Annotated in this window: 110 protein-coding genes and 1 tRNA gene (2 of these 111 running past the window's edge); 64 read left to right on the forward strand and 47 right to left on the reverse strand. The window is 68.7% G+C overall.

Going from position 1 to position 110641, the window contains the following annotated elements:
* The 3 genes in view from DA69_RS12290 to hemE are tightly spaced (at most 10 nt apart) and all read right to left on the reverse strand, a layout consistent with a single transcriptional unit that may run on beyond the window.
* Positions 1-414, reverse strand: the 5' portion of a protein-coding gene (locus DA69_RS12290; protein WP_025976427.1) for a CopD family protein. It extends 54 nt beyond the left edge of the window; only the first 414 of its 468 coding nucleotides appear in the window; the start codon lies at positions 412-414; the stop codon falls past the left edge of the window.
* A 10-nt stretch (positions 415-424) separates the two neighbouring features.
* Positions 425-1504 (reverse strand): ferrochelatase, encoded by a 1080-nt coding sequence (gene hemH, locus DA69_RS12295; RefSeq protein ID WP_025976426.1) that lies wholly within the window; start codon positions 1502-1504, stop codon positions 425-427.
* The gene (gene hemE, locus DA69_RS12300; protein ID WP_025976425.1) at positions 1501-2535 is read right to left on the reverse strand and encodes a uroporphyrinogen decarboxylase; all 1035 of its coding nucleotides are present in this window, start codon (positions 2533-2535) and stop codon (positions 1501-1503) included. Before hemE ends, hemH begins: the two co-directional genes overlap by 4 nt.
* Before the next feature lie 484 nt (positions 2536-3019).
* Between hemE and DA69_RS12305 the strand changes: the two genes are divergently transcribed.
* The 5 genes from DA69_RS12305 to dnaQ are packed head-to-tail and all read left to right on the forward strand — an operon-like array spanning position 3020 to position 6705.
* Positions 3020-3889, forward strand: coding sequence for a pyruvate, water dikinase regulatory protein (locus tag DA69_RS12305; protein WP_025976424.1), 870 nt, complete (start codon positions 3020-3022; stop codon positions 3887-3889).
* Positions 3886-4485 (forward strand): Maf family protein, encoded by a 600-nt coding sequence (locus DA69_RS12310; protein WP_025976423.1) that lies wholly within the window; start codon positions 3886-3888, stop codon positions 4483-4485. Before DA69_RS12305 ends, DA69_RS12310 begins: the two co-directional genes overlap by 4 nt.
* A complete protein-coding gene (aroE, locus tag DA69_RS12315) occupies positions 4482-5336 on the forward strand; it encodes a shikimate dehydrogenase (protein WP_025976422.1) in 855 nt (284 codons plus the stop codon). Before DA69_RS12310 ends, aroE begins: the two co-directional genes overlap by 4 nt.
* Positions 5333-5974, forward strand: a complete 642-nt coding sequence (gene coaE / locus DA69_RS12320) for a dephospho-CoA kinase (RefSeq protein WP_025976421.1) — start codon at positions 5333-5335, stop codon at positions 5972-5974. The genes aroE and coaE overlap by 4 nt, the downstream gene beginning before the upstream one ends.
* Positions 5975-5979: 5 nt before the next feature.
* Positions 5980-6705 carry a DNA polymerase III subunit epsilon gene (gene dnaQ, locus DA69_RS12325; protein ID WP_025976420.1) on the forward strand — a complete coding sequence of 242 codons (726 nt, stop codon included), beginning with the start codon at positions 5980-5982 and terminating at the stop codon, positions 6703-6705.
* Positions 6706-6858: 153 nt separating this feature from the next.
* Here dnaQ and secB read toward each other — a convergent pair whose 3' ends face one another.
* Complete coding sequence (secB, locus tag DA69_RS12330; RefSeq protein WP_025976419.1) at positions 6859-7386, reverse strand: protein-export chaperone SecB; 528 nt, start codon at positions 7384-7386, stop codon at positions 6859-6861.
* A 255-nt stretch (positions 7387-7641) separates the two neighbouring features.
* Here secB and timA point away from each other — a divergent pair, with 255 nt between their 5' ends.
* From timA to DA69_RS12345, 3 genes are all read left to right on the forward strand, one after another.
* Positions 7642-8259, forward strand: coding sequence for a TIM44-related membrane protein TimA (gene timA / locus DA69_RS12335; RefSeq protein WP_025976418.1), 618 nt, complete (start codon positions 7642-7644; stop codon positions 8257-8259).
* Positions 8259-9380 (forward strand): MltA domain-containing protein, encoded by a 1122-nt coding sequence (locus tag DA69_RS12340; RefSeq protein ID WP_064108293.1) that lies wholly within the window; start codon positions 8259-8261, stop codon positions 9378-9380. The genes timA and DA69_RS12340 overlap by 1 nt, the downstream gene beginning before the upstream one ends.
* 61 nt (positions 9381-9441) lie before the next feature.
* Positions 9442-11172 (forward strand): amidohydrolase, encoded by a 1731-nt coding sequence (locus DA69_RS12345; protein WP_235599161.1) that lies wholly within the window; start codon positions 9442-9444, stop codon positions 11170-11172.
* Between the two features lie 4 nt (positions 11173-11176).
* Here DA69_RS12345 and DA69_RS12350 read toward each other — a convergent pair whose 3' ends face one another.
* Positions 11177-12691: a helicase HerA-like domain-containing protein gene (locus tag DA69_RS12350; RefSeq protein WP_025976415.1), complete on the reverse strand. Its 1515-nt coding sequence runs from the start codon at positions 12689-12691 to the stop codon at positions 11177-11179.
* Positions 12692-12806: 115 nt separating this feature from the next.
* Between DA69_RS12350 and DA69_RS12355 the strand changes: the two genes are divergently transcribed.
* The 4 genes from DA69_RS12355 (at position 12807) to DA69_RS12370 (ending at position 21303) form a co-directional block, all read left to right on the forward strand.
* Complete coding sequence (locus tag DA69_RS12355; RefSeq protein WP_025976414.1) at positions 12807-13964, forward strand: AI-2E family transporter; 1158 nt, start codon at positions 12807-12809, stop codon at positions 13962-13964.
* A 422-nt stretch (positions 13965-14386) separates the two neighbouring features.
* Positions 14387-19249, forward strand: a complete 4863-nt coding sequence (locus DA69_RS12360; protein WP_025976413.1) for an NAD-glutamate dehydrogenase — start codon at positions 14387-14389, stop codon at positions 19247-19249.
* A gap of 255 nt (positions 19250-19504) precedes the next feature.
* Complete coding sequence (locus DA69_RS12365) at positions 19505-19972, forward strand: universal stress protein (protein WP_024354341.1); 468 nt, start codon at positions 19505-19507, stop codon at positions 19970-19972.
* A 5-nt stretch (positions 19973-19977) separates the two neighbouring features.
* The gene (locus DA69_RS12370; protein ID WP_025976412.1) at positions 19978-21303 is read left to right on the forward strand and encodes a PQQ-dependent sugar dehydrogenase; all 1326 of its coding nucleotides are present in this window, start codon (positions 19978-19980) and stop codon (positions 21301-21303) included.
* A 22-nt stretch (positions 21304-21325) separates the two neighbouring features.
* On the opposite strand, the gene DA69_RS12375 is transcribed toward DA69_RS12370, so the two are convergent.
* Entirely contained in the window at positions 21326-22555 is a 1230-nt protein-coding gene (locus DA69_RS12375) for an argininosuccinate synthase (RefSeq protein WP_025976411.1), read from the reverse strand.
* A gap of 187 nt (positions 22556-22742) precedes the next feature.
* Positions 22743-23942, reverse strand: a complete 1200-nt coding sequence (gene metK / locus DA69_RS12380; protein ID WP_025976410.1) for a methionine adenosyltransferase — start codon at positions 23940-23942, stop codon at positions 22743-22745.
* Positions 23943-24184: 242 nt separating this feature from the next.
* On the opposite strand from metK, the gene DA69_RS12385 reads away from it, so the two are divergent.
* From DA69_RS12385 to DA69_RS12395, 3 genes are all read left to right on the forward strand, one after another.
* Positions 24185-25447 (forward strand): Glu/Leu/Phe/Val family dehydrogenase, encoded by a 1263-nt coding sequence (locus DA69_RS12385; protein WP_025976409.1) that lies wholly within the window; start codon positions 24185-24187, stop codon positions 25445-25447.
* Positions 25448-25555: 108 nt separating this feature from the next.
* Positions 25556-25780, forward strand: a complete 225-nt coding sequence (locus DA69_RS12390; RefSeq protein ID WP_025976408.1) for a hypothetical protein — start codon at positions 25556-25558, stop codon at positions 25778-25780.
* 227 nt (positions 25781-26007) lie between these two features.
* Entirely contained in the window at positions 26008-27237 is a 1230-nt protein-coding gene (locus tag DA69_RS12395; RefSeq protein WP_025976407.1) for a site-specific integrase, read from the forward strand.
* A gap of 675 nt (positions 27238-27912) precedes the next feature.
* Here DA69_RS12395 and DA69_RS12405 read toward each other — a convergent pair.
* The 4 genes from DA69_RS12405 to hemC all read right to left on the reverse strand — a co-directional run bounded on the left by DA69_RS12405 (position 27913) and on the right by hemC (position 30866).
* Positions 27913-28869, reverse strand: a complete 957-nt coding sequence (locus tag DA69_RS12405; protein ID WP_025976405.1) for a type I restriction-modification system subunit M — start codon at positions 28867-28869, stop codon at positions 27913-27915.
* A 215-nt stretch (positions 28870-29084) separates the two neighbouring features.
* Positions 29085-29160: transfer RNA gene (locus DA69_RS12410), tRNA-Thr, on the reverse strand.
* Positions 29161-29206: 46 nt separating this feature from the next.
* Complete coding sequence (locus tag DA69_RS12415) at positions 29207-29902, reverse strand: uroporphyrinogen-III synthase (RefSeq protein WP_025976404.1); 696 nt, start codon at positions 29900-29902, stop codon at positions 29207-29209.
* 4 nt (positions 29903-29906) lie between these two features.
* The gene (gene hemC / locus DA69_RS12420) at positions 29907-30866 is read right to left on the reverse strand and encodes a hydroxymethylbilane synthase (protein ID WP_025976403.1); all 960 of its coding nucleotides are present in this window, start codon (positions 30864-30866) and stop codon (positions 29907-29909) included.
* 47 nt (positions 30867-30913) lie between these two features.
* On the opposite strand from hemC, the gene tsaD reads away from it, so the two are divergent.
* Genes tsaD through DA69_RS12435 form a run of 3 tightly spaced genes read left to right on the forward strand, consistent with a single transcriptional unit; the run spans position 30914 to position 33495 of the window.
* Complete coding sequence (gene tsaD, locus DA69_RS12425; protein ID WP_025976402.1) at positions 30914-32065, forward strand: tRNA (adenosine(37)-N6)-threonylcarbamoyltransferase complex transferase subunit TsaD; 1152 nt, start codon at positions 30914-30916, stop codon at positions 32063-32065.
* Positions 32066-32107: 42 nt separating this feature from the next.
* Positions 32108-33106, forward strand: a complete 999-nt coding sequence (locus tag DA69_RS12430; RefSeq protein ID WP_025976401.1) for an NAD(P)H-dependent glycerol-3-phosphate dehydrogenase — start codon at positions 32108-32110, stop codon at positions 33104-33106.
* Positions 33106-33495: a Rieske (2Fe-2S) protein gene (locus DA69_RS12435; RefSeq protein WP_025976400.1), complete on the forward strand. Its 390-nt coding sequence runs from the start codon at positions 33106-33108 to the stop codon at positions 33493-33495. Before DA69_RS12430 ends, DA69_RS12435 begins: the two co-directional genes overlap by 1 nt.
* A 7-nt stretch (positions 33496-33502) precedes the next feature.
* Here the strand turns inward: DA69_RS12435 and DA69_RS14760 are convergent, their stop codons facing one another.
* The 6 genes from DA69_RS14760 to DA69_RS12465 all read right to left on the reverse strand — a co-directional run bounded on the left by DA69_RS14760 (position 33503) and on the right by DA69_RS12465 (position 38370).
* A complete protein-coding gene (locus DA69_RS14760; RefSeq protein WP_227157275.1) occupies positions 33503-33661 on the reverse strand; it encodes a hypothetical protein in 159 nt (52 codons plus the stop codon).
* Between the two features lie 82 nt (positions 33662-33743).
* Entirely contained in the window at positions 33744-34217 is a 474-nt protein-coding gene (locus tag DA69_RS12445; RefSeq protein WP_029972323.1) for a phasin family protein, read from the reverse strand.
* 20 nt (positions 34218-34237) lie between these two features.
* Complete coding sequence (locus DA69_RS12450; RefSeq protein ID WP_025976398.1) at positions 34238-35017, reverse strand: creatininase family protein; 780 nt, start codon at positions 35015-35017, stop codon at positions 34238-34240.
* 85 nt (positions 35018-35102) lie between these two features.
* Positions 35103-35702 carry a TetR/AcrR family transcriptional regulator gene (locus tag DA69_RS12455; protein ID WP_025976397.1) on the reverse strand — a complete coding sequence of 200 codons (600 nt, stop codon included), beginning with the start codon at positions 35700-35702 and terminating at the stop codon, positions 35103-35105.
* Positions 35702-37282 carry a DHA2 family efflux MFS transporter permease subunit gene (locus DA69_RS12460; RefSeq protein WP_025976396.1) on the reverse strand — a complete coding sequence of 527 codons (1581 nt, stop codon included), beginning with the start codon at positions 37280-37282 and terminating at the stop codon, positions 35702-35704. Before DA69_RS12460 ends, DA69_RS12455 begins: the two co-directional genes overlap by 1 nt.
* The gene (locus DA69_RS12465) at positions 37279-38370 is read right to left on the reverse strand and encodes an HlyD family secretion protein (RefSeq protein ID WP_025976395.1); all 1092 of its coding nucleotides are present in this window, start codon (positions 38368-38370) and stop codon (positions 37279-37281) included. The genes DA69_RS12460 and DA69_RS12465 overlap by 4 nt, the downstream gene beginning before the upstream one ends.
* A 137-nt stretch (positions 38371-38507) precedes the next feature.
* Between DA69_RS12465 and nth the strand changes: the two genes are divergently transcribed.
* A complete protein-coding gene (gene nth / locus DA69_RS12470) occupies positions 38508-39272 on the forward strand; it encodes an endonuclease III (protein WP_025976394.1) in 765 nt (254 codons plus the stop codon).
* A 2-nt stretch (positions 39273-39274) separates the two neighbouring features.
* Here the strand turns inward: nth and DA69_RS12475 are convergent, their stop codons facing one another.
* The gene (locus tag DA69_RS12475) at positions 39275-40165 is read right to left on the reverse strand and encodes an ATP-grasp domain-containing protein (RefSeq protein WP_025976393.1); all 891 of its coding nucleotides are present in this window, start codon (positions 40163-40165) and stop codon (positions 39275-39277) included.
* Between the two features lie 149 nt (positions 40166-40314).
* Here DA69_RS12475 and DA69_RS12480 point away from each other — a divergent pair, with 149 nt between their 5' ends.
* The 5 genes from DA69_RS12480 (at position 40315) to DA69_RS12500 (ending at position 43163) form a co-directional block, all read left to right on the forward strand.
* The gene (locus tag DA69_RS12480) at positions 40315-41349 is read left to right on the forward strand and encodes an adenosine kinase (RefSeq protein ID WP_025976392.1); all 1035 of its coding nucleotides are present in this window, start codon (positions 40315-40317) and stop codon (positions 41347-41349) included.
* Between the two features lie 69 nt (positions 41350-41418).
* The gene (gene ccmC / locus DA69_RS12485) at positions 41419-42138 is read left to right on the forward strand and encodes a heme ABC transporter permease CcmC (protein WP_025976391.1); all 720 of its coding nucleotides are present in this window, start codon (positions 41419-41421) and stop codon (positions 42136-42138) included.
* Between the two features lie 12 nt (positions 42139-42150).
* On the forward strand, positions 42151-42303 hold the full coding sequence (gene ccmD, locus DA69_RS12490; protein ID WP_003166605.1) for a heme exporter protein CcmD: 153 nt from the start codon (positions 42151-42153) through the stop codon (positions 42301-42303).
* Positions 42300-42863 (forward strand): DsbE family thiol:disulfide interchange protein, encoded by a 564-nt coding sequence (locus DA69_RS12495; protein WP_025976390.1) that lies wholly within the window; start codon positions 42300-42302, stop codon positions 42861-42863. Before ccmD ends, DA69_RS12495 begins: the two co-directional genes overlap by 4 nt.
* Positions 42864-42932: 69 nt before the next feature.
* A complete protein-coding gene (locus tag DA69_RS12500; protein ID WP_025976389.1) occupies positions 42933-43163 on the forward strand; it encodes a hypothetical protein in 231 nt (76 codons plus the stop codon).
* Positions 43164-43223: 60 nt separating this feature from the next.
* Here the strand turns inward: DA69_RS12500 and DA69_RS12505 are convergent, their stop codons facing one another.
* The 3 genes from DA69_RS12505 to ftsY form a co-directional block, all read right to left on the reverse strand.
* Positions 43224-43871 carry a MarR family winged helix-turn-helix transcriptional regulator gene (locus DA69_RS12505; RefSeq protein WP_025976388.1) on the reverse strand — a complete coding sequence of 216 codons (648 nt, stop codon included), beginning with the start codon at positions 43869-43871 and terminating at the stop codon, positions 43224-43226.
* A 344-nt stretch (positions 43872-44215) separates the two neighbouring features.
* Positions 44216-44860: an inner membrane-spanning protein YciB gene (locus DA69_RS12510; RefSeq protein ID WP_025976387.1), complete on the reverse strand. Its 645-nt coding sequence runs from the start codon at positions 44858-44860 to the stop codon at positions 44216-44218.
* Positions 44861-44863: 3 nt separating this feature from the next.
* Positions 44864-45799, reverse strand: coding sequence for a signal recognition particle-docking protein FtsY (gene ftsY, locus DA69_RS12515; protein WP_025976386.1), 936 nt, complete (start codon positions 45797-45799; stop codon positions 44864-44866).
* Between the two features lie 193 nt (positions 45800-45992).
* On the opposite strand from ftsY, the gene DA69_RS12520 reads away from it, so the two are divergent.
* From DA69_RS12520 to DA69_RS12530, 3 genes are all read left to right on the forward strand, one after another.
* Complete coding sequence (locus DA69_RS12520; protein ID WP_025976385.1) at positions 45993-48038, forward strand: NAD(+) synthase; 2046 nt, start codon at positions 45993-45995, stop codon at positions 48036-48038.
* Between the two features lie 157 nt (positions 48039-48195).
* A complete protein-coding gene (locus tag DA69_RS12525; RefSeq protein ID WP_025976384.1) occupies positions 48196-48801 on the forward strand; it encodes a DUF4168 domain-containing protein in 606 nt (201 codons plus the stop codon).
* Positions 48802-48863: 62 nt separating this feature from the next.
* On the forward strand, positions 48864-49088 hold the full coding sequence (locus DA69_RS12530; RefSeq protein WP_025976383.1) for an alkylphosphonate utilization protein: 225 nt from the start codon (positions 48864-48866) through the stop codon (positions 49086-49088).
* 220 nt (positions 49089-49308) lie between these two features.
* Here DA69_RS12530 and DA69_RS12535 read toward each other — a convergent pair whose 3' ends face one another.
* The 3 genes from DA69_RS12535 to DA69_RS12545 all read right to left on the reverse strand — a co-directional run bounded on the left by DA69_RS12535 (position 49309) and on the right by DA69_RS12545 (position 51889).
* A complete protein-coding gene (locus DA69_RS12535) occupies positions 49309-50202 on the reverse strand; it encodes an alpha/beta fold hydrolase (RefSeq protein WP_025976382.1) in 894 nt (297 codons plus the stop codon).
* Between the two features lie 62 nt (positions 50203-50264).
* Positions 50265-50771, reverse strand: a complete 507-nt coding sequence (locus DA69_RS12540; protein WP_025976381.1) for a D-glycero-alpha-D-manno-heptose-1,7-bisphosphate 7-phosphatase — start codon at positions 50769-50771, stop codon at positions 50265-50267.
* 8 nt (positions 50772-50779) lie between these two features.
* Positions 50780-51889, reverse strand: coding sequence for an AGE family epimerase/isomerase (locus DA69_RS12545; protein WP_025976380.1), 1110 nt, complete (start codon positions 51887-51889; stop codon positions 50780-50782).
* A 200-nt stretch (positions 51890-52089) separates the two neighbouring features.
* Between DA69_RS12545 and DA69_RS12550 the strand changes: the two genes are divergently transcribed.
* Positions 52090-53250: a DegT/DnrJ/EryC1/StrS family aminotransferase gene (locus DA69_RS12550; RefSeq protein ID WP_025976379.1), complete on the forward strand. Its 1161-nt coding sequence runs from the start codon at positions 52090-52092 to the stop codon at positions 53248-53250.
* A gap of 5 nt (positions 53251-53255) precedes the next feature.
* Complete coding sequence (locus DA69_RS12555) at positions 53256-54194, forward strand: Gfo/Idh/MocA family protein (protein ID WP_025976378.1); 939 nt, start codon at positions 53256-53258, stop codon at positions 54192-54194.
* On the opposite strand, the gene DA69_RS12560 is transcribed toward DA69_RS12555, so the two are convergent.
* Both DA69_RS12560 and DA69_RS12565 read right to left on the reverse strand, forming a co-directional pair.
* Complete coding sequence (locus tag DA69_RS12560) at positions 54191-54658, reverse strand: MaoC family dehydratase (RefSeq protein WP_025976377.1); 468 nt, start codon at positions 54656-54658, stop codon at positions 54191-54193. The genes DA69_RS12555 and DA69_RS12560 overlap by 4 nt on opposite strands.
* Positions 54659-54723: 65 nt before the next feature.
* Positions 54724-55698, reverse strand: coding sequence for a threonine ammonia-lyase (locus tag DA69_RS12565; protein ID WP_025976376.1), 975 nt, complete (start codon positions 55696-55698; stop codon positions 54724-54726).
* Positions 55699-55754: 56 nt separating this feature from the next.
* Here DA69_RS12565 and glpK point away from each other — a divergent pair, with 56 nt between their 5' ends.
* The 3 genes from glpK to DA69_RS12580 all read left to right on the forward strand — a co-directional run bounded on the left by glpK (position 55755) and on the right by DA69_RS12580 (position 58755).
* Positions 55755-57365, forward strand: a complete 1611-nt coding sequence (gene glpK, locus DA69_RS12570) for a glycerol kinase GlpK (protein WP_025976375.1) — start codon at positions 55755-55757, stop codon at positions 57363-57365.
* Between the two features lie 96 nt (positions 57366-57461).
* Positions 57462-57938 carry an Rrf2 family transcriptional regulator gene (locus DA69_RS12575; RefSeq protein ID WP_024354298.1) on the forward strand — a complete coding sequence of 159 codons (477 nt, stop codon included), beginning with the start codon at positions 57462-57464 and terminating at the stop codon, positions 57936-57938.
* Positions 57939-57948: 10 nt separating this feature from the next.
* On the forward strand, positions 57949-58755 hold the full coding sequence (locus tag DA69_RS12580) for an SDR family NAD(P)-dependent oxidoreductase (RefSeq protein ID WP_025976374.1): 807 nt from the start codon (positions 57949-57951) through the stop codon (positions 58753-58755).
* A 3-nt stretch (positions 58756-58758) separates the two neighbouring features.
* Here DA69_RS12580 and DA69_RS12585 read toward each other — a convergent pair whose 3' ends face one another.
* Positions 58759-59457, reverse strand: a complete 699-nt coding sequence (locus DA69_RS12585) for a MarC family protein (protein ID WP_025976373.1) — start codon at positions 59455-59457, stop codon at positions 58759-58761.
* Positions 59458-59554: 97 nt separating this feature from the next.
* On the opposite strand from DA69_RS12585, the gene pyrF reads away from it, so the two are divergent.
* The gene (gene pyrF, locus DA69_RS12590) at positions 59555-60277 is read left to right on the forward strand and encodes an orotidine-5'-phosphate decarboxylase (RefSeq protein ID WP_025976372.1); all 723 of its coding nucleotides are present in this window, start codon (positions 59555-59557) and stop codon (positions 60275-60277) included.
* 84 nt (positions 60278-60361) lie between these two features.
* Here the strand turns inward: pyrF and DA69_RS12595 are convergent, their stop codons facing one another.
* Together DA69_RS12595 and DA69_RS12600 are read right to left on the reverse strand one after the other, a co-directional pair.
* Positions 60362-61192, reverse strand: coding sequence for a hypothetical protein (locus tag DA69_RS12595; RefSeq protein ID WP_025976371.1), 831 nt, complete (start codon positions 61190-61192; stop codon positions 60362-60364).
* 257 nt (positions 61193-61449) lie between these two features.
* Positions 61450-61692 carry a DUF1674 domain-containing protein gene (locus DA69_RS12600; RefSeq protein WP_025976370.1) on the reverse strand — a complete coding sequence of 81 codons (243 nt, stop codon included), beginning with the start codon at positions 61690-61692 and terminating at the stop codon, positions 61450-61452.
* A gap of 97 nt (positions 61693-61789) precedes the next feature.
* Here DA69_RS12600 and htpX point away from each other — a divergent pair, with 97 nt between their 5' ends.
* From htpX to infB, 7 genes are all read left to right on the forward strand, one after another.
* Positions 61790-62770, forward strand: coding sequence for a zinc metalloprotease HtpX (htpX, locus tag DA69_RS12605; protein ID WP_025976369.1), 981 nt, complete (start codon positions 61790-61792; stop codon positions 62768-62770).
* A gap of 57 nt (positions 62771-62827) precedes the next feature.
* Positions 62828-63556 carry a tRNA (guanosine(46)-N7)-methyltransferase TrmB gene (gene trmB, locus DA69_RS12610; RefSeq protein ID WP_025976368.1) on the forward strand — a complete coding sequence of 243 codons (729 nt, stop codon included), beginning with the start codon at positions 62828-62830 and terminating at the stop codon, positions 63554-63556.
* A 4-nt stretch (positions 63557-63560) separates the two neighbouring features.
* Positions 63561-64064, forward strand: a complete 504-nt coding sequence (locus DA69_RS12615) for a hypothetical protein (RefSeq protein WP_145915926.1) — start codon at positions 63561-63563, stop codon at positions 64062-64064.
* Between the two features lie 114 nt (positions 64065-64178).
* Positions 64179-64793 carry a ribosome maturation factor RimP gene (gene rimP, locus DA69_RS12620; RefSeq protein ID WP_025976366.1) on the forward strand — a complete coding sequence of 205 codons (615 nt, stop codon included), beginning with the start codon at positions 64179-64181 and terminating at the stop codon, positions 64791-64793.
* Positions 64793-66538, forward strand: coding sequence for a transcription termination factor NusA (nusA, locus tag DA69_RS12625; protein WP_025976365.1), 1746 nt, complete (start codon positions 64793-64795; stop codon positions 66536-66538). The genes rimP and nusA overlap by 1 nt, the downstream gene beginning before the upstream one ends.
* An 18-nt stretch (positions 66539-66556) precedes the next feature.
* Positions 66557-67231 (forward strand): RNA-binding protein, encoded by a 675-nt coding sequence (locus DA69_RS12630; RefSeq protein WP_025976364.1) that lies wholly within the window; start codon positions 66557-66559, stop codon positions 67229-67231.
* A 112-nt stretch (positions 67232-67343) separates the two neighbouring features.
* Entirely contained in the window at positions 67344-70349 is a 3006-nt protein-coding gene (gene infB / locus DA69_RS12635) for a translation initiation factor IF-2 (protein WP_025976363.1), read from the forward strand.
* Positions 70350-70446: 97 nt separating this feature from the next.
* Here infB and DA69_RS12640 read toward each other — a convergent pair whose 3' ends face one another.
* Positions 70447-71190 carry an SAM-dependent methyltransferase gene (locus DA69_RS12640; protein WP_025976362.1) on the reverse strand — a complete coding sequence of 248 codons (744 nt, stop codon included), beginning with the start codon at positions 71188-71190 and terminating at the stop codon, positions 70447-70449.
* A gap of 215 nt (positions 71191-71405) precedes the next feature.
* Here DA69_RS12640 and DA69_RS12645 point away from each other — a divergent pair, with 215 nt between their 5' ends.
* The 6 genes from DA69_RS12645 (at position 71406) to pnp (ending at position 76934) form a co-directional block, all read left to right on the forward strand.
* The gene (locus tag DA69_RS12645; protein WP_235599162.1) at positions 71406-71909 is read left to right on the forward strand and encodes a hypothetical protein; all 504 of its coding nucleotides are present in this window, start codon (positions 71406-71408) and stop codon (positions 71907-71909) included.
* 13 nt (positions 71910-71922) lie between these two features.
* Positions 71923-72627, forward strand: a complete 705-nt coding sequence (locus DA69_RS12650; RefSeq protein ID WP_025976360.1) for a DUF2459 domain-containing protein — start codon at positions 71923-71925, stop codon at positions 72625-72627.
* Between the two features lie 65 nt (positions 72628-72692).
* Positions 72693-73145: a 30S ribosome-binding factor RbfA gene (rbfA, locus tag DA69_RS12655; RefSeq protein ID WP_025976359.1), complete on the forward strand. Its 453-nt coding sequence runs from the start codon at positions 72693-72695 to the stop codon at positions 73143-73145.
* 3 nt (positions 73146-73148) lie between these two features.
* A complete protein-coding gene (gene truB, locus DA69_RS12660; RefSeq protein ID WP_025976358.1) occupies positions 73149-74081 on the forward strand; it encodes a tRNA pseudouridine(55) synthase TruB in 933 nt (310 codons plus the stop codon).
* Between the two features lie 89 nt (positions 74082-74170).
* Positions 74171-74440, forward strand: coding sequence for a 30S ribosomal protein S15 (rpsO, locus tag DA69_RS12665; protein WP_003166644.1), 270 nt, complete (start codon positions 74171-74173; stop codon positions 74438-74440).
* A gap of 259 nt (positions 74441-74699) precedes the next feature.
* Positions 74700-76934, forward strand: a complete 2235-nt coding sequence (gene pnp, locus DA69_RS12670; protein ID WP_025976357.1) for a polyribonucleotide nucleotidyltransferase — start codon at positions 74700-74702, stop codon at positions 76932-76934.
* Between the two features lie 267 nt (positions 76935-77201).
* On the opposite strand, the gene DA69_RS12675 is transcribed toward pnp, so the two are convergent.
* Both DA69_RS12675 and rph read right to left on the reverse strand, forming a co-directional pair.
* Positions 77202-77570 carry a hypothetical protein gene (locus tag DA69_RS12675; RefSeq protein WP_025976356.1) on the reverse strand — a complete coding sequence of 123 codons (369 nt, stop codon included), beginning with the start codon at positions 77568-77570 and terminating at the stop codon, positions 77202-77204.
* A 68-nt stretch (positions 77571-77638) separates the two neighbouring features.
* The gene (gene rph, locus DA69_RS12680; RefSeq protein WP_025976355.1) at positions 77639-78364 is read right to left on the reverse strand and encodes a ribonuclease PH; all 726 of its coding nucleotides are present in this window, start codon (positions 78362-78364) and stop codon (positions 77639-77641) included.
* Between the two features lie 115 nt (positions 78365-78479).
* On the opposite strand from rph, the gene hrcA reads away from it, so the two are divergent.
* Both hrcA and grpE read left to right on the forward strand, forming a co-directional pair.
* On the forward strand, positions 78480-79574 hold the full coding sequence (gene hrcA / locus DA69_RS12685) for a heat-inducible transcriptional repressor HrcA (protein WP_025976354.1): 1095 nt from the start codon (positions 78480-78482) through the stop codon (positions 79572-79574).
* Positions 79571-80185: a nucleotide exchange factor GrpE gene (gene grpE, locus DA69_RS12690; protein ID WP_025976353.1), complete on the forward strand. Its 615-nt coding sequence runs from the start codon at positions 79571-79573 to the stop codon at positions 80183-80185. Before hrcA ends, grpE begins: the two co-directional genes overlap by 4 nt.
* A 174-nt stretch (positions 80186-80359) precedes the next feature.
* Here the strand turns inward: grpE and DA69_RS12695 are convergent, their stop codons facing one another.
* Both DA69_RS12695 and DA69_RS12700 read right to left on the reverse strand, forming a co-directional pair.
* Positions 80360-81265: a dienelactone hydrolase family protein gene (locus DA69_RS12695; RefSeq protein WP_025976352.1), complete on the reverse strand. Its 906-nt coding sequence runs from the start codon at positions 81263-81265 to the stop codon at positions 80360-80362.
* 73 nt (positions 81266-81338) lie between these two features.
* Complete coding sequence (locus DA69_RS12700; protein WP_025976351.1) at positions 81339-81989, reverse strand: alpha-ketoglutarate-dependent dioxygenase AlkB; 651 nt, start codon at positions 81987-81989, stop codon at positions 81339-81341.
* Positions 81990-82274: 285 nt separating this feature from the next.
* Here DA69_RS12700 and dnaK point away from each other — a divergent pair, with 285 nt between their 5' ends.
* The 3 genes from dnaK (at position 82275) to dapB (ending at position 86316) form a co-directional block, all read left to right on the forward strand.
* Positions 82275-84182 (forward strand): molecular chaperone DnaK, encoded by a 1908-nt coding sequence (gene dnaK, locus DA69_RS12705; protein WP_025976350.1) that lies wholly within the window; start codon positions 82275-82277, stop codon positions 84180-84182.
* A gap of 179 nt (positions 84183-84361) precedes the next feature.
* A complete protein-coding gene (gene dnaJ, locus DA69_RS12710) occupies positions 84362-85570 on the forward strand; it encodes a molecular chaperone DnaJ (RefSeq protein WP_025976349.1) in 1209 nt (402 codons plus the stop codon).
* Entirely contained in the window at positions 85567-86316 is a 750-nt protein-coding gene (gene dapB, locus DA69_RS12715) for a 4-hydroxy-tetrahydrodipicolinate reductase (RefSeq protein WP_025976348.1), read from the forward strand. Before dnaJ ends, dapB begins: the two co-directional genes overlap by 4 nt.
* A gap of 64 nt (positions 86317-86380) precedes the next feature.
* Here dapB and DA69_RS12720 read toward each other — a convergent pair whose 3' ends face one another.
* The 3 genes from DA69_RS12720 to coaBC are packed head-to-tail and all read right to left on the reverse strand — an operon-like array spanning position 86381 to position 88520.
* Positions 86381-86782: a BLUF domain-containing protein gene (locus tag DA69_RS12720; RefSeq protein WP_025976347.1), complete on the reverse strand. Its 402-nt coding sequence runs from the start codon at positions 86780-86782 to the stop codon at positions 86381-86383.
* 48 nt (positions 86783-86830) lie between these two features.
* Positions 86831-87280: a dUTP diphosphatase gene (dut, locus tag DA69_RS12725; RefSeq protein WP_025976346.1), complete on the reverse strand. Its 450-nt coding sequence runs from the start codon at positions 87278-87280 to the stop codon at positions 86831-86833.
* Between the two features lie 4 nt (positions 87281-87284).
* Positions 87285-88520 (reverse strand): bifunctional phosphopantothenoylcysteine decarboxylase/phosphopantothenate--cysteine ligase CoaBC, encoded by a 1236-nt coding sequence (coaBC, locus tag DA69_RS12730; RefSeq protein ID WP_025976345.1) that lies wholly within the window; start codon positions 88518-88520, stop codon positions 87285-87287.
* A gap of 132 nt (positions 88521-88652) precedes the next feature.
* Here coaBC and DA69_RS12735 point away from each other — a divergent pair, with 132 nt between their 5' ends.
* The gene (locus DA69_RS12735) at positions 88653-89165 is read left to right on the forward strand and encodes a hypothetical protein (RefSeq protein WP_025976344.1); all 513 of its coding nucleotides are present in this window, start codon (positions 88653-88655) and stop codon (positions 89163-89165) included.
* A 12-nt stretch (positions 89166-89177) separates the two neighbouring features.
* Here DA69_RS12735 and DA69_RS12740 read toward each other — a convergent pair whose 3' ends face one another.
* Positions 89178-90041, reverse strand: a complete 864-nt coding sequence (locus tag DA69_RS12740) for a glutamate racemase (protein ID WP_025976343.1) — start codon at positions 90039-90041, stop codon at positions 89178-89180.
* A gap of 121 nt (positions 90042-90162) precedes the next feature.
* On the opposite strand from DA69_RS12740, the gene DA69_RS12745 reads away from it, so the two are divergent.
* Positions 90163-92346, forward strand: coding sequence for a M3 family metallopeptidase (locus tag DA69_RS12745; RefSeq protein WP_025976342.1), 2184 nt, complete (start codon positions 90163-90165; stop codon positions 92344-92346).
* 211 nt (positions 92347-92557) lie between these two features.
* Positions 92558-93523, forward strand: coding sequence for a magnesium and cobalt transport protein CorA (locus DA69_RS12750; RefSeq protein ID WP_025976341.1), 966 nt, complete (start codon positions 92558-92560; stop codon positions 93521-93523).
* A 1-nt stretch (position 93524) separates the two neighbouring features.
* Here the strand turns inward: DA69_RS12750 and DA69_RS12755 are convergent, their stop codons facing one another.
* Together DA69_RS12755 and ppc are read right to left on the reverse strand one after the other, a co-directional pair.
* Positions 93525-93800, reverse strand: a complete 276-nt coding sequence (locus tag DA69_RS12755) for a hypothetical protein (RefSeq protein WP_134581889.1) — start codon at positions 93798-93800, stop codon at positions 93525-93527.
* 161 nt (positions 93801-93961) lie between these two features.
* Positions 93962-96667 (reverse strand): phosphoenolpyruvate carboxylase, encoded by a 2706-nt coding sequence (gene ppc / locus DA69_RS12760; RefSeq protein WP_025976339.1) that lies wholly within the window; start codon positions 96665-96667, stop codon positions 93962-93964.
* A gap of 312 nt (positions 96668-96979) precedes the next feature.
* On the opposite strand from ppc, the gene ffh reads away from it, so the two are divergent.
* The 4 genes from ffh (at position 96980) to DA69_RS12780 (ending at position 100465) form a co-directional block, all read left to right on the forward strand.
* Entirely contained in the window at positions 96980-98503 is a 1524-nt protein-coding gene (gene ffh, locus DA69_RS12765; protein WP_025976338.1) for a signal recognition particle protein, read from the forward strand.
* A gap of 24 nt (positions 98504-98527) precedes the next feature.
* Complete coding sequence (rpsP, locus tag DA69_RS12770) at positions 98528-99040, forward strand: 30S ribosomal protein S16 (protein WP_025976337.1); 513 nt, start codon at positions 98528-98530, stop codon at positions 99038-99040.
* Between the two features lie 109 nt (positions 99041-99149).
* A complete protein-coding gene (gene rimM / locus DA69_RS12775) occupies positions 99150-99677 on the forward strand; it encodes a ribosome maturation factor RimM (protein ID WP_025976336.1) in 528 nt (175 codons plus the stop codon).
* Positions 99678-99760: 83 nt separating this feature from the next.
* Positions 99761-100465 carry a glutathione S-transferase N-terminal domain-containing protein gene (locus tag DA69_RS12780; RefSeq protein WP_025976335.1) on the forward strand — a complete coding sequence of 235 codons (705 nt, stop codon included), beginning with the start codon at positions 99761-99763 and terminating at the stop codon, positions 100463-100465.
* Between the two features lie 38 nt (positions 100466-100503).
* On the opposite strand, the gene DA69_RS14420 is transcribed toward DA69_RS12780, so the two are convergent.
* Positions 100504-100677 (reverse strand): YegP family protein, encoded by a 174-nt coding sequence (locus DA69_RS14420; RefSeq protein WP_082891494.1) that lies wholly within the window; start codon positions 100675-100677, stop codon positions 100504-100506.
* A 127-nt stretch (positions 100678-100804) separates the two neighbouring features.
* Here DA69_RS14420 and DA69_RS12785 point away from each other — a divergent pair, with 127 nt between their 5' ends.
* Entirely contained in the window at positions 100805-101038 is a 234-nt protein-coding gene (locus DA69_RS12785) for a KTSC domain-containing protein (RefSeq protein ID WP_025976334.1), read from the forward strand.
* Here DA69_RS12785 and DA69_RS12790 read toward each other — a convergent pair.
* Positions 100998-102167 (reverse strand): benzoate/H(+) symporter BenE family transporter, encoded by a 1170-nt coding sequence (locus tag DA69_RS12790; protein WP_025976333.1) that lies wholly within the window; start codon positions 102165-102167, stop codon positions 100998-101000. The genes DA69_RS12785 and DA69_RS12790 overlap by 41 nt on opposite strands.
* A gap of 99 nt (positions 102168-102266) precedes the next feature.
* The gene (locus tag DA69_RS12795) at positions 102267-103064 is read right to left on the reverse strand and encodes an enoyl-ACP reductase FabI (RefSeq protein ID WP_167309551.1); all 798 of its coding nucleotides are present in this window, start codon (positions 103062-103064) and stop codon (positions 102267-102269) included.
* A 133-nt stretch (positions 103065-103197) separates the two neighbouring features.
* Between DA69_RS12795 and DA69_RS12800 the strand changes: the two genes are divergently transcribed.
* Entirely contained in the window at positions 103198-103539 is a 342-nt protein-coding gene (locus DA69_RS12800) for a DUF2794 domain-containing protein (RefSeq protein WP_025976332.1), read from the forward strand.
* A 296-nt stretch (positions 103540-103835) separates the two neighbouring features.
* On the opposite strand, the gene DA69_RS12805 is transcribed toward DA69_RS12800, so the two are convergent.
* The gene (locus DA69_RS12805; RefSeq protein ID WP_025976331.1) at positions 103836-104588 is read right to left on the reverse strand and encodes a Bax inhibitor-1/YccA family protein; all 753 of its coding nucleotides are present in this window, start codon (positions 104586-104588) and stop codon (positions 103836-103838) included.
* 126 nt (positions 104589-104714) lie between these two features.
* Here DA69_RS12805 and thpR point away from each other — a divergent pair, with 126 nt between their 5' ends.
* From thpR to mmcB, 3 genes are read left to right on the forward strand one after another with little or no spacing between them, the layout of a single operon-like run.
* Positions 104715-105254, forward strand: coding sequence for an RNA 2',3'-cyclic phosphodiesterase (thpR, locus tag DA69_RS12810; protein ID WP_025976330.1), 540 nt, complete (start codon positions 104715-104717; stop codon positions 105252-105254).
* Positions 105251-105817 carry a GNAT family N-acetyltransferase gene (locus tag DA69_RS12815; RefSeq protein WP_025976329.1) on the forward strand — a complete coding sequence of 189 codons (567 nt, stop codon included), beginning with the start codon at positions 105251-105253 and terminating at the stop codon, positions 105815-105817. The genes thpR and DA69_RS12815 overlap by 4 nt, the downstream gene beginning before the upstream one ends.
* A gap of 25 nt (positions 105818-105842) precedes the next feature.
* Positions 105843-106289, forward strand: coding sequence for a DNA repair putative endonuclease MmcB (gene mmcB / locus DA69_RS12820; protein ID WP_025976328.1), 447 nt, complete (start codon positions 105843-105845; stop codon positions 106287-106289).
* Between the two features lie 174 nt (positions 106290-106463).
* Here mmcB and DA69_RS12825 read toward each other — a convergent pair whose 3' ends face one another.
* The 3 genes from DA69_RS12825 to DA69_RS12835 all read right to left on the reverse strand — a co-directional run bounded on the left by DA69_RS12825 (position 106464) and on the right by DA69_RS12835 (position 109142).
* Positions 106464-107177 carry a M48 family metallopeptidase gene (locus DA69_RS12825; protein ID WP_025976327.1) on the reverse strand — a complete coding sequence of 238 codons (714 nt, stop codon included), beginning with the start codon at positions 107175-107177 and terminating at the stop codon, positions 106464-106466.
* Positions 107143-108423 (reverse strand): polyhydroxyalkanoate depolymerase, encoded by a 1281-nt coding sequence (locus DA69_RS12830; RefSeq protein WP_025976326.1) that lies wholly within the window; start codon positions 108421-108423, stop codon positions 107143-107145. The genes DA69_RS12825 and DA69_RS12830 overlap by 35 nt, the downstream gene beginning before the upstream one ends.
* A gap of 98 nt (positions 108424-108521) precedes the next feature.
* Positions 108522-109142: an SCO family protein gene (locus tag DA69_RS12835; RefSeq protein WP_025976325.1), complete on the reverse strand. Its 621-nt coding sequence runs from the start codon at positions 109140-109142 to the stop codon at positions 108522-108524.
* 92 nt (positions 109143-109234) lie between these two features.
* On the opposite strand from DA69_RS12835, the gene DA69_RS12840 reads away from it, so the two are divergent.
* Positions 109235-110641 carry the 5' portion of an ActS/PrrB/RegB family redox-sensitive histidine kinase gene (locus DA69_RS12840; protein WP_025976324.1) on the forward strand. 90 nt of this gene lie beyond the right edge of the window, so 1407 of the gene's 1497 nt are visible here — the first part of the coding sequence; it begins with the start codon at positions 109235-109237; the stop codon falls past the right edge of the window.

Here is a 110641-nt window from a genome sequence, read left to right on the forward strand (position 1 = left end):
CGGAATCTCATTGGTCATGCGCCAGAAACGGCCGGAATATTTCGACGCGCCCGCCGCGATCTTCTTGCGCTGCCCCGCCAGGAAGCCGTGCCAACCGGCCAGCAGGAAGACGCCGATCAGCTTGGTCATCATCCACGGCTGATGGGCGAAGGACCAGTCGGCGCCGTCGCCGCTGCGCAGCCACAGCAGCCAGCCGCCGAAAATGAAGGCCAGGATCATGGCCGGGTTGATGATGATCCGCAGCAGCCGCGTCTGCCAGGCGCGCAGCAGGGCCTGCATCTCGCTGCGCAAGGGTTCAGGCTTGGCGTTCTGCTCGGCGTCATAGGCGAACAGACGCGGCAGGAAGAGCATTCCGGCCATCCAGGCGATCACCGCCAGGATGTGCAGCCCGCGGGCCAGGTTGTAATAGTCCATGTCGATCCCCTCAGGCCGCCTTGGAGCCCTTTGAACAGCCGGACGGGCAGGCTTTCAAGCCGGCGCATGGTCGACCCTGCGAAGCCCCCTGCGGCGCGGTCCCCGGCGTCTCCAGCGCCCGCGCGACCGCATCGGCCAGGGCGGCGATGAAAACCGGGTCGGCGCTGACCGTCGGCGCGCGCAGATAGGGCGCGCAACCAACCTTATGGGCCAGTTCGCCGTATTCCATGTCCAGTTCGACCAGGGTCTCGATATGTTCGGAGACGAAGGCGATCGGCACGACCAGCGCGCCCACGCCGTCCTTGGCCGCCTGTTCGATGGCGTCAGGCGTGGGGGGGCCCAGCCATTTCAGCGGACCGACCCGGCTCTGATAGCAGATAGCCCAGTCGGTCAGGCCCATGCGCTCCACCACGGCGGCCACGGTCGCCTCAACTTGGGCCTGATAGGGATCGCCCGCTGTGACCAGCTTCTCGGGAATGCCGTGGGCCGAGAACAGCACCCGCACCGGCTTGCCTTGCGCCTGGTCCAACGTCTGCTGGATCAGACGGACCTGAGCTTCGATCAGCCCTTCCGCGTCGGGATAGCAGCAGACGACGTGGGTCTCGCCCGGTCCGTCGTAGCACTCGGTCCACTTCTTCAGCGAGGAGGCCGTCGTGGTGGTCGAGAACTGCGGATAGAGGGGCAGAAGGACGATCTGGTCGGGCTGGAAGGCTTTGACCGCCGCCGCCGTCTCTTCGGTCAGCGGATGCCAGTAACGCATGGCGATGAAGACCCGGCTGTCGTCGCCCGGCGAGGCGTCCGCCAGGGCGCGCGACAGGGCCTCGGCCTGCTTCTGCGTCTCGGGCAGCAAGGGGGAGCCGCCGCCCATCAAGGCGTAGTTGGCCTGGGCCGAGGTCTCGCGACGGCTGGAGATCAGCTTGGCCAGCGGCGTGCGCACGATCCCCGGCAGACCGATGATGGCCGGATCGTTGAACAGGTTGAACAGGAAGGGCTTGACCGCTTCGGGGCGATCAGGACCGCCCAGGTTGGTGAGAACGACCGCCACGCGCCGGCCGGGTCGTCCCTCTAGGGTCGTGGCGGTCTGGTTCATTGGGCGCCGATCCGTTTCAGCACTTGCTCGACATGGGCGATGGGCACGTCCGGCAGGATGCCGTGGCCGAGGTTGAAGATCCACGGCCCCTGGCCCCAGGCCTCCATCAGCTGATCGACGCGGCGGTCCAGAGCGTCGCCGCCCGCCCGCAGAAGCAGAGGGTCCAGCGCGCCCTGGATGGGTTTGATCTTCTGCACGCGCTGGCCGACGTCCAGCGGACAGGCGGTGTCCAGCGCCACGCCCTGCACGTCGCATTCGCGCGCATAGCGTTCTGCCAGGGCCGCCGAGCCCCTCGGGAAGCCGATCAGGGGCACGGTGACGCCCAGCTCGCGGGCGCGGGCGACCAGCTTCTGATGCGGCTTCAGCACCAGGCTCTCGAACAGATCGTCGGGCAGGCCCTCGGCCCAGCTCTCGAAGATCTTCAGCACCTGGGCGCCTGCGTCCTGCTGCATCTTCAGATAGTGGGCGGTGGCTTCCACCAGCACGTCCAGCAGGCCGTAGACGACCTCGGGCTGGGTGTAGGCGTAGGTGCGGGCCGCTGCGCGCTCGCCCTTGCCCATGGTCCGGTGTTCGCCGTCCAGCATATAGGTCGCCACGGTCCACGGCGCGCCCGCAAAGCCGATCAGGGCGCGTTCAGGCTCAAGTTCCGCGCGCACCAGGCTGAGCGTCTGGCCCACGGCCTTGAGGGCCTCTCCAGCCTGCTGAGCCTTGTCGGCCATCGACTGCACCGATGGCAGGGCGCCCAGGCGCGGGCCTTCCCCCGCCTCGAACCACACCTTCTGCCCCAGGGCGCCGGGGATCAGCAGGATGTCGGCGAAAACGATGGCGGCGTCGAAGCCGAAACGGCGCATCGGCTGCAAGGTCGCTTCGGCCGCCATCTCCGGGTTCAGGCAGAAGGCGATGAAGTCCGGCGCCTTGGCCCGCAGCTCGCGGTACTCTGGCAAGTAGCGCCCGGCCTGACGCATGAACCACACAGGCGGGCGGGAAAGGGTTTGGCCCTGGAGAGCCTGGATCAGAAGGGGCGTGCTCATGTCTTGGGCTTTAGGATGCACACCCCCAAGCCTCAATACCTATTCAGATTTAAGAATTGAAAGAATTAGAGGTTGGAAGCAGGGCGGGGGAGCGCGGGGATAACCCTGGCCCGTCCCGGTCGGACTCCCTTTTGTCCCCGTTTCGCGGCGAACGAATCCGCGGGATCGCGGGCGGGGGTGTGAGTCATGGGGATAAGCCGTGAAACACCCGCCAGACTCGGGTTTGCCTCTGGGCGCCGTTGTGGGTGAATCCACGGGCGCCGAATTTGGACAGGCGCTCCTGCCCACAGCCTGGGATGAAACCTCGGCGCCCAGGCGGACGACTCCGGCGCCGATCGCGGCAACGGCGCCCGCGATCCCCGCTCGCGACCGGAGACAGGGCTTGCTACAGGATTCGGCGCCCGGTCTTTCACGAACGGCGCCCCGGCTTTTCAACAGGGCGCGGGGATGATCCGACCGTGGGACAGAAGGAGACGCCGTCCTCATGAGCCCTGCCCGTCCTCCCGGCGCTTCGCGTCTGGCCACCTATTTCCATGTCCATCTCGTCTCGGATTCGACGGGCGAGACGTTGAACGCCATGGCAAAGGCGGTGATCGCCCGTTTCGACGGCGTCATTCCCATCGAGCACATCTACGCCCTGGTGCGGTCCAACAAGCAGATGGAGCGGGTGCTGGAAGAAGTCGCCGCGGCGCCGGGGGTGGTTCTGCATACGCTGGTGGATCGGGAGCTGCGCGAGCAGCTGGAGGAAGGCTGTCGTCGGCTGCAGATGCCGCAGATCGGGGCGCTGGACCCGCTGGTCGGCGCCCTGTCGCGCTACCTCGGGGCGGATGTTTCGGCGCGGGTGGGCGCCCAGCACGCCCTGGACACCGGCTATTTCAACCGGATGAGCGCGCTGGACTACGCCATCGCGCATGATGACGGACAAGGCACGCTGGAGCAGCTGGAACAGGCCGACGTCGTCCTGTGCGGCGTCAGCCGGACCTCCAAGACGCCGACCTGCATCTATCTGGCCCATCGGGGCATCCGGGCGGCGAACGTGCCGCTGGTTCCGGGCCAGGAAGACGGCGAGCGGTTGACGGCGCTGAAGCATCCGCTGGTGGTCGGCTTGACCGTTTCGCCGGACCGCCTGGTGCAGATCCGCCGCAATCGCCTGGACGGGCTGAACGCCGGCCACGCCTCGGCCTATGTCGATCATGACTCTGTGCGCGAAGAGACCATCAAGGCGCGGCGCGCCTTCGAACGGCGCGGCTGGCCGACCATCGACGTGACCCGGCGTTCGGTCGAGGAGACGGCCGCCGCCATCATCAACCTGTTGAGCGAGCGGCGCAGCCGCAAGCTGGGAGCGCCGATGTGACCCAGGCCCCCCATGAACGGCTGATCCTGGCCTCCAAGAGCGCCGCGCGCCGGGCCATGCTGGAAAACGCCGGCGTGCCCTTCGCCGTGCAGGTGGCCGATGTGGACGAAGACGCCCTGAAGACCCCGGGCGTCGATCCGGCTGAACTGGCGGTTGAACTGGCCCGGGCCAAGGCGCTGGCGGTGTCGCGTCATGACCCGGAGGCCTGGGTGCTCGGCGCCGATCAGACCCTGGCCTTTGACGGCGGGCTGGTGTCCAAGGCCCCGACGCTGGCGGCGGCGCGCGCGCGCCTGTCGGCCATGCGCGGACGCTCGCACCACCTGCATTCGGGCGCGGCTCTGGCGCACAAAGGCCAGATCGTCTGGAGCGGGCTGGACACGGCCGAAATGAAGGTCCGCGCCTTCTCCGACGCCTTTCTCGACGCCTATCTGACGGCGGAAGGCGAAGGCCTGCTGGCCTGCGTCGGCTCCTACCGCCTCGAGGGGATGGGGGCGCAACTTTTTGACGCAGTGCGCGGCGACTATTTCACTGTTCTCGGATTGCCGTTATGGCCCGTCCTCACAGAGTTGAGGCGTTCGGGGGTCATTGGGTCATGAAGATAGAAACGGAACCGGCGGTCCGTCCGGCCCGCATCACGGGGCAGGTCCGGCTGGGCGGGGTCGTCGGCAATCCGATCGGCCACTCGCTGAGCCCGATCCTGCATAACGCCTGGCTTGAGGCGGCGGCGGTCGACGGCTCCTATGTCGCCTTTCAGCCGAAGGACCCCAATGGATTCCGCACCCTGGTCGCCGCGGGGCGGGCGGGTCTGATTCAGGGGCTCAACGTCACGGCGCCGTTCAAGGAACAGGCTTTCGCCCTGGCCGACGACATCGCCCCGGCGGCGAAGGCGACCGGTTCAGCCAACATCCTGGTGTTTGAAGACGGCCGGGTCCGGGCCGACAGCGCCGATGGGGCCGGCGTGCTCTACGCCCTGGCGGAACAGGCGCCGGCCTTTGAGCTGAACGGCGCCCATGTCGTCATGCTGGGCGCAGGCGGCGCCGCTCGCGCGGTTGCGGGCGCCCTGGTTCAGGCCGGGGCGCGGCTGTCGATCCTGAACCGCACGCGCAGCCGCGCCGAAGCCCTGGCCGCTGATCTGGGCGCCGCGGTGGCGGTCGCCGAGGACGAAGGGGTGCTGGCGGGGGCCGATCTGGTCATCAACGCCCTGAGCGCGCCGCCGACCATCGACCTCAGCGTCTTAAAGGCCGACGCGGTCGTGATGGACATGACCTATAAGCCGGTGCTCACGCCCTTTTTGGCGGCGGCGCAGGCGCGAGGGCTGATCACGGTCGACGGCCTGGCCATGCTGATCGGTCAGGCCGGACCGTCGTTCGAGGCGATTTTCGGCGTTCCGCCCCCGCCGCTGGATCTGCGCGCCGTGGCTATGGCTCATCTGGAAGACGCCGCATGATCGTTCTGGGGCTGACCGGCTCCATCGGCATGGGAAAATCGACGACGGCGAAGATGTTCGCCGACGAAGGCGCGGTGATCTGGGACGCCGACGCCGCCGTTCATCGGCTCTATGGGCCGGGCGGAGCGGCGGTGGCGCCGCTGGCGCAGGCCTTTCCCGGCGTGGTCGTGGATGACGCTGTCGATCGGGTGCGGCTGGCCGAGGCTCTGGGGCGCGACGAGACCGCCTTTCAGCGACTGGAAGCCATCGTCCATCCGTTGGTCGCCACGGACCGCGCGCAGGCGCTGACGGCCGCGCAGGCGCAGGGCGCGCGTCTGGCGGTCGTGGACATTCCCCTGTTGTTCGAGACGGGCGGCGACGCCGCCGTCGACGCCGTGGCGGTGGTCACCGCCGAACCCGAGGTGCAGGCCCAGCGCGTTCTGTCCCGACCGGGCATGACGCGCGAGCGGTTCGACGCCATCGCGTCGCGCCAGACGCCGGACGCCGAAAAGCGCGCCCGCGCCGACTTCCTCATCGACACGGGTCGAGGTCTGGAGGCGGCGCGCGACCAGGTGCGCCGGATCGTGGGGACAGTCCTGTCGCCGTCGTGGACGCCGCCGCGCGGCGCTCTTTCGTTTGGGGCCGATCCCCGGCATTAAGGGGCATGGCCCGCGAAATCGTCCTCGATACTGAAACCACCGGCTTCGATCCCAAGACGGGCGACCGGCTGATCGAGGTGGGCTGCATCGAGATCGAAGACCTGCTGCCGACGGGGCGGACTTTTCACCGCTTCATCAACCCCGAACGGCTGATCCCGCCCGACGCCATCAAGGTGCACGGCATCACCGACGACAAGGTCAAGGACGCGCCCAAATTTCATGAGGTCGTCGACGACCTGATGGAGTTCCTGGGCGACGCGCCGCTGATCGCGCACAACGCCAACTTCGACCGCAACTTCATCGACTTCGAGATCGGCCGCATCGGCCGCAAGCCGCCGCCGCAGGACCGTTGGATCGACACCCTGGCCCTGGCCCAGAAGCGGTTTCCGGGCATGGCCAACTCGCTGGACGCCCTGTGTAAGCGCTACAAGATCAGCCTGGTAGAGCGCACCCTGCACGGCGCCCTGATCGACGCCCGCCTGCTGGCCGAAGTGTATCTGGAGCTGCGCGGCGGCAAGGAGCGGGCGCTGGACCTGACCTCGACGCGCGGCGGTCCTGCGGAGACGGCGGTGCGCGCCGCCTACGGCGCCCGGCCGCGCCCCCTGCCCTCCTTCGTCACAGCCGAGGAAGAGGCGGCGCATCTGGCCTTCCTCAAGGCGACGATCAAGGACTTCAGCCTGTGGGCGGGCTACGGCGTGTCGGTCGAGATCGAGACCGAAGAAGCCGCCTGACTGCATGCGCCCCGCGAAAAAGGTGCGCCGTTTCGGTCGCCCCTTCCCCGTAAATCGTCGCTCAAGCAGCAGGACGCCGCGCGTCCTGCGATAGCGATCAATCTTGTCGCTCAAGCAGCGAGGCGCCTCGCGCCTCGCGCTAGCGACCCTTTATCAAGCCTGGCCCGTTTCGGCCGGCGCGCTGGCGATCTGCTGCTGGCGGGCGATGTAGATGGCGGCGAAGTCGATCGGGTCGACCATGAAGGGCGGGTAGAAGCCGCCGTCCGCCGTCGCCTGGGCGATGATCTGGCGCGCGAAGGGGAAGAGGTAGCGCGGGCATTCGATCAGCAGCAGGGGCTCGATGTCCTGGGGCTGGACGCCCTGCAGGGCGAACAGGCCGCCGTAGAGCAGTTCCACGTGAAACACCGGCGACTTGTCGTCGGCCGTCGCCTTGATCGACAGCTTCAGGTCCACTTCGAACAGGCCGTCCGGGCGGCCCTGGGCGTTCATTTCGACGCCCATGTCGATGGCGGGCTTGCCGTCGATGCGGAGGCTGTCCGGCGCCTTGGGGTTTTCGAACGACAGGTCGCGGACGTATTGGGCCAGGATGCGGAAGCCCGGGCCTTGCGGCTGGCCGTCCTGCGGCTGGGCTTGGTCGGGCGTCTGGCCGTTGGCGTCGGCGGGCGGCGTGGCGTCGGTCATGGGTATGGAAACCGTCTTGCAGAAATGAGGCGTCCCGCTCGTTCGTCGAGCAGGCGTGAGGGGCGGCGGTAGCATGGCGGGACCCTGTGTCGCAACGTCGAGACCGGCGTTCGCCCCCTGCTTCGCCTTGCGCCCGCCCGGATCGACCCCTAATCACATTGTACGCCCAGCCCTTTCGCTTGGAAGGCGAGCCCGCCGGGCTCCTCCTGACGTGCGACAGGCGGCCTGACTAAAATCGAGGAACCCACCGTGCCGGTGACCTTTCAGATCGTGATTTTCGCCGTTATCGCGGCGGTTCTGCTGTTCCAGCTTTATAATGTGCTGGGCAAGAAGGTCGGCCGTCAGCCGGAGGACAATCCGAAACCGATGGCGGTTCCGGCGGCGCTGGGCGGCGCGGCCGAGGCGCCCCGGGGGCCGGCTGTCGACCCGGCACTGACGGCGGCGATCGCCGGGCTGAAGGCGCGCGATCCCAACTTCGACCCGCACCGGTTCCTGGAGGGCGCGCGTCAGGCCTATGAGACCATTGTGGGGGCCTACGCCAAGGGCGACCGGGAGGCCCTGCGCCCGCTGCTGACCGACAAGGTCATGGGGTCGTTCGAGGCGGGCATCGCCGCCCGTGAGGCGCGCGGCGATATCGAGAGCGCCGAGCTGGTTCACCCTCCGCGCGCCGATCTTGAGCTGGCCACCGCCGAGGGCGATCGCGCCCTGGCCAAGGTGCGCTTCCTGGCCGAGGTGCGCGGCTCGCTGACCCCCTCGGGCGGCGAGACCGTCACGGAAGAGCGCCGCACCGCTGAAATCTGGACCTTTGAGCGCCGCCTGGGAACGTCCGACCCGAACTGGGCCCTGGCCCGCGTCGAGCCGGCCGCCGCCTGATGATCGCCCGGTCCGCGTCCCTCGATCAGACGGGCGCGGCCCGTTCCCCTACGGCTCCGCTTTCATGGGCGGGCGTTGCAGCCCTGACCCTGCTGGCGGCGGCCTGCGCCTCTACGCCCCGCCCGATTCCGACTCCCGGCCCCACCCCGCCGATCGACAGGCCGCCCCCCCCCCCGGTCGCGGGCGCGCTTAATCTGGCGGCCCTGCCCGGCTGGGCCGAGGAAGACCATCTGGCGGCCCTGCGCGCCTATGCCGCCGGTTGCGGCCCGTCGCGCATCGCGGTCGAGACCTGCCGCGACGCCCGCGCCCTGGTCGCCCGCGCCAACCCCAGCGACGCCCGCGCCTTCCTGGAAAGCCGTTTCGCGGCCACCGAGGTCCAGACCGACGACGGCGGACGCGGCCTGCTGACGGCCTATTTCGCCCCTGAATATCCGGCACGCCGCACGCCCGACGCCGAGTTCGACGCGCCCGTGCTGAGCCGTCCGGCCAATCTGTCCGGCGTCGGCGATCGCGCCGCCATCGAGGCCGGCTCGGCGCAGTCGTCGGTCCTGGCGTGGATGAAGGCGGAGGATCTGTTCTTTCTGCAGATCCAGGGCTCGGGCACCCTGACCTTCCCCGACGGCGCCCGTCTGCGCGCCGCCTACGCCGCCGACAACGGGGCGAAGTTCGTCGGCATCGCCCGCCCCATGGCCGACGAGGGCCTGCTGCCGCGCGACGGCACGTCCGGCGAGGCCATCCGCGCCTGGCTGGCGGCCCATCGCGGTCCGGAGGCGCGCCGCGTGATGGCGCTGAACCCGCGCTACATCTTCTTCACCACCAAGCCTGATGACGGCGATGAGGCGACGGGCGCGGCGGGCGTGCCCCTGCCCGCGCGGCGCTCGGTGGCGGTGGACCCGTCGCGCTGGACCTATGGAGAGGCGGCCTGGATCGAGGCCGACGGCGGCAATCTGCGCGGCGCCCGCGCCAGCTATCGCGGCCTGGTCATGACGCTGGACACCGGCTCGGCCATTCGCGGCCCGGTGCGTGCGGACCTCTATATCGGCCGGGGCGATGCGGCGGGGCACGAGGCGGGCGCGGTGCGCCACCCCTTGCGCATGTGGCGCCTGATCCCGCGCGGCTAGGAACCTCTCGATATCGCGGCGGGTTGCTAACACAGGCGTGGACGGGGGTCAGGAGAGCGTCATGAGACAGGCTGCTGCATATGCGATGGATCGCCGATTGTTCATGACGGGCGCCGTCTCGGGAGGCCTGGCGCTCGGCGGCCCTGCGCAGGCTCAGACGGCCGCGACGACGATCTTCCACGGCGGCTCCATCCGCACCATCGACGATGCGCGGCCGACGGCTGAGGCCTTGGCGGTGCGCGGCGCCGCTATTGTGGCGGTGGGCTCGCTGGAGGAGGTGCAGGCCGCGGCAGGGCGCGCCGCGCGCCGGGTCGATCTTGACGGGCGGACCCTGCTGCCCGGTTTCTTCGATCCGCACGGCCATGTCTCGATGGTGGGATTGCAGGCCCGCTACGCCAACCTCCTGCCGGCGCCTGACGGCGAGGGGAACGACATCGCCGCCCTGCAACGGATCACGCGCGATTGGATGAACCGTCATGCGGCCCTGGTCCGTGACACGGGCTTGGTCATCGGCTTCGGCTATGACGATTCCCAGCTGAAGGAGCGGAGGCACCCCACGCGGGACGAACTGGACGCCATATCCGACGCCGTGCCGGTGCTGTTCCTGCACCAGTCGGGGCACCTGGGCGCGGCTAACGGCGCAGCCCTGGCCGCCGCGGGCGTGGGGGCGGACCCGGCCGACCCGCCCGGCGGCGTGTTCCGGCGCAAGAACGGCTCGCGCGAGCCGGACGGCGTGCTGGAGGAGACCGCCCTGTTCGCCGTCATGGGCGCCCTGTTCACGCGACTGGACGCCGAAGCCAACCGTCAGATGATCGTCGAGGGCGCGCGCTACTACGCCCGTTTCGGCTACACCACGGCCCAGGACGGGCGCTCGTCCACAGATACCTGCCGCATGATGGCGGGCCTGGCCGAGGCGGGGGCTCTGCCCATCGACATCCTGTCCTTTCCGGACATCCTGACCTCGACCGACGTCATGGCCACGCCTCTATACAGGCGAAATTACCAGGGCCGTTTCCGGATCGGCGGGGTCAAGCTGACGCTGGACGGCTCGCCCCAGGCCAAGACGGCCTGGCTGTCCCAGCCCTACTTCGTCCCGCCCGAGGGCCAGCCCGCCTCCTGGCGCGGCTATCCGGCGGTGACGGAGCAACAGGCGCTGGACGCCGTCGACTTGGCTTTCGCCAACGACTGGCAGATTGAAGTCCACGCCAACGGCGACGCGGCTATCGACCTGATGATCGCCGCCGTGCGCGAAGCGAGCCGCAAGCATGGCGCGCGCGACCGCCGACCGGTGCTGATCCACGGCCAGACGACGCGGATGGATCAGCTCGACGACCTGAAAGGCCTGGGGATCGTCCCCTCCTTCTTCCCCATGCACACCTTTTACTGGGGCGACTGGCACCGGGATTCCGTGCTGGGGCCGCGGCGGGCCGAGTTCATCTCGCCCTGCGGCTCGGCCTGGCGGCGCGGGATGCGCTTCACCAGCCACCACGACGCCCCGGTGGCCAATCCCGACGCCCTGCGCGTGCTGTCGGCCACGGTGACGCGTCGCACCCGCTCGGGCGACATCCTGGGGCCGGACGAGCGCGTGCCGGTCGAGGTCGCCCTGAAGGCCATGACCCTGTGGGCCGCCTGGCAGCATTATGAAGACGACCGCAAGGGCTCGCTGGCGCCGGGCAAGCTGGCGGACATGGTGCTTCTGGATGCAGACCCGGTGACGATCGATCCCGACCGGCTGGCCGGGATCAAGGTCACAGACGTCTATAAAGACGGCCGCCCGGTCGAACTGAGCTAGGCTTTTAGCGCTTCTTCAGACTGCCCAGAACGCCGCGCAGCAGTTCGCGGGTGATGGTCGATCCGGCGGTGCGCAGCACGGACTTGGTCAGGGCTTCGACCGGAGTTTGCCGGTTGGACGGCGCGCGGGGACGGGGCGTGGCCGGAGCGCGCGGAGCCGGCGCCGAACGCGCGGCCTTTTCGGCTGCCTTGGCCTGGGCTGCGGCGGCGGCCGTTTCGGCTTCGATACGGTCGGCCTGGGCGCGGCGGGCCTTCAGCACCTCTTCGGCCGACTCGCGGTTGATCGCCGTGTCATAGACGCCCCGCACCGGGCTGGCGGCCATGGTCGCGGCGCGTTCAGCCTCGGTCGCCGGACCCAGGCGCGAGTCGGGCGGACGGATCTTGGTCCGGGCCACCACGGTGGGGGCGCCCTTCTCATCCAGAGTTGAAACGAGCGCTTCGCCCACGCCCAGCGCCTGAATGGCCTCGGCCGTGTCGAAGGCGGGATTGGTGCGGAAGCTCTGGGCGGCGGCGCGCAGACCCTTCTGTTCGGCGGGGGTATAGGCGCGCAGGGCGTGCTGCACCCGGTTGCCCAACTGCGCCAGGACGCTGTCGGGAATGTCGGCGGGGTTCTGGGTGACGAAATAGACGCCGACGCCCTTGGAGCGGATCAGCCGCACCACCTGCTCGACCTTTTCCAGCAGGCCCTTGGGCGCGTCGTTGAACAACAGGTGCGCCTCGTCGAAGAAGAAGACCAGTCGCGGCTTCTCCGGGTCGCCGATCTCGGGCAGCTGCTCGAACAGCTCGGACAGCAGCCACAGCAGGAAGGCGGCGTACAGGCGCGGGCTGTTCATCAGCCGCGTAGCGTCCAGCACGTTCACCTGGCCCCGGCCGTCCAGGGCGGTGCGCATCATGTCCTCAAGCCGCAGGGCCGGCTCGCCGAAGAAGGCCCTGCCCCCCTGCTGCTCCAGCTGAAGCAGGGCGCGCTGGATGGCGGCGATGGAGGTCGGCGAGACGTTGCCGACCTCGCGGCCAATCGCTTGAGCGTTCTCCCCGACATGGGCCAGCAGCGCGCGCAGGTCCTCCAGGTCCAGCAGCAGAAGACCTTCCTTGTCGGCGACGTGGAAGGCGACGGTCAGCACCCCCTCCTGCACGTCGTTCAGCTCCAGCATCCGGGCCAGCAGCACCGGGCCGACGTCGGAAATGGTGGCGCGGATCGGGTGGCCCTTCTGGCCGTACAGGTCCCAGAAGACGACGGGCGCCGACCTGCCGTTCAGCGTCAGCCCCATCTTGCCGGCCCGCTCGGCGAACTTCTCAAGCCCGCCGTCCTGGCTGATGCCGGACAGGTCGCCCTTCACATCGGCGCAGAAGACCGGCACGCCCGCCTCGGAAAAACCCTGCGCCATGATCTGCAGGGTGACGGTCTTGCCGGTGCCGGTGGCGCCCGCCACGACCCCGTGGCGATTGGCCCGGTTCAACAGCAGGCGCTCGGGCGCGCCCTCAAAGGACTGGCCGAGAAACAGGGCGGGGGCGTCGGTCATCAGCGGGTCTCCTGCGTGGCGAGCCATGCTTAATCGACCGCGCCGCCGCTGCAAGGCGGAACCTCGGCGGTTTACAGCGATTGACGCGGGTTCAAGCCAGCACGACAGTCCCGCCATGAAGCTTCCGATCACCGTCAATCATTCTTCGCCGGCTTCCACTGCGGTGGTGTTGATCGCCGTCGTGGCCGCAGGTGCGGCCCTCTATTGGCTCAGGGACATCCTGACCCCCCTGGCCATGGCCATGTTCCTGATGATCATGATCGACGGGGTGAAGCGGGCCATCGAACGCCGCACGCCGATCCCGCCGCGCTTCGCCGGCGCCGCAGCCCTACTCGTCGTGGTGCTGGGCTTCCTGTTGTCGATCTGGATCATCGTCGACGGCGCTGCGGGCTTCTTCACCGACGCCTCGGGCGTGGCCGGCAGCATCGGCCCGCGCATCGACCAGATCAGCCGCGACGTGTCCGCCCTGGTCGGGTTCAGCGATCCGCCGACCCTTCACGACATGATCGCCGGCATCGACGTGCGCGGCTGGCTGACCAGCGCCGCCTTTCAGGTTCAGGGGGCCGCGACCGGCGCCTTCTTCGTCATGATCTATCTCGGCTTCCTGTTGGCGTCTCAGGCGGGCTTCCGAAAGAAGATGGTCGGCATGTTCCCCGAACGCGGCCCGCGTCAGGAGGCGCTGGAAGTGTTCGAGCGCGTGCGCAGCGGGGTCGAGGGCTATCTGTGGGTCCAGGCCGTGACCGGGGCCATGATCTGCGCCGTCGCCTGGGTGCTGATGCGGGCCGTGGGGCTGCAGAACGCGGAGTTCTGGACCTTCGTCATCTTCATCATCGGCTTTATCCCGGTGCTGGGCGGCGCGGTCGCAGGCTGCGCCCCGCCCCTGTTCGCCCTGGTCCAGTTCGAAAGCTATTGGCCTGCGGCGGTCCTGTTCGTCGGGCTTCAGGTGCTGCTGTTCGTGGTCGGCAATCTGGTGCAGCCGCGGATGCAGGGCGACAATCAGAACATCGACCCCATCGTCGTGCTGCTGGCCCTGGCCTTCTGGGGCAAGCTGTGGGGCGTGGCGGGGATGTTCCTGTCGACGCCTCTGGCGGTGATGGCCATGGCCATCCTGGCCGAGTTCAAGGGGTCGCGCTGGATCGCCGTCCTGCTGTCGGGCGATGGCGAGCCCTATGCCCGCAAACCCGGCAAGGACAATCAGCCAAAGGGCGGTTCTTCCTGGCTCGGAAGGATTTTGGGCCGCGACGTCCCGCCGCAGGATAGAAGCCTGAAATAATCCTTCAATTGTCCTTGAAAGGCCGCAATCGCCGCCTATCTCATCCTCACACGACGCGGCCCTCCCCTCCCCCTCCCGGGCCGCGGCGTCTGAGGCCGGCGCTTCCCCTCCCCCTCCTGAGCGCCGGACCGAGCAGGCCGTCGGACATCGTTCGACGGCCTTGTTCGTTTCTGGGGCTAGGTCGACATCCTGCCGTCGGGCGGTTTCCGTCAGAAGATGGCGGAAATGGGGCTTTTGCTGCTGCGCTGCGCGGGGTGGCTCGCAAAATCGTCCACAACTGGGCCTCTTGCGCCACATGGTGCGCTGCACACTGAAAATCCATGCGTTTCGGGGCTCAAGCGGCCTAGCCGTTCTCGCCGGGCGCGCTAAGGTGCCGCGGTTTTCCCCAGCGGTTTTCCACCGCGCCGTTTGAGACTGTCGTCATGTCCGCTGCTTCGCGCATCGTTCCCGCCGTTCCCGCTGACTTGGGAGCGCTGGAAGCGGCCTATGCGCGGATTGCGGCGCCGCCGGGAGCGCCCGAAAAGGCGCTGCTGGCTCAGGCCTTCGACGACTACGCCGCCGATGAGACGCCCGAACTGGGCGGCGACGATCTGGCGGTCCTGCTGGCGGGCGCCTGGCGCGGCGCCCAGGCCCGCAAGGCAGGCGAGCCCGCCCGCATCACCGTCGGTCCTCTGGTCGACGAACACGGCGTCAACACGGGCTATGATCAGGTCCTGATCCTGCAGGACGACGGCCCCTTCCTGGTCGACAGCGTCCTGGGCGAACTGGCTGAGGCGGGCGTCACCGTCCGCGCCCTGTTCCACCCGATCGTCGAAGTCGAGGCCGGACGCCGCGACTCCCTGATCATCGTCGTCATCGACCCCCTGCCGCAGGAGCGCCGCGACGCCCTGGGCGAAGGCCTGGCCGCGGCTCTGGCCGACGTGCGCGCCGCCGTGCGCGACCACGCCGCCATGCTGGAGGCGATGGGCGCCGAGATCGCCCGCCTGGAAGCCCATCCGCCGGTGGGCGTGGCCGCCGAGGTGCTGGCCGAAAATCTCGCCTTCCTGCGCTGGGTCAAGGACGACCACTTCGTCTTCCTGGGCGCGCGCCAGTACGACTATCCGCGCGGCCCCGACGGAACCTATGAGGCCGAGGCGCCCCTGAACCAGTCCACCGACGGTCTGGGCGTCCTCAGCGACCCCGAGCGCCGCGTCCTGCGCCGCGCCAATGAGCCGGCCGTGCTGACGCCCGCCATGCAGGCCCAGCTGAACGAGAGCGAGCCGGTCACGGTGGCCAAGGGCAATATGCGCTCTCGCGTGCACCGCCGCGCCTATATGGACTACATCGGCGTCAAGCGTTTCGACGACCAGGGCCGGGCGGTGGGCGAGACGCGCTTCGTCGGCCTGTTCACCCATGAAGCCTACGACGTCATGGCCCATGAGGTGCCGCTGCTGCGCCGCAAGGTCGAGAACGCCCTGGCCCGCGCCGACAAGGCGCCGGGCAGCCACAACCACAAGCGTCTGCGCACCATCCTCGAAAACTATCCGCGCGACGAGCTGTTCCAGATCGGCGAGGACGAGTTGCTGGATACGGCGCTGGGCATCCTGCACCTGTATGACCGCCCGCGCATCCGCCTGTTCACGCGCCGCGATCCGTTCGACCGGTTCGTCTCGGTGCTGTGCTTCGTTCCGCGCGAGCGCTACGACGCCGGCCTGCGCCAGCGTATCGGCGCCATCCTGGCCCAGGCCTGGGGCGGCCGGGTGTCGGCCGCCTATCCGCAGATGTCGGACCAGCCGCTGACCCGCGTCCATTACATCATCGGCGTGACGCCGGGCGAGCATCCGGTCCCCGACCTCAAGGCGCTGGAAGCCGAGGTGGCCGAGGCCGGCCGCAGCTGGATCGACCGATTCGAGCGCGCCCTGCGCCAGGCCGGGGTCGACGAGGCCGCCGTCGGCCCGACCAGCGCCCGCTGGGCCGAGGGCTTCGGCGTCGCCTTCCGCGACCGCTATGACGCGGCCGAGGCCGTGGCCGATCTGGAGCAGTTCGACCGTCTCAACGACGGCGCGGCCGCCGATGGCGTCCACGCCGAGCCTGTAGCGGTGCGCGCCTTCCGCACCGCCGACGAGACCAACCTGCAGTTCCGCTTCAAACTGTATCGTCGCGGCTCGGCCGTGCCGCTGTCGGACGTCCTGCCGATCCTGGCCGACATGGGCCTGAAGACGCTGGAGGAATCCGACCACGTGGTGCGCACGATCGGCCAGGAGCCGATCTACATCCACGACTTCCTGCTGGAAGACCCGCGCGGCGCCGACCTGGTGTTCGCCGATCTCAAGACCCCGTTCGAAGAGGCCTTCAAGGCCGTGTGGAACGGCCGCACCGAAAGCGACGGCTTCAACCGTCTGGTGCTCGAGCTGGGCGTCGACTGGCGCGAGGCGGCCCTGATCCGCACCCTGGCCCGCTATCGCCAGCAGACCGGTCTGGACCCGTCGCAGGCGGTGCAGGAAGCGGCCCTGCGCGAATATCCCGACGTGGCCCGCGCCATCCTGTCGCTGTTCAAGGCCAAGTTCGACCCGGCCCACGGCGGTTCGGTGGCCGAGCGCGAGGCTTCGGTCGCCGAACTGGACGCCAAGATCGAGACCCTGCTGCAGGACGTGAAGAGCCTGGATCACGACCGCGCCCTGCGCCGGATCGCGGCCCTGATCGACGGGATCAAGCGCACCAACTTCTATCAGCTCGACGCCGAGGGTCATCCGAAGGCGCACATCTCGATCAAGATCGCCGGTCAGGAACTGGCCGACCTGCCCCTGCCCAAGCCGTTCCGCGAGATCTTCGTCTGGGCGCCGCACATCGAGGGTTCGCACCTGCGCTTCGGCCCGGTGGCGCGCGGCGGCCTGCGCTGGTCGGATCGTCGCGACGATTTCCGCACCGAGGTCCTGGGTCTGGTGAAGGCCCAGCAGGTCAAGAACTCGGTCATCGTCCCGGTCGGCTCCAAGGGCGGCTTCTATCCCAAGCAGCTGCCGGTCGGCGGCACGCGCGAGGAAATGCAGGCCGAGGCCATCCGCGCCTATAAGACCTTCCTGTCCGGCATGCTGGACATCACCGACAACATCGTCGGCGACGCCGCCCCGGTGCGCCCGGCCAATGTCGTGGCCTGGGAAGGCGACGACCCCTATCTGGTCGTGGCCGCCGACAAGGGCACGGCGACCTTCTCGGACATCGCCAACGGCGTCAGCCAGTCCTACGGCTTCTGGCTGGACGACGCTTTCGCGAGCGGCGGTTCGGCCGGCTATGACCACAAGGAGATGGGCATCACCGCGCGCGGCGCCTGGGAAGCGGTCAAGCGCCACTTCCGCGAGGTCGGCAAGGACATCCAGACCGAGCCCTTCACCGTGGTCGGCGTGGGCGACATGTCCGGCGACGTCTTCGGCAACGGCATGCTGCTGTCCAAGGCGACCAAGGTCGTGGCCGCCTTCGATCACCGCGACATCTTCATCGACCCGAACCCGGACCCCGCCCGGTCGTGGGAAGAGCGCATGCGTCTGTTCGAGACCCCGCGCACCAGCTGGCAGGACTATGACAAGAGCCTGATCTCGGAGGGCGGCGGCGTCTTCTCGCGCTCGGCCAAGTCGATCACCCTGACCCCGCAGATCAAGGACCTGCTGGATATCGAGGCGGACACGGTCGATCCGGTCACCCTGATGCAGGCCATCCTCAAGGCCCGCGCCGAACTGCTCTACTTCGGCGGCATCGGCACCTACATCAAGGGTTCGGGCGAGACCAACCTGCAGGTCGGCGACAAGGCCAACGACGCCATCCGCGTCAACGGCGGCGACATCCGCGCCCAGATCATCGGCGAAGGCGCCAACCTGGGCATGACCCAGCTGGGCCGCATCGAGGCGGCGCGCGCGGGCGTGCGTCTGAACACCGACGCCATCGACAACTCGGCCGGCGTGGACTCCTCCGACCAGGAGGTGAACATCAAGATCCTGCTGGGCGGCGCCATCGCCTCGGGCCACCTGAAGGCCGAAGACCGCAACGCCCTGCTGAAGTCGATGACCGACGAGGTGGCGCACAACGTCCTGCGTCACAACTACGACCAGACCCTGGCCCTGACCCTGCAACAGGCCGAAGGCGCCGCAGCGCTGGACGCTCAGCAGGCCTTCATGCAGCACCTGGTCTCGATCGGTAAGCTGAACCGGGCGGTGGAATATCTGCCCGACGACGCCCGCATGACCGAGATGAAGCTCCAGGGCCAGGCCCTGTCGCGGCCGGAACTGGCGGTCCTGACCGCCTATTCCAAGCTTGAGCTGTTCGACGAGATCGTCGCCTCGGCGGCGCCGGACGACGCCTTCTTCGAGCGGATGCTGGTCGACTACTTCCCCACCCCGCTGGCCCAGTTCGAAGAGGACATGAAGGGCCACCGCCTGCGTCGCGACATCATCGCCACCGTGCTGTCGAACGAGATCGTCAACATGGCCGGGCCGACCTTCCCTGACCGCCTGCGCGCGGCGGCGGAATGCGACACCGCCGCCATGGTCACGGCCTTCGAGACCGCGCGTCACGTCTTCCGCCTCGATGAGGCCTGGAAGGCGGTCGAGGCCCTGGACCTGAAGATCCCGGCCGAGGCTCAGACGGCCCTGTATCAGGAGATCGCCCTGGTCCTGCGCCGCCAGACCTTCTGGCTGGCGCGCCGCGCGGCCCGCACCGAGACGACGGTCGGCGGCATGATCGCCGCCTACCAGCCGGCCGCCGACGCCCTGCGCGCGGCGGGTCCCGCGGTGCTGTCGCGTTATGAGCACGCTCGCTACGAAGACCGGGTCCAGACCTTCATCGGCCTGGGCGCGCCCGAAGAGTTGGCCCGCGACATCGCCATGCTGCGTCCGATGGTGGCCACGGCCGACATCGGCGACCTGGCGAACGAGCTGGGCTGGGACGCCCCGGCCATGGCCCGCGTCTATCACCAGGTCGGCGCCGCCTTCGACTTCGACCGCCTGCGCGTGGCGGCCGGGTCGGTGCCGTCGGCCGATCACTTCGATCGCCTGGCGGTGCGTCGCCTGATCCAGGACCTGATGACCGAGCAGCAGCAGCTGACCCGCGCCGTGGCCAAGGCCTCGGCCCAGGCGGCGGGCGTCGGCCAGGAAAGCGCGGAACAGGCGGTCGACGCCTGGATCGGCGCCCGCATGGATCAGGTGGAGGCCCTGCGCGGCTCGGTCGACGAGATCGAGACCTCGGGCTCCGGCTGGACCTTCGCCAAGCTGACCATTGCGAATGGAGCGATCCGCGAGGTGTTGGCTTCGGCTTCCTAAGTGGTGGTGACGCCGGGCGAGAGCCCGGCGTCACGCGCTACGCTCGCGACGCGGTCGCTCGCCGCTTGAGCGCCTTTTTTGGCGCTATCGCTCGCCGCGCAGCGGCTCGCTGCTTGAGCGCTTTTTGGAGCGCGATCATTCGCTGCGGCAAATCAGGGCCCGTCCGTTTCGTCGTGTGGCGAGGCGGGCGGGCCTTGGCGTTTGGGGCGGGGTCGGTTTAGGTGGCGCCTTGCTGTTCAGTGAACCGGAGGGCCCATGCCCAGGAAGTTCCTCGTCGTCGTCGACGACAGTCCCGAGCTGGGCGCCGCCCTGGCCTACGCCTCGCGCCGTGCGCGCTCGACCGGGGGCCATGTGGTGCTGCTGCGCGCCCTGCCCGGCGGATCGGACGAGCACTGGTCCGGCGTCCGCGATGAAATCCGCCGTCAGCAGCGCGAAGAGGCGGAAAGCCTGCTGACTCGGCTGGGCGAGAAGGTCGCCGAAACCTCGGGCGCCCCGCCCGTCTATCTGATTGAGGAGGGCGATCCCCAGGCCGCCATCCGCAAGGCCGTCGGCGACGACCCCGACATCAAGATCCTGATCCTGGCCGCCGGGGCCAATGGCCGCGGTCCCGGCCCGCTGATCTCGGCGGTGCTGAAACAGGGCGCCGCCTTCACCGGCCGAAAACTGCCCGTCACCATCGTGCCCGGCGAACTGACCGACGAAGAGATCCAGGACCTGGCCTGACCGTCATGAAAATCCGTCTGATCGCCGCCGCCGTACTGTTGTCGCTGGCGGCGTTCGCGCCTGACGCCCAGGCGCAGTCGACGGCGCAGTCGGGGGCGCGAGGCTATGTGGTCCAGGGCGACTGCGACGGCCGCCCGGCGACGCAGGTGCGGATGGCGCCGGGTTATTGTCTGGGGCTGGTCTGGCAGGGCCCAGGTTGGCGAGCCGGGCAGGACGGCCCGCGTATGCCGCGCGGCCTGATGCCGCTGGAGGACGGCGACTGGCTGGTCACCGATCTGGGCGCCTGGGAGGCGGACAAGGGGGCGGTGTGGCGGCTGTCGTTTGCGGCCGACGGCGCGGCGCGCTGGCGACGACTGGCGGGCGGGCTGTCGATGCCGCACACGGTCAAGCGCGGGCCGGACGGGCGCATCTATGTGTCCGAGATGAACCGCATCCTGACGCTGGACCCCGACGCCGCCGATGCAGCGGCCAGCGTCCGCACCGTGATCGGCGACCTGCCGGACAACCGCCTGCACGACAACCGCCACCCGCTGTCCAGCTTCGTCTTCGACGGGAACGGCGATCTGCTGGTCAATGTCGGAGCGCCCAGCGACCGTTGCCTCGACGCGGCGGGCAAGCCGAAGGTCGATGTGCGCGGTGCCTGCGTCGAGGACGCCGCGACGGCGCAGGTGCGGCGCCACGCCTATCTGGGGAAGGGCCGCTGGGCCGAGGACAGCACCGTTTTCGCCAGCGGACTGAGGAACTCCATCGCCCTGGTGCGGCACCCGTCAGGGACGGTGCTTCAGGCCGAGAATTCGGTCGATCTTGAGACGCCGGATCATCCCTATGACGAAATCAACGTCCTGACGCAGGGGCGCCACTACGGCTGGCCCTACTGCGTCGATCTGGCCACGCCCCTGCCCGGCTGGCCTGCGCGTCAGGCGCGCTGCAATGAGCGCGAGAAGCCGATCGCCCTGTTGCCGCCGCACGCGGCGCCGCTGGACCTGATCTATTATGAGGGGGCGATGTTCCCCGAACTTCAGGGACGACTGCTGATGACTTGGCACGGTTTCCGCCGCACGGCCGGGCGCATCGTGGCGGTCGAGACGGATGAGGCGGGGCGGCCCCTGACCGATATCGGCGGGCGCTACGCCATCTATCCGCGCGGCGCCCTGCCCTACCCTGCCGGGGCGCCCAGCGTGAACGGCAAGGTGCTGACGCCGGGCTGGGACAGGATCGCCGGCCGCCACCCGCGCGGCTCTCCCGTGACGATGGCGACGGCGCCGGACGGCTCCATCTGGGTCACGGATGACAGAAGCCGGGCGATCCTGAGAATCGCCCGGCCCCGGTAGGCTTGGGTGTTAAGAGGGCGGCTCAGCCCTTCTGGCCGTCCCGCTTGGCCAGGACGCGCAGACGAAGGGCGTTCAGCTTGATGAACCCTTCCGCGTCCTTGTGGTCATAGGCCTGGACGCCTTCCTCGAAGGTCACCAGATCCTGATCGTACAGGCTGTTGGGGCTCTCGCGGCCGATGATGGTCACGTTGCCCTTGTAGAGCTTCACGCGGACCGTGCCCGAGACCTTCTGCTGGCTGTGGTCGATGGCGGCCTGCAGCATCTCGCGCTCGGGGCTGAACCAGAAGCCGTTGTAGATGAGCGAGGCGTATTTCGGCATCAGCTCGTCCTTCAGGTGCATGGCGCCGCGATCCAGCGTGATCGACTCCATGCCGCGATGGGCGGCCAGCATGATCGTGCCGCCCGGGGTCTCATAAACGCCGCGCGACTTCATGCCGATGAAGCGGTTCTCGACCATGTCCAGACGGCCGACGCCGTTGTCATGACCCAGCTGGTTCAGCTTGGTCAGCAGGGCGGCGGGCGACAGGGCCTCGCCGTCGATGGCGACCGGGTCGCCCTTTTCATAGGCGATGGTGATGATGGTCGGCGTGTCCGGGGCGTCTTCCGGCGCGATGGTGCGCTGGTGCACGAACTCGGGCGCCTCGACGGCCGGGTCTTCCAGCACCTTGCCCTCGGACGAGGAGTGCAGAAGGTTGGCGTCGACCGAGAAGGGGGCCTCGCCGCGCTTGTCCTTGGAGATCGGGATCTGGTGCTTCTCGGCGAAGTCCAGCAGGGCCTCGCGGGACTTGAAGTCCCACTCGCGCCACGGGGCGACGACGCGGATGTCGGGCTCCAGGGCGTAGTAGCCCAGCTCGAAGCGCACCTGGTCGTTACCCTTGCCGGTGGCGCCGTGACAGACGGCGTCGGCGCCGACCTGACGCGCGATCTCGATCTGGCGCTTTGAGATCAGCGGACGCGCGATCGAGGTGCCCAGCAGATACTGGCCCTCATAGACGGTGTTGGCGCGGAACATCGGGAAGACGAAGTCGCGCACGAATTCCTCGCGCAGATCGTCGATGAAGATGTTCTCGGGCTTGATGCCCAGCTTCAGCGCCTTCTCCTTGGCGGGAGCGAGCTCCTCGCCCTGGCCCAGGTCGGCGGTGAAGGTCACCACCTCGGCGTTATACTCCGTCTGCAGCCACTTCAGGATGATCGACGTGTCCAGCCCGCCCGAATAGGCGAGGACGACTTTCTTGGGGGCGGGCTTGCTCATCGGTCGGGAATTCCTTTCAATAGGATGCGTATCGGCGCATTCGGCGCGCTTAAAGGACCAGACGCGCCGCGATGCAAGGGCATGATTGCGGCGCCGCGTCCCGAACCGCCGCTCTAAGCAGAAAGGGCGCCGCGAGCCAGCCCGCAACGCCCCTGTTTCCAGCTGGATTTTCAGCCGTTTATCGGTCTCAGGCGGCCAGGGCTTTGAGCGCGTCCACGAGGTCGGTCTTTTCCCACGAGAAGCCGCCGTCGGCGTCCGGCGTCCGGCCGAAATGGCCATAGGCGGCGCTGCGGCGATAGATGGGCTTGTTCAGGCCCAGATGCTCGCGGATGGCGCGCGGCGAGGCGCCGCCGATCAGCTTGGGCAGTTCGCGCTCCAGCACCGCCTCGTCAATCTTGCCCGTGCCGTGCAGGTCGACGTGGACCGACAGGGGCTTGGACACGCCGATGGCGTAGCTGATCTGGATGGTGCAGCGGTCGGCCAGACCCGCCGCGACGACGTTCTTGGCCAGGTAGCGGCAGGCATAGGCGGCCGAGCGGTCCACCTTGGTCGGGTCCTTGCCCGAGAAGGCGCCGCCGCCGTGCGGGGCCGCGCCGCCGTAGGTGTCGACGATGATCTTGCGCCCGGTCAGGCCGGCGTCGCCGTCAGGCCCGCCGATGACGAAGGTGCCGGTCGGGTTGATGTGCCACTCGGTCTCGGCGGTGATGAAGCCGTCCGGCAGCACCTGTTCGACATAGGGCTTCACGATGGCCGCGACCTGGTCTTGGCTCAGGTTCGCCTTGTGCTGGGTCGAGACGACGATGGAGGTCGCGCGCACCGGGCGGCCGTTTTCGTAGTGCAGGGTCACCTGGCTCTTGGCGTCGGGCTCCAGGCCCGGCTCCTCGCCCGAGTGACGGGCCTCGGCCAGGGCCTTCAGGATATTGTGGCTGTAGGCCAGGGTGGCCGGCATCAGTTCCGGCGTCTCGTTCGAGGCGTAGCCGAACATGATGCCCTGGTCGCCCGCGCCCTCGTCCTTGTCCTCGCCGGCGTCGACGCCCTGGGCGATGTGGGCCGACTGCGGGTGCAGGTGGTTCTGGAACTGCAGCGTCTTCCAGTGGAAGCCGTCCTGTTCATAGCCGATGTCGCGCACGACGCCGCGGACCGTATCCTCGATTTCCTGTTCGACGCCAGGGGCCCAGTTGCCCTCCGTATCCATGATGCCCTGACCGCGGATCTCGCCGGCGATCACCACCAGATTGGTCGTCGTCAGGGTTTCACAGGCCACCCGAGCCTCGGGGTCCTTGGATAGAAACAGGTCGACGATGGCGTCCGAGATCTGATCGGCGACCTTGTCGGGGTGGCCTTCCGAAACGCTCTCGGAGGTGAAGAGGAACGACGAACGGGCCAAGGCAGGCTCCTGCGTGACGACAATGTCCTCAGGCATATAAAGATATGCTTATACGTGCAAGACGGCATCGTCCTGACGACCAGGCGGCCCCCGCCGCCTTTTTCCGGGCGTGACGCGTCTCGCAGACGCACGCGAACTATTGCGCTGCAACATTCGATGTGGCAGCAAAATCCTTTCTTGGTCAGAAAACTGGCTCGTTTCTACGATGGGGGCGAGCTTAGGCCTATAGATTTGGAACAAACATGCCGAATCCAAACATCCTAGACGCGGCCCTGACCCGTCTCGACGAGGCGGCGCGCCACGTGCAGATCGATAGCGATGTGCTGGAGAAGCTGAAATATCCGCGCGAGACGATGAAGGTCCGACTGTTGATCCGCATGGACGACGGGTCGCGCAAATCCTTCCTCGCCTGGCGCTGTCGCTATGACGACACGCGCGGCCCCACCAAGGGCGGCATCCGCTTTCACCCGGCCTCCACGGCGGAGGAGGTCGAGACCCTGGCCTTCTGGATGACGGTGAAGTGCGCCGTGACCAACCTGCCCTACGGCGGCGGCAAGGGGGCGGTGCAGGTCGATCCCAAGAGCCTGTCCAAGGCCGAGCTGGAGCGGCTGTCGCGCGCCTATGTCCAGGCCTTCGCCGGCATCATCGGCCCCGACCGCGACATTCCGGCCCCCGACGTCTACACCAACGCCATGATCATGGGCTGGATGGCCGATGAATACGCGTCCATCCAGGGTCAGGCGGCGCCCGCCGTCATCACCGGCAAGCCGATCGCCCTGGGCGGTTCGGTGGGGCGCGAGGACGCCACGGCGCGCGGCGGCTTCTACCTCACCTGCCACCTGACCGAGCGGCTGGGGCTGCCGACCGAAGGCCTGCGCGTGGCGGTTCAGGGCTTCGGCAATGCGGGCCAGCACGCGGCGCGCCTGTTCCGCAGCATCGGCGCCAAGATCGTCGCCGTGTCGGACTCGGGCGGCGCCGTTCATGCGGCCTCCGGCCTCGACCTGGACGCCCTGTTGGCGGCCAAGGCGGCTGGCCAGTCGGTGGTTCAGGCTGAACACGGCGGCAAGGTCATTTCGCCGGATGAACTGATCGGCGTCGAATGCGACGTCCTGGCCCCCTCGGCCATGGAGGACATGATCCACGACGGCAACGCCGCCTCGGTTCAGGCCAACGTCGTGCTGGAGCTGGCCAACGGCCCGATCACGCCCGAGGGCGACCGCATCCTGGCCGAAAAAGGCGTGATCGTCCTGCCGGACATCCTGGCCAATGCGGGCGGGGTGACGGTGTCCTATTTCGAATGGGTTCAGAACCGCCAAGGCTACTACTGGACGCTGGACGAGGTGCAGTCGCGCCTCAAGACCATCATCGAGACTGAAGGCGACGCCGTGTGGTCCATCGCCGAAGACAAACAGGTCACCTTGCGCACCGCGGCCTACATCCACGCCCTGGGGCGTCTGGCGGGCGCGATCGAGGCGCACGGCACCCAGCAATTCTTCACCAGCTAGGCTGCCTTCAGCCGCAGGTTTCGGTTTCTCCAAAGCGTCGCACTTCCAACCGCTTCCCTGTCATCAGTCTTCGGCAAGGGACGGCGAGTGAAGGTTGGGAGTGCGCCGATGGACGTCTTCTACTGTCTGATCCACACGCCCGAGGCGATCACGCCGGAGCTGTGCGTCCTGTCCGGCGCCACGGAGATTGAGGCCGTGCGTGGCGTCAATGAAGTCGCGCGCGACTGGCCCCGCCTTGAACGCATCGACCTGTATCGCGGCAATCGCGAGATCCGCAGCTTCGCGCCCAGCGACCTCGTCCCTACTAGCCCCATCCGCGCCCTGGCGGCGTGACGGCGTGACGGCCAAACGGCCGCCGCAAGGCGTGAAGGCGGTTGCATAGCGGTGAATGAAGAGTGGTGCCGCTTAGGTGACGCGGTTCTTGATGAGGCTCAAAGTTAATAAACTCGGTGATTTCAGGATCTTGACGACTAAACTGCTACACGTCTGACGCCGAAACTGCTACACCTCCGTCCATGGCAAAGCCCCCATCCGGAAGGCCCGTAGGCGTCCCGCAACCGATGAAGCGCAAGGGTTCGCGCTCCTATTACGTCCGCGTAAAGGTCCCCAAGGGAGCCCGTGAGGTCTTAGGGAAGGTCGAGCTATGGCGGTCGCTGGATACGGAAGACTTCGCTGTGGCCTGCGCCCGGGCGGTCGTCGAGGGGGGGCGGATGCGGGCACAGATAGAGGCCGCCCGCCGGAACCTAGACGGCACCCGCAAGGACGCTAAGGGAGACCCCACGGTAGAACAGCGGAAGGCAGAGGCGTGGTGGATGGAGCGCCGCGTCCCCCACCCTAAACGCCCTGGGCTCTACGTCATTCCCGAGGACCTGGAGCCAGCTTGGGACGCCACGGTGGAGCGGTTGGCGGGCGAGCCGGTGAACGAAGACGATGGCGTCTCCGCTCCCCGATACGACCCGGACAGGGAGCGCGCCGCGCTGACGCTGGTCGGGAAGGTGACAGGGGCCGTGGTCCCCATCGGGGAGGAACTGGACCGCTATATGGCCCAGGAGGGCGTGAAGGCGAGTTATGCGGCGCGGACGCGGACGGCGACGAAGGCCCTGACTGACTGGCTTACGACCAACCGCCACGCCGACAATATCCACGCGGTGACAGGCCGGGTCGCAGATCAGTTCGCGGACAGCGTTGCCGAAGGTCGGACTGTAAAAACGCTTAACTCCTATATCTCCGCCCTGTCGGCTTACTGGAGCTGGCTGCGTCGCCGTCATATCGTGCAGGAGAACCCATGGGCGGGCTTGTCGCGTCGAGAGGTAGACCGGAGCGGGAACGCCGAGAAGCGGCCGTTCACGGACGACGAGATCAAGGCCCTTCTGTCAGGGCCCGCTAACCCCACACTCAGAGACATGATGCTTCTCGCCGCCCTGACAGGGATGCGTCAGGTCGAGATCGGCAATCTGCGCGTTCGGGATGCCGAGGGCGGCGTCTTCGTTGTCACCAAGAGCAAGACCACCGCCGGGGAGCGCTCCGTGCCGATCCACCCAGACCTGGCCGCCCTGGTCGCTCGACGGGTCAAGGGAAAGGCGGCTGACGCTTACCTATTGGAGGAGCTGACTGCCCCAGCCCAAGCGGGCGCGCAAGCGACGGGCGGCGGACCGTGGGCGGCTCCGGGTCATACTGGAGGCCGTAACGCTGGAGCTCTGGCTGGCTCGGCGCGATACGCCGACCCGCTGGCTGGCCTACTCGCGCGGCGACCGGGGCTATGTCGGACCGGACCGCTACCGCCATCCTGACGCTTCGAAGACCACGGTCACGCTCGTTACGGCCTTCCTGATGAGCACAGGACTCGCCGAAGGCCGTGCCGGGAGCTACCGGCGGGAAGATCATGGCTTCGGTCAGTCGGGCCGGGGCTACCTGTCCCGGCTGCGCGGAACCGACGGGCTTCTGGCCTGGGCCGATGAACAAGGCCTGACGGACGACGACGTCGCCCTGAACGACAGGTTCGAGCTTATCCGCCTGAAGGGGCCAGCAAAGACGCGACGGGATCGCAAGCCGCTTCTGCATTACGACGACACGCCCGACACCACCGCCATGCGGGATCGGCTGCGGTCCTGGGCGGCGATGATGGCGGGCCATGAGGTCACCCTGGGAGCGCACCGATCCGTGGCTTCAGCTCCGACGAAGAAGAGGCCGCCTTTCTCGCCTACGTCGCCCGCTGGAGCTGAGCGACCCTGGCTGGAGGGTGGGGGGATGGTCCCCTTCGCCCTCGACGCTGAGGGTTACGCTCGGGTCACCTCCGGGTCCCCTAGGGCTATACTGGAGGTCGTAAGAAGACCTGGGCGGAACGAGCCGTAGTCCTCGATCAAGATCGGCCGAGGGGCCCGCTTGGACCTATCGGGGAACCTGGGTCACCCGCGAAGTCCTCTGGTTGGGCTGGGAGCCTTCCTCCTCCTCACGCTAAGGTCACCCTACGGCCTCCGTCTGTGTGGCTGGGGAGGGCTTCCCCTTCCTCCGGGCGCTCGGGTCTCGACGACGTTCGTTCGTGCCCGGCTCTTGATCTCCCCAGCCAGGAGCTTTTTCAAAGCCTCCAGTGCGAGGTTCTTCTTCTCCATCCCGGCGACTTCGAGAAGGAACTCGTCAGATAGGATGGAGATGTCCGGCGACTTCAACCCCGCCGCCTGTAGGATGCGCTCCTGGCCATAGATGGCGATGTCGCTGCGCTTGCCCTGATGAGCCTCGACGAAGGTTTCCGACTGCACGAACATGCCGCCCGAGCCGCAGGCGGGATCGTAGACGCGGCCCTTGGTCGGCTCCAGCATCTCGACGATGGTGCGAACCACCGAGCGGGGCGTGAAGAACTCGCCGCCGCGCCGGCCTTCCGCGCCCGCGAACTGCGAGATGAAATATTCATAAGCTCGGCCTAGGAGGTCGCGCGCCTCGCCGTCCTCGCCCTTCAGGTTGACGTTGGAGAACAGGTCCACCAACTCGCCGACCATCCGCTTGTCGAGCTGGGGCCGCCCGTAGTCTTTGGGCAGGACGTCCTTCAGCACCTTCACATTGGCTCGTTCGATGGCCTCCATGGCGTTGTCGATCAGGTTGCCGATATCGCCACGGCGTTCCTTGCCGGTGGTCACGTCGGTGAAGGTGATTTCCGGCCGCTTGGCATTGGCCTGCAGGTTGGACCAGCGCGCCTCGGCCGGCACCCAGAAGACGTGGTCGGCCAAATACTCCTCAGGGTCCTCCGGGTCAGCGTAGGGCTCGGCCTCCAGCTTCGCCCGTTGCGCCTCGAAGGCTTCGGAGATGTATTTCAGAAAGATCAGGCCGAGCGCGACGTGCTTGTATTCCGAGGGCTCCAGGTTGCCGCGCAGCTTGTCAGCCGCCTTGAACAGCTCGGCCTCAAAGCCGAGATCGTTTCCGCCCGCCATGCAACGCCCACCCGAAGTCCAAACTGAGGTCCAGCGGCTCGTCTAGGCGGGGAGGGGCGAACAAGCGGTTAACCATAGGCGTTTTCGGCCAGGCTTAGAGCGAAGCGCCAGACACCAGAGTGCTACACCTCTAGAGGGCGAAACTGCTACACCACCACTCGGGACGCGCCCAAGAACGTATTGATTTTGCTGATATTTCTCTGTGCGGGAAAAGGTGGTGCCGCTTAGGTGACTCGAACACCTGACCCCCTCATTACGAATGAGGTGCTCTACCAGCTGAGCTAAAGCGGCCCCGGCGTCGTCCGCGCTTCGAGCGCGAGCGAGCGAGGAGGGCTCTTTATACGGGCGCGGCGGGCTTGCCAAGAGCCGATAGCATCGACGGTTCATCGGGCGCTGCGGCGACGCGGATTTGTGTGAAATCAAAGGGGCGCAGGGGCGCGGCGGCCGCGTCGGAAATGCAGACGGCCAGGCGGCCGGATGAGGCGGCGCGGGGCAGGTCGGTCGCCAAGGCGCGGGCGGCGCGCGGGGAATGCAGCATGACCGCGTCGAAGGCGCCGGGCGCGGGCGCATGCGTCTCGAAGGCGGCGTAGACGGGCAGGCGCTGGACCCGGCGGTCGGGCAGCAGGGCGGGCAGGTCGCCGGCCGGCTCGCGTGCGCCAGGCGCTAGCAGCGGGCCGGGCGGGGCTTCGGCGGCGATCAGGCGGGCCAGGGCGTGAATGTCGCCGGCGGCGGAGCGCACGTCGGCGAAGCCTGCGGCGCGGGCGGCTTCCGCGGTGGCGTCGCCGACGGCGAACACGGGGTGGTCGCGAAAGCGCGGGATCAGGGGAGCGAAGGCCTCGACGCCGTTGGGGCTGGTCAGGGCGAGGACGGCGACGGCCTCAGGCTCCGGAGCGGCGTTCAGCGCGCCGGGCAGGGGGGCGAGCGTCAGGAGCGGGACGACCACGGGCTCGAAGCCCAGCGCCGTCAGCCGGTCCGCCGTGCGCGCGGCGCCCGGCTCGGCGCGCGTGACCCAGACGCGGCGGATCGGCGTCACGGCTCTAGAGCGCGATCTTTTGATCGCCGGCCACGGCCTGGACCTGGCCGCCGAGATCGAGACCGAGGGCGCGGGCGGCGGAAAGTTCGGCTTGGGTCAGGTCGGCAGGGGCGGCGATGTCGCCCGAGCGTGTCCAGCGGCCCGACCCGTCGGGGCTGAGCATTTCGGTGCTCAGATGCAGGCGGCCTTCCGCGATGTGGGCGTAGGCGCCGATGGCGGTGCGGCAGGAGCCTTCCAGCGCGGTCATGGCCCCGCGCTCGGCGGCGACGCAGAGGGCGGTAGGCGCGTGGTTGAGGGCGCGGGTCCAGGCGGCGTTCACATCGTCCTCGCGCGTCTGCAGGGCCAGGGCGCCCTGGCCCGGCGCGGGCAGGAAGGCGTCCAGCGGCAGGCGCTGGCGGATAACTTCGCCCAGGCCCAGGCGATTAAGGCCCGAACAGGCCAGCAGGATGGCGTCGAAGTCGCCGTCGCGCAGACGCTTCAGCCGGGTGTCCACGTTGCCGCGCAGCATCTCGATCTTGAGGTCGGGGCGCAGGGCCAGCGCCTGGGCCTGACGACGCAGGGAGGCGGTGCCGAAGCGGGCGCCCTGCGGCAGGTCGGCGAAGGTCGCGTAGCGCTCGCTGATGAAGGCGTCGCGGGGATCTTCGCGCTCGGGCACGGCGGCGATGGCCAGGCCGGGGGGCTGTTCGGCGGGGACGTCCTTCATCGAGTGAACGGCGACGTCGACGCGGCCGTCCAGCAGGGCCTCTTCGATCTCCTTGGTGAACAGGGCCTTGCCGCCGACTTCCAGCAGGCGGCGGTCCTGGATGCGGTCGCCGGTGGTGACGATCTCGACCAGGGGGACAAGAGTTTCGATCTCAGCCTCGGGCACGCCCAGGGCGCGGCCGATGGCGCGCTGCATCATGCCGGATTGGGCCAGGGCCAGGCGCGAACGCCGGGTGCCGATGCGCAGGAGAGGTTGAGTCACGTCGAGACGCCGTTGCGAAAGGGGGGGCGGGTCGCTAACTCCGCCCAATGACAATGGACGCGGACTATAGCAGGGCGGCGGACGGGGCAACCGGACTGGAGCGGGACGGTTTGACCGTACTGGGTCTGGAGACCAGCTGCGACGAGACCGCCGCTTCGGTGGTGCGTCTGTCGGCGGCGGGCGCCCAGGTGCTGTCCAGCGTCATTCACAGCCAGATCGACGATCACGCGGCCTATGGCGGGGTCGTGCCGGAAATCGCCGCCCGCAGCCATGTGGAGATGATCGACGGCGTGACGCGCCGGGCCATGAGCGAGGCCGGGCTGGACTGGAGCGGGCTGGACGGCGTGGCGGCGACGGCGGGGCCGGGCCTGGTCGGCGGGGTCATGGTCGGCTTGTCCTACGGCAAGGCGGCGGCGCTGGCGCGGGGCTTGCCGCTGATCGCGGTCAACCATCTGGAAGGTCATGCGGTGTCGGCGCGGCTGGGGGCGGAGACGACCTATCCCTTCCTGCTGCTGCTCGTCTCGGGCGGGCACTGCCAGTTGCTGGAGGTGCGCGGCATCGGCGACATGAGCCGGCTGGGCACCACCATCGACGACGCGGCCGGCGAGGCCTTCGACAAGATCGCCAAGGCCCTGGGGCTGGGTTATCCGGGCGGGCCGGCGCTGGAGAAGCTGGCGGCCCAGAGTCGAGAGAATGGCGGCGACGGCTCGCGGTTCGAGCTGCCGAGGGCGTTGCTGGGGCGCAAGGACTGCGACTTCTCCTTCTCGGGGCTGAAGACGGCGGCGTCGCGTCTGGCCCAGACCTGCGAGACGGAACAGGACCGGGCGGATCTGGCCGATGCGGTGCAGAAGGCGATCGCGCGCCAGCTGGCCGAGCGCTCCGAGCGGGCGATGAAGGCTTACGCCGAGGCGCACGAACATCGCCTGTTCGTGGTGGCGGGCGGCGTGGCGGCGAACAAGACGATCCGGCGGACTCTGGAGGATCTGGCGACGAAGCACGGCTTCGCCTTCCTGGCGCCGCCGATGGCCTATTGCACCGACAATGCGGCGATGATCGCCTTGGCGGGGGCCGAGCGGCTGGAAAAAGGGCTGACGTCGGACATCGATGTCGCGGCTCGGCCACGATGGCCACTGGACGAGACGCGCGCGAGCGTCGATCCTGTTCACAAGAAAACGGGCCGCAAGGGCGCCAAGGCTTAAAGCGGCCTGAAGCCCTGCGGGGGTCGGGGGACCGGAGAAGATATGGAATTTCATACTGCAGGCGTAATTGGCGGCGGCGCCTGGGGCACGGCCCTGGCGCAGAGCGCGGCGGCGGCGGGTCTGGCCGTCATCCTGCAGGCGCGCGAGCCTGAGGTGATCGAGAGCATCCGCGCGCGCCGGATGAACGACGCCTTCCTGCCGGGGGTCGAACTGGATTCGGCCATCAACGTCACCTCGGATCTGGCGGATCTGGCCGACTGCGATCTGATTCTGGCCGTGCCGCCGGCTCAGCACATGCGGGCGACGCTGACGGCGTTTGCGCCTTACGCCCGGCCGGGTCTGCCGATCATCCTGTGCTCCAAGGGCATTGAGCGCGGCTCGTTGAAGCTGATGACCGACGTGCTGGCCGAGACGATCCCGTCGGCGACCGCCGCCGTGCTGTCGGGGCCGAGCTTCGCCGCCGAAGTGGCGCGCGGCCTGCCCAGCGCCGTGACCCTGGCCTGCGCCGACCTGGAGATGGCCGAGGCCCTGGCGGGCGCCCTGTCGGGCCCGGTCTTCCGTCCCTATTTCGCCGATGACCTGATCGGGGCCGAGACGGGCGGAGCGCTGAAGAACGTCCTGGCCATCGCCTGCGGCATCGTCGAGGGCCGCGAACTGGGCCGCAGCGCCCACGCCGCCGTCATCACCCGCGGCTATGCCGAGATCGTCCGCGTGGCCACGGCCCTGGGCGGCAAGGCCGAGACCGTGGCGGGGCTGTGTGGCGTCGGCGATCTGGTGCTGACCTGCTCCAGCCCGCAATCGCGCAACATGAGCCTGGGCCTGGCGCTGGGACAGGGTTTGAGCGTCGAGCAGGCGCTGGCCGGCAAACGCTCGGTAGCCGAGGGCTATGAGAGCGCGCCCGCCGTGCGCGAGCTGACCCGCAAGCTGGGCGTCGATACGCCCATCTGCGAGGCGACGGCGGCGGTGCTGGCCGGCGAGATGACCGTGGATCAGGCCATCGAGAGCCTGATGAGCCGCCCGCTGAAGCCCGAGCGCGAATAGTGGCGCAAGAGGGTCCGGCGGCTGAAACGCAGGAGCGCAAGCGGGTCTGGAAGACCCCGCCGAACGTGGCCCTGTGTCTGGAGGCCGACATCGCCGACCCCGGCTCGCGCGGGTTCGTGCTGCAGATCGGCGAGGCCTTCTTCCACGGCTTCGTGGTGAAGAAGGACGGTCAGGTCGCGGGCTGGGTGGATCGCTGCCCGCACGCGGGCTTTCCCATCGCGGTGGAGCTGGACCGCTATCTGACGCCGGACGGCTCGCTGATCCTGTGCGGCTGGCACGGAGCGGCGTTCGAGCCCCTGTCGGGCGCGTGCGTCGCCGGACCCTGCGCGGGCGGCAAGCTGACGCCCTGGCCGGTCGAGGCGCGGGACGGGGTTATTCGGACGGCGTAAGCGCGGCCTATTCCTTCGGCACCAGCTTGGGATCCTTGGTGAAGGCGTCGTCGACCTCTTCTTCGGTGATCCGCTTGGACGGATCTCCCGGCTGGTTGAGGTTCTGTTCTTCGGTGCCGTCGCCCATCATGCCGGGGTGAGGGTCCTTGGGGTCTTTCTCGGCCATAGTGATCTCCTTTGCCGCGATGCAAAGGCAATCCGCGGATGCCGCAGGGCGTTCCATCACGCCGGCGCGAGCCTGAAGACGACTAGCGTTTCAGGCGCCGCGCATTGGCGGTGGCCTTGGCGTGGACCGGCGCCAGGGCCTGTCCCTGCGCTTTCAGCGCGGCGCCGTAGAAGGCCCAGCCGTCGCTCATCGCCCGGCTCCAGGCGCCCATCGCCCAGTCGCTTTGGGCGGCGGCGAAGGCGAAGGGGGTGTCGGCGCGCGCCAGTCTGGCCAGGCAGTCGGCGGCCTCGGCCCCTTCGCGCGCGGCTGCGCGGCCCGCCCGTTCGGCCAGATCCATCGCCCCGGCATAGGCCGCCCCGGCCGAGGCCGCCATGGCCTCGACCTTCTCGGTTCCCATGCGGCCCAGCTCGGCATGGTCGGCGCGCAGCGGATCGGCCATGGCCTCGCCCATGATCCCCAGCCGTCGCGTGATGACGGCGGCCGAGGCCTGGGCCAGTTCCTGACCGGCCTGGGCGTTGCGCAGGGCGTTGCGGGCGGTCTTCTGCATGGGGCTCATGCAGCGACCCTGAGCCTGTTTCAGGCGACCGGCAAGACTTCCTGTGCGAACTCCGTCAGATCGCGGATCAGGGCCGGGACGGCGGCGTCGATGATGCGCTGGCCCTTTTCCGGGGTCGCCTGGGCCGGGTCCGAGCCGATGCGGCCGTCGGGGAAGCGGGCGCGATAGTCGTTGGCGTCGCGGATCGGGCCGAAGGGGGCGATCTTCGGCTCATAGTGGGCGGTCTTGACCCGGTCGGGATAGCCCGCCTGGGTCACGGCGATCTCGGACGGGGTGGCGTGGCTGCCGTGGCCCGTCGGGAAGATGTCCTCGCACAGCTTCTGCACGCCCGGCAGGTCCCACCAGTTGCGCAGCTTCAGCACGAAGGGCGGACGCTCGGCCCAGGGCTCGGGCGTGAAGGACCAGTCGGCGTAGATCTCGGCGAAGGCGGCCTCGATGGTGGCGACGTTGCCGCCGTGGCCGTTGAGGAAATAGATCCGCTCGAAGCCGTGGCGCGTCAGCGACGACACCCAGTCGGCGATCGCCGCCATGAAGGTCGACGGGCGCAGGGTGATGGTGCCGGGAAAGGCCAGGTGGTGCTGGGCCATGCCGATGTTGAAGGTGGGCGTGACCACCAGACTGTCGTCGCCCTTCTCTGCGGCGTGGGCGATGATCTCGGGGCACAGCCAGTCGGTGCCCAAAAGGCCGGTCGGCCCGTGCTGCTCGTTCGAGCCGATCGGCACGATCACCGTCTTGGACAACAGGGCGCCGGACTTCAGGCGCTCGTCGATCTCGGGCCAGGACGACAGGTGGATCAGCATGGGAAACGGCTCCGGCGGGCGCAAGGGAAAGGATTGAGGGCGGCTTTACGCTGATCCGCCTTCAGGGCCAATCAGGCGCAATCGCCTATTCCGGGGCGAAGGCGCGGACGAAGCGGCGGGCGACGTCGCGCGCCCGGGCGGGCAGGTCGGCGATTTCGGGATGCGGCAGCCCCAGCACCGAGCGCAGATGGCCGTGGCCCAGGGCCATGCCGGTGAACATCTCGGCGGCGGCCAGGGGGTCGGGGACGCTCAGGCGGCGCGCCTCGTCCTGGACCTTTAGCCAGGCGGCGATGCGCCGGACGCTCTCGCCCGGACCGGCGTCATAGATGGCGCGCGCCAGTTCCGGCGCCTCGGGCGAGACCAGGGCCACGCCGCGCAGGGAGGCGCCCTTGCCGCCTGTGCAGATCTTGCTGATCAGGGTCTCGGCGATGGCGGCCAGCACCGCCTCCGGCTCGGCGCCCGAAGTCAGCGGGGCGGTGACGGCGTCCGAGCGCTGGGCCGCCAGGGCCCGGCCGATCTCAGTCTTGGTCGCAAAACGATTGTAGAGGGTCTGTTTCGAGACGCCCGCACGCCGGGCGATCTCGCTCATCGAGGCCTTCGCGCCCTTTTCGACGAACAGGCTGGCGGCGGCCTGAAGGATAGCCTGGCTCTTTTGCTCGTCGATCTGGCCGCGGGCGCGGGGCATCAGTGGACATCCGAAGAAGCGGCGGCGGCGTTGGGTTTGGCGGGCTTGGACAGCAGGGTCAGGAAGCCCGCGCAGGCGCAGCCGATGGCCAGCAGGGCGAAGGCGTCGCCGAAGGCCAGAGTCGTCGCCTGTTTCTGCAACATCCCATAGACCGCCTTCAACGCCGAGGCCTGCGGGTCGATGGAGCCTGAAAAGCGCACGGCCATGCCGGCGATCATGTCGCGCACCCCCTGATGGGTCTGGTCGATGGCGCTGGTCAGCTCGGCCATGTGCAGGGCGGTGTTCTGGGTCAGGGAGGTGTTGAGGATGGCCAGGCCGAAGGCCCCGCCGACGTTGCGCGCCAGGTTCACCAGGCCCGAGGCGTTCTTGACCATATGCGGCGGCAGGGTGGCCATCGTCACCTGCTGTGAGGCGATCATGGCCAGCATGACCCCGGCGCCGCGCATGGCCTGAATGCCGGCGAACTCCCAGAAGCCCCACTCATCGGTCACGACGCGGGCGTCCCACATGCCCCAGGCGGCCAGCATGAAGCCGACGAACATCAGGATGCGGGCGTCGACCTTGCGCACCAGGCGCCCGGCGAGGGGGCCAGTGGCGAACATGGCGAGCCCCGAGACCACCATGGTGGTGCCCACCTCGGCCGCCGAATAGCCGCGCACCCGGCCCAGAAACAGCGGCAGCAGGAAGGTGCCGCCGAACAGGGCCGCGCCGACGATGAAGGTCATCAACACTCCCACCACGAAGTTGCGGTTGCCGAAGGCGCGCAGCTCCACGATCGGATTGCGATAGCTGAGCGAGCGCCAGATGAAGGCCGGGCCGCAGACGGCGGCGACGACGCTGAGCAGCAGGATCCGGTCGTCGGCGAACCAGTCCTCCTTGGCGCCTTCCTCCAGCACGAACTGCAGGCCCATCAGAAAAGCCGCCATCAGCATCAGGCCCCACCAGTCAAAGCCCTTGGCCAGACTGGGGTCGCCCTTGTCGAAATGGGCGTATCGCCCGACCAGGAACAGGACGATCACGCCGGGAAAGACGTTGATGAAGAACAGCCAGCGCCAACTAAGCCATTCCGTCAGATGGCCCCCCAGCGTCGGGCCGACGGTCGGCGCCAGCGTCACGATCAGCCCCATGATGACGCTGGCCGTCACGCGCCGCTCGGGCGGGAAGGCGGTGAAGGCCACCGCGAAGACGGTCGGGATCATCGCCCCGCCGACAAACCCCTGCAGCGCGCGGAAGACGATCATCATCTCGATGGAGGACGACAGGCCGACCATGACGCTCATGATCAGGAAGCCGAAGCAGGACGCGAGGAACACCTTTCGCGTGCCCCATAGCCGCGACAGATAGCCCGACAGGGGGATCATCACGACTTCGGGGATCAGATAGGCGGTCTGGATCCAGCTGATCTCATCGGCCGAAGCGCCGACCCCGGCCTGAATCTGCGGCAGGGAGGCGGCGACGATCTGTATGTCCAGAATGGCCATGAACTGGCCGATGACCATGCCGGCGAAGCCGAGCAGCAGGACCGTCCAGTTGATCTCGGGCTGGGCGGCTGGGGCCGATGACGCGGCCGCGTCGGTCACGGGGCGGGGCTCGGGTTGGCGGCTTCGGCGAAGGCGGCGCCGCCCGGGCTCTTCAGATCGACCTTGACCTCGACCGACAGGCCGGGGCGCAGGGCGATCGGCTGACCCTTGTCGTCGTGCTCGACCGCGATGCGGACCGGGACGCGCTGGGTGATCTTGGTGAAGTTGCCGGTGGCGTTCTCGACCGGGATCAGGGCGAACTCAGAGCCGGTGGCCGGGGCGAAGCTGTCGATCCGGCCTTGGAGCGACCGGCCGGGGAAGGCGTCAGCCTTGATCTCGACCGCCTGGCCCAGGCGCATGCGCCCGACCTGCGTCTCCTTGAAGTTGGCGACCACATAGGCGTCCGTCAGCGGCACCACCGACATCAGCTGGCCGCCCGCCTGAACGACCTGACCCGCGCGCGCGCCGCGCGCCCCGACGACGCCCGCCACCGGGGCGCGGATCACCGTGCGCTCAAGCGTCAGTTTCGCCTGTTCGACCAGGGCGCGCGCCTGCTCCACGGCGGCCACGCTCTGCTGGCGGGACGAACCGAGGGCGGCGACGGCGCGCTGTTCGGCGGTCAGGGCGGCCTGGGCCTGGGCGACCGAGGCGCGGGCGGTTTCGGCCGTGGCGCGCTGGGTCTCGATGCGCTGCTGCGAGACCCAGCCCTGGGCGGCCAACTTGCCGTAGCGGTCGACCTCGGCGCGGGCGAGATTGGCCTGGGCCTCGGCCTGGGTCACGGCGGCGGCGCGCGCGGCGACGGTGGCCTGCTCCTGCTCGGCGCGGGCGTCGACATTGGCCACGGCGGCGCTCAGGGCCGCCAGATTGGCCTCGGCCTGGGCCAGGGCCGCGCGGGCGTCGGCGTCGTCCAGCCGGACCAGCACCTGACCGGCCTCGACGCGCTGGTTATCCTTGACCAGGACCTCGACCACCTCGCCGTTGATGCGGGGGCTGACGGCCACGGTGTCCGCCTGAACGAAGGCGTTGTCGGTGGCTTCCCAGCGCTGTTTGCCCTGCCACCAGACCACGCCGCCGACGATGAGGCCGAGGCCGACGACGCCGGCGACGATCAGGGGCAGACGCTTCTTGAGCGCGGCGGGGAGGGCCATGGAGAGACAGCTCGCTTGGAATTTCGCGCGTAAAATGGACGGCGGCGTCTAGAATACAACCCCGAACCGCGCCTTTTTGTCGCAGCGTGTCGCGCGGGCGACGTTGACGCCGCGCGCCGGGGAGGCGAAGCGGGGGCATGGCTCCGTTGAAATCCGCGTCCCGCCAGAAGAAGGCCGTTCAGAAGGCCGGCCTGACCCCGCCGCCCGGCAAGCGCTCGCGCCAGCCGAAGACGGCCCCCGTCGGGGCGATTATCGCCTGGCCGCCGGATGAGGATCGGGTGGAGGAGATCTTCGTCCGCCTGTCCGGCGTCATGCCCGACCCCAAGACCGAGCTGGAATTCGTCAATCCCTACACCCTGGTGGTGGCGGTCGCCCTGTCGGCCCAGGCGACCGACGTGGGGGTCAATAAGGCCACGCGCGCCTTGTTCGCCGTGGCCGACACGCCGCAGAAAATGCTGGCCCTGGGCGAGGAGGGGCTGATCCCGCTGATCTCGTCGATCGGCCTGTATCGCACCAAGGCGAAGAACGTCATCGCCGCCGCGCGGATGCTGGTCGAGAAGCACGGCGGCGAGGTGCCGCTGAACCGCGCCGACCTGCAGGCTCTGCCGGGCGTGGGGCGCAAGACCGCCAGCGTGGTGCTGAACGAACTGGGGATCGAGCCGGCCATCGCGGTGGACACCCACGTCTTCCGTGTCTCGCATCGGCTGGGCTTGGCCAACGCTTCGACGCCGGACAAGGTCGAGGCCCAGCTGCATCAGGTGGTGCCGGAGGCCTGGCTGCCCAAGGCCCACCATTGGCTGATCCTGCACGGCCGCTACACCTGTCTGGCCCAGCGGCCGAAGTGCGCGGGATGCGTGATCTCGGACCTGTGCCCGTCGCGGGCCAGCTTCATGGGCGTGTAGGCCTAGCGCTCCAGCCGCGCCCGCACCGCCTGACCGAAGCGGGCGCCAGCTTCAGGCGCGGCGGCCAGGTAGAAGTCCGGCTCGATCAGTTCGGCCTCCATCAGCACCCAGTCGCCGTCGTCGCCCTTCGTCATGTCGATGCGGGCGTAGAGGAGGTCTTCGTCGATGACGGCCAGGGTGCGTTCGGCCAGATCCAGCGCGCCCTGAGGCGCGGCCTTCAGCGCCTGGTATTGTCCGCCGTACTGGGTCTGGATGCGGAACTCGCCCGCCGCGCCGGGGCGCTTGTTCACGACGTGGCTCAGTTCGCCGCCGAAATAGAGCAGGGAGGTCTCGCCCTCGGTCTCGATGGCCTTGAGATAGGGCTGGATCATCGTCCCGCCGACGGGGGCATTGGCCAGAGCCACGTCCAAGGGTTCGCCCGCCGTCACCCGCAGGGTGCGCCAGGCGCCGCCCGAGACGGTGGGCTTGACGATCAGGGTTTCGGCGCCTGTCGCGGCGAAGGCGGCTTCCAGAACCGCAGCGTCGACGTGGTCGGCGAAGATCGTCTCGGGCACGGCGACGCCTTTCTCCCCCAGGCGGGCCAGATAGCGTTTGTCGGCGTTCCAGCGCAGGGTCGCGGCTGGATTGGCCAGGGGCGCGCCCGCCTCGGCCCAGGTCGTGCAGGCCTGGACCCAGCGGTCGTGGCCCTGATGATAGCCCCAGACCAGCAGCGGCAGGACCAGGGGGAAGTCCATCAGGGCGCGGGCGTTCTCGACGTGATCGGTCCAGGGCGTCGGCCGCGCCGTGATCCCCGCCGTCGCCAGCGCCTCGCCCAGCCGGTCCAGCACGCCCGGCCACAGGGTCGAATAGGTGGGGTCGGCCGGGTCGGGGGTCAGGACGGCGACGTCGGTCATAGGCGCGGCTCCGCAAGGCCCGGCGAGGGCGGTGTGCAACAGGTCCATCGGCTTTAGGCCGCCGCCGGATCGGCGTGAAGGGCCGCTTTTCGCACGGCAGCGGGGCCGGCGCACTGGCGCGCGGCCGTCTCGCCCGCTATGGGGCGGACATGACCCAATCCCTGCCCGCCTTCGCCCAAAACGCCCGTTTCGACGTCTGCGCCCTGGGCAACGCCATCGTCGACGTCCTGGCGCCGTGCGATGCGGCCTTCCTGGAGGCCAAGGGCCTGATCCCCGGCTCGATGCAGCTGGTCGACGAGGCGCAGAGCGCGACCCTGTATGACGCCATGGCGGCGGGGGTCGAGGCCTCGGGCGGATCGGCGGGCAACACCGTGGCGGGCGTCGGCTCGTTCGGCGGGCGCGCCGCCTATATCGGCAAGGTGGCCAAGGACACCCTGGGCGAGGTCTTCAGCCACGACATCCGCGCTGTCGGCGTCCACTTCGACACCCCCGTGCTGGAAGACGGCGCCGGTAAGGGTTTCGGCACCGGCCGCTGCCTGATCAACGTCACGCCGGACGGCCAGCGCACCATGTGCACCTTCCTGGGCGCCGCCAACCAGCTGACGACGGCCGACGTCGACGCGGGCGTGATCGGCGACAGCGCCATCGTCTATCTGGAAGGCTATCTGTTCGATCCGGCCCCGGCCCGCGCGGCTTTCGAGGCCGCCGCCGCCGCCGCCCATGCGGCGGGCCGCAAGGTCGCCATCACCCTGTCGGACAGCTTCGTGGTGCACCGCTGGCGCGCTGAACTGCTGGCCTTCATCGAGAGCTCGGCTGACATCGTCCTGGCCAATGAGGCCGAGCTGCACGCCCTGTTCGAGACCGAGGACTTTGACCACGCCGCCGCCCACCTTGGCCGCATCGTCGAGGTGGCGGCCGTGACGCGCGGCGCCGCCGGTTCGGTGCTGTTCCGCGGCGGCGAGCGGGTCGAGGTCGCCGCCTATCCGGTCGAGAAGGTCGTCGACACCACGGGCGCCGGGGATCAGTACGCGGCGGGCGTTCTGCTGGGCCTGTCGCGCGGCCTGTCCCTGGCCGAGGCCGGGGCGTTGGGTTCGCTGGCCGCGTCGGAAGTCATCGCCCACTGGGGTCCGCGTCCGATGGTCGGGCTGAAGGATCTGGCGGCGCAGCACGGCCTGAGCCTCTAAGAGCCGCGACAAAGGGTCGGACGCCGCGCCCGCTTGCCGTGGGGCGCTGGGCCGCGTAATCGGCGGCCCATGTTCGGCCTCGCCAATCCCGACCGCTTCATGCGCTTCACCGGCCCCCTGGTTCCGGTGCTGTGGATCTGCGCGCTCGGCCTGCTGCTGCTGGGGACGTGGTTCAGCTTCGCCGCGCCGGGCGACTATCAGCAGGGCGACACGGTGCGCATCATGTTCATTCACGTCCCGGCGGCGTCGCTGGGGCTGATGGCCTATGGAGCGCTGGGTGTCTCTAGCTTCTTCGCCCTGGTGTTCCGCCATCCGCTGGCCGATGCAGCGGCGCGGGCGGCCGCCGTGCCGGGTGCGGCCTTGACCGCCCTGGCCCTGGTCACCGGCGCCCTGTGGGGCCAGCCCATGTGGGGGACGTGGTGGGTGTGGGACGCGCGCCTGACCTCGGTGCTGGTGCTGTTCCTCTTCTACCTCGGCTATATGGCCCTGCGCAGCTCGATCGACGATGAGGCCAAGGCGGCGCGGGCGGCGGCGGTGCTGGGTCTGGTCGGCCTGATCAACCTGCCGATCGTCAAGTTCTCGGTCGATTGGTGGAACACCCTGCACCAGCCCGCGTCGCTGCTGCGGTCGGGCGGGACCAGCGTGGACCCGGTCTTCCTGCCCGCCCTGCTGACGATGATGGCGGCCTACGCCGTGCTGTTCGGGGCGATCTGGCTGACGTCGATCCGCACCGAGGTCCGTCGCCGTCGTGTTCTGACCCTTCGCGCCCGCGCGGCGCTGGAAGCCTGATGGAGTTGTCTCATGCTTGATCTGGACATGAGCCCCTACGGCGCCTTCGTCTGGCCCGCTTGGGGGATCAGCGCCGTGGTGCTGGCCGCCCTGTCGGCGCGCGCCCTGATCGCCGCCCGCCGCTGGAAGCGGGAGCTGGCCCGGCTGGAGGCCGCGCGTAAATGAAGCGCTGGCTGGCCCTGCTGCCCATCGTCGTTCTGGTCGCGCTGGGCGTCTTTCTGATGACGCAGATGGACCGGATGGCGGGCGACCCCGCCGCCGGGCCGACCTATCGTCCCGACGCGCTGGTCGGTCAGCTCATCCCCGAGACGACGGTCCTGCCCATCCTGTCGGACGGCAAGGCCAGCGACGACCTTCTGGACCTGAAGACGGCGGGCGTGGGCAAGCCGATGATCGTCAACGTCTTCGCCAGCTGGTGCGCGCCGTGCCGCCTGGAGCATCCGCAGCTGATGGAGCTGAAGGAGCAGGGGATCGCCGTGGTCGGCGTGGCCTATAAGGACGACCCCGTCGCCACCGACGCCTTCCTGGACGAGCTGGGCGACCCCTATCGTCTGGTGCTGGTCGACCGCGAGGGACGCGCCGGGCTGGACCTGGGCGTGTCGGGCGTGCCCGAGAGCTTCGCCGTCGACGCCTATGGGACCATCGTCGCCAAGTCCTCGGGGCCGATCCTGACCGACGCCGATCTGAAGACGCTGACCGACGCCCTGAACGCTCCAGCGCGTTGAGGCGACCGCCCGAAACAGGGTGAATCGCGCATTAACCATATCTAGACGAAGCGCGGGCATCCTTGGCCCATGTCCGCCATTTCGTCCGAGCGGCCGGCCTTTCCGCCTCAGGCGGGCGGCGCGGCCCACGCCCTGAGAACGGCCCAGTCGGCCTTCTTCCGCCAAGCCATGGGGCTGGCGGCGCCGGTTGCGGCTGAGGAGACGATGCGTTCGGCTGCGGCGGTTTCTGCGCCGGTCGAACAGGCGGCGCCGACATCGCGGCTGCAACGCCCCGGCTCGCTGCTGGACATTCGGGTATAGGCTGCGGCCTCATGCTCCGCTCCTGCCGGCGGACGCCGGGATGAGCGGGAGAGGAAGGGGTCAGCTTTCAGTCGCGCCCTTGAGCGGGACCACAACGGCGTCGGCCGCGGTATCAGCCTGCGGTTGCTCCACGACCGGCTCGCCCTTCTTCTTCCTGCCCCGGTCGTCGCCTTTGCGCGCGGCCTTTTCCGCCTTCTTGGCTTCCTTGGCGGCTCTCTTCGCCGCCTTGACCTCGGCGCGGACTTGTTCGGGGGCGGCGTCGGCGGCGTCGGAGAGGCTGCAAAGCAGGTCCAGGAAACTGTCGCGCTTGGATTTGGGCAGCAGGCCCATGATCCGCTTGTCGGCGGCCTCGACGCGCGGGCGGGCGGCGATGAGGGCGGCCTCGCCCTCAGGCGACAGGCGAACGGCCTTGGCGCGCGCATCCAGCGTCGAGCGTTCGCGCTCCAGCAGGCCCTTGGTCGTCATGCGCGCCACCAGATCCGCCAGGGTCGAGCGGTCGATCCCGGTCGCCTTGACCAGGTCGGTCTGCGTCAGGCCCGAGCGGGCGGCCACGGCCTCCAGCACGGCGAACTGGCGCTGGGTCAACCCCTCCGGCCCGGCTTCCTCGGCGTAGATGTCCAGCGCCAGCTGCAGCGCCCGATGAATCAGGTGGCTCGGCGATTCCGCCAGCCCGCCCTTGATCTTGGCCTGCTTGCCCGACTTGATCATCGTCTTCGTTCCCGAACAGCCCGATACCGGCCGTGGCCGGATGATGCTGCGACAGCTAACAGTCTGGCTTAACGCTTTGACGACGCAAACGCTGACGGTTTGAAGACATTTAAGCAGGCCTACCGCGCGTTCGCGCTGCTTGAGGCCTTTGTTGGCGGGCCTATCGGGCTTCGCCCTACTTGAGGCCCGGAAATGGATGATCGAGCCCTGCTATGCCTCCGTCATCCTCGGGCTTGACCCGAGGATCGAGCCTAGCGGCGCGCTTTTGCGTTCCGACGTCGCGCAGGCGGACAATCCGATCCTCGGGTCAAGCCCGAGGATGACGGGAGAAGTGAGACCCAACCCTAAAGGCCCGTGTCGGGCGAGACGGGGCCCGGTTCCTCGTCCTTGGTCATGTTCTTCAGGATCAGCGGCACCTGCGACAGGCCGAAGATCGAGGCCGCGATCCACAGCACGCCGCGGAAGGCGGTCCAGACGCCGTTGGGATCGGGCGTCCCCAGGTTGAGCGCCGACCAGATGGCGGTGACGGCGGTCGGGCTGCGGAACACTTCATTGGCGATGGCGACGGCCAGGAAGTAGAGGCCGTAGCGGAAGGTCAGTTTGCGCCACGCCTCGTCGGTCACCTTGATGGCCGAGCCCAGCAGGGCCTTGAACGGGTATTTCTTCAGCGGCAGCGAGCCGAGCAGGACGGCGGCCAGCAGGCCGTTCTGTACCGTCAGCTTGAGCTTCACGAACAGGTCGTCGTCGGTGACGATGGTCAGGACGCCGAACACCAGGGCGAAGCCGCCGGTGATCAGGGGCATGGGCGCCAGGCGCCGCTCCAGCACGAAGCCGACGGCCAGGGCGATCATCGAGGCGATGACCAGCACCCACGTCGCCTTGATCATGTCGCGGGTGATGAAATAGGCGGCCATGAAGGCGACCAGGGCGCCGAAGTCGACGGCCTGCCGGATCCATTGCGGACGTTTGCTCTGGGTCGCTTCAGTCATGGATCAGTCCTCAAGCCCGACCAGCGATCGGGAAAACGCGCGGGCGTCGAAAGGTTGCAGGTCCTCGACCCCTTCGCCGACGCCGATCAGCTTGATCGGGGCGTCGGAGGCCTGGGCCACCGGCACCAGGACGCCGCCGCGCGCGGTGCCGTCCAGCTTGGTCATCACCACGCCCGAGACATAGGCGGTGCGGCCGAAAATCTTTTCCTGCTCCAGCGCGTTGCGGCCGACGGTGGCGTCCAGCACCAGCAGGGTTTCGTGCGGGGCGTCCGCATCGACCTTCTTCAGCACGCGCACGATTTTGAGTAGTTCGTCCATCAGGGTGGACTTGTTCTGCAGCCGCCCGGCCGTGTCGATCAGGACGACGTCGAAGCCTTCCGCCTTGGCCTTGGCGTATGCGTCGAAGGCCAGACCGGCGGCGTCGGCGCCGTCGCGGCGGCTTTCGAAATGAGCGCCCGCGCGGTCGGCCCAGACCTTCAGCTGCTCGCGGGCGGCGGCGCGGAAGGTGTCGCCGGCGACGATCATCACCTTGGCGCCCTTGCCTGTCAGGTCGGAGGCGATCTTGCCCAGGGTCGTCGTCTTGCCCGAGCCGTTCACGCCGACGAACAGGACCACATAGGGCTTGGGCCCGCTGAGGGGATCGAACGTCGCCTGACGCGGCGTCAGTTCGGCCGCCACGGCCTCGGCCAAGGCTTCCTTGACCTCGCGCTCGTCAGAGGTCTTGCCGAACCGCAGGGCGCGAAAGCGCTCGACGATGCGGGCCGAGGCGGCGGGACCCAGATCGCTCTCGATCAGATGTTCCTCCAGCCGCTCCAGCGCCTCCTCCGAGAGGGGCTCCTTCACGAAGGTCGAGACGACCTGATCGGTCATCTGCTTGGAGGATCGGGACAGACCCGCGCTCAGCCGCTGAAACCAGCCTTTTTTGGGCGTATCGCTCATGGTGTGAGCCTTAGCCGACGGCGGTTCGCAGGTCACGAACTTCCCGCTGCCCGCTCATCCCGGCGGACGCCGGGACCCAGTGCTTTGGCTTCGGGCCGCAACCCTATATTGATCGAACGGTCTTAGAGATCGAGCGCCGCGCCTCGCGGCTCTCACTGGATCCCGGCGTCCGCCGGGATGAGCGGATGGATTGATGGCCTCGAACAGTTCCTTCCATGCCCCCAGCCGCCACGGCTTCGTGCGCGTCGCCGCCGCGACCCCGGTGGTTCATATCGCCGACCCGGCCGCCAACGCCGAGGAGCATGCACGGCTGATCCGTCAGGCGGGCGAGAAGGGCGTGGACCTGCTGGTCTTCCCCGAACTGTCGCTGAGCGCCTACGCCATCGACGACCTGCACCTGCAGGCGGCCCTGCTGGACGAGGTCGAGCGCCAGATCGCCCGTCTGGCCGCGGTCGCGGACGAGGCGAGCGTGATCGCCGTCATCGGCGCGCCGATCCGCAACGGCGACGCCCTGTTCAACTGCGCCGTCGTGCTGGGCGGGGGCGAGGTGCTGGGCGTGGTCCCCAAGACCTATCTGCCCAACTATCGCGAATACTATGAGAAGCGCTGGTTCGCGCCCGCCGCCAGCCGTAGCGAGGACGCCGTCGTCCTCAATGGCGAGCGCGTCGACTTCGCCCCGGGCCTGATCTTTGAGGCGACGAACCGGCCGGGCTTCGTTTTTGCGGTCGAGGTCTGCGAGGACTTCTGGGCGCCGCTGCCGCCGTCCACGCGGGCGGCGCTCGCAGGCGCGCGCATCCTGTGCAACCTGTCGGCCTCCAACATCGTCATCGGCAAGGCCGACGAGCGCGCCCTGCTGTGCGCCAGCCAGTCGGCGCGCACCCTGTCGGCCTATGTTTTCGCCGCTTCGGGCTGGGGCGAAAGCACCACCGATCTGGCGTGGGACGGTCAGGCGACCATCCATGAGCTGGGCGCGCGGCTGGCCGAGGGCGAACGGTTCGCGATGCATAGCCATCTGACGGTGGCCGACGTGGACGTGGACCGCATCGGTCTGGACCGCTTACGCAACGGCACCTTCGCCGACTGCGCCCGGATCGAGGGCGAGGCCGCGACGGTGGTTCCGTTCGAGGCGGGGGAGGGGCCGGCCGACGCCCTGATCCGCCCGCTGGACCGCTTCCCCTTCGTCCCGGACGATGCGGCGCGGCTGGATCAGGACTGCTTCGAGGCCTTCAACATTCAGGTCCAGGGCCTGATGCGGCGGATGACGGCGACGGGGTCCAAGACCCTGGTGATCGGCGTCTCGGGCGGTTTGGATTCGACCCAGGCCCTGCTGGTCGCCTGTCGCGCCTTTGACCGGCTGGAGCTGCCGCGCACGGGCATTCTGGCCTTCACCATGCCCGGTTTCGCCACTTCCGAGGGGACCAAGTCCAACGCCTGGAAATTGATGACGGCGCTGGGCGTGACGGGCGCCGAGATCGACATCCGGCCCGCCGCCGAACAGATGCTGCGCGACATCGGCCATGCTTTCGCGAACGGCGAGCCGGTGCACGACATCACCTTTGAGAACGTGCAGGCGGGTCTGCGCACCGACTATCTGTTCCGGCTGGCCAATCAGAACCACGGCTTCGTTCTGGGCACCGGCGATCTGTCGGAACTGGCGCTGGGGTGGTGCACCTATGGCGTCGGCGACCACATGAGCCACTACAACGTCAACGGCGGGGTGGCGAAGACCCTGATCCAGCACCTGATCCGTTGGGTGGCCGAGCGCGGTCTGGTGGGCGAGGCCGCGACGCCGACCCTGCACGCCATTCTGGCTACCGAGATCTCGCCCGAGCTGGTGCCCGCGGGCGCCGACGGGGCGATCCAGTCGACGCAGAGCATCGTCGGTCCCTATGCGCTGAACGACTTCTTCCTGTTCTACATCAGCCGCTTCGGCTTCAAGCCGTCCAAGGTCGCCTTCCTGGCGCATCAGGCCTGGGGCGACGCGGCGACGGGACGCTGGCCGGTCGGCCTGCCGCAGGGCGAGCGGGTCGCCTATGACCTGCCGACCATCAAGGGCTGGCTGCGCAAGTTCCTGATCCGCTTCTTCCAGACCAGCCAGTTCAAGCGCTCGGCCGTGCCGAACGGGCCGAAAGTGGTCACCGGCGGGTCGCTGTCGCCGCGTGGCGACTGGCGCGCGCCGTCGGATTCCTCAGCGCGGGTGTGGCTGGACGAACTGGACGCCAATACGCCTGAGAGTTGAAAGCGCCGTTTCGGGGTTTACCCGCCTGCATCACGCAGGTTAGCGTTTCGACCTCCCCGCCCTCTGTGAGACTGACATAGCCCGGTCGTGCGGGAGAGCCCGGACCTGTCCGGGTCAGCCTAGGGGCTGAGCGTTCGGGACTGGAGAAGGATACGCCATGCGTTTTGCAACGGCCGCCGCCCCGACCGCCATTCTGGCCGCCCTGTTTCTGACCGCCGCGCCCGCTCTGGCGCAGGACGGCGCTGAACCGGCGCCCGCCGCCGCGCCTGCCCCGGCCGGCGAGCCCACCGACGCCGAACTGGCCCAGTTCGCCGCCGCCATGAAGACGGTCTCGAGCGTGGCCGCCTCCGTCCAGAACGGAACGCCCACCGAGGAGCAACAAGCCCAGATGGCCGCCGCCGTGCAAAACTCGGGCCTGGCCGTCGAGCGCTTCAACGCTATTTCGGCCGCCGTCTCGGCGGATCCGGTGCTGCAGGCGCGCGCCGCCGTGGCTGGCGCCGCCCCGTCTGCGCCCGGCTCCGTGGGCGCTGGCGTGACGGACGCCGAAATCAGTCAGTTCGCCGCCGCCATGGCTGAAATCTCTGGCGTCGCCCGCGCCCTGAACGGCGCCCAGCCCAATGAGGAGCAGCAGGCGCAGATGGCGGCCGCCATCCAGAACTCGGGCCTCGAGATCGAGCGCTTCAACGCCATTTCCGCCGCCACGGCTCAGGATGAGCAGCTTCAGGCGCGCATCGCCCTTGCCCAGGCGCGGCAGGGCGAATAGGCCATACGGGACGGGCCGTCGCGGAAGCGGCGGCCTTCTCTCTATTGCAGGCAGGACCGATCATGAGCGACGACGTCACCAAGGACTCCAACGGCAACATCCTGTCGGACGGCGACAGCGTGACCCTGATCAAGGACCTGAAGGTCAAGGGCTCGGGCGGGGTGACGCTGAAGCGCGGCACGATGGTCAAGAACATCCGCCTGACCGGCGATCCCGATGAAATCGAAGCCAACGTCGAAAAGGTGCGCGGCCTGGTCCTGCGCACGGAGTTCGTCAAGAAGGCATAATTTAAGAGGCCTACCGCGCTTCGCGCTACTTGAGGCGCATTTAAGGGGCCTATCGCGCTTTGCGCTACTTGAGGCCCGTGACCTCGTGACCCTGTCATCCCGGAAGCCCGTAGGGCTATCCGGGACCGGCGGAAACGCGGCGTTTGAACAGCTGGCGGCAGCGTCCCGGGCGGTCCCGGCTCTCCGCTCCGCTGCGGCCGGGATGACGAGGAGGGTCGCCTCAGCCCACCCCCGCCAGAAACTCGAAGATGGCCGCCCGCGCCTCGGGTTCGTCCAGCATGGGGGCGTGGCCCACGCCGGGGATCTCGGCGTAGGCGAGGCTGGGCGCGGCCTTCTTCATCTTATCGACGATGGCGGGGCTGAGCAGGTCCGAGGTTCCGCCGCGCACCAGCAGGGTCGGCTTTTTGCGCGCCAGAGCCCGGAACGATGGCCACAGGTTGGGGACCAGGGCCTTGGACCCGGCCGCCTTGAACGGCGCTGCGATGTCGGGATCGTAGTCCAGCACCGGCGCGCCTTCGGTCCCCTCGCGGAAGATTCGGCGCGAGAAGGCGGCCCAATCCGCATCCGTATAATCGGGAAAGACCGTCTCATTGATGCGTCGGGCGTAGGCTGCAGCGTCGTCCCAGCTGTCGATCACGACCGGCTGGCCGGTATAGGCGGCGATGCGGGCCAGGCCCTCGGCGGCGACTTCGGGGCCGACGTCGTTCAGGATGGCGGCGGCGATGGCTTTGGGCTTCAGCGCCGTCAGCGCCATGGTGATCAGCCCGCCCATCGAGGTGCCGAGGAAGACCGCCTTCTCGATCCCCGTCTGCTCCATCAGGGCGACGACGTCCTTGGCGTAGACGTCCGGCGTGTAGGTCATGGGGTCGGGCGCCCGGTCCGACCGGCCGCGCCCACGCACGTCGACGGCCAGGACGCGGCGCCCGCTGTGCGCGATCAGCCCGGCGATGGCGCCGAAATCGGCGCTGTTGCGCGTCAGGCCGTGGATGGCGATGACCGGCAGGCGGGCCGGCCCCTCGGCCGGGGCGTAGTCGCGGGCGTAAAGGCTGAGGCCGTCGGGCGAAGTCCAGCGGCGCTCGACATAGCGGTCGGCCAACGGGGTGGTCATCGACATGGGGCGTCTCCGAACAGTCAATCTACGCGGACGACGTTAATTCATCGGATGCGGAATAGCGATCAGCCGGGCAGCAGATCGCGGACGAATTGATCCAGGTCGCCCTCGGTGAAGCGATGGCCCGCCACGCCCGCGCGCCGCGCCGCCTCCATGTCCGACGGCTGGTCCCCGATCATCAGCGAGCGGGACAGGTCCAGATCATGCTCGGCGGCGGCTTTCAGCAACATGCCCGGATTGGGTTTGCGGTCGGGGTGGTCGGGGTGGCGATAGCGCTCATCCGCCGCCTCAGAGTGAAAGGGACAGGCGTAGACGGCGTCGATGCGCCCGCCGCCCTCGGCGAGCCGCTCGATCAGCTGGCGGTTGAATTCATGCATGGTCTCTTCGCTGAACATGCCGCGCGCCACGCCTGACTGGTTGGTGACGATGACGGCGACATAGCCCGCCTCCTTCAGCCGCTTCACCGCCTCGGCCGCGCCGGGGATCAGCACCAGCTGGTCGGGCCGGTGCGGATAGCCGCTGTCGACGATCAGCACGCCGTCGCGATCCAGAAAGGCCCCTGGACGTTTCATGGGTCGGCTCATGATGGCTCCGTCAGCAGGGCCGAGAAGGCCGTCATCAGATGATAGAAGGTCGAGGCGGGGACGGCCGCGTCCTGCGCCCGGCCGTCGGCGTCGAAGGCGTCGAACCACAGGCCGGCGCGCGGCGTCGCCAGGTGCGTTTCGAACAGGCGGTCGACCAGACGGGCCGCTCGGTCCTGATCGCCGCGCAGATGCAGGGCCCGCAGCAGCTCGGTCTGGGCCCACAGGCGCACGCCGCCGTCGCGGACCCGTCCGATCCGGTCGATCTCGCGCACAGCCAGGCCATCGACGCGAACTCCGCAGGTCAGGGCGCTGGTGTAAAGCGCGCGCGCCGCTGCGCCGTGATCGGGCAGGCCGAGGCGCGCCGCCTCGCTCAGCAGCCAGACCCATTCCATGTGATGGCCGGGCTCGATGCACTGGCCTTCGGACCCGGGGCGGATGCTCCAGTCGCGCCCATAGAACTCGCCCAGCATCAGATGCTCGCGGTCGAAGAAGCGGCGGTTGAACAGGTCCAGCACCGACCGCGCCGCCGTCTCGAACGCAGGATCAGGCGCGGTCGCCTGCCAGGCCAGCAGGGCCTCCAGCATATGCATGTGCGGGTTCTGGCGGCGGGGCAGGACGGGCGGCAGCGCCTCCTGCCAGCCGCCGTGTTCCGGGTCGGCCATCTGGGCCTCGATGGCGGTCAGGGTCTCCAGCGCCAGAGGCCGCGCCCGCTCGTCCTTCAGCACTCGATGCGCCCCCGCAAGAGCGAACAGCACGAAGGCCAGGTCATACAGGTCCGGCGTGGCGTCGATGACCGCGCCCGCATCGTCCGTGGCGCGCACCCACAGGCCGTCGTCGCGCCGGGCGCCGTCGATCAGGGCGTCCAGTCCGGCGCGGGCGATGGCCTCGCCCTCGCTCCAGCCCAGCGCCGACGCCTCGGCGAAGACATGGATCTGGCGCGCCTGAACCCGTGTGCGACGCGGAGCGCCGGTGACGGCCCGCCCGCTGAAATCCAGCTTCTCATAGAAGCGCCCGTCGGCGTCGACCCCGGCTCGCGCCCACAGCGGCAGAGCCTGGCCGAACAGCCAGTCGCTAACCTGTTCCTTGGCGGCGGGGTCGAAGCGCATGATCCCGGATTAGGCGGCGCCCATGGCTTTGCCAAGCCGCCCCTTCGTTGCATCGCGCAACGCGAAGTGACCCCGGAGGGTTTGTTCAGCACCCCGGCGCTTTGGTAGGACGCAGCCTGACACAGACGACCCGCCTTCGCGTCCGCGCCCCGGAAGACGATCCCCCGCCGCGCCGGCCCTATCGAGAGAGCGACATCGCAATGACCATTCCCTTCATCGACCTCCAGGCCCAGCGCCTTCGCCTCGCCGGCAAGATCGAGGCCGCCGTCCAGGAGGCCGTGGTCGGCGGCGCCTGGGTCATGGGTCCGCAGGTGCGCCAGTTCGAGGCCGACCTGGCCGCCTTCGGCAAGGCCAAGCACGCCCTGGGCTGCGCCAACGGCACCGACGCCCTGGCCCTGCCGCTGATGGCTTGGGGGATCGGGCGCGGCGACGCGGTCTTTGTCCCCAGCTTCACCTTCGCCGCCACGGCCGAGGTCGTGCCCTGGTTCGACGCCGAGCCGGTCTTCGTCGACGTGGACGAGAACACCTACAACATGGACCCGGCCGCCCTGGAGCGGGCCATCGAGGGCATCAAGGCCGAGGGTCGCCTGACCCCACGCGTGGTCATCGCCGTCGACCTGTTCGGCCAGCCGGCCGACTATCCGGCCATCAAGGCGATCTGCGACAAATATGATCTGAAACTGATCTCGGACTCGGCCCAGGGCTTCGGCTGCACGATCGACGGCGCGCACCCGCTGAAATGGGCCGACGTGACCACCACCAGCTTCTTCCCGGCCAAGCCGCTGGGCTGCTACGGCGACGGCGGGGCGGTGCTGACCAACGACGACGATCTGGCACAGCTGATGGATTCCATCCGCGTCCACGGCAAGGCGGTGGCGGTCGACCTGAAGGACCGGACCTTTGACCACGACCCCAAATACCTGAACATGCGCATCGGCCTGAACAGCCGCCTGGACACCATCCAGGCCGCTGTCCTGATCGAGAAGCTGAAGGTCTTCGGCCAGGAGATCGAATGGCGCAACGCCGCCGCCGCCCGCTACAACGAGGGCCTGCGCGCCCACGTCGCCAAGGTTCCGGACGTTCCGGCGGGCAATGTCTCCAACTGGGCGCAGTATACGGTCGAGCATCCCGACCGCGACGCCCTGGCCGCGCACCTGAAGGATCAGGGCGTGCCCACGGCGGTCTATTATCCGATCCCGCTGCACCTGCAGCCCGCCTATGAGCATTTCCCGCGCGGCGCCGGGGGCCTGCCTGTCACCGAGCGGCTGAAGGATGTGGTGATCAGCCTGCCGATGCACTCGGACCTCGACGCACAGACGCAGGACCGCATCATCGCCGCCGTCGCCAGCTTCAAGGCCTGATCCGCATGACCATCCACCAGACCCCCCTCAAGATCGGCGTCGCCGGCGCCGGCGTCATGGGCCGCAACCACGCCCGCGTGCTGGCCGAACTGCGCGACGTCGAGCTGACGACGGTGTTCGATCCCGACGCCGTGACGGCCGAGGGCGTGGCCGCCGCCTATGGCGCGACCGCCGTGACGACGGCCGAGGCTTTCGTCGCCGCCGGTCTGGACGCCGCCGTCATCGCCACGCCGAACCGCTATCATGCCGAGTTGGGCGTGGCCCTGCTGAATGCGGGCGTCCATGTGCTGGTCGAAAAGCCGATCGCGGCCACGGTCGCCGACGCCCAGGCCATGATCGATGCGGCCAAGTCGAACAACCGCGTGCTGATGGTCGGCCATGTCGAGCGCTTCAACCCGGCGGTCGAGACGGTCAAGCGCGCCATCGACGGCGACGAGATCATCTCCATCCAGATCACCCGCGTCGGCCCCTTCCCGCCGCGCATGGGCGAGGTCGGGGTGGTCATCGACCTGGCGGTGCACGACATCGACATCATCCGTCACCTGACGGGGTCGGAGATGACCGAGGTCCAGTCCCTGCTGGGTCATGCCCACGCCTCGCGCGAGGATTCGGCCCTGCTGCAGTTCCGCATGGCCAATGACGTGATCGCCCACATCACCACCAACTGGGTCACGCCCTACAAGACCCGCACCCTGCAGGTCGCCACCAAGACCCGCTTCATCGTCGCCGATCTGATCACCCGCCAGGTGACCGAGTATTTCGGCCAGCAGCCGGACGGCTCCTACTCGACGCGGATGCTGAACTCCTGGCCCGCCGAACCGCTCAAGAAGGAGCACGAGGCCTTCCTCCACGCCATCCGCACCGGCGAGACGGCGGCGGTTTCGGGCGAGGACGGCCTGCGCAATCTGGAGGTGGCGCTGAGGTGTCTGGGGGAAAAGACCTAGGTCTTCACCACATGCATGGTCAGCCATTCGACGATCAGGGCGGGCTTGTCGCCGCCGTCGATCTCGATGGTCAGTTCGTGCTTCAGCAGCCAACGCGTCATGCCGTCCTGGGCGCCCTTGTCTTCAGCTGACAGCAGTTTGAAGCGGCCGCGCACGCGCGATCCGGACGGCGCCGGGGCGAGGAAGCGCAGGCGGTCGAAGCCGTAATTGACCGACATGACCAGATCATCCAGCGGGGCGACGGCCTCCATGCTCATCGCCGAGGCGAGGCTGAGGGTCAAAAAGCCATGCGCGATGGTCCCGCCAAAGGGGGTCGCCTTGGCGCGTTCGGGATCGACGTGGATGAACTGCTCGTCCTCGGTCAGACTAGCGAAGGCGTCGATGCGCGCCTGATCCAGGTCGAACCAGCGGCTGACGCCGACGTCCTGATTGATCATGGATTGAAGTTCGCTGGCCTTGGTCATGGATGACGCTCCCCTTAGAGACGGGCCTCAGCTTAGCCGCTATCTCCCCGCCCGCGCCAGCGAGGTCATCCCCCGAACCGCCCCTCGATGACGGCGCTGAATAGGCCGGGGTCGACGTTGCCGCCGGACAGGACGACGCCGGTGGTCAGGCCCTCGCCCGCGACCTTGCCCGACAGAAGGGCGGCCAGGGACACGGCGCCGCCCGGTTCGATGACCAGCTTCAGCCAGCGGAAGGCGAAGCGCATGGCCCCGGCGACCTCGGCGTCGGTGACGGTCGCCGCGCCCGACAGGCGTTGGTTGATGGGGAAGGTCAGTTCGCCCGGCATGGGCGCCATCAGGGCGTCGCAGATCGACGGCGCGCCCTCAGGATGGCCGCCGCGCATCCCGGCCGCCAGCGAGCGGCGAGTGTCGTCGAAGGCTTCCGGCTCGACCACGATGACGCGGGTGTCCGGGCTCTGTTCGGCCATGACCAGATTGATGCCGGCGATCAGCCCGCCGCCCGAGGCGCCGCACAGCAGCTGGTCCATCGGCGCGCCCGCCTGCTCCAGCATCTCCAGCCCGACCGTGCCCTGACCCTCGATGACGAAGGGATCGTCGAAGGGCGGGACGAGGACGCAGCCGCGCTCGGCCGCGATCTCGGCGCCGATGGCCTCGCGGCTCTCGGTCCAGCGGTCGTAGAAGCGCACCTCGCCGCCAAAGGCGCGCACCCCCTCGACCTTCACCGCCGGGCTGTCGGACGGCATGACGATCAGGGCGCGGGTCCCGACGGCCTTGGCGGCGGCCGCGACCCCTTGGGCATGGTTGCCCGAGGAATAGGCGACGACGCCGCGCGTCTTCTCTTCGTCGGTCAGTCGGCTGATGCGGTTATAGGCCCCGCGGAACTTGAAGGCGCCCGCGACCTGAAGCGTCTCCGCCTTCAGCAGCACCCGCCCGCCGACGGCCTCGTTCAGGGCCGGATGCTCGATCAGCGGCGTGCGAACGGCGGCGGGAGCGATCTGGCGGGCGGCGTCGACGACGCCTTCGATGCTGGGCGTATGCATGGTTCCCTCTTACGCGCGGACGCGGGCTCTGCATAAGTGTCATCATGCATGCGAACATGATCCTCGCCATCGACCAAGGCACGACCTCGACGCGGGCGATCGCGTTTGAAGTGTCACAGCCTCAAGTAGGACAAGGCCCGATAGGCGCAAAAGCAGATGCGCCTCAAGCAGGGCAAGGCCCGATAGGCGCAAAGGCAGATGCGCCTCAAGCAGCGCGAAGCCCGATAGGCGCAAAGAAAGACGGCGCGTTCAGCGCCGTCGCCGTCAGCCAGATCGAGCTGGCGCAGCATTTCCCGCACTCCGGCTGGGTCGAGCATGACGCGGCCGAGATCTGGCGCGCGACGTTGCAGACCTGCCGCGAAGTGGTCAGGAAGGCGGGCGGCGTCGGCCGTTTCGCCGCCATCGGCATCACCAACCAGCGCGAAACCTCGGTGCTCTGGGACGCGGCGACGGGCGAGCCGCTGCACCGCGCCATCGTCTGGCAGGACCGGCGTACGGCCGAGGCGACGGGCAAGCTGGCGGCGGCAGGGCATGAGGCGAAGGTCCAGGCGGCGACGGGCCTGATCCTCGATCCCTATTTCTCGGCCTCGAAATACGCCTGGTTGCTGGATGCCGTGCCCGGCGCGCGCGAGCGGGCGGCGCGGGGCGAGGTCAAGCTGGGCACCATCGACGCCTGGCTGATCTGGAAGCTGACGGGCGGCAAGAGCCACGTCACCGACGCCACCAACGCCAGCCGCACCAGCCTGATGAACCTGACGACGCGCGCCTGGCGCCCGGACCTGTGCGACCTGTTCCGCGTGCCGATCGAGGCCCTGCCTGAGATCAGGGACTGCGACGCCCTGTTGGGCCAGACCGATCCGGCGCTGTTCGGGCGGGCGTTGCCGATTCACGGCGCGGCGGGGGACCAGCAGGCGGCTCTGGTCGGCCACGGGGCGCTGAAGCCGGGCGACGCCAAGATCACTTATGGCACCGGCGCCTTCCTGGTCGCCAATGTCGGCGCGGCGCCGGTGGCCTCGACCTCGCGGCTGCTCGGCACGCTAGGCTACGCGGCGGGCGGCGAGGCGGCCTATGCGCTGGAGGGGTCCATCTTCTCGGCCGGGTCGGCGATCCAATGGCTGCGCGACGGGCTGAAGGTGCTGTCGGATTCGCGCCAGTCCGAGGCCGTGGCCCAGTCGCTGACGGACAACGGCGGGGTCTATCTGGTTCCTGGCTTTACTGGATTGGGCGCGCCGTGGTGGGAGCCGGAGGCCCGCGGCACCATCGTCGGTCTGACGCGCGACAGCGGCCCGGCGCATATGGTCCGCGCGGCGCTGGAGAGCCTAGCCTACCAGACCCGCGACCTGCTGGACGCCTTGAAGAAGGACGGCGCCCCGCCGCTGAAACGGCTCAAGGTCGACGGCGGGGTCACCGCCAACGCCTTCGCCATGCAGTTCGTCGCCGACATCTGCGAGGTCGAGGTCGAGCGCCCGGCCTTTCAGGAAATGACAGCCATGGGGGCGGCGCGGCTGGCGGCCTATGGCGTGGGCCTGACGTCCGCGCTGTGGACCGCGCCTGCTGAGTCGCCTGCTGTCTGGACGCCGCGCATGGAGCCAGCGGAAAGAGCGCGTCTGCTGACAGGATGGCGCGCCGCCGTGCGGGCGGCCGTCGCGGCGGCGCGACCCGAGTAGGCGGGCGGTGGTCGCCATTTGAAACAGTTATTATTGCAGATCGATTTGTGAAACGGGTGCGGAAGGCCTACCTATCGGTCTGGAGCATGAACACTGATGTCTGACAGCCAACGTTTTCCCGTCGCCGCCCACGCCCTGGCCTATCTGGCCCACAAGGGCGCCTATGCGGCGACCGAGGCCGAGCCGAGCGCCGTCCTGGCCGCTTCGGTGCCGACCAATCCGGTGGTCATCCGCCGGGTGACCGCCCTGCTGGCCAAGGCGGGGCTGATCGCGACGCGTCCGGGCGCCTCGGGCGGGTCGTGGCTGCTGCGGCGCCCTGAGACCATCTGTCTGGACGAGGTGCTGCGGGCGGTGAACGGTTGCGCCCATCTGGGTTCTCCGCCTGCGGGGGCCAAGGGCTGCCCGATCGGCGAACATATTCCGCGTCAGGTCGCCAAGGCCCTGACGGCGGCGGACCAGGCGGCGGGCGCAGCCCTGTCGAAGATCACCATCGCCGACCTGCTGGAAGAAGACCCTGAGGTGTTGCGCGCCTTCGCCCCGCATCCGTCCTGTCCCAACGCCGACGCAGCCTGACGAGCCGTCCGTGGGGGAGGGGCGCCGCACCATTCTGATCACCGGCGCTTCGGCGGGCATAGGGGCCGCGCTGGCCCGTGTCTGCGCCGGGCGTGGCTACGACCTGATCCTGACCGCCCGTCGCGAAGGACCGCTGCAGAGCCTGGCCGAGGAACTGAGCGCTGCGTACGGCGTCGCGATCGCCGTCATTCCCGCTGATCTGGCTGACCCTGACGCGCCCGTCCGTCTGGTCGAGGCGATCACCGTGCGGGGCCTGGCCGTCGACGGCCTGATCAATAACGCAGGCTTCAGCCGCACCACAGGCTTTCTGACCACGGACCCGGCTGACCACGCCGCCATGGTCCGCGTCATGCTGAGCGCGCCGGTCGAGCTGTCGCGTCTGCTGCTGCCGGGCATGGCCGCGCGCGGCTGGGGCCGGGTGCTGAACGTCGCCTCCCTGGCCGGGCAGATGCCCGCGACCGGCGGCGACACCCTTTACGGCCCGATCAAGAGCTTCCTGATCAAGGCGTCGCAAGGGTTGTGGCTGGAGATGCAGGGGACGGGCGTGCACGTCACCGCCCTGTGCCCCGGCTACACCTATACCGAGTTCCACGACGTCAACGGCTCGCGCGAGCAGGTCTCGGCCGCCTATCCGAAGTGGATGTGGATGGACGCCGATCGCGTCGCGCGCATCGGCTGGGACGCGGTCGAGGCGAACCGCCCGCGCGTGACGCCGGGCGTGATGAACAATGTGCTGGCGGCCCTGGGCGGAATGCTGCCCAACACGATGGCGCTGAAGATGGTCGGCGGCCACGCCAGGCGGCTGGACCGCCTCTAGCGGCTACTGGCCGCCCGCCGGATAGGGGGCGGTGACGCCGGCGCTGAACATGCCCGGCAGAGCCTCGCCCAGACCCATCAGGATGAACTGGATCGCCAGGGCGCACAGGATCAGGCCCAGCACCCGCACCACAATGGCCATGCCCACGTCGCCGAGGATGCGGCTGATCGGCCCCGTGGCCGAGAAGCACAGGAAGGTGACCACGCAGGCGGCGATCATGGCGACCAGGGAGGAGACGGTGCCGACCAGGCCCAGCTTGGCCGCCTCGCCGGCGTTGATGATCACGGCCGAGATGGCGCCGGGCCCGATCATCAGCGGAATGGCGAACGGCACGATCAGCCGCTTGAAGCGGCGCTTGGCGTAGCCGCGCACGTCCTTGGCGTCGGTCGCGGCGTCGGCGTCGGCGAAGATGGCGAGGAAGTCCTCGCGCGCCATGTCCAGACCGAGCAACAGCAGCAGGATCCCGCCTGCGATGCGGAAGGCCGCCAGCGAAATGCCGAAGAACTGCAGCAGGCCCAGGCCAGTGAAGAAGAAGAAGCCGAGGAAGACCACGGCGAACAGGCAGATCATGGCCGAGACGCTGATCCGCTGACGCAGGGAGGCGCCCGCCGTGGCCGCCGCGAAGATCGGCACATTGCCGATGGGGTCCAGCAGGGCGAACAGCGCCACGAACAGGTTGACCCCCAGATCGACCGCGTTCATTGCTCCATCCCGCCCTTAAAACCCGCCGCGCGACCGCGACTCCTTGCCCCACCTATCGGGGCATCCGCGCGCGCCTGCAAGCCGCCGAGAGCTGGAAATGTCCGCAGACCGACCCAATCGTCCTTTCGATCCGCGCGTGATCTGCGCCCTGGACGTGCCGACGACCGATGAGGCGCGGGCTTTGGTTGAGCGGATCGGCGATGCGCTGGGCTTTTACAAGGTGGGGCTTCAGCTGTTCGCCTCAGACGGCATGGCGCTGGCGCGCGAGTTGAAGGCGTCCGGCGCCCAGGTGTTCCTCGACTGGAAGCTGCACGATATCGGCGCGACGGTGGAGAAGGCGACGGCGGCGCTGGCCCATGCGGGTTGCGATCTGCTGACCGTCCACGCCCGGCCGCAGGTGATGGCGGCGGCGGCGCGCGGCGCGGCAGGCTCGGACCTGAAGATCTTGGGCGTGACCGTCCTGACCAGCCTGACCGACGACGATCTGAGGGCGGACGATCACAGCCTGTCGGCCGCCGAACTGGTGGAGCTGCGGGTGCGCCAGGCGCTGGAGGCGGGCGTCCACGGCGTCGTCTCCAGCCCGCATGAGGCGGGCCGGGCGCGGCGGATTGCAGTCGAGGGCGGCAGCGAGGACTTCTTGATCGTCACCCCGGGCGTGCGGCCTGCCGGGGCGGCGATGGACGATCAGGCGCGCGCGGCGACCCCGGTCAGCGCGCTAGAGGCCGGGGCGACCCATCTGGTCATCGGACGCCCGATCACGGCCGTCGCCGATCCGCGCGCGGCGGCTCAGGCGATTACGCAGGAGATTGCGCTGGTCTGATGGTTAGAGGACTGATCCCGAAGGGGATCGTGCTTCACGTGAAACATAAAGGGCGGCGTCCGCAGACGCCGCCCTTTTTCGTGATCAGCCGCGCTCGCCGCGTTCCTGGCGGTAGGGCCGCTCGGTCGGCGACGGCGCAGACGGCGGGGCCGGCGGCACGGCGTAGTAGCCCTGATCGAAGTTCACGACCGGCGGGGCCGTCTCGACGCGCGGCGGTTCGACATAGACGTCGGGTCGGGCCACTTCGACCTGGGCTGGGGCGACGCGCACGTCAGCGGCGGCGACATGGACCGGCGGCGGGGCGACGTGGACGCGGGCCGGTTCGACGTAGACCGGGGCCGGCTGCACATAGATCGGCGGCGACTCCACATAGACGGGCGGCTGCGAAACATAGACGGGCGGCTGGCTGACGTAGATCGGCTCGGAGCGGTAATGCACGGGTTGAGGCGGCGGGCCGCAGCGGCCGCAATCCTGGCTGTAACCGCCCTGATAATAGCCCTGCTGCTGATAGCCGCCACCGTACTGACCGCCGCTGTATTGGCCGCCGTAGCCGCCATAGCCATAGCGCGCCCACGGATAGCGGCCGTAGCCGTCGACCGGATAGCCGAAGGGCATGGAGCGGGTGACGCCGGAATAGCCATAGCCTCCCTGCTGGATCGGCGGTTGCGACGGAGCGACCACGACGGGCGGCCGCACCCCGGCGCCGCCGTAGCCGTACCCATAGCCGTAGCTCTCGACGGGGCCGTAGCCGCCCTGCCAGCCGGTGTCGCTGTACCAAGTCTGGGCGCGGCTCTGAACCACGGGACCGCGGGCGTAGCCTGCGGCGGCGTTATAGCGGGCGCCGGCCTGATGGGCCTCGGCGGCGCCGGCGATCAGCATCGCCGCGCCGGCGGCGGCGTAGAATAGAGCCTTCATGGCTGCGCTCCTTGTTTCGGCCGCAAAGGTTAATGCGGATCTCGTCGGAGCGTTCATTATTCTCCCGTCAAGGGAACCAGCGCGGGTTGGGGCAGCCGCAGACTGGGCGACAGCGCGGTCGCCGACTCAAGCAGCAAGCGCGCCCTCGTCGCGAAAGATGGCGTCTTAAGTCAGCTCAAGCAGCGAGCCGCCGTGCGGTGAGCGGTAGCGCACTAAAAACTCAAGCAGCGAGCCGCCGTGCGGCGAGCGGCAGCGCCCTAAAAGTCCACCGCGAGGCCCTTCTTCTCCCAGTCGCCGAAGCGGGTCGGCTCGGGCCCTTTGCGGCCGCCGACTTCGTTGGGCAAGGCGGCGTCGTCTTCCGCGGCGCGGCGTTCGGCCGCTTCCAGCAGGGCGCGGCGCGCGGCCTCGCTTAGCGGGCGGTCCGGCGTGGCGTGAGGCACGTCGGCGTTGAAGACGTCCTCGGCAGAGGTTTCGGTCGGGGGGGTGGGCTGTTCGGTCACAGGTCGCCTGCCTTGAGAGCGGGGATACTGGGGCTCAAATAGACGTTCCGGCCGAACACGCCACCCCTGAAGCCCGTTAGCTCGCTCGAACGCTCGCATGAACCACCTGAAGACATTCGCCCTGCTGGCCGTGATGACCGCCCTGTTCATGGGGATCGGCTATCTGATCGGCGGCGCCACGGGCATGGCGATCGCCCTGGCCGTCGCGGCGGGGATGAACCTGTTCAGCTACTGGAACGCCGACAAGATCGTCCTGAAGATGTACCGCGCCCAGCCGGTGGACGAGACCCACCCCAACGCCGTGGTGCGCGCCTATGTCGCCGATGTGAAGCAGATGGCGCAGGACGCCGGCCTGCCCCTGCCCAACATCACCATCATTCCGAACGACCAGCCCAACGCCTTCGCCACGGGACGCAATCCTCAGAACGCAGCGGTGGCTGCGACGACGGGCCTGCTGGACATGCTGACGCGCGAGGAGATTCGCGGGGTGATGGCGCACGAGTTGGCCCATGTGAAGAACCGCGACACCCTGACCATGACGGTCACGGCGACGGTGGCGGGCGCCATCGCCATGCTGGCCAACTTCGCCCTGTTCTTCGGCGGCGGGGACGACCGCGAGCGGCCCGGCGGGATGATCGGGACCATCGCCCTGATGTTGCTGGCGCCGATGGCGGCGGGTCTGGTGCAGATGGCCATCAGCCGCGCGCGCGAATACGAGGCCGACCGCGTCGGCGCCGAGATTGCCAACGACCCCCAGGCCCTGGCCTCGGCCCTGCAGAAGATCGAGGCCTATGCGCGCGGCGCAGTGAACGCCCCGGCCGAGCGCAATCCGGCCACGGCCCATATGTTCATCATCAACCCGCTGAACGGCAAGGGGGCGGACAATCTGTTCTCGACCCACCCGGCCACCGGCAACCGCGTCCGCGCCCTGATGGAGCTGGGGGCGAAGATGGGCATGAGGACGCGCCCGGCGGCGGCCTTCGTGGCGCCTTCGCCCTCCGCCGCGCCGATCCGCGGGACCAGCGTGCCCACGACCGATGACGGTCGTGCATCGCCGCCGCGCGGCCCGTGGGGCTGAACCTTCCGCACCGAGGGGGCTTTGCGTGCGCGGGCATTAGCCGCTAGAGCGCGCGCCATGACCGACGAGACCGATCCCAAGCCGTCCGACGCGGACCGTCCCGAATGGGCCAAGGCGCATGGCCCGCTGCGCTCCTTCGGGCGCATCAAGTCGCGGCCGATCAAGGCGAAGCAGGCGGCCCTGTTCGACACCCTGATGCCGCGCATCGCCGTGCCGGACCCGGCCAAGGGGCTGATCGACCCCCTGGCCCTGATGCCAGGCGCGAAGGCGGCGTGGCTGGAGATCGGCTTCGGCGGCGGCGAGCACCTGGCGGCCCAGGCGGCGCGTCATCCCGAGGCGGTGATGATCGGCTGCGAGCCCTTCCTGAACGGCGTCGCCTCGGCCCTGAGGCATGTCGAGGAAGGCGGGCTTCAGAATGTCCGCCTGCACGCCGACGACGCCCGCGCGGTGATGACGGCCCTGCCGGACGCCTCGCTGGACCGGGTGATGATCCTCTTCCCCGACCCCTGGCACAAGGCGCGCCACAATAAGCGCCGCTTTCTGCAGGACGAGACGGCGGTGGAGATCGCCCGCCTGCTGAAGCCCGGCGGCAAGGTGCGCTTCGTCACCGACTGGCTGGACTACGCCGACTGGGCGCTGGAGCGGCTGGCGCGCACGCCGGGCCTGACGCGGGTCGAGACGGGCGCCGACTGGTTCGCCGCGCCCGAAGACCACGTCGTCACCCGCTATGAGGAAAAGAAGCTGGGCGACACCGATCCGATTTTCCTGGAGTTTCAGAAAGGCTGAAACGATGGGCGAGGGAGGGTCGATTTCTGAAAAAGCCGATCCTCATTGGCCCCAGCTTTTGCTCTGCGTCGTGCTCGCTCCGGTGTTGTCGGCGATCTTCTACGGCCTGGCGGGGCGTCTGGCGGGTAGCGCGCAGGCCTCGGTGATGGTGTCCCCGCTCGGGTGGATGTTGGCGCTGTTTTACGGCTTCCTTCCAACGCTGCTGTTCGGGAGCGTGGGCTGCGCCCTGGGCGGGCGCTTTCTGTCGAGGGCGCCATGGCCTGCATGGGGGGCGGCCGGCGGCTTGGCGGCCTCGGCCTATGTGGCTGTCTCGTTGGCTATGGGCGGAATGAACCTGGGTGTTGGGTGGTTCGCGCCCTGGGCCACGCTGCTGCTCAGTGAAGACGGTCCGGCGTTGCTAGGAGGGAGCGGCTCATGGGCCGTGCCGCTCTGCATCGTTCTAGCTGGATTCGTCGCAGGGGCGCTCTATCGCGGGATGTCGAAGGCCGCGAGGGCGACAAGGGGCTGACACGGCCCCCGCTTTGGCCTATATGACCGCTCACATCGTTAGACCGACGTCCAACGGCGTCGTTTCAAGCGGCGGCCCGGATGGACCGTCGCTTTTGTTTTCTGGAGTAGCCGTTTGCGGGCCAAGACCGCCGAAGACCGTGCTCTGCTTGAGCTGATCGACCCCGTGGCCGAGAGCCTGGGGCTGGCGGTCGTGCGCGTGCGCCTGATGGGCGGGACGCTGCGTCGTCGTCTGCAGATCATGGCCGAGCGCCAGGCGGACCATGACATCTCGGTCGAGGAGTGCGCCCGCCTGTCGCGCGCCGTGTCCGAGGTGCTGGACGCCGCCGATCCGATCGCGGGCGAATACCTGCTGGAAGTCTCTTCGCCCGGCATCGACCGGCCGCTGACCCGCCTGATCGATTTCAGCCTGTTCGAGGGCTATGAGGCCCGCCTCGAGACCGACCGCATGGTCGAGGGCCGCAAGCGCTTCAAAGGCATTGTCGCCGGGACCGAGGGCGAGAACGTCGCCATCGACCTGGACGGCGAGGACGAGACCGCCTTGATCCCCTTCGCCTGGCTGGCTGACGCCAAGCTGGTGCTGACCGATGAACTGCTGAAGCGCGGCGCCGCCTTGCGCGCGGCGCGCGGCGAACCCGAAGACGACGGCCTGCCCCAAGATACGTCTGAGGGCGCGCCCGACGCTGAAAACTCCGACTCCACTCAAGACTCCACCAAGGACGACGCCTGATGGCCGTGACCGGAATCTCCGCCAACCGCCTGGAACTGCTCTCCATCGCCGACGCCGTCGCGCGCGAGAAGAGCATCGACCGGGAAATCGTCATCGACGCGATCGAGGAGGCGATCCAGAAGGGCGCCAAGTCGCGTTACGGCGCGCACCACGACATCCGCGCCAAGATCGACCACAAGACCGGCGAGCTGACCCTGACGCGTCACGTCACCATCGTCGCCGACGACTGGCAGCCTGAAGACGAGCTGGAAGAGTTCAACGACAGCGCCATGGTGCGTCTGCGCGACGCTGTGAAGCGCGACGCCGAGGCCGAGGTCGGCAAGGAATACGTCGAGGTCCTGCCGCCGTTCGAGTTCGGCCGGGTCCAGACGCAGATGGCCCGCCAGGTCGTGACCGGAAAGGTCCGCGAGGCCGAGCGCGCCAACCAGTACGAAGAGTTCAAGGACCGCGTCGGCGAGATCGTCAACGGCACGGTCAAGCGCGTCGAATACGGCAACACCATCGTCGACCTGGGTCGTGGCGAAGGCATCATGCGCCGCGACCAGTCGATCCCGCGCGAGGTGTTCAACATCGGCGACCGCGTGCGCACCTACATCTATGACGTGCGCCCGGAGGCCAAGGGCCCGCAGGTCATGCTGTCGCGCGCCCACCCCGGCTTCATGGCCAAGCTGTTCGCTCAGGAAGTGCCGGAAGTCTATGACGGCGTGATCGAGATCCGCGCCGCCGCCCGCGACGCCGGTTCGCGCGCCAAGATGGCCGTGCTGTCGAACGACAGCTCGATCGATCCGGTCGGCGCCTGCGTGGGCATGCGCGGCTCGCGCGTGCAGGCGGTCGTGGCCGAACTGCAGGGCGAGAAGATCGACATCATTCCGTGGGTCGACGACGAGCCGACCTTCATCGTCAACGCCCTGGCCCCGGCCGAAGTGGCCAAGGTGGTGCTGGACGAAGAGGCCGACCGCGTCGAGGTTGTGGTGCCGGACGAACAGCTGTCGCTGGCCATCGGCCGTCGCGGCCAGAACGTGCGCCTGGCCTCGCAGCTGACCGGCTGGCAGATCGACATCATCACCGAGTCTCAAGACAGCGAGCGTCGCCAGCGCGAGTTCGCCGAGCGGACCACCCTGTTCCAGGAAGCCCTGGACGTGGACGAGACGATCGCCCAGCTGCTGGTCACCGAAGGCTTCGCCACGGTCGAGGACCTGGCCTTTGTCGAGCCTTACGAAATCGCGGAGATCGAAGGCTTCGACGAGGACACCGCCGAAGAACTGCAGACCCGCGCCCGCGAGCACCTGGATCGTCTGGCGGCCGAGCTGGACGCCAAGCGCGTGGCCCTGGGCGTCGAAGATGGCGTGCTTGAGGTTCCGGGCGTGACCGCCGCCATCGCCGTCGCCCTGGGCGAAGGCGGCGTGAAGACGGTCGAGGATCTGGCCGATCTGGCCACCGACGAAATCCGCGGCGGCTACGAAGTGCGCGGCGGGGAGCGGGTCAAGGTCGCCGGCGTGCTGGAAAGCTTCAACCTGAGCCAGGAAGACGCCGAAAGGCTGATCCTGCAGGCGCGCGTGGCCGCCGGCTGGATCGACGCTTCGGAACTGCCCCAGCCTGAGTACGTCGAGGAAGAGACGTTCGAGGGCGAGTTCGATGGCGACTTCGACGGCGAGGGCGAAGACGCCCCGGCCGCCGACGCGAGCGACGACGGTGAGGCGCAAGCCGCCGCCGTCAACCTCGACGACCAGTCCCGCGACATGTGATGGGAGCCGCAGCTGTCCATGAGGTCGTCCGAGACGTTGATCGATAGGGATCGTCAGGACCTGGCGTCGCGCCAGGCCCTCGATGAATCTCGCCTGATCCGTTTCGTGGCCGGCCCGGACGGCGCGGTGGTCCCCGATCTGGCGCGCAAGCTGCCGGGCCGGGGCCTGTGGGTCGCCGCCGACCGCGCCTCCCTGGAGGCGGCGATCAAGAAGAACCTGTTCGCGCGCGCCGCCAAGGCGCCGCTGAAACCCGCCGCCGACCTGCCCGATCTGGTCGAAAAGCTCTTGGTTCGGCGCTGTCTGGACCAGCTGGGTCTTGCCCGGCGCGAAGGCGTGCTTATCTCTGGCTTCGAGAAATGCGCTGCGGCGATCCGCAGCGGCCGCGCCGCATGGCTGATCGAAGCCGCCGACGGCTCGGCCGACGGGCGCGGCAAGCTTCTGGCCCTCTCCAGACACGCCTCGCCCGCCCCCGAAATCTGCGGGGCTTTCAGCGCGGACGATTTGAGTTTGGCCCTTGGGCTGGAAAATGCGATACACGCCGTCCTGCTGCAAGGCGGGCGGGCTGATCGCTGGACCCTGGAGGTTCAGCGGTTGGCGGGATTTCGACCTCTCTGTCCCCAGAGCTGGAACCGGGCGGGGCCCGAACACGGCGCAGAGGACGACCGGGGCGACGCCCCGGATGGAGAGCCTTAGGGTTTGAGCGGCGGCGGGCCTGTTTCCGAAACAACGGAGGCGGGGCCGCATTCTGCTATGGGTGATTGAGACAGGCGAAGGCGGAATTCTCCGCCCTGAGTAAAGCGACCGGATGAGCGACGAAAACAACAATTCCAACGACGGCAAGACTCCTGCCAACGCGCCTTCGCAGACGGGGCCGCGCGCTCCGCTGAGCCTGAAGCCGCGCGCGACGGGTTCGGTCTCGACCGGCACTGTGAAGCAGAGCTTCAGCCACGGCCGTTCCAAGACCGTCGTCGTCGAGACCAAGCGCCGGGCGGGCGCACAGGGCGGGCATCAGCGTCCGCAGGGCTTCGAGGTCGCGCGTCCGCGTTCCGAAGGCGGCGCGCCGCGTTCAGCGGCCCCGCGTCAGCCGATGGGCGGAGGCCTGTCGGCCGAGGAGCAGGAAGCGCGTCGCCGCGCCATCGCTCTGGCCACCCAGCAGGCGGCTGAAAAGCAACGCCAGGCTGTAGCCGCCAAGGCCGCCGCCGAGGCCGCTGAGCGCGAGCAGGCCGCCGCCGCTGAAGCCGCCGCCTCCAAGGCCGCCGCCGAAGCCGCCGCCGCCAAGGCCGCCGCTGAAGCCGCGCGCGTCGAGGCCGCCAAGCTGGGCGCCGCCGCGCCCGCGTCGGACAAGGCCGCTGCGCCCAAGGTCGAAACGCCCAAGGCTGTGGCTCCCAAGGTTGAGACCCCCAAGGTCGAGGCCCCCAAGGTCGAGGCCAAGCCCGAACCGGTGAAGCCGGCCGCGGCCGCGGCTCCCAAGCGCCCCGCCGTCAACTTCGGCCAGCGCGCGCCCAAGATTCCGCAAGGCCGCGCGCCGCTTGAACGTCCCGCCTTCGGCGGCCGCTCGGCCCGCGAACAAGCCATGGGCGGCGAGCGTCCGCAGGCCAGCGAACCGGCGCCGCGTGAAGCCGGCCGCGAGGGCGGCGAGCGTCCCGCCCGTCCGGCCCAGACGGTCCGCTATTCTGCTCTGAACCCGCGTCCGGCCCCCGGCGCCCGCACCGGCGCCGCCGGCGCGGCCCGCCCTGGCGGTCGTCCGGCTCCGAACCAGCCCCCGGCCCAGCCCGAGGTGGCTCGTCCCAGCCGCGCCGGCGGCGGCTTCGCTCGTCCGGCTGGACGGGAAGACGACCGCGAGAAGCGTTTCGGCGACAATGCGCCGGGCAAGGCTGTCAGCCGCACGCGCGGCGAGCCCAAGCGCCGCGAAGGCCGCCTGACCATCCACTCGGTGGCGGGAGGCGACGAGGACGCCGTCGAGCGGATGCGCTCGCTGGCCTCGGTGCGTCGTGCTCGCGAACGCGAGAAGGAAAAGCGTCGCGGCGGTTCGACCGAAACGCCCAACCGTCCGCGTGAAGTGGTCATTCCCGACACCATCACCGTTGGCGAACTGGCCAACCGGATGGCCGTGCGCGGCGTCGACATCATCAAATTCCTGATGCGTCAGGGCCTGATGATGAAGATCAACGACGTGATCGATTCCGACACCGCCGAACTGGTGGCCGAGGAATACGGCATGGCCGTCAAGCGCGTGTCGGAATCCGACATCGAAGAAGGCTTCATCGCCGAAGCCGACGACGCCGACACCGGCGACGTGCGCGCCCCCGTCGTGGCCATCATGGGCCACGTCGACCACGGCAAGACCTCGCTGCTGGATGCTCTGCGCACCACCGACGTTGCGGCGGGCGAAGCCGGCGGCATCACCCAGCACATCGGCGCCTATCAGGTGCGGCTGGGCGACGGTCAGCGCATCACCTTCCTGGACACGCCCGGTCACGCGGCCTTCTCGGCGATGCGGGCGCGCGGCGCCAACGTCACCGACATCGTCGTCCTGGTCGTCGCGGCCGACGACGGCGTCATGCCGCAGACGGTCGAGGCCATCCAGCACGCCAAGGCGGCCGGGGCCCCGATCATCGTGGCCGTCAACAAGATCGACAAGCCGGACGCCAATCCGCAGAAGGTCGTCAACGAACTGCTGCAGTATGAAGTCATCTCGGAGAGCCTGGGCGGCGACACCCAGATCATCGAGCTGTCGGCCAAGGAGAAGCTCAATCTCAACGGCCTGACCGACGCCATCCTGTTGCAGGCCGAGGTCATGGACCTGCGCGCCAACGCCGAGCGTTCGGCTGAAGGCGTGGTCATCGAGGCCAAGCTGGACAAGGGTCGCGGCCCGGTCGCGACCGTCCTGGTCAAGCGCGGCACCCTGCGTCGCGGCGACATCGTCGTGGCCGGTTCGGCCTGGGGCAAGGCGCGCGCCTTGCTGAACGAGCGCAACGAGCAACTGCCGGAAGCCGGTCCTTCGGTCCCAGTCGAGATCCTCGGCCTGGACGAGGCCCCGTCGCCGGGCGACGTCTTCGCTGTGGTGGAATCCGAGGCCCGCGCTCGCGAACTGACCGAATACCGTCAGCGCGTGAAGCGCGAGAAGACGCAGGTCTCGGGCGGTTCGCTGTCGCTGGTCGACATGATGTCCAAGCTGCAGTCCAAGAAGGTCTCGGAACTGCCGGTCCTCATCAAGGCCGACGTTCAGGGCACCGCCGAAGCCATCGTCGGCTCGCTGGACAAGATGGGCAACGACGAGGTCCGCGCCCGCACCGTCTATTCGGGCGCCGGCGGCATCACCGAGAGCGACGTCAACCTGGCCAAGTCGGCCGGGGCGCCGATCCTGGGCTTCAACGTCCGGGCCTCGAAGCAGGCGCGCGATCTGGCCGAACGCGAAGGCGTCGAGATCCGCTACTACTCGATCATCTACGACCTGCTGGACGACATTAAGGGCGTACTCTCGGGCATGCTGGCGCCGCTCCAGCGCGAAACCTTCCTGGGCAACGCCAAGGTTCTGCAGGCCTTCGACATCACCAAGGTCGGCCGGGTCGCGGGCTGCCGCGTCACCGAAGGCGTGGTCCGCAAGGGCGCGCGCGTGCGCATCATCCGCGACGACGTGGTGGTTCTGGAGCTGGGCGTGCTCAACACGCTCAAACGCTTCAAGGACGAGGTCAACGAGGTGCCTTCGGGCCAGGAGTGCGGCATGCAGTTCCAGGGCTTCCAGGACATCAAGGAAGGCGACTACATCGAGTGCTTCACCGTCGAAGAGATCAAGCGCACCCTCGACTAGGACGCCTAGACCTGGACGTTTGAGCCTCACGGCCTGAAACATGAAGGGCGCGGTTTCGAAAGAAGCCGCGCCCTTTGTCTTTGGCTTGCGTTGGCAGTTAGTCCTCGACGACAGACTTCAGCGCGCCATCCGAGAAGGTCAGGATGAAGCGCTGGACCGGCGCCGCGTCGTCGGCCTGCAGCTCGATCTCTAGCCGTTCGCCGGTCAGTTCGGCGCTCATCGAGACCTCCGTCTCGCCCAGCCAGGCGCGCCCCGTGACCTGTTGATACGTCTGCTCCAGCTCCAGTCGGCAGGCCGTCCCGTCCTCGCGCGTCCAGTCCCATCGTCCGGCGACCGGGGCCGGAACGGTCCATTTGTAGATGTAGCCGTCGGCGACCTTGATCCGCTCATCCGCTGGCCAGTCGCCCATGTCGAAGGCGTGCGAGACGATGCGGGCGCCGGGCTTCAGCTGGCTAAGGAGACGCGGGCGCAGCTCCACATTGATCGACTGCAGCAGATACAGGCTGACCACGGTGGCCTCGCGGACATCGACGCTGAACAGGTCTTCCTCGATGAAGTCGACCATATGCTCGACCCCGGCCCAGCCGGCGTACTCCATGGCGTCGGCGATGCGCATGGGGTCGATGTCGAAGCCGATGCCGTGGGCGTCGCGGTCGCGGGCGGCGGCGATGACGATCCGGCCGTCGCCGCAGCCGAGGTCATAGAGGCGATCCTTCGGCCCTACGCCCGCCATGGCCAGCATGGCGGCGACGGTGTCTTCCTCCGTCGGTACGAAGGGCACGGCCAGATAATGGTCCGGGTCCTGGGCGTAGTTGTCGATGTCGAAGGGGTCTTTGAACACGGCGCTCGGATCATGAAGAGGAGGAACGGGCGAAAGGATGCCTCGGCAGGGATCCGTATGCTCGCGCGCGCATCATGCCGGACCGACGCCCGCCTCGCCAGCGGCCGCGTATTGAAGGCTTCATCTGGCCTTGCGTTGGCCTTAGGGTTCGGCCATCGCGTCGGGGGGCGCCGAACAATGGACCGCAAATGTCACGTGCTGGACCGTCTCTTCTGTTGATCGCCACGCTGGCTGGCGCGGCCGCGTCCCCGGCCGTGGCCGACACGCGCTTCCTGTCGTTTGACGCCAGCGACCGCCCGACCCAGGCCCTGACGCGCGGCGTGACGCTGGAGGTGGAGCGCGGCTGGTTCGGCGCCACCTTGGTGAAGAACCTGTTCTCCTCGACCTCGCGCGGCTCGGCCCGGTTCGAGCGCGGCGGACCGGACCAGGTCCGGCGCGTCCTGCCCCAGGGCGCAGCCGACGGCGGCGTCTACAGCATCCTGGCCGACGGCGACGGCCGCGCCCTGTCGCGCGCCCTGTGTCCGGGCGCCGATGAGGCCTTCATCGTCGTGGGCCGGGTGCGCGCCGGCCATCCGCTGACGATCGAGACGGTCGGCCGCTGGGCTGACGGCCAGTTCCGCCACTGCGTCAGCCTGAATTACAGCTATCGCGGCGAGTGGGCGACGATGCAGGGCTCTTCGCCTGCGCGCGATGTTCCGGCGGCCTTCGGCAACAACTAAAGGCGAGGCGGGCGTGCTGATCCGCTGGAGCCTCGCTGTTCTTCTGGGTCTGCTGGCTGGTCTGTGGACGGCGCAGCGGCCGGGCGATCCGGCGCTGTTTCCGCCCCAGGACGCACAGGCGGCGATCGTCGTCCATCTGCTCGACAACGGATTTCACACCGATCTGGTCGCGCCGCGCGCGGCGCTGGCGGGCGGAGACGATGCGCTGGCGCGAGCGGTGCTAGCCCTGCAGCCCGGCGACTGGGTGCGGATCGGTTGGGGCGACGCCGTCTTCTATGTCGAACAGGGGCCGATCAGCCGGCGGCTGCCCGACGGAGGGCGGGCCCTTTTCAAACCGGGCGGCAATCCGTCCGTGGTCATGCTGGACCCGGATCCGGTCGATCCCGCCCTTCTGTCCGACGAGATACGGACGACCCTGAGCCTGTCGTCCGACGGCTTTACCGCCTTGCGCGCGCGCGTGGCGTCCTCGCTCCAGCGGGATGCGGAAGGACGAGCGGTCATCGCCGCGAGGAGGCCGGACGACGACGCCGTGTTCTACGCCAGCCAGGAGACCTTTTGGGTCGGCCATCTGTGCAACCACTGGACGGCCGAGGTGCTGAACGCGGGCGGCCTGCCCATGCCGATGGTGCGCAGCCTGACCTCTGGCGCGGTGATGCGGGCGGCGCGAACCGCCGAACAGCGCGCGGCGGAACTGGACTTGCGCGGCGCAGACGACTAGACCCCGCCCCTTCGCGTTTCAGAGCCGGCGTCCGATCCCCGGCGGCGCGAGCAGGAGGAGCCCCGATGGCCCGCAAGCAACACACCCGCAACGCCAGCGGCCCGCTGGGCCCGTCGCAGCGTCAGCTGCGCGCCGGCGAGCTGATCCGCCACGCCCTGGTCGACGTCATGCGCGAGCATGAGATTCACGACGAGGCCTTGCTGGGCGTCTCCGTCACGGTGACCGAGGTGCGGATGAGCCCGGACCTGCGCCACGCCACCTGTTTCGTCGAGCCGCTGGGCGCCGGGGTCGAGGCGGCCGAGACGGCCGGGCAAGAGAGCGCCATCATCAAGGCGCTGAACGAACACGCCAAATTCCTGCGCGGCCAGCTGGGCCGCCGCATCGACATGAAGTTCACGCCCGACCTGAAATTCCGCCACGACGAGAGCTTCGACGCCGCCAGCCACATGGACCGCCTGTTCAACGATCCGCGCGTGCGCGCCGACATCGAACAGGCTGACAACCAGGGCGAAGACTGACTCATGGCGCGGCGCAAGAAGGGCGATCTCGTCAACGGCTGGGTGTGTCTGGACAAGCCCTATGAGATGGGCTCGACCGAGGCGGTGACGAAGGTCCGTCGCCTGTTCAACGCCCAGAAGGCGGGCCATGCCGGGACGCTGGACCCGCTGGCCTCGGGCATTTTGCCCATCGCGCTGGGCGAGGCGACCAAGACCGTGCCCTTCATGATGGAAGCGCAGAAGGTCTATCGCTTCACCATCCACTGGGGCATTTCGACCGACAGCATCGACCGCGAGGGCGAGATCATCGCCCGCTCCGACGTGCGGCCTTCGGTGGAGGCGGTGACGGCGGCCCTGCCGTCCTTCGTCGGCGAGATCGACCAGACGCCGCCCGCCTTTTCGGCCGTAAGGGTCAATGGCGAGCGCGCCTATGATCTGGCGCGGGCGGGGGTCGAGGTCGAGCTGCAGCCGCGCCGCGTGACCATCCATGAGGCGGCGGTGACGGCCGCGCCCGACGTTGATCACGTCGAGATCACGATGCGGACGGGCAAGGGCGTCTATGTCCGTTCGCTGGCGCGCGACCTGGCGATCATGCTGGGGGCCGAGGGCCATGTCTCGGACCTGCGGCGCGAGCGGGTGGGGCCGTTCTCGGTCGACAACGCCGTAACGCTGGATTTTCTGGAAGAGTTGGCGCATAAGGGCGCCGCCTTTGAGGGCTTGCTGCCCGTTTCGACCGCTCTGGACGACATCCCGGAGTTGGCCGTGACGGATCAGGACGCCCTCTCTTTGAGGCAGGGACGGCCGATCGTTCTGCTCCCCCGACAGATTGAAACGCTCAAGGCCCGGCTCGCCGCCGGCTCGCGGCTGGTTTCGGTCTTCGAGGGCGGAACCCTGGTCGCGCTCGGCAATCTCAGGGCCGGTCGGCTTGAACCCGACCGTGTTTTCAACCTCCCTTGAAGCAGGCCGACCGCTTGCCGACAGGAACTCCAACGCCCTCAAACAGCGAGCCTCCGCGAGGCGAGCGATAGGGCAAGAAAGGACCTCCGATGTCGATTACGGCTCAACGTAAAGCTGAAGTCATCGCCGACAACGCCCGCTCGACGGGCGACACCGGTTCGGCCGAAGTGCAGGTCGCGATCCTGACGGAACGCATCGCCAACCTGACCGAGCACTTCAAGACCCACAAGAAGGACAACCACTCGCGTCGTGGCCTGCTGAAGCAGGTTTCGCAGCGTCGTCGCCTTCTGGACCACCTGAACAAGACCGACAGCGCTCGCTATCAGGCGCTGATCGCCAAGCTGGGCCTGCGTCGCTAAGGCGCCCCGGTTGCGGATCGGATAATCTCCACGAGGCGCGGGCGGTCACGTCCGCGCCTCGTTCCGCTATTAGTAGCAAGCTTCCCGCGCGCCGCGGGTCTGACCGGCGCAACCGACGCGAGGGCCTTGAATCCGGTCCTCAATCACCCGCCCGGCCGCGACGTCGCGGTCAGGTCAACGGGGACCGTTAAGGACTGAACGGCCTGACGCTCCGCACACCCCCGACGGGAATACGCCCGCGGGAGACGAAAGACGAAACATGTTCGATATCAAACGCAAGACGATCGAGTGGGCCGGCCGCCCGCTGACCCTGGAGACGGGCCGCATCGCCCGTCAGGCCGACGGCGCCGTGCTGGCGACCTACGGCGAGACCGTGGTCCTGGCCACCGTCGTCTACGGCCGTCAGCCCAAGCCGGGCCTGGATTTCTTCCCGCTGACCGTCAACTACCAAGAGAAGACGTTCGCCGCCGGCAAGATCCCGGGCGGCTACTTCAAGCGTGAAGGCCGTCCGACCGAGAAGGAGACCCTGGTCTCCCGCCTGATCGACCGCCCGATCCGCCCCCTGTTCGTCAAGGGCTTCAAGAACGAGACCCAGGTCATCGTCACCGTGCTGCAGCACGACCTTGAGAACGACCCCGACATCCTGGGCATGGTCGCCGCCTCGGCCGCCCTGACCATCTCGGGCGTGCCCTTCATGGGCCCGATCGGCGCCGCGCGCGTCGGCATGATCGACGGCGAGCTGGTGCTGAACCCGGCCATCGACACCCTGGGCGAGAGCGCCCTGGATCTGGTCGTCGCCGGCACGCAAGACGCCATCATGATGGTCGAATCCGAAGCCAAGGAGCTGTCGGAAGAGAAGATGCTCGAGGCCCTGATGTTCGCGCACGCGGGCATGCAGCCGGTGATCGACGCCATCATCGACCTGGCCGAGCACGCCGCCAAGGAGCCGTTCGACTTCCAGGCCGAAGACCACTCGGACGTGGTCGCCTCGATCAAGTCGCTGGTCGGCGAAGAGATCAAGGCCGCCTACGCCCACCCGGGCAAGTACGAGCGCCGCTCGGGCGTGGACGCCGCCAAGAAGAAGGCCGCCGAGGCCCTGGTGAAGACCGACGAGAATCCGGACGGCGTCGACTCGTCGAAGTTCTCGGCCGCGTTCAAGGAGTGCGAAGCCGACGTCCTGCGTCGCGACATCATCGAGAACAGCCACCGCGTCGACGGCCGCGCCCTGGACAAGGTCCGCGCCATCGTTTCGGAAGTCGGCGTCCTGCCGCGCACCCACGGTTCGTCGCTGTTCACGCGCGGCGAAACGCAAGCTCTGGTCGTCGCCACGCTCGGCACCGGCGAGGACGAGCAGTACATCGACAGCCTGACGGGCACCTACAAAGAGTCCTTCCTGCTGCACTACAACTTCCCGCCCTATTCGGTCGGTGAAGCGGGCCGCATGGGCTCGCCGGGCCGTCGCGAAATCGGTCACGGCAAGCTGGCCTGGCGCGCCATCCGCCCGATGCTGCCGTCGCGCGAAGACTTCCCCTACACCATCCGCCTGGTGTCGGAGATCACCGAGTCCAACGGCTCGTCCTCGATGGCCACGGTCTGCGGTTCGTCGCTAGCCCTGATGGACGCCGGCGTGCCGCTGGTCCGTCCGGTCTCGGGCATCGCCATGGGTCTGATCCTGGAGCCGTCGGGCGAGTTCGCCATCCTGTCGGACATCCTGGGTGACGAAGACCACCTGGGCGACATGGACTTCAAGGTCGCGGGCACCTCGGAAGGCATCACCAGCCTTCAGATGGATATCAAGGTCGCCGGCATCACCAAGGAGATCATGCAGCAGGCCCTGACGCAGGCTTCGGCCGGCCGTCTGCACATCCTTGAGGAAATGTCCAAGGCGATGGAGGCCCCGCGCGCCGAGCTGGGCGAGTTCGCGCCCAAGATCGAATCCATCAAGATCGCGGTCGATAAGATCCGCGAAGTGATCGGTTCGGGCGGCAAGGTCATCCGCGAAATCGTCGAGAAGACCGGCGCCAAGGTCGACATCGGCGATGACGGCACCATCAAGATCGCCGCCAACGAGCAGGAGAAGATCGAAGCCGCCAAGGCCTGGATCCAGTCCATCGCCTCGGAGCCGGAAGTCGGCACGATCTACACCGGCAAGGTCGTGAAGGTCGTCGACTTCGGCGCCTTCGTGAACTTCTTCGGCGCCAAGGACGGCCTGGTCCACGTGTCCCAGATCGCTCTGGAGCGCGTCGCCAACCCGGCCGACGTCCTGTCGGAAGGCCAGGAGGTCAAGGTCAAGTTCCTGGGCTTCGACGATCGCGGCAAGACCAAGCTGTCGATGAAGGTCGTCGATCAGGAAACCGGCGAGGACATCACCGACAAGATCAACGCCGAGCGCGCTGAGCGCGGCGAAGCTCCGCTGTCGGAAGACACCGGCGGGCGTCCCAAGCGTGACGGCGACCGCAACGGCGGCGACCGCGGCCGTCGCCGTCGCGACTAAGCCTCGGCGTCATTGCTGAAGTAAGAAGGCCCCGGCGGATCGCTCCGCCGGGGTTTTCTTTTTGGGCGCTATCGCTCGCCGCGCGACGGCTCCCTGCTTGAGCGCGCCTTCTCTCTCCCCTTCATGGGGAGGGTGGCTGAGGCCGCGAGGCCGAAGCCGGGTCGGGGCGGCTTGGCAAATCAACCGCCGAGGCCAGGACCACCTGGCCCTCCCCACCCGGTCTCCGCTTCGCTTCGACCACCCTCCCCATGAAGGGGAGGGAGAAGATCAGCTCTTGCACTCTTTCGGCGCGGTTTCGCCGTCGCGGGTCCACGTCGCGCAACTGCGGTCGATCTCGCCCTGGATCAGGTCGCAGGGGTTGGCGGCGTTGCAGGGCGGGCGCGTGGCGGGGCTGACGGCGACGCAGCGCTGGACCAGCCGGGCCGAAGCCGCTTCGCCCAGGGTCTCGCGGCAGGGGCGATCGTCGATGGGTACGCGCTGGGGCGCCATGTCCGGGCCTTCGGGCAGGCGGACTTCGGGTTCGCGGGCCGGGGAGGGCGCTGGCGTCGGCGCCGACGTGGCCGGTTCGGGGCGCGGCTGGCAGGCGATCAGAAGCCCGCTCAGGGACAGGCAGGCCAGAAGAGACAGTCGGGGCATGTGCGGACTTTCGGATCGGGGTTCGCCTTGGCAACGACGATGACCCCGATCCGGCTCCGCGAAAAGTCTTATCGGCGGGCGGCTTCGACGGCGGCGCGCTGCAGGGCGAACAGCTCGGCGCAGCCGATTTCCGCCAATTCGAACAGGCGGTCGAACTCGGCCCGGCTGAAGCCGCGCTTCTCGCCGGTGGCCTGGATCTCGACGATCTGACCCGCCCCGGTCAGGACGAAGTTGCTGTCGGCCTCGGCGGTGGAGTCCTCCTCATAGTCGAGGTCCAGCACCGGCAGATCCTTGAACACGCCGCAGGACACGGCCGCCACCTGATCCAGGATCGGGTCGGTCGTCAGCACGCCCTCGTCCTTGAGATAGTTGAGCGCCGAGGCCATGGCCACCCAGGCGCCGGTGATGGAGGCGGTCCGGGTGCCGCCGTCGGCCTGGATCACGTCGCAGTCGATCAGCACCTGACGCTCGCCCAGCGCCTTCAGGTCGACCACGGCGCGCAAGGAGCGGCCGATCAGGCGCTGGATTTCCTGGGTGCGGCCCGACTGCTTGCCGGCGGCGGCTTCGCGGCGGCCGCGGGTGTGGGTGGCGCGCGGCAGCATGCCGTACTCGGCCGTGACCCAGCCCTGGCCGCTGTTGCGCATCCAGCCCGGCACCTTCTCCTCGATCGAGGCCGTCACCAGCACCTTGGTATGGCCGAAGGAGACGAGGCATGAGCCCTCGGCGTAGCGGTTGACGCCGGTTTCCAGCGTGACGGTGCGGAGTTGTTCGGGGGTGCGTTCGGACGGGCGCATGGGAATTCCTTGGAAGCGGGATGGCGCGTGCTTATCCTGAAACCATGAGCCTGTCCCGCCCTGACCTGTTTGCGGCGCCTGCCCCGTCCGTTCCGGCGGGACGGAGGGCGCCGACATGAGCCTGCTTTACCCCTCGCCGGGTCTGGCGACGCTGGACGCGCGGGCGCGCGACATCTTTCGCCGGGTGGTCGAGACCTATCTGGAGACGGGCGATCCGGTGGGGTCGCACACCCTGGCGCGCGCCGGGCTGGAGCTGTCGCCCGCCTCGATCCGAAACACCATGCAGGCGTTGACGCAGGCCGGGCTGCTGGCCTCGCCGCACGCATCGGCCGGGCGGGCGCCGACCCATGCGGGCCTGCGGCTGTTCGTGGACGGCCTGTTGGAAGTCGGCGACATCGGTCAGGAGGAGCGGCGCGAGATTGACGCCCGGCTGGCGGTGCTGGGCGCCAAGGGCGGCGGCCGCAATGTCGAGGAGGCGCTGGATGCGGCCTCGTCGCTGCTGTCGGGTCTCGCGGGCGGGGCGGGCATCGTCGCCAGCCCCGTGCGCGAAGCCGGGGTGCGCCACGTCGAGTTCGTGGCTCTGGGCGGCGGACAGGCGTTGGCGGTGCTGGTCGCCGACGACGGGGTGGTCGAGAACCGGCTGATGAACCTGGCGCCGGGCGTCACCCCCTCGACCCTGCAGGAGGCGTCCAACTTCCTCAGCGCCCGGTTGAAGGGCCGTCCGCTGGCCGAGGCGCGCCATGAGATGAAGGCCGAGATGGAGGCCGCGCGGCGCGATCTGGACGCCGCCGCCGCCCGTCTGGTCGAGGATGGACTGGCCGCCTGGAGCGGCGGCGCAGGCGGCGCGGGCCACGACCGCAACCTGATCGTGCGCGGGCGCGGCAACCTTCTGCAGGACGCCCGCGCGGCCGAGGATCTGGAGCGGGTGCGCGTCCTGTTCGACGATCTGGAGCAGAAGGAACAGCTGATCGGCCTGCTGGACGATGTCGGCGCGGCCCAGGGCGTGCGCATCTATATCGGCGCGGAAACGCGACTCTTTTCGCTTTCGGGTTCCGCCGTGATCGCGGCGCCCTATATGTCGGGCCGGCAGCGGGTGCTGGGCGCCATCGGCGTCATCGGGCCCGCGCGGTTGAACTACGCCCGTGTCATACCGTTGGTGGACTATACCGCCCGGGTGCTGGGCCGGATTCTGGACGGACAAGAGACGTGAACGACATCAACGACGAGACCCGGGACCAACTCGAGCAGGACATCCACGAAGGCGAAGCTGCGCCTGAAGGCGATGAAAACGCCGTGGTCGACGCCCTGATCGCCGAGCGCGATCAGTGGAAGGACCGCGCCCTGCGCGCCGTGGCCGATGCCGAGAACACCAAGCGCCGCGCCGAGACGCAGCAGAACGACGCGCGCGCCTACGCCATCCAGCGCTTCGCCAAGGATCTGCTGGGCGTGGCCGATACGCTGGAGCGCGGTCTGGCGGCGGCGCCCAAGGACGCCGAAGGCCCGACGGCGGCCATGGTGACGGGGCTAGAGCTGACGCAGAAATCCCTGCTGTCGGCCTTTGAGGCCAACGGCCTGACCCGCGTCGATCCGGCGCCGGGCGACGCCTTCGACCCGCACCTGCATCAGGCGATGATGGAGCAGCCGTCGGACACCGTGCCGGGCGGCGCCGTCATCCAGACGCTGCAGCCGGGCTACGCCTTGTTCGGCCGCACCGTGCGCGCCGCGATGGTGGTGGTCGCGGCCAAGGGCTCCGGCCCGGCGACGGGCGGCGCCTATGCCGATCCGAACACGACCGGCGGGAATTTCGACGCCAAGGCCTGAGGCTTTCGCCTGCTGCAACGACGACGGCCCGGCGCAAGCGCGTCGGGCCGTTTTCTGTTTGCCTATGGCACCGCTCGCCCCGGCGTCCGCCGGGATCCAGTCAGACCTTCACACGTCACGTTTGCGGCCAAAGTACTGGGCCCCGGCGTCCGCCGGGGTGAGCGGGTAGAGAGGTCATCGCTTCAGCTGTTGCTCGAACAGTTCCAGCAACCGACGCCAGCCGTCCTTCGCATCCGCCTCGCGATAGGAGGCGCGGTAGTCGGCGTGGAAGCCGTGCGGGGCGTCGTCATAGAGGATGATCTGGCTGTCGGTCCGCCCTGCGGCCTTCAGAGCCTCGTTCATCGCCTTGACCGTGGCGTTGGGAATGCCGCTGTCTTGTCCACCGTAAAGGCCCAGCACCGGCGCCTTGAGTTCGCCCGCCAGATCGATGGGCCAGGGGCGGCCCGCCGCCTTCTGGTCGTCGGTGGCATTGGCGGCGGGCGCGAGGCGGCCGTACCAGGCGACCCCGGCGTCCAGCGTCGGGAAGCGGGCCATCGCCTGCCACACCACCTTGCCGCCCCAGCAAAAGCCGGTGATCCCGACCTTGTCGGCCTTGGCCCAGGCCTGGGCGCCGATCCAGTCCAGGGTGGCGCTGATGTCGCCCATCACCTGGTCGTAGCCGGCGGCGGCGACGATGCGCTGGATCGCCTGCATGTCGCTGAGCGGGGCTGGGTCCTGGACGCGCACGAAGAAGGCGGGCGCCACGGCGGCGTAGCCCGCCTTGGCTAGGCGGCGGCAGACGTCGCGGATGTATTCGTGCACGCCGAAAATCTCGGACACGACGATGACGACCGGGAAGGGGCCGGCGCCTCCGGGCCGCGCGACATAGGCGGGCAGGCTGAAGCCGTCGGGCGCCGGATAGGCTGCGTCCTGCGTGACCAGCCCCGCCGCGTCGGTGGCGATCGGCTGGGCCGACTGGCTGAGGGCGGCCGGGGCGTAGGCGGCGAAGAACAGCCCGCCGGCCGTCGCCACGCCCAGGCTGCGGCGGCTGGGGGCGATCTGGTCGGGGCTCAGGCCCTCGGGCCGGGTGATCAGGGTCATCGCGGGTCTCCGGTCGGCGCTGTGGAAGCGGCGACAGTGCCTCGGCTTTCCCTCCGCCGTCGAGTCTTTCCGTCTAGCCCGCGACCCGCAGCGTCAGATTGATCCGCCCGCCGTCGGGCAGCAGTCGCGAAGAGCCCGCCAGAAGCCGGTCGATCCCGTGCCGCGCCAGCCTTGCAGGCCCGGTCAGGGCGCAGACGTCGCCGGAGGCCAGGCGCACCGTGCTGGTGGCGCCGCTCTTTCCGGTTTCGTCGGGGGCCGGGCCGATGCGGAACACCGCCGTATCGCCCAGAGAGACCGACAGCACCGGCGCCGTCAGGTCGCGTTCGTCCTTGTCCTGATGCAGACCCATCTTCGCCTCGCCCTGATAGAGGTTGACCAGGCAGGCGTCGGGCGGGCTCGGCCAGCCGGTCAGGGCGTCCCACAGGCTCAGCAAGGGGGCCGGAATGGCGGGCCAGGGCGCGCCCGTCATGGGATGGGTCGGCTGATAGCGATAGCCCGCGCGGTCCGACACCCAGCCCACAGCGCCGAAGTTGCTCATCCGCACCGAAAAGGGCCGCCCGCCGGGCGTCGTCGGCCGATAGAGGGGCGCGGCGTCCAGCCCTGCCTGCACCTGAGCCAGCAGCTCGCCTTGCGCCGCCGCGTCTAGCAGGCCAGGCCACAGCCGAAAGCCGGGGAGGGCGGTCGGGGTTTCGGGAAGCGCTGGGGGCGGGATTTGCGAGGTCATCGGCCGAATTTAGCGGCGCGATGCGTCCTTGTCCGCCATAAGGCGCGGAATCTGCCCCGAACCGCACAGAAGGCCTTGCGGGCCCTGCGGACTTTCCCATATCCGAGCCAATCCGGCGATAACCCCCTTTTCGTTAGGGGTTTGTCCGCCGACCTCGTCCACCGCCGCACCGGGCCTCGCGTCCGGCGCGGCATGATTTCAAAAGCCCATCAGGGGGCGGTCACGCGCGGCGCTTGATCCAAGGCCGCCGCATCGCCCGCCGCAAGGAGTGAAAAAGACAAGCCCATGGCCAAGATCATCGGCATCGACCTCGGCACGACCAACTCGTGCGTCGCCGTCATGGACGGCAAGAACCCCAAGGTCATCGAAAACGCCGAAGGCGCCCGCACCACCCCGTCGGTGGTCGCCATTCAGGACGGCGGCGAAATCCTCGTCGGCCAGCCCGCGCGCCGTCAGGCGGTGACCAACCCCGCCAACACCTTCTTCGCCATCAAGCGCCTGATCGGCCGCAATTTCGATGACCCGGTGGTGGCCAAGGACAAGGGCATGGTGCCCTTTGAGATCGTCAAGGGCCCGACCGGCGACGCCTGGGTCCAGGCCCACGGCAAGGACTATTCGCCCCAGCAGGTTTCGGCCTTCACCCTGGGCAAGATGAAGGAGGCCGCAGAGGCCTATCTGGGCGAGAAGGTCACCCAGGCCGTCATCACCGTTCCGGCCTATTTCAACGACGCCCAGCGTCAGGCGACCAAGGACGCCGGCAAGATCGCCGGTCTGGAAGTCCTGCGCATCATCAACGAGCCGACTGCGGCGGCCCTGGCCTATGGTCTTGAGAAGAACGACGGTCAGAAGATCGCCGTCTATGACCTGGGCGGCGGCACCTTCGACGTCTCGATCCTGGAGATCGGCGACGGCGTGTTCGAGGTGAAGTCGACCAACGGCGACACCTTCCTGGGCGGCGAAGACTTCGACATGCGTCTGGTCGACTACCTGGCCGACGAGTTCAAGAAGGAGCAGGGCGTCGACCTGCGCTCGGACAAGCTGGCCCTGCAGCGCCTGAAGGAAGAGGCCGAAAAGGCCAAGAAGGAGCTTTCCTCGACGACCCAGTACGAGGTCAACCTGCCGTTCATCACCATGAACCAGTCGGGCCCGCTGCACCTGAACATCAAGCTGTCGCGCGCCAAGCTGGAAGCCCTGGTCGACGACCTGGTCGCCCGCACCATCGAGCCGTGCAAGAAGGCCCTGGCCGACGCCGGCCTGAAGGCTTCGGACATTGACGAGGTGGTGCTGGTCGGCGGCATGACCCGCATGCCCAAGGTGCAGGAAGCCGTGAAGGCCTTCTTCGGCAAGGAGCCGCACAAGGGCGTGAACCCGGACGAGGTCGTGGCCCTGGGCGCCGCCGTTCAGGCGGGCGTGCTGCAAGGCGACGTCAAGGACGTGCTGCTGCTGGACGTGACCCCGCTGACGCTGGGCATCGAGACGCTGGGCGGCGTGTTCACCCCGCTGATCGAGCGCAACACCACCATCCCGACCAAGAAGGCCCAGACCTTCTCGACCGCTGACGACAATCAGTCGGCCGTGACGATCCGCGTCTTCCAGGGCGAGCGTCCGATGGCCGCCGACAACAAGATCCTGGGTCAGTTCGATCTGATGGGGATCCCGCCGGCGCCGCGCGGCATGCCGCAGATCGAGGTCGCCTTCGACATCGACGCCAACGGCATCGTCCACGTCACCGCCAAGGACAAGGCGACCAACAAGGAGCAGTCGATCCGCATTCAGGCCAACGGCGGCCTGTCGGACGCGGACATCGAGCAGATGGTCAAGGAAGCCGAGGCCAACGCCGCGGCCGACAAGGCCCGCAAGGAGCTGGTCGAGGCCCAGAACGGCGCCGACAGCCTGGTCCACTCGACCGAGAAGGCCCTGGCCGAGCACGGCGACAAGATCGACGAAGCGACCAAGGCGACCATCCAGTCGGCCCTGGACGATCTGAAGTCGGCCAAGGACGGCACGGACCCCGAGGCCATCCGCGAGAAGACCAACACCCTGGCTCAGGCCTCGATGAAGCTGGGCGAGGCCATGTACGCCGCCCAGCAGGGCGGGGCTGAAGGCGGCGCCGAGGGCCAACCGGCCGACGACGGCGTGGTCGACGCCGAGTTCGAGGAAGTCTCGGACGCGGACGAGAAGAAGGACGCCTAAGACGGCGCCTGGCTAATGTTCGGCCCCGCTTGTCAGACGGCAGGCGGGGCCGTTTCATGAAACTTGCATCATTGGACCGGGCGCCCATGTCATCAGGCAGGCTGCCGGTCATCCGCAAACGGAGCGCCTCCGATCAAGAGAGGCCTGAAGCCGCGGGAAAGTAAGAGGACGAACGCCTGATGGCGCAACGTGACTATTACGAGATTCTGGGGGTCGAGCGGACGGTCGATGCGGCCGCGCTCAAGAGCGCCTATCGCAAGCTGGCGATGGAGCACCACCCTGACCGCAACGGCGGCTCCGAAGAGTCCGTGGCCCGTTTCAAGGAAATCTCCGAGGCCTACACCGTCCTGTCCGACGAGCAGAAGCGCGCGGCCTATGATCGTTTCGGCCATGCCGGGGTGAACGGCGGCGGCGCGGGCGGGGGCAACCCGTTCGGCCAGGGCGGCGCGGGCTTCCACGACATCAACGACATCTTCTCCCAGGTCTTCGGCGACGCCTTCGGGGACGCCTTCGGCGGCCGGGGCGGCGGCGGACGCCAGAACCACGGGCCGCGCCGCGGCTCGGACCTGCGCTACGACCTGGAGATCACGCTTGAGCAGGCCTATCAGGGCGCCGAGGTCGAGATCGCCATCCCGACCCTGATGAGCTGCGAGGTCTGCGACGGCTCGGGCGCCAAGGCGGGCACCAAGCCGACCATCTGCAACACCTGCGGCGGCGCCGGGCGCGTGCGCCAGGCCAACGGCTTCTTCCAGGTCGAGCGCACCTGCCCCCGCTGCGGCGGCTCGGGCGAGATGATCGCCGACCCCTGCACCACCTGCCGGGGCCACGGCCAGGTCCGCAAGACCCGCAAGCTCAGCCTCAAGGTGCCGGCGGGCGTCGACGACGGTTCGCGCATCCGCCTGTCGGGCGAGGGCGAGGCGGGTCAGCGCGGCGGGCCGCGCGGGGACCTTTACGTCTTCCTGTCGGTCACGCCGCACGAACTGTTCGAGCGCGACAACCTGGACCTGCTGGTCACGGTGCCGGTGCCGATGACGGTGGCGGCCCTGGGCGGCGTCGTGGACGCGCCCTGCCTGATCTCGGACGCCTGCGACGGCAAGTGCAAGGCCCCGGTCGAGGTGCCCGCGGGCGCCCAGACCGGCAAGACCGTCCGCATCAAGGGCAAGGGCATGCCGCACCTGAATGGGCGCGGCCGCGGCGACCTGGTGGTCGAGCTGTTCGTCGAGACGCCGACCGATCTGAACGCGCGCCAGAAGGAGCTGCTGGCCGAACTGGCCGCGTCGCTGGGCGAGAGCCAGACCCCGCGCAACACCAGCTTCGCCGGCAAGGCCAAGCGCTTCTGGGCCGACATCCTGGGCGGCGACGCCGACAATCCGAAAGAGACCGCGTGAGCGACATCTTCCACGCCGGCATCTCCGGCGCCCGGGGCCGCATGGGCCGCGCCGTGTCTCAGGTTCTGGACGCCCGCGAGGACGTGGTGGTCGCCGCCCGTTTCGACCGCGGCGAGACCGTCGATCTGAAGCTGTGCGACGTCATCATCGACTTCTCGACGCCCGAGGCCTCGGTGGCTCTGGCCAAGGCGTGCGCCGAGGCGGGCGGACCGGCCCTGGTGATCGGTTCCACCGGGCTGGCGCCCGAGCAGGAGGCCGAGATCGAGGCCGCCGCCGAGAAGATCGCCATCGTCATGAGCGGCAACTTCTCGCTGGGCGTGAACATATTGATCGGCCTGGTCGAACACGCGGCCCTGCGGCTCGACGCGCGCGACTGGGACATCGAGGTGCTGGAGACCCATCACCGCCGCAAGGTCGATGCGCCCTCAGGCACGGCCCTGATGCTGGGCGAGGCGGCCGCCAACGGCCGGGGCCGCGAGCTGGCCGAGCTGCAAAGCGCCCCCTATGACGGCATCACCGGCCCGCGCGAGCCGGGCAAGATCGGCTTCGCCTCCCTGCGCGCCGGCGGGGTGATCGGCGAGCACACCGTCATGTTCGCCTCGGAAGACGAGATGCTGACCCTGTCGCATTCGGCCATCGACCGCAGCCTGTTCGCCAAGGGCGCCGTGGCCGCCGCCGCCTGGGTGCGCAACCGCCGCCCCGGCCTCTACGACATGCAGGACGTGCTGGGCTTCCGCCAGGCGTGACAGACTAGAGCGCGATCGCTCGCCGCGCGTCGGCTCGTTCCTCTGCCGCGATCGTATCGCGGCCTCACGCCGCTTCGGACAGCAGTTCGGTCATGGCGGCGCGCCAGGCGCAAAGGTCCTGCGAACGGGCTGCGATCAGGTGTCGGAGCGCCTCGGACTGACGAGGCGACGGCGCCGTCATTCCCCACGCGGCGAAGCTGCGGCGCTCGATCGTGTCCCTGACCAACACCTCGATATCTTCATGCCGTTCATCGAAATGCAGATGCAGCATGAGGATATCCAGGGCGCTGGGCGAGCCTTCGAGGATCTGAACGAACACGCCGTCTTGCAGGGTCAGGGCCCCGCTGATGCCGTTGCGGGCGTTCAAATAAGCCGCGACATCGACGATGTCGGCGATCGCCTTAGCCTCGTCTTCGCGAGCGAGCCGTGACCGGCTGAAGTAGACGAGCTGTTCCAGCGTGTTCATGACCGCCACGCTAAACCAGTATCTAAGGATGTGAAAGTAGAGTCTTCATCAACGCCCGGTTGAACCGAATCCGCCCGCGCCCCGGTCGGTTTCGTCCAGGGCTTCGACCTCGACGATCTGCGCCTGCTCGTAGCGGGCGATCACCATCTGGGCGATGCGGTCGCCGCGCTTGATCTCGAACGGCAGCTCGCCGTGGTTGATCAGGATGACCCCGACCTCGCCGCGATAATCGCTGTCGATGGTGCCGGGCGAATTCGGCGCCGAGATTCCGTGCTTCAGCGCCAGGCCCGAGCGCGGGCGCACCTGGGCTTCGTACCCGGGCTCCAGGGCGATCTTCAGACCAGTGGGCACCAATTTGCGCTGGCCGGGCTCCAGCACCAGGGTCTCGCCCTCGGCGAGCGCGGCGCGAAGGTCCATGCCGGCCGAACCGGCGGTCTCATAGGCGGGCAGGGCCAAGCCCTCGGCGTGGGGCAGGCGTTCGATACGGAGGGCGGTCATGGTCTCAAGCCTTGAAGTGATCGGCGATGCGCTGGGCCAGCTTCCTGGCGACCTGGGTCTTGGACTGGCGCGGCCAGGGCTCGTCGCCATTGCGGGTGAACAGGGTCACGGCGTTTCCGTCCGAGCCGAACACCTCGTCCGAGACGTCATTGCCGACGATCCAGTCGCACCCCTTGCGGGAGAGCTTGGCGCGCGCGTTGGCTGCCAGGTCGCTGGTCTCGGCGGCGAAACCGACCACCAGTCTCGGGCGGCGAGGGCCGGGCGCGGAGACGCCCGCCAGGATGTCGGGGTTTTCGATCAGGGCCAGCGACGGCGGCCCGCCCGGCGCCTTCTTGATCTTGCCCGAGGCCACCCCGTCCACGCGCCAGTCGGCGACGGCGGCGCTCATCACGGCGATGTCGGCCGGGAGCGCCGCGTCGACAGCGGCCTTCATTTCCGTGGCGGCCTCGACCCAGACGCGGGTCACGCCCACGGGCGCGTCCAGCGCCACCGGGCCGGAGATCAGCGTCACCTGCGCCCCCAGTTCGGCCAGGGCGGCGGCGACCGCATAGCCCTGCTTGCCGCTGGAGCGGTTGGTCAGGCCGCGCACCGGGTCGATCGGCTCGAACGTCGGCCCGGCCGTCACCACGGCGGTCCGGCCGGTCAGCGGGCGTCCATCCGGTCCGGCCAGCAGACGGGCGATGGCGTCCAGGATGACCGGGGGCTCGGCCATGCGGCCTGGCCCGAACTCGCCGCAGGCCATGACGCCGTCGTCGGGTCCGACCACGGCCATGCCGTGATAGCCGTCGAAGCCCTTCAGCCGCGCGACATTGGCCTGAACCGCCGGGTGCAGCCACATGCGCACGTTCATCGCCGGAGCCAGCAACACCTTCTTGTCGGTGGCCAGAAGCGTGGTCGAGGCCAGGTCGTCGGCCATGCCGTTGGCCGCCTTGGCGATCAGCCCGGCCGTGGCGGGCGCCACGACCACCAGATCGGCCCAGCGCGACAGTTCGATATGGCCCATGGCGGTTTCGTCGTCCGGCATGAACAGGTCCTGTCGGACCGGATGGCCGGTCAGGGCCGCCAGCGACATGGGGGTGACGAACTCGGCCCCGGCCTTGGTCAGGACGGCCATCGTCTGCGCGCCCGCCTTGCTGAGCAGGCGGATCAGCTCCAGCGCCTTATAGGCGGCGATGCCGCCGCCGATGATCAGCAGGACCTTGCGGCCGGCCAGGGCGCTGGAAAGCGAGGGTGCGGTCATGAACCAAGGTCTAGCGGCGTGGCGTGACGGCGTCGAGACAAAGCGACGTCGCCCCCGTTTGCGCGACAGGGCTTTGCCGGGCGATGAAAATCATGCCTAACTGCGTTCTTCAGAAATATCGGGAGGGGCGCCATGCGTATGCGGATGTCTGCGGCTCTGGCTGCGGCGGTTCTGGCTCTGGCGGGATGCGATAGCGGCGGTTCGGCGGTAGAGACGCGCGATCGTAGCGCCGCCGAGCCGGTCGGCTTGATCTCGGCGAGCGGGCCGGACGATGCGGCGGCCGCCGCGCCGCCGGAAGCGGCCAAACCCGCCGTCACCGCCAACCGGCGCGAGACCGCCGACGCCAAGGTGCAGCGGCTGTATGAGCGAAACGGCGCCGACTTCGGCGCCCGCTCGGCCGACGACTACCTGCAGAAGGTGCGGAGCTTCACCGAGGCGACGCCGAAGGGAACCGAGACGGTGAAGCGCGCCAACGGCGACACCCTCTTCTATCAGGCCGCGACCAACACCTTCGCCGTGGTCGACCGCAACGGCGTGCCGCGCACCATGTTCAAGCCGGACGACGGCCCGGCCTACTGGGCGCAGCAGAAGGAGCGGGCGCCGACCTTCGGCCAGCGTCGTAATGCGACGCGATCGGCGGAATAGCGGCGGGGCGTCTTAGGCCGCCTCGAACGTCAGGGGCGCGCCCCAGAACTGGGCGACCAGGTCCGATTGCGGGCCGGGCGTTCCGGTGGTCAGGAAGTCGCGGCGGGCCGAGGAGCCCAACTCATATTCCGGATGGCGCCCGAAATAGCGCTCCAGCGAGTCGGCGACGGCGGCGGGCTGGCTGATGATCTGGACGCCGGGCGGCAGGGCCTGGGCGAACAGGTCGGCCACGATCTCATAGTGGGTGCAGCCCAGGACGGCCTTGTCCGGATGGCGGCCGATCCGGCGGCGCAAGGCGTCGACGTGGTCGTCGATGACCACCTTCAACTCCTCGGGCGGGGCGCCCAGTTCGATCAGGCCCGCCAGGCCGGGGCAGGCCTCGGTGAAGACCGCCAGGTCGTCGCGGCGCTTGTCGATCTCGATCTCATAGACGCGGCTCATGGCGGTGGCGGCGGTGCAGAAGACGCCGGTGACGTCGATGGCCTGCTTCTTCTCGCCTTCCAGCCGCCCGTTGCGTTCGGCCTCATAGGACCAGGGCAGGCCGGTGGCCGCCTCGATGGTGGGCACGATGATGCCCAGCACGTTGACCGGACGGCCCAGCTTTTCGCGCATCCCCGGAATCCAGGTCTGCTGCAGACGGCGCAGCGCAATGGCCGAGGCCGTGTTGCAGGCCAGCACGACGATCGAGGCGCCCGCCTCGAACAGGCGCTCGCATCCGGCGCGGGTCAGTTCGACGATGTCCTCGCCGCCGCGCCCGCCATAGGGGGCGTGCGCCTGATCGCCCAGATAGATGAAGTCCCGCGTCGGAAAGCGGGTCGTGAGTTCGCGGTGGACCGTCAGGCCCCCCACGCCGGAGTCGAAAACGCCTATCGCCATGCAGCGGCCTTTAGACCTGCGGGGTTTCGCCGTCCAATACTTAGGACTAAACCGGATTTATGGGACGCTCTCGGACCCTGCGCCGAAGGATGTCCAAAACAGCTATGGTTGGGAGACCTGGATGCACAGACGCCATCTTCTCATCGGAGGCGCGAGCCTCTTCGCCCTGTCGGGCTGCGCTTCGGCCGGGGCCGTGGAGAACGCGGTGAGCGGCGCCGTCGCCGCCCTGACGACCGCCGATGAGGCCCGGATCGCCCGCGCCGTCCTGCCGGCGACCGCGCCGCGCGCCGAGCTGCTGCAGCCCTGGACCGGTTCGTATGAAGGCGTGCCGCCGTGGGACAAGGTGACGGCGCCCAAGATGCGCGAAGCCATCCTGGAAGGCATCGAACTGCAACGCGCCGACATCGCCGCCATCGCGAACAACGCCGAAGCCCCGACCTTCGCCAACACCATGGCGGCGATGGAGATGGCGGGCGAGCCGCTGGACCGCGCCATGAACGTGTTCAGCGTCATGACCTCGAACATCGGCGGCGAGCAGTGGGACGTGCTGGAAACCGAGCTGTCGCCGATCCTGTCGGCCGCCTCGGACGAGATCACCTTCAACGAGAAGCTGTTCGCCCGCATCAAGGCCGTAGCCGACGGCGCTGACGCCGCAGGCCTGAACGCCCAGCAGAAGCGTCTGGCCGAGCGCAGCCGCGACGCCTTCGTGCGCAACGGCGCCGCCCTGGACGCCGCGGGCAAGGCCGAGCTGGGCCGCATCAACACCGATCTGTCGAACGCCTTCACCAGCTTCGGCCAGAAGGTCGTGGCCGACGAGAACACCTGGACCGTCATCACTGATGAGGCCGGGCTGAAGGGCCTGCCGGACTCCAACAAGGCCGCCGCCGCCGCCGCCGCGCGTTCGCGCAACGTCCAGGGCTGGGCCATCGTCAACACCCGCTCTAGCGTCGATCCCTTCCTGACCTTCGCCGACGACCGCGCGCTGCGCCAGCAGGTCTGGACCAAGTTCGTCAAGCGCGGCGACAACGGCGACGCCAACGACACCAAGTCGACCATCGCCCGTATCGTCGCCCTGCGTCAGCAGCGCGCCAAGCTGCTGGGCTTCGGCAACCACGCCGAATGGCGCATGCAAGACACGATGGCCAAGACCCCGGCCGCGGCGATGGACCTGATGCAGCGCGTCTGGGCCCCGGCCAAGGCCCGCGTCGCCGAGGAAGTCGCCGACATGAAGGCGATCGCCGGTCACGACATCGAGCCGTGGGACTATCTCTACTACGCCGAGAAGGTGCGGAAGGCGAAGTACGACCTCGATCAGAACGAGCTGAAGCCCTACTTCGAACTGCACGCCGTGCGCGCGGCCTCCTTCTACATGGCCGAACGCCTGTACGGCTTCGTCTTCAAGCCGCTGGCCAAGGGGACCGTCTCGACCTTCGAGCCGGACGTGACCACCTATGAGGTCACGGACAAGGCCACCGGCAAGCTGATCGGCCTGTTCTACGCCGACGACTTCGCCCGTCCGGGCAAGCGTTCGGGCGCCTGGATGACCACCTATCGGTCGTTCTCGCAGCTGACCGGCTCCAAGCCGATCCTGGCCTCGAACAACAACAACTTCGTCAAGGCGCCGGAGGGCCAGCCCCTGCTGATCTCGCTGGACGACGCCGAGACCCTGTTCCACGAGTTCGGCCACGCCCTGCACTACTTCTCGTCGGTGGTGACCTATCCGTCGTTCGGCAACACGCCGCGCGACTTCGTGGAATATCCGTCGCAGGTGCATGAGCACTGGGTGCTGACCCGGCCCATCCTCGACGGCTATATGAAGCACGTGGAGACGGGCCAGCCGATGCCGCAGGCGCTGGTGGACAAGATCGAGGCCTCCTCGACCTTCAACCAGGGCTACGCCACCGTCAGCTACCTGTCCTCGGCCCTGGTCGACATGGACCTGCACACGCAGGCGACGCCGCCGACCGACATCGCCGCCTTCGAGAAAGCCTCGCTGGACCGTCTGGGCATGCCCAAGGAGATCGTGATGCGGCACCGCCTGCCGCAGTTCAATCACCTGTTCACCTCGGACGCCTATTCGGCCGGCTACTATTCCTACCTGTGGTCGGAAGTGATGGACGCCGACACCTGGGCCTGCTTCGAGGAGTCCGGCGACGTCTTCAACCCGGAGATCGGCGGCCGCTTCAAGTCGATCATCCTGGCGCCGGGCAACACCACCGACCGCGGCGACGCCTATCGCCAGTTCCGCGGCCGCAATCCGGACGTGGCGGCCCTGCTGAAGGTGCGCGGCTTCCCGACTTCTTAAGAGTGGGCCTACCGCCCTTCGGGCTACTTGAGGCCGTTGGGCGCCTAGGGCCGCGTCGGGGCGAGACCCGAAGGGCGGCGCGAAGCAGCCAAGGCGAAAGCCTTCTGACCGCGGCACAACCAAAGAGAGGGCCTGGCGGAGGAATCCGCCGGGCCTTTTCTATTTCGGCCGGGGTGGCGTAAGCCTTGGCTATTCAGTTGAAGGAGCGCCCATGAGCGTCGTCGCCTCCTACGTCTACAAGGACGGCAAGCGGGTGCGCGCGGCGCCGCTGACGGATCAGGGCCTGACCCTGGCCAAGGGCGAATACCTGTGGATCGGCCTGCATGAGCCGACGGACGATGAGTTCGATGTCCTGGTCCGACGTTTTCACCTGCACCCCCTGGCGGTCGAGGACGCCCTGACGGCGCACCAGATCCCCAAGCTGGAGGTCTATGGCTCCGAACTGTTCATCGTCGCCCGCACGGCCCAGGCCAAGGGCGACCGCATCCTGTACGGCGAGACTCACGTCTTTATCGGCCCCAACTACGTCATCACCATCCGCCACGGTTCGGCCCGCGCCCACACCCAGTTGCGCGCCCAGCTGGAGGCCTCGCCCCACCAGCTGAGCCACGGCCCGGACTTCATCCTGCACGGAGTGCTGGACTTCATCGTCGACGGCTACATCCCCATCATCGACGCCATCGAGGACAAGGTGCTGGAGATGGAGCAGGTGGCCCTGGACAGCTTTCTGTCGCGCGCCGACATCACCCGCCTGTTCCAGCTGCGCCGCGAACTGGTGAAGTTCAGCCGGGTGCTGGGGCCGATGGAGGAAGTCAGCGTCAAGCTGCAGTCGCTGGACCTGCCCTGCATCGACCGCGAGGTGCGGCCCTATTTCCGCGACGTGGCCGACCATGTGCGCCGCGTCTCCAGCCGGGCGGCGGGCCTGCGCGACATTCTGGCCTCGGTGTTTGAGGTGTCCAACCTGCTGGAGCAGCAGCGCCAGGGCGTCATCACCCGCAAGCTCGCCGCCTGGGCCGCCATCCTGGCCACGCCGACGGCGGTGGCGGGCATCTACGGCATGAATTTCGAACACATGCCGGAGCTGCGCTGGACCTATGGCTATCCGGCCGTTCTGGCCTTCATCGTCGCCATCTGCATCGGCCTGTACGTCACCTTCAAGCGGACGCGTTGGCTGTGATTCATCCTGCCCGTGCGCGCGCCTGCGCATAGGTCAGCCGGGCCGACTGCGGCAGTTTTTCTAGCGCCTCGTCGCGCACGCCGGCCAGGCAGCGGATGCGGGCGACGCCGCTGTATCTCTGGCAGAGACGACGGGCGGCGCGCATCACGTCGCGGTCGAAGGCTGCCGCGCCTTCCCGCGAAGCCAGGTCGCGGACGTCGATGGCGAGGCGGCTGTCCGCCGAGGCGGCCCCTGCCGAGGCCAAAAGAACGGCGGCTGAACAAATGATCCTGAGCATGGGCTTCCAACCTTTTTAAAGTCGCGCTGCGGCGACGACGGCTGGGAGATCACGCGGCGTTTCAAGCGGAACGGAGTTCGTTCAAAGGCTGATTTGCGACGCTCGCATAAGAATGGGTCACCTTACCGGCGCGTCATCTGAGGGCCGCAAGGCGGCCTTCCTCAACCGCTGTTTCTGAGGCCTGCCGCCACGCCGTTGATGGCCAGAAGGATGCCGTTGCTGACGCGCGGATCATCGTCGCCTGCGCGGCGGCGGCGGATCAGCTCGATCTGAACATGGTTCAGCGGCTCGACATAAGGCATCCGCTGGCGGATCAGCCGGTCCAGTTCGGGCTGACCGCCCAGCAGGGCGTCCTGGCCGGTGATGGACAGGACGGCGGCGACGGTGCGGTCCCATTCGGCGCGGATAGAAGCATAGATGCGCTCGGCCAGAGCGGGGTCGGGGACCAGGCCGGCGTAGCGCCGGGCGACGGCCATGTCGGCCTTGGCCATGACCATCTCCATGTTCTGGATGACGGTGCGGAAGAAGGGCCAGGTTTCGGCCATGGCGCGCAGTTCGGCCGGGTCTTCGCCCCGAACCGCCGAGCCGAAGCCGTACCAGCCGGGCAGCATGACCCGCGACTGCGACCAGCTGAACACCCACGGAATGGCGCGCAGGTCCTCGATGGCGGGCGAGGCGGTGCGGCTGGCCGGGCGCGAGCCGATCTTCAGGTCGGCGATCTCGGCGATGGGGGTGGCGGCGCGGAAATAGTCGACGAAGCCCGGCGTCTCATAGACGAGGGCCCGATAGGCCTTCATCGAGGCGGCCGACAGGCGCGCGGCCGTTTCGCCATAGCGCGCGCTGTAGCCGGCGTCCGATTGCGGCCCCAGCGAGGCCAGCAGCGTCCCGCAGGTCAGGGCGTCGAGGTTGCGTTGGGCCACCTCCGGCTCGCCGTATTTGTTGGCGATGACCTCGCCCTGTTCGGTGACGCGGATGCGGCCCGCCACCGTCCCGGCGGGCTGGCCCAGCACGGCCGAGAAGCTTGATCCGCCGCCGCGCCCCACGGCGCCGCCGCGCCCATGGAACAGCTGCAGCCGCACCCCCGCCGCGCGCGTGACCTCTAGCAGGGCGCGCGAGGCCTCGTGCAACTCCCAGCCCGAGGTCAGGTAGGAGCCGTCCTTGTTGCTGTCGGAATAGCCGATCATCACCTCCTGCACCCCGCGCGCCTCGGCCACGGCGCGGGCGGACGGCTCGGCAAGGACCCGCTCAAGCGTGGCGCGGGCGGCGCGCAGGTCGTCGATGGTCTCGAACAGGGGCGCGGCCTGGATGGGGCAGGCGGCCGCGTCGGCCGGGTCGTAGAGGCCGACTTCCTTGAGCAGCAGATAGACCTCCAGCATGTCCGAAGCGGCGTCGGTCTTGGACACGATGTGGGTGCGGATCGCCTGCGGGCCGAACGTCGAAAGAGCCTCGGCGGCGGCCTGAAGGATGGCGCGCTCCTTCAGCGTCTCGGGGGCATAGTCCGCATACGGAGAGAACAGGGGGCGCGGGCTGGTCAGCTCGCGCGCCAGCACGGCCAGCCGCTCAGCTTCGTCCAGGGCGGCGTAGTCGGGGCAGACGCCCGCGACCTTCAGCAGGTCGGCGACCACGCGCTCATGCACGTCGGAGTTCTGGCGCAGGTCCAGCGTCGCCATGTGGAAGCCGAACACGTCCGCCGCCGTGATCAGTCGCGCTAGTCGGTCGTCGGCGAAGACGGCGCCGTGGGTCCGCACCAGACTGTCGTGCAGGATGTTCAAGTCGGCGCGGAAGGCGTTGGGACCGTCATAGGGCGGAGCCTTAAATCGGGCCGGACGCGGCGTCGGCTCGCCGGTCAGGGCCGGATAGGCGGCCGACAGGCGGGCGTAGATCTGGCTGAGCGCCCGGCGATAGGGTTCGTCCGCGCGCTGGATGGAGGCGTCGCCCGAGCCTTGCGCCAAGGCGGCCAGTTCGGGCGTGACGCGGGTCAGGTCGATGGACAGGCTGAGCTCGGCGCCCAGGGCGTGCACCTCGTCCAGATAGAAGCCGAGCGCGGCGCGGGCCTGACTGCGGAAGGCGGCGCGCAGGGTGTCGGCGTCGACGTTCGGGTTGCCGTCGCGGTCGCCGCCGACCCAGGAGCCGATGCGCACGAAGGGCGTCAGATCGGGCGCCCCCAGCAGGCGCCGCCATTCGGCCAGCTGGGCCGGGGCGACATGCAGGAAGATGCGCCGCAGCCAGTCGACCACGATGTCGATCTCGTCCTGCACCACCGGCGCCGAGGCGCGGGTCAGCCGCGTGGCCCACAGGATGACGATCTGACGGCGCAGGGCCGCCTTCAGCGTTTCGGGATCGCAGGCGATCCCGTCGCGGTCGCAGCCGTCCAGCAGTTCGCCGACCGCCGCCGTGCGGTCGATGACGCTCTTGCGGCGCACCTCGGACGGGTGGGCGGTCAGCACCGGCGAGATCAGGGCCCGGCTCAGAAGGTCGCGCACCGCGCCCCTGTCGACGCCCGCTTCGGCCAGTCGTTTAAGCACGCCTTCGGGGGTGTCCGCCCGCTCTCCCGCCTCGGCCTGGGCCTGGGCGCGGCGCTTGCCCGCCCGGTCCTCTGCGACATTGGCCAGCAGGGAGAAGGCGGCGAAACCATGCGTCAGGCCGATGGCCTGATCCAGCGACAGGTCGCCCAGCAGACGCTCCAGTTCCGAAGCATCGTCCGAGGCCGGGTCGCGGTGATAGGCGACGGACGCCTTTCGCACGGCTTCGATCCGGTCGTAGAGCGCCTGTCCGCCCTCGTCGCGGATCACCTCGCCCAGCAGGGCGCCCAGAAGCCGAACCTCATCGCGGAGGCGGTCGTGGGGAAATTCCGAAGTCTGGCTCATGGATTGTCTCTCAAGGGCGAGGCCGGAAGCGAAGCCGTATCAGGGTGATCCCGGTGCGCTAGTCCACGAGGCAACGCGCCAACCCCCTGAGCGGTCGCCTTTCGTCTTGAGAACGGAGTCGACATCGCCTTGCTTTTCCGCCATAAGCCGCGACTTCCGGCGCAATTGAACCTGCGCCTCCACCCGCACGACCCCTGATTTTCTTCAGGACGAGGCGGGAGAGGGCCTCTGTCGACGTGATCGTTCGCAGAGGTCGCCCGCCTATGGGCGCTGCTCACGGAGGCCAAGGCCCAGGCGCATGAAAGGGTTTGAATGTTTGAGGCTCTGAACGAGCGGCTGACAGGCGTATTCGACCGGATCACCGGCCGCGGCGCCCTGTCCGAAAAGGATGTCGAGGAGGCCCTGCGCGAGGTCCGCGTCGCCCTGCTCGAGGCCGACGTCGCCCTGCCGGTCGTCAAGGACTTCATCGCCCGCGCCAAGACGGCCGCGACCGGCGAGGACGTCATCCGCGCGGTCAAGCCCGCCGATCAGGTCATCAAGATCGTCTATGACGGCCTGGTCGACATGCTGGGCGGCGAAGAGCCGGTTCCGCTGAACACCAATGCGACCCCGCCCGCCGTCGTGCTGATGGCCGGTCTGCAGGGCTCGGGCAAGACGACGACCTCGGCCAAGCTGGCCCTGCGCCTGTCGAAGTTCGACAAGAAGAAGGTCATGATGGCCTCGCTGGACACGCGTCGTCCGGCGGCCATGGAGCAGCTGGCCACCCTGGGCCAGCAGATCGAGGTCGCGACCCTGCCCATCGTGGCCGGCGAGAGCGCGGTCCAGATCACCCGCCGCGCGCTGCAATCGGCCAAGCTGCAGGGCTTCGATGTCCTGATCCTCGACACCGCCGGCCGCATCACCCTGGACGAAGGGCTGATGAACGAGGTGGCCGAGGTCGCGCAGATCGCCAAGCCGGTCGAGACCCTGCTGGTCGCCGACAGCCTGACCGGTCAGGACGCCGTGCGCACCGCCGCCGCCTTCCACGAACGCCTGCCGCTGACCGGTCTGGTGCTGACCCGCGCCGATGGCGACGGGCGCGGCGGCGCCATGCTGTCGATGCGCGCCGTCACCGGCCTGCCGATCAAATATCTGGGCGCGGGCGAAAAGGTCGATGCGCTGGACGTCTTTGACGCCCGCCGCGTCGCCGGCCGCATCCTGGGTCAGGGGGACATCGTCGCCCTGGTCGAGAAGGCTGCGGGCGAGCTGGACCAGGCCAAGGCCGAGAAGATGGCCCGCAAGCTGGCCAAGGGTCAGTTTGACCTGGACGACCTGGCGGGCCAGCTGAACCAGATGAAGAAGATGGGCGGTCTTCAGGGCATCATGGGCCTGTTGCCCGGCGTGGCCAAGCTGAAGAACCAGATGGCCGAGAACAACGTCTCGGACAAGATGATCGACCGCCAACTGGCCGTCATCAACTCCATGACCAAGGCCGAGCGCAAGAAGCCGGACCTGCTGAACGCCAGCCGCAAGAAGCGCGTGGCCAAGGGCGCCGGCGTCGAGGTCCAGGACATCAACCGCCTGCTGAAGCAGCACCGGCAGATGGCCGACATGGTCAAGTCCCTGTCCAAGGGCGGCGGCAAGAACCTGCAGAAAATGGCCTCCATGATGGGCGGCCTGCCCGGCATAGGCGGCGGCGGTAAGGACATGAACCGCTTGAAGGCCCTGGGCGGCGGCAAGATGCCGGAACCCTCGGACGATGAAATGAAAGCCATTCAGGACCGCTTGGCGGGTCTGGGCGGCGGACAACTTCCGGGGGGCCTTCCGGGTCTGCCGGGCTTCCCCAAAAAGAACTAACGCCTTTCTAGAAAGAGACTGAAAATGCTGAAGATTCGTCTGTCCCGCGGCGGCGCCAAGAAGCGCCCCTACTACCACATCGTCATCGCCGACTCGCACGCCCCGCGCGACGGCAAGTTCATCGAGCGCGTCGGCAGCTACAACCCGATGCTGCCCAAGGACAGCGCCACCCCGCGCATCGTCCTGAAGGCCGACCGCATCGCCGAGTGGCTCGCCAAGGGCGCCCAGCCGACCGACCGCGTCGCCCGCTTCATCAGCCAGAGCCAGGACGAAGCGCTGGCCGGCAAGGTCCAGTGGGTCCAGGGCAACAACCCGAAGAAGGCCGAGCCGGGCAAGAAGGCCCAGGAACGCGCCGCCGAGCGCGCGCAGCGCGAAGCCGACCGCCTGGAAGCCGAAGCCGCCGCCAAGGCCGAGGCCGCTGAGGCCGCCGCCGCCGCTGCCGCCGCTCCGGCCGTGGAAGAAGCTCCGGCTGAAGAAGCCCCTGCGGCTGAAGCGCCTGCCGAAGCCGCCGCTGAGGCGACCGAAGAGCAGGCCTAAGCCTTACTTTTCATCCGGCTGCGGCCGGTTGAAACGGGAAAGCAGCGTCCTTTCGGGGCGCTGCTTTTCTGCTATCTGGACCCCATCGCATCGGTAAACGGAGCCCGGTATGAGCAACGAAGACAGACTGATCCTGGTGGGCCAGATCGGCGGCGCCTTCGGCGTGAAGGGCGAGGTGCGCATCAGCGCCTATACCGCCGACCCCATGGCCCTGGTCGGCTATTCGCCGCTTCTGGGCGCCGACGGCAAGCCGGCGCTGACGCTGATCTCGGCCCGGCCGGACAAGGCGGGCGTGGTGGCGCGGGTCAAGGAAATCGCCACCAAGGAAGAGGCCGACGCCCGGCGCGGCCAGAAGCTGTTCGTCACGCGCGACGCCTTGCCGGAGCCGGAGGAGGACGAGTTCTACCTGACCGACCTGGTCGGCCTGGAGGGGCGTGATCCGGCCGACGTGGTGCTGGGCAAGGTCAAGTCGGTCCAGAACTTCGGCGCCGACGACATGCTGGAGATCGCCCCGGCCGAGGGCGGTCCGACCTGGTACCTGCCCTTCACCCGCGAGACGGCGCCGGAACTGCACATCAATGAAGGCTGGCTGCGCATCGTCCGCCCGACCGAAGTCAGCGACCGCGACGAAGACTGACGCGCGGACATTCGCCGCATGGGCGGTTGCGGATCGTCTTACGGTTCCCGACATGGACAGGGTCACACCAGCCGGAGCGTTCCATGGCCGACCTGTCCGCCTTCCCCGTCACCCGTCAGTTTCCGCCGCAGCATCCGGACCGACTTCAGCTCTATTCGCTGCCGACGCCCAATGGGGTGAAGGTGTCGATCCTGCTGGAGGAGCTGGGTCTGCCCTATGAGGCCCATCTGGTCGACATCGGCAAGGATGAGACCTGGACGCCGGAGTTTCTGTCTCTGAACCCCAACGGCAAGATCCCCGCCATCATCGATCCCGACGGCCCCGGCGGAAAGCCGCTGCCCCTGTTCGAATCCGGCGCCATCCTGGTCTATCTGGCCGAGAAGACGGGGCGCTTCCTGCCCGCCGATCCGGCGGCGCGCTATGAGACGCTGCAGTGGGTCTTCTTCCAGATGGCGGCCATCGGCCCGATGTTCGGCCAACTGGGCTTCTTCCACAGGTTCGCCGGGCGCGAGTACGAGGACAAGCGGCCGCGCGATCGCTACGTCGCCGAGTCCAAGCGGTTGCTGGGCGTGCTGGAGGGAAGGCTCGAGGGTCGCGACTGGATCATGGGCGCCGACTACACCATCGCCGACATCGCCATCCTGGGCTGGGTGCGCAACCTGATCGGCTTCTATGAGGCGGGCGATCTGGTCGGCTTTTCCGACTTCCCGCGCGTCGGCGCCTGGCTGAAGCGGGGCCTGGCGCGTCCGGCGGTGCAGCGCGGGCTGGAGATCCCGGCGCGATCGTAAATGGAGGCGGGGGCGCGACGCCGCGGCCCCGCGTCGACCTAGACTTCTTCGGTCGGGGCGTCGCCGACGTGCTTCTTGATCGACTCTATGGCCCGCTTGGCGCCCGACTTGTCGGAATAGCCCTCGGTCGAGAAGATGACCTCCGAGTTGTATTTGAACCGGACGCGGAACTCGCCGGCCTTGTCTTGGTAGACCTCGAACTTGTGCGCCATGATCGCCTCGCTTCGCAGGCCCCAGTCGGCCCAAGGTCAAGCTGACATAGTCGCTTCGCTCGTCAATGCCCCGCCGAACACGGGTGCGTGAGGGGGAGCCGAGACGCCGGCTGGCCGTTCTCCCCTTATGCCGTCCAGCGTCATCCGCCGCTTCAGCTATGACGAGGCCGCCCGTCGATTGCGGCTGACCTTCGTCTCGGGCGCCGTCTACGACTACGACGACGTGCCGCCGGAGGTGGCCAAGGGTCTGGCGCAGGCGTCGTCAAAGGGGCGCTTCTTCGGGCTGCGCGTTCGCGACCGCTATCCCTGTCGCCGGGTGTTCAGCGCGCGCCAATCCAGCGACGCGCGGCCAGGGCGATGAAGCCGACCGCCAGGCCCCAGAAGGCCGAACCCACCCCGAACAGCACCATGCCCGACGCCGTGGCGGCGAAGGTCAGCACGGCCGCCTCGCGATCTTCGGGCGCGCTCATCATGCCGCTCAGCGACCCCGTCAACGGAGCGATCAGAGCCAGGCCGGTCAGGAGCGCCAGCGCCCCCGTCGGCATGGCGATGAACAGGCCGGCCAGGGGCGCGGCGAACAGGGCGACGACCAAGTAGAAGAGGCCGTAGATCACCCCCACGGTCCAACGCCGCGCGGGGTCAGGATGGGCGTCCGGCCCAGTGCAGATGGCGGCGGTGATGGCGGCCAGGTTGACCCCATGCGCGCCGAAGGGGGCGAGAAGCGTGCTGGTCAGGCCACCCCAGAAGATCAGTTTTCCGGTGGGCGGCGCGTAGCCGGCGGCCCTCAGCACCACCAGCCCCGGCAGGTTCTGCGAGGCCAGGGTCACCAGATACAGCGGCAGGGCCAGGCTGACCGCCGCCTTCCAGTCGAAGGCGGGCCGAACCGGCGACAGGCTGCCGAACAGGCCGCTCCCCTGCGGCAAGCCCAACTGGCCCCGCCAGGCCAGGACCGCGAAGGCGGCGACCAGGACGGCGGGCAGGGCCCAGGCGGGCGCCAGGCGGCGCATGACCAGGAACACCAGCAGCAGGCCCCCGGCCAGGGCCAGATCGCTCGGAAACACCAAAAACAGCTTGAGGCAGAAAGGCAGGAGCACGCCCGCCAGCATGGCCGAGGCGACGGTCGCGGGGATGCGCTCGGCCAGCCGACCCAGGGCCGGAATCATCCCCGTCAGCGTCATCATCACGCCGGCCAGGACGAAGGCGCCGACGGCGGTGCTCCACCCCAGGCCGAGCGTCGAAGCCGCCAGCAGGGCGGCGCCGGGCGTCGACCAGGCCAGGATGACCGGCGTCTTCAGCCGCCAGCTGAGCAAGGCGCCCGGCACGGCGATGCCCAGGCACAGCGCCGTGACCATGGAGACGATCTGTTCGGGCGAGGCGCCCATCGCCTGTCCGGCCTGCACCACCAGGGCGACCGTGCCGCCGAAACCGACGATCGTGGCCACGGCGGCGGCGGAGAAGCTGGCGGGGGGCGGCAGGCGCAAGGAATTCATGCGCCCAAGCTAGGCTGGGCTGCGCACCACCGGAAGAGGGGCAAAGAAAAGGGCCGTCGGTTCGCCGACGGCCCTGATTTCCGCTCAGGCGAGGCTGGCTCAGCCCTCCATGTCGTCCGGCAGGCCGACGGCGTGGAAGCCGGCGTCGACGTGGACGACTTCGCCCGTGGTCGAGCGGCCCAGATCCGAGCACAGCCACAGGGCGGCGCCGGCGACGCCTTCCATCGAGGTCTCTTCCTTGATCAGCGAGAATTGCGCCGACTTGGAGTGCAGGCCGCGCCCGCCGGCGATGCCCGCCAGCGACAGGGTGCGCATGGCGCCCGCCGAGATGGCGTTGACGCGGATGCCCTTCGGACCGAGATCGCGCGCGATATAGCGGGTGGCGGCTTCCAGCGCGGCCTTGGCCACGCCCATGGTGTTGTAGTTCGGGATGACCCGTTCGGAGCCGAGGTAGGTCAGGGTGATCATCGAGCCGCCGTTGGGCATCAGCTTGGCCGAGCGCTTGGCCACGTCGACGAAGCTGAAGGCCGAGATGTTCATGGCCAGCAGGAAGCTGTCGCGGGTGGTGTTGTCGACGAAGGAGCCCTTCAGCTCGTCCTTGTTGGCGAAGGCCACCGAGTGGACGACGAAGTCGATCGTGCCGAACTCCTTCTCCAGCTCGGCGAAGGCGGCGTCCATCGAGGCGTCGTCGGTGACGTCAGCCTGGATCAGCAGCTTGGCGCCGACGCTTTCGGCCAGCGGGCGCACGCGGCGCTCAAGACCCTCGCCCAGATAGGTGAAGGCCAGCTCGGCGCCCTGGGCGGCCAGCTGCGAGGCGATGCCCCAGGCGATGGAGTTGGAGTTGGCCACCCCCATGATCAGGCCCTTCTTGCCCTTCATGAGTTCGCCGGTGGGCATGTCCCAGCCTTCGCTCGTCGCCATGGGTTCGTCTCCGTATCTAGAACTTGATCCGCCTTTTGGACGGGCGCGCGGCGGGTGACAAGTGAGTGCTGACGCTGGCGTTTACCCGCCGTCGGCCTAAGTTGACGTCATGAGCTTCGACGCCGACAGTTCGCACGCACAGCCGCAGGCTGGTCCCGTCTTCTTCGACCGCCGCGAACTGGACCAGATGCTGCGGGTTTATGGGCGGATGGTGGCGGCGGGCGAATGGCGCGACTACGCCATGGCCGGGGCCAGGGAGCACGCCGAGTTCGCCGTCTTCCGCCGCCACGGCGACGCGCCCGTCTATCGCATCGAGAAACGCCCCGCCCTGCGCCTGAAACAGGGCCAGTGGGCGGTGATCGGCGAGGGCGGCCATGTGCTGAAACGCGGCCGCGATCTGGCCCAGGTGCTGCGCGTGTTCGACAGTCGGAAGTTCACGGTGGTGGAGTAGGGCGGTCTCGCCCCTCGTCCTCGACCTCTCCTTGCCGTCAGCCTCAACCCCTCTCTCCGCCGTCATCCTCGGGCTTGACCCGAGGATCGGGTTGTCTTCGCGCGAGGCATAGACGGTCGAGGACGCAGCGTGGCTCGATCCTCGGGTCAAGCCCGAGGATGACGGAGGCAATGGCGCCAATTCCAAAGAAAAAGGCCCCGACGTCGCCGTGGGGGCCTCATTCTTTCTTGGACTATCGCCCTTCGCGCTCAAGTCGGCCGTGACCGCGTCACGGCCATAGCGCGCTCACAAAGCCTCTATTCGCGGCTGCCGCCCATGAAGGCCAGCAGGAACTGGAACAGGTTGATGAAGTTGATGAACAGGCTCAGGGCCCCGAAGCCCGTGGCCACGCCCATGGCGTTCTTGTCGCCGCCCAGGGCGTAGTAGGTCATCTTCAGACGCTGGGTGTCATAGGCGATCAAGCCCGAGAAGATCAGCACGCCCAGCCCCGAGATCACCAGGCCGAACATGCCCGACTTCACCAGGAAGGCGTTGACCAGCATGGCCAGGATCAGGCCGATCAGGGCCATGATCAGGAAGGTGCCCATGCCGCTGAGGTCCTTCTTGGTCGTGTAGCCGACCAGGCTCAGACCCGCGAAGGCGGCGGCGGTGACGAAGAAGGTCGAGGCCAGCGAACCGCCCGTATAGCGCAGGAACAGCACGCCCAGACCCGCGCCGATGGTGGCGACCACGGCCCAGTAGAGCATGTTCACGCCCTTGGCCGTCGGGTTCTTCATGAAGAACATGGAGCCGAACAGCATGACCAGCGGCGAGAACTGGATGATCATGCCCAGCATGGTCAGGCCGATGCGGCCGTCCGGCATGCGGGCGAACAGCAGCTGCTGCACGGCGGGGACGTTGCCGGTGACGTAGGCCAGGACGCCGGCGACGACCAGACCGATCGCTAGCTTGTTGTAGACGCCCAGCATGAAGGCGCGCAGGCCGGCGTCGACGGACATGTCCGCCGACTGCGGAAGCGGGCGCGCATAGCCGTTGTTGAAATCGCTCATCGCGAAAGAAGTCTCCCATTCGGCCGGGATGGTCCCGACCTTTGGCTCAAATATCGGCACGCCGGGGCGTCCATGCAAGAAAAAGCGGGCTTCCGGCCGGCGGTTCCGCCCGCTACCAAGGGTCGCATGCTACGTCTGTTCACCGCCATCGCCATTCCCGAGGACGTCGCCGAGACCCTGGCGCGGCGGCAGTCCGGCCTGCCCGGCGCCCGCTGGCGGCCGCTGGACGCCCTGCACGTCACCCTGGCCTTCTATGGCGAGGCGTCCGAGCACACAGCCGACGACCTGGCCTCCGAGCTGACCCGCGCCGAGGGCGGGGGGCCCTTTAAGCTCACCCTGAGCGGCGTCGGCGCCTTCGGCGACGCCCATCGCAGCCACACCCTGTGGGCCGGGTTGGAGCGGTCCGAACCGCTGAACGTCCTGGCCGGGCGTTGCCGGTCGGCCGGCGAGCGCGCGGGCGTCCCGCCGGAGAAGCGCGAATACCGGCCGCACGTCACCCTGGCCTATCTGAAGCCCCAGGCGAACCCCGACCGCATCGGCGCCTGGATCGCCGGGCACAACCTGTTGAAGTCGCCGCCGATCCGGGTGGATCGCTTCGGCCTCTACTCCAGCATCCTGACCGGGGACGGCAGCGTCTACACCCTGGAGCGGGAGTATCTGTTGTGATCGAGCGTCCCACCTCGCCCCTCGGCCCCACGCTGGAAACCGAGCGTCTGTTCGTGCGCCCGCCGACGCTGGAGGACTTCCCGCGCTGGGCCGACTTCATGAGCGACCCTGAGACGACCCGCTTCATCGGCGGGGTGCAGTCCAGGCACGAGGTTTGGCGCGCCATCGCCTCGGTGGCGGGCATGTGGGCGCTGCAGGGCGAGGGCATGTTCTCGGTGATCGAGAAGGCGACCGGCCTGTGGATGGGCCGGATCGGGCCGCTGCACCCCTATGACTGGCCGGGCCGGGAAGTGGGCTGGAGCCTGCACCGCGACGCCACGGGCAAGGGCTATGCGCTCGAGGCGGCTGCGGCGACCATGGACTACGCCTTCGACGTGCTGGAGTGGCCCGACGTCATCCACTGCATCGACCCGGACAACCGCGCCTCGGAGAAGCTGGCCGAGCGGCTGGGCTCGACCAATCGCGGGCCGGGCGCGATCCCGCCGCCGTTTCACGAGCACAAGGTCAATCTGTGGGGCCAGACGCGCGAGCAGTGGCGGGCGAACCGGCAGCGCTTGCGGTAGGAACGCAACGGGAACATAAGGGCGCATGGCCGCCGCCGCGCTTCACCTCGAACTGGTCTTCAGCCGCCCCGAAACCACCCTCTCGGTGACGCGAGGGGCCGCTCGGCTGTTGGTCGACATGGGCTATGCGCCCCTGCTGGAGGTCTGCCTGCCTAACGGGCGGCGCGCCGACGTCATGGCCCTTGGACCCAAGGGCGACATTGTCATCTGCGAGGTGAAGTCGGGCATCGACGACTATCGCGTCGACCGCAAATGGCAGGAGTACGGGCCGTTCTGCGACGCCTTCTACTTCGCCGTGGCCCCGGAGTTTCCCGAGGGCGTGCTGCCGGACGAGCCGGGCCTGATCGTGGCCGACGGCTTCGGCGGGGCGGTGCTGCGCGAGGCGCCGGCGACGCCCCTGGCCCCCGCGCGCCGCAAGGCCCTGACCCTGGCCTTCGCCCGTCTGGGCGCGCTCAGGGCGATGCGCGAATAACGCCCTCCCCTTGAGGGAAGGTGGGCGCCGGAGGCGCTCGGATGAGGGGTGTCGGCGCGGTGTCTGAAGTTCTAGCGATCGGGCGCTGCAACAGCCGCTTAAGCCGCTGCGCTCACACCCCTCATCCGTCAGGCTGCGCCTGCCGCCTTCTCCCTCAAGGGGAGAAGGGTCTCCTTACCCGCCCACGGCGTGCAGCGCCGCGCCATGGTCGCGCAGCCAGCGGCGGTGCGGGCGATGATCCCCGATCAGTCGAGCCACGACGGCCCAATAGGCCGGGCTGTGGTCGGCGTGGACCAGGTGGGCGACCTCATGCGCGGCCAGGTAGTCGGCCACGGCGGGCGGGGCCATGATGACGCGCCACGAGTAGCGGATCGAGCGGTTGTGCGGGCTGCACGAACCCCAGCGCGAGCGGGTGTCGACGATGGACACCTTCACCGGTCCCTGACCCAGGCTCTTCAGGTGGACCTGCGTGCGTTCGGTCAGGAAGTCGCGCGCAGCCCGGCGGAACCAGTTCTCGATGCGGCGAGAGAAGGCCTCGCCCTGGCCGCCGGAACGCAGCACAGGCCCCTCGTCCGTTTCGATCAGGCGCGCGGCGCCCGCGCCGCCGCTCGCCTCCAGCCGCACCGGACGGCCCAGCCAGGTGACGACGGCGCCGGGTTCAAACGCCAGGGTCTCTACCCGCGCGGCCAGGCGTTCGGCGATCCATCCGGCCTTGGTGCGGGCGAAGGCCACGACCTCGCCAAGGCGCCGCTCGCTGGGGGCCACGGCCACGGCCTCGCCGGCGCGGGCGTCGATGCGGATCGACAGCCGCCGCGCGCGCGGATTGACCGACAGCCTCAGGGCGCCGCCGCCCTCAAGCGGCAGACGCTGACCGTTCCGGTACGACACTGAGGGCTTCGTTCTGGGCGATGAAATCGCGCACGCGGGGATAGATCTCCTCGCGGAAACGGCGGCCGTTGAAGACGCCGTAGTGGCCGACCTTGGGCTGGACGTAGAGCAGACGGCGGTCGTCGGGGATGTTGGGCGTCAGCCCGTGCGCCGCCTGCGTCTGGCCGACGCCGGAGATGTCGTCCATCTCGCCCTCGATGGTGGCCAGGCCGATGTCAGTGATGGCCGTCAGATCCACCGTCTGGCCGCGATGCTGCAACAGGCCGCGCGGCAGCAGGTGCTGCTGGAAGACGATGTCGATGGTCTGGAGATAGAATTCCTCGGTCAGGTCCAGCACCGACAGATATTCGTCGTAGAACTGCTCGTGCTTCTCGACCCCGTCGCCGTCGCCCGCCACCAGATCCTCGAAATAGCGGCGATGGGCGTCGACGTGTTTGTCCTCGTTCATCGACATGAAGCTGTAGAGCTGGACGAAGCCGGGATAGACCCGCCGCCCCACGCCTGGATAGGGCAGGGGCACGGTGTGGATCATGTTCGACTTGAACCAGGTGAACGGCTTTTCCTCGGCCAGCTGGTTCGTCACCGTCGGCGACAGGCGCGCGTCGATGGGGGAGCCCATGAAGGTCATGGAGGCGGGGCGGTTCGGGTCGTTCTCGGCGGCCATCACGGCGCAGGCCGCCAGCACCGGCGGCCCCGGCTGGCAGACGCCGACGACGTGGGCGCGCGGGCCGACGGCGGCCAGCATGTCGCGCACATGGTCGATGTAGTCGTTGAAGTCGAAACGGCCTTCCAGCATCGGCACCTGACGGGCGTTGGCCCAGTCGGTGACATAGACGTCGTGGTCCTGAAGGAAGGTCTCGACCGTGCCGCGCAGCAGGGTGGCGTAGTGGCCCGACAGCGGCGCCACGATCACCACGGCGGGCGCGGCGGGGGGGCGGCCCGCGCGTTTCAGGTCGCCGATGTTGCGGGCGAACCGCACCAGCCGGCACCAGGGCGAGGACCACACCACCTGTTCGGTGGTGCGCACGGGCTTGCCGTCGATCTCGATCGTCTCAAGGCCCCAGTCGGGCTTGCCGTAGCGGCGCGTCAGGCTTTCGAACACCTCGGCGGCGGCATAGGCGGTGCGGCCGATCGCCGTGTCCGCCGCCGGATTGAGCGGAGAGGTCCAGAACTGCCGGGCCATCTGGGCCCCGATCCGGAACGGCGTCGCTGAATGGTAGGCGAGCTCGTGAAAAGCGTAGAGCATGAAACCCCGAGTGTGGCCCCCCGCCGATGCGGATCGCCGATCATACAGGATGATGCGCTGCAAAAAAGCCCGCCCGCGCCGCGTTCAGGCAAAGGTGATCAGCCCTTCTCCATCGCGTTTTCGATCAGGGTCACGGTGCGGCTGGGCCCCAGATCGTGGGCGACGGCGCTGCGGAACTTGCCGTCCGGCCCCATCAGATAGACGGTCAGGCCGTGGTTCATGGTGTAGCCCTCGCCCTCGCCGACCTTCTGATAGAAGGCGCGGTATTCCCTGGCGACCTGGGCCACCTGTTCCGGCGTGCCGGTCAGCCCGATGACGCCGTCGGGGAAGCCGTCCGACGACAGATAGTCCTTCAGCATCTGCGGGGTGTCGCGCTCAGGGTCGATGCTGATGAAGACGATCTGCAGGTCCTTGGCCTTTTCGCCCATCCGTTCCTGCACGGCGTTCAGCACGCCCAGCGTGGTCGGGCAGTAGTCGGGGCAATAGGTGAAGCCGAAGAAGACCAGACTCCACTTGCCGTCCAGAATCTTCTCATCAACGACCTGGCCGTCCTGATTGGTCAGGGTGAAGGGGCCGCCGACCAGGGGCTGGCCCGTCGCCGAATCCGTCGTCTGGGCCGCCTGTTGCCGACCGCCGACGACCACCATGGTGATCAGGCCCAGCGCCAGGGCGATGACCGCGCAGGCGGCGGCGAACAGGATGACGGGACGGCGGGGCATGGCCTCTCCTTAGGCGAGAACGACGCTGATCATCGGGCGGGCGCGACACGGCATACCGTGCAGCCGCCCCTCGCGCGGTCTATAGAAGAGGGGTGAGCCCGACAGAAGCCCCCATACCGCCGCACGCCCCGCTGCACCTCCTGGCCCAGGCGGGCGGCGAGCTGGCCGGTCTGCCCGAACTGCCCCGGCGCGGGCGCGGCCTGTCGCTGCGCACCCTGATCGTGCTGCGGTGGCTGGCGGTGATCGGCCAGACCTGCGCCATCCTGACCGCCTATTTCGCCCTGCATTTCCCCTTGCCGTTATGGGAGTGCCTGACGGTGATCGGCGCGGGCGTGGCGATGAACCTGGCAACGATGGCGCGGGCGCGGCGCATCGACGGCAGCCTGCCGGACGGGCCGAGAACCGCCGCGCAGCTGGGCTTCGACATCCTGCAGCTGGCGACGCTGCTGGCCCTGACCGGCGGTCTGGCCAACCCCTTCTGCCTGTTGTTGGTCGCGCCGGTGACGATCGCGGCGGCGGCCCTGCCTGCGCGGCAGGCGGTCATTCTGGGCATCATGGCCCTGATCGCCGTCGGCTTCCTGTTCTCCTGGTCCCTGCCCCTGCCGTGGCGCCTGCATGAGCATCTGGAGCTGCCGGGCCTCTACCGTCTGGGGCTGGGGCTGGCGCTGGTGACCGGGGTGCTGTTCACCTCCGGCTATGCGTGGAAGGTGGCGGCCGACGCCGACAAGCTGGAGCTGGCCCTGGCCACCACGCAGGACGTGCTGCAGCGCGAACAGAGGCTGGCGGCCCTGGGCGGTCTGGCCGCCGCCGCCGCCCATGAACTGGGCACGCCCCTGGCCACCATACAGGTCGTCGCCAAGGAGATGCTGCGGGACGCCCCCGCCGGCAGTCCCGCCGCCGAGGACGCCGGCCTGATCCTGCAGCAAGCCGAGCGCTGCCGCGCCATCCTGAAGCAGTTGTCGGCCCAGCCCCAGGAAGGCGACGCCCTGTTCGCCGACATCGATCTGAAGGCCCTGCTGGAAGAGGTGGCCCAGCCGCATCGGGGCTTTGATCTGGACTTCGACATCGCCGTGAAGGCGCCGCCCGGCCAGCCCGTGCCGCGCGTGCGCCGCCTGCCCGAGATCGTCCACGGCCTGTCCACCCTAGTCGAAAACGCCGCCGACTTCGCCACCGCGCGGGTGCAACTGACCGCCGTGGTGGACGCAGGATGGATCGAGATCGACATCGTCGACGACGGCCCCGGCTTCGCCTCTGAGATTCTGCCGCGCCTGGGCGAGCCCTATGTGACCAGCCGTCCGCAGGCCAAGGCCCGCCGGGCCCTGGCGGCCCAGATCGCCTCGGCGTCCAGCCCGGCGCGCAGGGGACGACGCGCGCCGCCCCCGGTCACCGCCCCCATCGCGCCCAGCCAGGGCGGCATGGGGCTGGGCTTCTTCATCGCCCGCACCCTGCTGGAACGGACCGGCGCCAAGGTTTCGGTCGGCGCGGGCGCGCCCGCCAAG

The organism is Brevundimonas naejangsanensis (assembly GCF_000635915.2).
Lineage (GTDB): Bacteria > Pseudomonadota > Alphaproteobacteria > Caulobacterales > Caulobacteraceae > Brevundimonas > Brevundimonas sanguinis.

Excerpts from the sequence above, each read along its gene's own strand:
- hemH (WP_025976426.1), bottom strand. The coding sequence starts at position 1,504 with ATGAACCAGACCGCCACGACCCTAGAGGGACGACCCGGCCGGCGCGTG.
- hemE (WP_025976425.1), bottom strand. The coding sequence starts at position 2,535 with ATGAGCACGCCCCTTCTGATCCAGGCTCTCCAGGGCCAAACCCTTTCC.
- DA69_RS12305 (WP_025976424.1), top strand. The coding sequence starts at position 3,020 with ATGAGCCCTGCCCGTCCTCCCGGCGCTTCGCGTCTGGCCACCTATTTC.
- aroE (WP_025976422.1), top strand. The coding sequence starts at position 4,482 with ATGAAGATAGAAACGGAACCGGCGGTCCGTCCGGCCCGCATCACGGGG.
- coaE (WP_025976421.1), top strand. The coding sequence starts at position 5,333 with ATGATCGTTCTGGGGCTGACCGGCTCCATCGGCATGGGAAAATCGACG.
- dnaQ (WP_025976420.1), top strand. The coding sequence starts at position 5,980 with ATGGCCCGCGAAATCGTCCTCGATACTGAAACCACCGGCTTCGATCCC.
- secB (WP_025976419.1), bottom strand. The coding sequence starts at position 7,386 with ATGACCGACGCCACGCCGCCCGCCGACGCCAACGGCCAGACGCCCGAC.
- DA69_RS12340 (WP_064108293.1), top strand. The coding sequence starts at position 8,259 with ATGATCGCCCGGTCCGCGTCCCTCGATCAGACGGGCGCGGCCCGTTCC.
- DA69_RS12345 (WP_235599161.1), top strand. The coding sequence starts at position 9,442 with ATGAGACAGGCTGCTGCATATGCGATGGATCGCCGATTGTTCATGACG.
- DA69_RS12350 (WP_025976415.1), bottom strand. The coding sequence starts at position 12,691 with ATGACCGACGCCCCCGCCCTGTTTCTCGGCCAGTCCTTTGAGGGCGCG.
- DA69_RS12355 (WP_025976414.1), top strand. The coding sequence starts at position 12,807 with ATGAAGCTTCCGATCACCGTCAATCATTCTTCGCCGGCTTCCACTGCG.
- DA69_RS12360 (WP_025976413.1), top strand. The coding sequence starts at position 14,387 with ATGTCCGCTGCTTCGCGCATCGTTCCCGCCGTTCCCGCTGACTTGGGA.
- DA69_RS12365 (WP_024354341.1), top strand. The coding sequence starts at position 19,505 with ATGCCCAGGAAGTTCCTCGTCGTCGTCGACGACAGTCCCGAGCTGGGC.
- DA69_RS12370 (WP_025976412.1), top strand. The coding sequence starts at position 19,978 with ATGAAAATCCGTCTGATCGCCGCCGCCGTACTGTTGTCGCTGGCGGCG.
- DA69_RS12375 (WP_025976411.1), bottom strand. The coding sequence starts at position 22,555 with ATGAGCAAGCCCGCCCCCAAGAAAGTCGTCCTCGCCTATTCGGGCGGG.
- DA69_RS12385 (WP_025976409.1), top strand. The coding sequence starts at position 24,185 with ATGCCGAATCCAAACATCCTAGACGCGGCCCTGACCCGTCTCGACGAG.
- DA69_RS12390 (WP_025976408.1), top strand. The coding sequence starts at position 25,556 with ATGGACGTCTTCTACTGTCTGATCCACACGCCCGAGGCGATCACGCCG.
- DA69_RS12395 (WP_025976407.1), top strand. The coding sequence starts at position 26,008 with ATGAAGCGCAAGGGTTCGCGCTCCTATTACGTCCGCGTAAAGGTCCCC.
- DA69_RS12405 (WP_025976405.1), bottom strand. The coding sequence starts at position 28,869 with ATGGCGGGCGGAAACGATCTCGGCTTTGAGGCCGAGCTGTTCAAGGCG.
- tsaD (WP_025976402.1), top strand. The coding sequence starts at position 30,914 with ATGACAATGGACGCGGACTATAGCAGGGCGGCGGACGGGGCAACCGGA.
- DA69_RS12430 (WP_025976401.1), top strand. The coding sequence starts at position 32,108 with ATGGAATTTCATACTGCAGGCGTAATTGGCGGCGGCGCCTGGGGCACG.
- DA69_RS14760 (WP_227157275.1), bottom strand. The coding sequence starts at position 33,661 with ATGGCCGAGAAAGACCCCAAGGACCCTCACCCCGGCATGATGGGCGAC.
- DA69_RS12445 (WP_029972323.1), bottom strand. The coding sequence starts at position 34,217 with ATGAGCCCCATGCAGAAGACCGCCCGCAACGCCCTGCGCAACGCCCAG.
- DA69_RS12450 (WP_025976398.1), bottom strand. The coding sequence starts at position 35,017 with ATGCTGATCCACCTGTCGTCCTGGCCCGAGATCGACGAGCGCCTGAAG.
- DA69_RS12455 (WP_025976397.1), bottom strand. The coding sequence starts at position 35,702 with ATGCCCCGCGCCCGCGGCCAGATCGACGAGCAAAAGAGCCAGGCTATC.
- DA69_RS12465 (WP_025976395.1), bottom strand. The coding sequence starts at position 38,370 with ATGGCCCTCCCCGCCGCGCTCAAGAAGCGTCTGCCCCTGATCGTCGCC.
- nth (WP_025976394.1), top strand. The coding sequence starts at position 38,508 with ATGGCTCCGTTGAAATCCGCGTCCCGCCAGAAGAAGGCCGTTCAGAAG.
- DA69_RS12475 (WP_025976393.1), bottom strand. The coding sequence starts at position 40,165 with ATGACCGACGTCGCCGTCCTGACCCCCGACCCGGCCGACCCCACCTAT.
- DA69_RS12480 (WP_025976392.1), top strand. The coding sequence starts at position 40,315 with ATGACCCAATCCCTGCCCGCCTTCGCCCAAAACGCCCGTTTCGACGTC.
- ccmC (WP_025976391.1), top strand. The coding sequence starts at position 41,419 with ATGTTCGGCCTCGCCAATCCCGACCGCTTCATGCGCTTCACCGGCCCC.
- ccmD (WP_003166605.1), top strand. The coding sequence starts at position 42,151 with ATGCTTGATCTGGACATGAGCCCCTACGGCGCCTTCGTCTGGCCCGCT.
- DA69_RS12495 (WP_025976390.1), top strand. The coding sequence starts at position 42,300 with ATGAAGCGCTGGCTGGCCCTGCTGCCCATCGTCGTTCTGGTCGCGCTG.
- DA69_RS12500 (WP_025976389.1), top strand. The coding sequence starts at position 42,933 with ATGTCCGCCATTTCGTCCGAGCGGCCGGCCTTTCCGCCTCAGGCGGGC.
- DA69_RS12505 (WP_025976388.1), bottom strand. The coding sequence starts at position 43,871 with ATGATCAAGTCGGGCAAGCAGGCCAAGATCAAGGGCGGGCTGGCGGAA.
- DA69_RS12510 (WP_025976387.1), bottom strand. The coding sequence starts at position 44,860 with ATGACTGAAGCGACCCAGAGCAAACGTCCGCAATGGATCCGGCAGGCC.
- ftsY (WP_025976386.1), bottom strand. The coding sequence starts at position 45,799 with ATGAGCGATACGCCCAAAAAAGGCTGGTTTCAGCGGCTGAGCGCGGGT.
- DA69_RS12520 (WP_025976385.1), top strand. The coding sequence starts at position 45,993 with ATGGCCTCGAACAGTTCCTTCCATGCCCCCAGCCGCCACGGCTTCGTG.
- DA69_RS12525 (WP_025976384.1), top strand. The coding sequence starts at position 48,196 with ATGCGTTTTGCAACGGCCGCCGCCCCGACCGCCATTCTGGCCGCCCTG.
- DA69_RS12530 (WP_025976383.1), top strand. The coding sequence starts at position 48,864 with ATGAGCGACGACGTCACCAAGGACTCCAACGGCAACATCCTGTCGGAC.
- DA69_RS12535 (WP_025976382.1), bottom strand. The coding sequence starts at position 50,202 with ATGTCGATGACCACCCCGTTGGCCGACCGCTATGTCGAGCGCCGCTGG.
- DA69_RS12540 (WP_025976381.1), bottom strand. The coding sequence starts at position 50,771 with ATGAAACGTCCAGGGGCCTTTCTGGATCGCGACGGCGTGCTGATCGTC.
- DA69_RS12545 (WP_025976380.1), bottom strand. The coding sequence starts at position 51,889 with ATGCGCTTCGACCCCGCCGCCAAGGAACAGGTTAGCGACTGGCTGTTC.
- DA69_RS12550 (WP_025976379.1), top strand. The coding sequence starts at position 52,090 with ATGACCATTCCCTTCATCGACCTCCAGGCCCAGCGCCTTCGCCTCGCC.
- DA69_RS12555 (WP_025976378.1), top strand. The coding sequence starts at position 53,256 with ATGACCATCCACCAGACCCCCCTCAAGATCGGCGTCGCCGGCGCCGGC.
- DA69_RS12560 (WP_025976377.1), bottom strand. The coding sequence starts at position 54,658 with ATGACCAAGGCCAGCGAACTTCAATCCATGATCAATCAGGACGTCGGC.
- DA69_RS12565 (WP_025976376.1), bottom strand. The coding sequence starts at position 55,698 with ATGCATACGCCCAGCATCGAAGGCGTCGTCGACGCCGCCCGCCAGATC.
- glpK (WP_025976375.1), top strand. The coding sequence starts at position 55,755 with ATGATCCTCGCCATCGACCAAGGCACGACCTCGACGCGGGCGATCGCG.
- DA69_RS12575 (WP_024354298.1), top strand. The coding sequence starts at position 57,462 with ATGTCTGACAGCCAACGTTTTCCCGTCGCCGCCCACGCCCTGGCCTAT.
- DA69_RS12585 (WP_025976373.1), bottom strand. The coding sequence starts at position 59,457 with ATGAACGCGGTCGATCTGGGGGTCAACCTGTTCGTGGCGCTGTTCGCC.
- pyrF (WP_025976372.1), top strand. The coding sequence starts at position 59,555 with ATGTCCGCAGACCGACCCAATCGTCCTTTCGATCCGCGCGTGATCTGC.
- DA69_RS12595 (WP_025976371.1), bottom strand. The coding sequence starts at position 61,192 with ATGAAGGCTCTATTCTACGCCGCCGCCGGCGCGGCGATGCTGATCGCC.
- htpX (WP_025976369.1), top strand. The coding sequence starts at position 61,790 with ATGAACCACCTGAAGACATTCGCCCTGCTGGCCGTGATGACCGCCCTG.
- trmB (WP_025976368.1), top strand. The coding sequence starts at position 62,828 with ATGACCGACGAGACCGATCCCAAGCCGTCCGACGCGGACCGTCCCGAA.
- DA69_RS12615 (WP_145915926.1), top strand. The coding sequence starts at position 63,561 with ATGGGCGAGGGAGGGTCGATTTCTGAAAAAGCCGATCCTCATTGGCCC.
- nusA (WP_025976365.1), top strand. The coding sequence starts at position 64,793 with ATGGCCGTGACCGGAATCTCCGCCAACCGCCTGGAACTGCTCTCCATC.
- DA69_RS12630 (WP_025976364.1), top strand. The coding sequence starts at position 66,557 with ATGAGGTCGTCCGAGACGTTGATCGATAGGGATCGTCAGGACCTGGCG.
- infB (WP_025976363.1), top strand. The coding sequence starts at position 67,344 with ATGAGCGACGAAAACAACAATTCCAACGACGGCAAGACTCCTGCCAAC.
- rbfA (WP_025976359.1), top strand. The coding sequence starts at position 72,693 with ATGGCCCGCAAGCAACACACCCGCAACGCCAGCGGCCCGCTGGGCCCG.
- truB (WP_025976358.1), top strand. The coding sequence starts at position 73,149 with ATGGCGCGGCGCAAGAAGGGCGATCTCGTCAACGGCTGGGTGTGTCTG.
- rpsO (WP_003166644.1), top strand. The coding sequence starts at position 74,171 with ATGTCGATTACGGCTCAACGTAAAGCTGAAGTCATCGCCGACAACGCC.
- pnp (WP_025976357.1), top strand. The coding sequence starts at position 74,700 with ATGTTCGATATCAAACGCAAGACGATCGAGTGGGCCGGCCGCCCGCTG.
- DA69_RS12675 (WP_025976356.1), bottom strand. The coding sequence starts at position 77,570 with ATGCCCCGACTGTCTCTTCTGGCCTGCCTGTCCCTGAGCGGGCTTCTG.
- rph (WP_025976355.1), bottom strand. The coding sequence starts at position 78,364 with ATGCGCCCGTCCGAACGCACCCCCGAACAACTCCGCACCGTCACGCTG.
- hrcA (WP_025976354.1), top strand. The coding sequence starts at position 78,480 with ATGAGCCTGCTTTACCCCTCGCCGGGTCTGGCGACGCTGGACGCGCGG.
- DA69_RS12695 (WP_025976352.1), bottom strand. The coding sequence starts at position 81,265 with ATGACCCTGATCACCCGGCCCGAGGGCCTGAGCCCCGACCAGATCGCC.
- DA69_RS12700 (WP_025976351.1), bottom strand. The coding sequence starts at position 81,989 with ATGACCTCGCAAATCCCGCCCCCAGCGCTTCCCGAAACCCCGACCGCC.
- dnaK (WP_025976350.1), top strand. The coding sequence starts at position 82,275 with ATGGCCAAGATCATCGGCATCGACCTCGGCACGACCAACTCGTGCGTC.
- dnaJ (WP_025976349.1), top strand. The coding sequence starts at position 84,362 with ATGGCGCAACGTGACTATTACGAGATTCTGGGGGTCGAGCGGACGGTC.
- DA69_RS12720 (WP_025976347.1), bottom strand. The coding sequence starts at position 86,782 with ATGAACACGCTGGAACAGCTCGTCTACTTCAGCCGGTCACGGCTCGCT.
- dut (WP_025976346.1), bottom strand. The coding sequence starts at position 87,280 with ATGACCGCCCTCCGTATCGAACGCCTGCCCCACGCCGAGGGCTTGGCC.
- coaBC (WP_025976345.1), bottom strand. The coding sequence starts at position 88,520 with ATGACCGCACCCTCGCTTTCCAGCGCCCTGGCCGGCCGCAAGGTCCTG.
- DA69_RS12735 (WP_025976344.1), top strand. The coding sequence starts at position 88,653 with ATGCGTATGCGGATGTCTGCGGCTCTGGCTGCGGCGGTTCTGGCTCTG.
- DA69_RS12740 (WP_025976343.1), bottom strand. The coding sequence starts at position 90,041 with ATGGCGATAGGCGTTTTCGACTCCGGCGTGGGGGGCCTGACGGTCCAC.
- DA69_RS12745 (WP_025976342.1), top strand. The coding sequence starts at position 90,163 with ATGCACAGACGCCATCTTCTCATCGGAGGCGCGAGCCTCTTCGCCCTG.
- DA69_RS12750 (WP_025976341.1), top strand. The coding sequence starts at position 92,558 with ATGAGCGTCGTCGCCTCCTACGTCTACAAGGACGGCAAGCGGGTGCGC.
- DA69_RS12755 (WP_134581889.1), bottom strand. The coding sequence starts at position 93,800 with ATGCTCAGGATCATTTGTTCAGCCGCCGTTCTTTTGGCCTCGGCAGGG.
- ppc (WP_025976339.1), bottom strand. The coding sequence starts at position 96,667 with ATGAGCCAGACTTCGGAATTTCCCCACGACCGCCTCCGCGATGAGGTT.
- ffh (WP_025976338.1), top strand. The coding sequence starts at position 96,980 with ATGTTTGAGGCTCTGAACGAGCGGCTGACAGGCGTATTCGACCGGATC.
- rpsP (WP_025976337.1), top strand. The coding sequence starts at position 98,528 with ATGCTGAAGATTCGTCTGTCCCGCGGCGGCGCCAAGAAGCGCCCCTAC.
- rimM (WP_025976336.1), top strand. The coding sequence starts at position 99,150 with ATGAGCAACGAAGACAGACTGATCCTGGTGGGCCAGATCGGCGGCGCC.
- DA69_RS12780 (WP_025976335.1), top strand. The coding sequence starts at position 99,761 with ATGGCCGACCTGTCCGCCTTCCCCGTCACCCGTCAGTTTCCGCCGCAG.
- DA69_RS14420 (WP_082891494.1), bottom strand. The coding sequence starts at position 100,677 with ATGGCGCACAAGTTCGAGGTCTACCAAGACAAGGCCGGCGAGTTCCGC.
- DA69_RS12785 (WP_025976334.1), top strand. The coding sequence starts at position 100,805 with ATGCCGTCCAGCGTCATCCGCCGCTTCAGCTATGACGAGGCCGCCCGT.
- DA69_RS12790 (WP_025976333.1), bottom strand. The coding sequence starts at position 102,167 with ATGAATTCCTTGCGCCTGCCGCCCCCCGCCAGCTTCTCCGCCGCCGCC.
- DA69_RS12795 (WP_167309551.1), bottom strand. The coding sequence starts at position 103,064 with ATGCCCACCGGCGAACTCATGAAGGGCAAGAAGGGCCTGATCATGGGG.
- DA69_RS12800 (WP_025976332.1), top strand. The coding sequence starts at position 103,198 with ATGAGCTTCGACGCCGACAGTTCGCACGCACAGCCGCAGGCTGGTCCC.
- DA69_RS12805 (WP_025976331.1), bottom strand. The coding sequence starts at position 104,588 with ATGAGCGATTTCAACAACGGCTATGCGCGCCCGCTTCCGCAGTCGGCG.
- thpR (WP_025976330.1), top strand. The coding sequence starts at position 104,715 with ATGCTACGTCTGTTCACCGCCATCGCCATTCCCGAGGACGTCGCCGAG.
- mmcB (WP_025976328.1), top strand. The coding sequence starts at position 105,843 with ATGGCCGCCGCCGCGCTTCACCTCGAACTGGTCTTCAGCCGCCCCGAA.
- DA69_RS12830 (WP_025976326.1), bottom strand. The coding sequence starts at position 108,423 with ATGCTCTACGCTTTTCACGAGCTCGCCTACCATTCAGCGACGCCGTTC.
- DA69_RS12835 (WP_025976325.1), bottom strand. The coding sequence starts at position 109,142 with ATGCCCCGCCGTCCCGTCATCCTGTTCGCCGCCGCCTGCGCGGTCATC.